At 71.4% G+C, this 112855-nt stretch carries 108 protein-coding genes, 2 tRNA genes, 2 pseudogenes and 1 riboswitch (2 of these 113 running past the window's edge); of the genes and pseudogenes, 43 read left to right on the top strand and 69 right to left on the bottom strand.

Features of this window, described 5'->3' with window-relative positions:
- Positions 1–1650 carry the 5' portion of an ABC transporter permease gene (locus tag EUA06_RS01110; protein ID WP_129473164.1) on the bottom strand. Its footprint begins 1131 nt before the window's first position, so the window shows 1650 of its 2781 coding nt (coding positions 1–1650); it begins with the start codon at positions 1648–1650; its stop codon lies beyond the left edge, outside the window.
- 79 nt (positions 1651–1729) lie between these two features.
- Between EUA06_RS01110 and EUA06_RS01105 the strand changes: the two genes are divergently transcribed.
- The 4 genes and pseudogenes from EUA06_RS01105 to EUA06_RS23325 all read left to right on the top strand — a co-directional run.
- Positions 1730–2437: an ABC transporter ATP-binding protein gene (locus tag EUA06_RS01105; RefSeq protein ID WP_129473163.1), complete on the top strand. Its 708-nt coding sequence runs from the start codon at positions 1730–1732 to the stop codon at positions 2435–2437.
- A 549-nt stretch (positions 2438–2986) separates the two neighbouring features.
- A complete protein-coding gene (mobF, locus tag EUA06_RS01100; protein WP_242497898.1) occupies positions 2987–5590 on the top strand; it encodes a MobF family relaxase in 2604 nt (867 codons plus the stop codon).
- 375 nt (positions 5591–5965) lie between these two features.
- A complete protein-coding gene (locus EUA06_RS01095) occupies positions 5966–6196 on the top strand; it encodes a helix-turn-helix domain-containing protein (RefSeq protein WP_129473161.1) in 231 nt (76 codons plus the stop codon).
- Between the two features lie 30 nt (positions 6197–6226).
- Positions 6227–7258 (top strand): annotated as a pseudogene (locus EUA06_RS23325) (tyrosine-type recombinase/integrase); the annotation flags it as partial.
- Here EUA06_RS23325 and EUA06_RS01085 read toward each other — a convergent pair.
- The 7 genes from EUA06_RS01085 to EUA06_RS01055 all read right to left on the bottom strand — a co-directional run bounded on the left by EUA06_RS01085 (position 7223) and on the right by EUA06_RS01055 (position 12501).
- Complete coding sequence (locus EUA06_RS01085) at positions 7223–7456, bottom strand: hypothetical protein (protein WP_129473160.1); 234 nt, start codon at positions 7454–7456, stop codon at positions 7223–7225. The pseudogene EUA06_RS23325 and the gene EUA06_RS01085 overlap by 36 nt on opposite strands.
- A gap of 57 nt (positions 7457–7513) precedes the next feature.
- A tRNA-Glu gene (locus tag EUA06_RS01080) sits at positions 7514–7586 on the bottom strand.
- Between the two features lie 102 nt (positions 7587–7688).
- Positions 7689–7760 (bottom strand) — tRNA-Gln (locus EUA06_RS01075).
- 73 nt (positions 7761–7833) lie between these two features.
- Complete coding sequence (locus tag EUA06_RS01070) at positions 7834–8835, bottom strand: CPBP family intramembrane glutamic endopeptidase (protein WP_129473159.1); 1002 nt, start codon at positions 8833–8835, stop codon at positions 7834–7836.
- A gap of 4 nt (positions 8836–8839) precedes the next feature.
- The gene (gene gltX, locus EUA06_RS01065) at positions 8840–10291 is read right to left on the bottom strand and encodes a glutamate--tRNA ligase (RefSeq protein WP_129473158.1); all 1452 of its coding nucleotides are present in this window, start codon (positions 10289–10291) and stop codon (positions 8840–8842) included.
- Positions 10292–10299: 8 nt separating this feature from the next.
- Positions 10300–11127 (bottom strand): fumarylacetoacetate hydrolase family protein, encoded by an 828-nt coding sequence (locus tag EUA06_RS01060; protein ID WP_129473157.1) that lies wholly within the window; start codon positions 11125–11127, stop codon positions 10300–10302.
- A 9-nt stretch (positions 11128–11136) separates the two neighbouring features.
- Positions 11137–12501, bottom strand: a complete 1365-nt coding sequence (locus EUA06_RS01055) for a pyridoxal phosphate-dependent decarboxylase family protein (protein WP_129473156.1) — start codon at positions 12499–12501, stop codon at positions 11137–11139.
- Between the two features lie 46 nt (positions 12502–12547).
- On the opposite strand from EUA06_RS01055, the gene EUA06_RS01050 reads away from it, so the two are divergent.
- Positions 12548–13399 carry a 3-methyladenine DNA glycosylase gene (locus EUA06_RS01050; protein ID WP_129473155.1) on the top strand — a complete coding sequence of 284 codons (852 nt, stop codon included), beginning with the start codon at positions 12548–12550 and terminating at the stop codon, positions 13397–13399.
- Here the strand turns inward: EUA06_RS01050 and EUA06_RS01045 are convergent.
- Positions 13387–14028, bottom strand: coding sequence for a sulfotransferase family protein (locus EUA06_RS01045; protein WP_129473154.1), 642 nt, complete (start codon positions 14026–14028; stop codon positions 13387–13389). The two genes, EUA06_RS01050 and EUA06_RS01045, sit on opposite strands and share 13 nt — an antisense overlap.
- A 42-nt stretch (positions 14029–14070) precedes the next feature.
- Between EUA06_RS01045 and EUA06_RS01040 the strand changes: the two genes are divergently transcribed.
- On the top strand, positions 14071–14694 hold the full coding sequence (locus EUA06_RS01040; protein ID WP_129473153.1) for a pentapeptide repeat-containing protein: 624 nt from the start codon (positions 14071–14073) through the stop codon (positions 14692–14694).
- Here the strand turns inward: EUA06_RS01040 and EUA06_RS01035 are convergent.
- Positions 14691–15242 (bottom strand): TetR family transcriptional regulator, encoded by a 552-nt coding sequence (locus EUA06_RS01035; RefSeq protein ID WP_129473152.1) that lies wholly within the window; start codon positions 15240–15242, stop codon positions 14691–14693. The genes EUA06_RS01040 and EUA06_RS01035 overlap by 4 nt on opposite strands.
- A gap of 105 nt (positions 15243–15347) precedes the next feature.
- Between EUA06_RS01035 and EUA06_RS01030 the strand changes: the two genes are divergently transcribed.
- The 3 genes from EUA06_RS01030 to EUA06_RS01020 are packed head-to-tail and all read left to right on the top strand — an operon-like array spanning position 15348 to position 17247.
- Positions 15348–15956 (top strand): biotin transporter BioY, encoded by a 609-nt coding sequence (locus EUA06_RS01030; RefSeq protein ID WP_129473151.1) that lies wholly within the window; start codon positions 15348–15350, stop codon positions 15954–15956.
- Complete coding sequence (locus tag EUA06_RS01025) at positions 15953–16642, top strand: energy-coupling factor ABC transporter ATP-binding protein (protein WP_129473150.1); 690 nt, start codon at positions 15953–15955, stop codon at positions 16640–16642. The genes EUA06_RS01030 and EUA06_RS01025 overlap by 4 nt, the downstream gene beginning before the upstream one ends.
- Complete coding sequence (locus tag EUA06_RS01020; protein WP_129473149.1) at positions 16639–17247, top strand: energy-coupling factor transporter transmembrane component T family protein; 609 nt, start codon at positions 16639–16641, stop codon at positions 17245–17247. The genes EUA06_RS01025 and EUA06_RS01020 overlap by 4 nt, the downstream gene beginning before the upstream one ends.
- 6 nt (positions 17248–17253) lie before the next feature.
- Here the strand turns inward: EUA06_RS01020 and EUA06_RS01015 are convergent, their stop codons facing one another.
- The 3 genes from EUA06_RS01015 to EUA06_RS01005 all read right to left on the bottom strand — a co-directional run bounded on the left by EUA06_RS01015 (position 17254) and on the right by EUA06_RS01005 (position 19696).
- A complete protein-coding gene (locus tag EUA06_RS01015; protein WP_129473148.1) occupies positions 17254–17637 on the bottom strand; it encodes a VOC family protein in 384 nt (127 codons plus the stop codon).
- A gap of 10 nt (positions 17638–17647) precedes the next feature.
- On the bottom strand, positions 17648–19045 hold the full coding sequence (locus EUA06_RS01010) for an amidase (RefSeq protein ID WP_129473147.1): 1398 nt from the start codon (positions 19043–19045) through the stop codon (positions 17648–17650).
- A gap of 96 nt (positions 19046–19141) precedes the next feature.
- On the bottom strand, positions 19142–19696 hold the full coding sequence (locus EUA06_RS01005; protein WP_129473146.1) for an NAD(P)H-dependent oxidoreductase: 555 nt from the start codon (positions 19694–19696) through the stop codon (positions 19142–19144).
- Between the two features lie 73 nt (positions 19697–19769).
- Between EUA06_RS01005 and EUA06_RS01000 the strand changes: the two genes are divergently transcribed.
- Positions 19770–20360, top strand: a complete 591-nt coding sequence (locus EUA06_RS01000) for a TetR/AcrR family transcriptional regulator (protein ID WP_242497896.1) — start codon at positions 19770–19772, stop codon at positions 20358–20360.
- A gap of 1 nt (position 20361) precedes the next feature.
- Here the strand turns inward: EUA06_RS01000 and EUA06_RS00995 are convergent, their stop codons facing one another.
- From EUA06_RS00995 to EUA06_RS00980, 4 genes are all read right to left on the bottom strand, one after another.
- Positions 20362–20718 (bottom strand): hypothetical protein, encoded by a 357-nt coding sequence (locus tag EUA06_RS00995; RefSeq protein ID WP_129473145.1) that lies wholly within the window; start codon positions 20716–20718, stop codon positions 20362–20364.
- Positions 20715–21455: a class I SAM-dependent methyltransferase gene (locus EUA06_RS00990; RefSeq protein ID WP_165354210.1), complete on the bottom strand. Its 741-nt coding sequence runs from the start codon at positions 21453–21455 to the stop codon at positions 20715–20717. Before EUA06_RS00990 ends, EUA06_RS00995 begins: the two co-directional genes overlap by 4 nt.
- Before the next feature lie 20 nt (positions 21456–21475).
- Positions 21476–23056 carry a citramalate synthase gene (gene cimA, locus EUA06_RS00985; RefSeq protein ID WP_129473143.1) on the bottom strand — a complete coding sequence of 527 codons (1581 nt, stop codon included), beginning with the start codon at positions 23054–23056 and terminating at the stop codon, positions 21476–21478.
- Positions 23057–23318: 262 nt separating this feature from the next.
- Positions 23319–23735 (bottom strand): hypothetical protein, encoded by a 417-nt coding sequence (locus EUA06_RS00980; RefSeq protein WP_129473142.1) that lies wholly within the window; start codon positions 23733–23735, stop codon positions 23319–23321.
- 171 nt (positions 23736–23906) lie between these two features.
- Between EUA06_RS00980 and EUA06_RS00975 the strand changes: the two genes are divergently transcribed.
- Both EUA06_RS00975 and EUA06_RS00970 read left to right on the top strand, forming a co-directional pair.
- Positions 23907–24833: an ABC transporter ATP-binding protein gene (locus tag EUA06_RS00975; protein WP_129473141.1), complete on the top strand. Its 927-nt coding sequence runs from the start codon at positions 23907–23909 to the stop codon at positions 24831–24833.
- Positions 24830–25612, top strand: a complete 783-nt coding sequence (locus EUA06_RS00970; protein WP_129473140.1) for an ABC transporter permease — start codon at positions 24830–24832, stop codon at positions 25610–25612. Before EUA06_RS00975 ends, EUA06_RS00970 begins: the two co-directional genes overlap by 4 nt.
- A 67-nt stretch (positions 25613–25679) precedes the next feature.
- Here the strand turns inward: EUA06_RS00970 and EUA06_RS00965 are convergent, their stop codons facing one another.
- A complete protein-coding gene (locus EUA06_RS00965) occupies positions 25680–26789 on the bottom strand; it encodes a neutral zinc metallopeptidase (RefSeq protein WP_129473139.1) in 1110 nt (369 codons plus the stop codon).
- 162 nt (positions 26790–26951) lie between these two features.
- The gene (locus EUA06_RS00960; RefSeq protein ID WP_207208154.1) at positions 26952–27563 is read right to left on the bottom strand and encodes a DUF5709 domain-containing protein; all 612 of its coding nucleotides are present in this window, start codon (positions 27561–27563) and stop codon (positions 26952–26954) included.
- 176 nt (positions 27564–27739) lie between these two features.
- Between EUA06_RS00960 and EUA06_RS00955 the strand changes: the two genes are divergently transcribed.
- A complete protein-coding gene (locus EUA06_RS00955; RefSeq protein WP_129473138.1) occupies positions 27740–27979 on the top strand; it encodes a hypothetical protein in 240 nt (79 codons plus the stop codon).
- A 17-nt stretch (positions 27980–27996) separates the two neighbouring features.
- On the opposite strand, the gene EUA06_RS00950 is transcribed toward EUA06_RS00955, so the two are convergent.
- The gene (locus EUA06_RS00950; protein WP_165354209.1) at positions 27997–29679 is read right to left on the bottom strand and encodes a serine/threonine protein kinase; all 1683 of its coding nucleotides are present in this window, start codon (positions 29677–29679) and stop codon (positions 27997–27999) included.
- Between the two features lie 90 nt (positions 29680–29769).
- Here EUA06_RS00950 and EUA06_RS00945 point away from each other — a divergent pair, with 90 nt between their 5' ends.
- Together EUA06_RS00945 and EUA06_RS00940 are read left to right on the top strand one after the other, a co-directional pair.
- A complete protein-coding gene (locus EUA06_RS00945; RefSeq protein ID WP_129473136.1) occupies positions 29770–30261 on the top strand; it encodes a GyrI-like domain-containing protein in 492 nt (163 codons plus the stop codon).
- Positions 30262–30603: a TraR/DksA family transcriptional regulator gene (locus EUA06_RS00940; protein WP_129473135.1), complete on the top strand. Its 342-nt coding sequence runs from the start codon at positions 30262–30264 to the stop codon at positions 30601–30603. It begins immediately after the preceding gene.
- Here the strand turns inward: EUA06_RS00940 and EUA06_RS00935 are convergent.
- A complete protein-coding gene (locus EUA06_RS00935) occupies positions 30600–30902 on the bottom strand; it encodes a hypothetical protein (RefSeq protein ID WP_129473134.1) in 303 nt (100 codons plus the stop codon). The two genes, EUA06_RS00940 and EUA06_RS00935, sit on opposite strands and share 4 nt — an antisense overlap.
- A 288-nt stretch (positions 30903–31190) precedes the next feature.
- Between EUA06_RS00935 and EUA06_RS00930 the strand changes: the two genes are divergently transcribed.
- The gene (locus tag EUA06_RS00930; protein WP_165354208.1) at positions 31191–32465 is read left to right on the top strand and encodes an HNH endonuclease signature motif containing protein; all 1275 of its coding nucleotides are present in this window, start codon (positions 31191–31193) and stop codon (positions 32463–32465) included.
- Positions 32466–32542: 77 nt separating this feature from the next.
- Positions 32543–33310 (top strand): nuclease-related domain-containing protein, encoded by a 768-nt coding sequence (locus EUA06_RS00925; RefSeq protein ID WP_129473132.1) that lies wholly within the window; start codon positions 32543–32545, stop codon positions 33308–33310.
- Here EUA06_RS00925 and EUA06_RS00920 read toward each other — a convergent pair.
- From EUA06_RS00920 to EUA06_RS22260, 4 genes are all read right to left on the bottom strand, one after another.
- Positions 33239–33949: a DUF2306 domain-containing protein gene (locus EUA06_RS00920; RefSeq protein ID WP_129473131.1), complete on the bottom strand. Its 711-nt coding sequence runs from the start codon at positions 33947–33949 to the stop codon at positions 33239–33241. The two genes, EUA06_RS00925 and EUA06_RS00920, sit on opposite strands and share 72 nt — an antisense overlap.
- 75 nt (positions 33950–34024) lie before the next feature.
- Positions 34025–35107 (bottom strand): branched-chain amino acid aminotransferase, encoded by a 1083-nt coding sequence (locus EUA06_RS00915; protein ID WP_129473130.1) that lies wholly within the window; start codon positions 35105–35107, stop codon positions 34025–34027.
- A gap of 164 nt (positions 35108–35271) precedes the next feature.
- Entirely contained in the window at positions 35272–36354 is a 1083-nt protein-coding gene (locus EUA06_RS00910; protein WP_129473129.1) for a 3-isopropylmalate dehydrogenase, read from the bottom strand.
- Positions 36355–36364: 10 nt separating this feature from the next.
- The gene (locus tag EUA06_RS22260) at positions 36365–36505 is read right to left on the bottom strand and encodes a hypothetical protein (protein WP_165354207.1); all 141 of its coding nucleotides are present in this window, start codon (positions 36503–36505) and stop codon (positions 36365–36367) included.
- Positions 36506–36925: 420 nt separating this feature from the next.
- Between EUA06_RS22260 and EUA06_RS00905 the strand changes: the two genes are divergently transcribed.
- The 4 genes from EUA06_RS00905 to EUA06_RS00890 are packed head-to-tail and all read left to right on the top strand — an operon-like array spanning position 36926 to position 41140.
- Positions 36926–37492: an O-methyltransferase gene (locus EUA06_RS00905; RefSeq protein WP_129473128.1), complete on the top strand. Its 567-nt coding sequence runs from the start codon at positions 36926–36928 to the stop codon at positions 37490–37492.
- A 14-nt stretch (positions 37493–37506) separates the two neighbouring features.
- Positions 37507–38979, top strand: coding sequence for a gamma-glutamyltransferase (locus tag EUA06_RS00900; protein WP_129473127.1), 1473 nt, complete (start codon positions 37507–37509; stop codon positions 38977–38979).
- A gap of 24 nt (positions 38980–39003) precedes the next feature.
- Positions 39004–39657 (top strand): ABC transporter ATP-binding protein, encoded by a 654-nt coding sequence (locus EUA06_RS00895; protein ID WP_422879740.1) that lies wholly within the window; start codon positions 39004–39006, stop codon positions 39655–39657.
- On the top strand, positions 39650–41140 hold the full coding sequence (locus EUA06_RS00890; protein WP_129473125.1) for a DUF6297 family protein: 1491 nt from the start codon (positions 39650–39652) through the stop codon (positions 41138–41140). The genes EUA06_RS00895 and EUA06_RS00890 overlap by 8 nt, the downstream gene beginning before the upstream one ends.
- Here the strand turns inward: EUA06_RS00890 and yczE are convergent.
- The gene (yczE, locus tag EUA06_RS00885; protein WP_129473124.1) at positions 41113–41811 is read right to left on the bottom strand and encodes a membrane protein YczE; all 699 of its coding nucleotides are present in this window, start codon (positions 41809–41811) and stop codon (positions 41113–41115) included. The two genes, EUA06_RS00890 and yczE, sit on opposite strands and share 28 nt — an antisense overlap.
- Before the next feature lie 61 nt (positions 41812–41872).
- Here yczE and yczR point away from each other — a divergent pair, with 61 nt between their 5' ends.
- The gene (yczR, locus tag EUA06_RS00880; protein ID WP_129473123.1) at positions 41873–43345 is read left to right on the top strand and encodes a MocR-like transcription factor YczR; all 1473 of its coding nucleotides are present in this window, start codon (positions 41873–41875) and stop codon (positions 43343–43345) included.
- Between the two features lie 28 nt (positions 43346–43373).
- Here yczR and EUA06_RS00875 read toward each other — a convergent pair whose 3' ends face one another.
- Positions 43374–45911: an immune inhibitor A domain-containing protein gene (locus EUA06_RS00875; RefSeq protein ID WP_129473122.1), complete on the bottom strand. Its 2538-nt coding sequence runs from the start codon at positions 45909–45911 to the stop codon at positions 43374–43376.
- Positions 45912–46092: 181 nt separating this feature from the next.
- Entirely contained in the window at positions 46093–47700 is a 1608-nt protein-coding gene (gene serA, locus EUA06_RS00870; RefSeq protein WP_129473121.1) for a phosphoglycerate dehydrogenase, read from the bottom strand.
- Between the two features lie 143 nt (positions 47701–47843).
- Here serA and EUA06_RS00865 point away from each other — a divergent pair, with 143 nt between their 5' ends.
- Positions 47844–48419 carry a YdeI/OmpD-associated family protein gene (locus EUA06_RS00865; protein ID WP_129473120.1) on the top strand — a complete coding sequence of 192 codons (576 nt, stop codon included), beginning with the start codon at positions 47844–47846 and terminating at the stop codon, positions 48417–48419.
- Between the two features lie 10 nt (positions 48420–48429).
- Here EUA06_RS00865 and EUA06_RS00860 read toward each other — a convergent pair whose 3' ends face one another.
- From EUA06_RS00860 to EUA06_RS00820, 9 genes are all read right to left on the bottom strand, one after another.
- A complete protein-coding gene (locus tag EUA06_RS00860) occupies positions 48430–49137 on the bottom strand; it encodes a DsbA family oxidoreductase (protein WP_129473119.1) in 708 nt (235 codons plus the stop codon).
- A gap of 23 nt (positions 49138–49160) precedes the next feature.
- Positions 49161–50639, bottom strand: coding sequence for a purine-cytosine permease family protein (locus EUA06_RS00855; protein ID WP_129473118.1), 1479 nt, complete (start codon positions 50637–50639; stop codon positions 49161–49163).
- 72 nt (positions 50640–50711) lie between these two features.
- Positions 50712–51887, bottom strand: coding sequence for a hypothetical protein (locus tag EUA06_RS00850; protein WP_129473117.1), 1176 nt, complete (start codon positions 51885–51887; stop codon positions 50712–50714).
- A gap of 84 nt (positions 51888–51971) precedes the next feature.
- Positions 51972–52763 carry a methyltransferase domain-containing protein gene (locus EUA06_RS00845; RefSeq protein ID WP_129473116.1) on the bottom strand — a complete coding sequence of 264 codons (792 nt, stop codon included), beginning with the start codon at positions 52761–52763 and terminating at the stop codon, positions 51972–51974.
- A gap of 37 nt (positions 52764–52800) precedes the next feature.
- Positions 52801–53829, bottom strand: coding sequence for a ketol-acid reductoisomerase (ilvC, locus tag EUA06_RS00840; RefSeq protein WP_277985646.1), 1029 nt, complete (start codon positions 53827–53829; stop codon positions 52801–52803).
- 31 nt (positions 53830–53860) lie between these two features.
- Positions 53861–54406 carry an acetolactate synthase small subunit gene (gene ilvN / locus EUA06_RS00835; protein ID WP_129473115.1) on the bottom strand — a complete coding sequence of 182 codons (546 nt, stop codon included), beginning with the start codon at positions 54404–54406 and terminating at the stop codon, positions 53861–53863.
- Positions 54406–56142 carry an acetolactate synthase large subunit gene (locus EUA06_RS00830; protein WP_129473114.1) on the bottom strand — a complete coding sequence of 579 codons (1737 nt, stop codon included), beginning with the start codon at positions 56140–56142 and terminating at the stop codon, positions 54406–54408. The genes ilvN and EUA06_RS00830 overlap by 1 nt, the downstream gene beginning before the upstream one ends.
- A gap of 236 nt (positions 56143–56378) precedes the next feature.
- Positions 56379–57056 carry a VOC family protein gene (locus tag EUA06_RS00825; protein ID WP_207208153.1) on the bottom strand — a complete coding sequence of 226 codons (678 nt, stop codon included), beginning with the start codon at positions 57054–57056 and terminating at the stop codon, positions 56379–56381.
- 4 nt (positions 57057–57060) lie between these two features.
- Positions 57061–57756: a 4a-hydroxytetrahydrobiopterin dehydratase gene (locus EUA06_RS00820; RefSeq protein WP_129473113.1), complete on the bottom strand. Its 696-nt coding sequence runs from the start codon at positions 57754–57756 to the stop codon at positions 57061–57063.
- An 84-nt stretch (positions 57757–57840) separates the two neighbouring features.
- On the opposite strand from EUA06_RS00820, the gene EUA06_RS00815 reads away from it, so the two are divergent.
- Positions 57841–58293: a DUF6973 domain-containing protein gene (locus tag EUA06_RS00815; protein ID WP_129473112.1), complete on the top strand. Its 453-nt coding sequence runs from the start codon at positions 57841–57843 to the stop codon at positions 58291–58293.
- Here EUA06_RS00815 and EUA06_RS00810 read toward each other — a convergent pair whose 3' ends face one another.
- The 9 genes from EUA06_RS00810 to EUA06_RS00770 all read right to left on the bottom strand — a co-directional run bounded on the left by EUA06_RS00810 (position 58294) and on the right by EUA06_RS00770 (position 66864).
- Complete coding sequence (locus EUA06_RS00810; RefSeq protein WP_129473111.1) at positions 58294–58746, bottom strand: deoxycytidylate deaminase; 453 nt, start codon at positions 58744–58746, stop codon at positions 58294–58296. It lies immediately after the preceding gene.
- Entirely contained in the window at positions 58743–59159 is a 417-nt protein-coding gene (locus EUA06_RS00805; RefSeq protein WP_129473110.1) for a VOC family protein, read from the bottom strand. Before EUA06_RS00805 ends, EUA06_RS00810 begins: the two co-directional genes overlap by 4 nt.
- Positions 59160–59161: 2 nt before the next feature.
- On the bottom strand, positions 59162–59911 hold the full coding sequence (locus tag EUA06_RS00800) for a GNAT family N-acetyltransferase (RefSeq protein ID WP_129473109.1): 750 nt from the start codon (positions 59909–59911) through the stop codon (positions 59162–59164).
- Positions 59908–61128, bottom strand: coding sequence for a kynureninase (gene kynU / locus EUA06_RS00795; RefSeq protein ID WP_129473108.1), 1221 nt, complete (start codon positions 61126–61128; stop codon positions 59908–59910). Before kynU ends, EUA06_RS00800 begins: the two co-directional genes overlap by 4 nt.
- Before the next feature lie 31 nt (positions 61129–61159).
- Entirely contained in the window at positions 61160–62851 is a 1692-nt protein-coding gene (gene ilvD / locus EUA06_RS00790) for a dihydroxy-acid dehydratase (protein ID WP_129473107.1), read from the bottom strand.
- A gap of 43 nt (positions 62852–62894) precedes the next feature.
- Complete coding sequence (locus EUA06_RS00785; RefSeq protein WP_129473106.1) at positions 62895–63533, bottom strand: helix-turn-helix domain-containing protein; 639 nt, start codon at positions 63531–63533, stop codon at positions 62895–62897.
- Positions 63534–63868: 335 nt separating this feature from the next.
- A complete protein-coding gene (locus EUA06_RS00780) occupies positions 63869–64972 on the bottom strand; it encodes a WD40/YVTN/BNR-like repeat-containing protein (RefSeq protein WP_129473105.1) in 1104 nt (367 codons plus the stop codon).
- Between the two features lie 45 nt (positions 64973–65017).
- On the bottom strand, positions 65018–65890 hold the full coding sequence (locus tag EUA06_RS00775; protein ID WP_129473104.1) for an ABC transporter permease: 873 nt from the start codon (positions 65888–65890) through the stop codon (positions 65018–65020).
- Positions 65887–66864 (bottom strand): ATP-binding cassette domain-containing protein, encoded by a 978-nt coding sequence (locus EUA06_RS00770; RefSeq protein ID WP_129473103.1) that lies wholly within the window; start codon positions 66862–66864, stop codon positions 65887–65889. Before EUA06_RS00770 ends, EUA06_RS00775 begins: the two co-directional genes overlap by 4 nt.
- Before the next feature lie 57 nt (positions 66865–66921).
- On the opposite strand from EUA06_RS00770, the gene EUA06_RS00765 reads away from it, so the two are divergent.
- The 3 genes from EUA06_RS00765 to EUA06_RS00755 are packed head-to-tail and all read left to right on the top strand — an operon-like array spanning position 66922 to position 69570.
- Positions 66922–67494 (top strand): PadR family transcriptional regulator, encoded by a 573-nt coding sequence (locus tag EUA06_RS00765; RefSeq protein ID WP_129473102.1) that lies wholly within the window; start codon positions 66922–66924, stop codon positions 67492–67494.
- A gap of 19 nt (positions 67495–67513) precedes the next feature.
- Positions 67514–68413: an EamA family transporter gene (locus tag EUA06_RS00760; protein ID WP_242497895.1), complete on the top strand. Its 900-nt coding sequence runs from the start codon at positions 67514–67516 to the stop codon at positions 68411–68413.
- A complete protein-coding gene (locus EUA06_RS00755) occupies positions 68410–69570 on the top strand; it encodes a PQQ-dependent sugar dehydrogenase (RefSeq protein ID WP_129473101.1) in 1161 nt (386 codons plus the stop codon). Before EUA06_RS00760 ends, EUA06_RS00755 begins: the two co-directional genes overlap by 4 nt.
- On the opposite strand, the gene EUA06_RS00750 is transcribed toward EUA06_RS00755, so the two are convergent.
- The 12 genes from EUA06_RS00750 to ligA all read right to left on the bottom strand — a co-directional run bounded on the left by EUA06_RS00750 (position 69557) and on the right by ligA (position 85464).
- A complete protein-coding gene (locus EUA06_RS00750) occupies positions 69557–70414 on the bottom strand; it encodes an ECF transporter S component (protein ID WP_129473100.1) in 858 nt (285 codons plus the stop codon). The genes EUA06_RS00755 and EUA06_RS00750 overlap by 14 nt on opposite strands.
- Positions 70411–72009 carry an ABC transporter ATP-binding protein gene (locus EUA06_RS00745; protein WP_129473099.1) on the bottom strand — a complete coding sequence of 533 codons (1599 nt, stop codon included), beginning with the start codon at positions 72007–72009 and terminating at the stop codon, positions 70411–70413. The genes EUA06_RS00750 and EUA06_RS00745 overlap by 4 nt, the downstream gene beginning before the upstream one ends.
- Positions 72006–73118 carry an energy-coupling factor transporter transmembrane component T gene (locus EUA06_RS00740; protein ID WP_242497894.1) on the bottom strand — a complete coding sequence of 371 codons (1113 nt, stop codon included), beginning with the start codon at positions 73116–73118 and terminating at the stop codon, positions 72006–72008. Before EUA06_RS00740 ends, EUA06_RS00745 begins: the two co-directional genes overlap by 4 nt.
- A 6-nt stretch (positions 73119–73124) precedes the next feature.
- A complete protein-coding gene (locus tag EUA06_RS00735) occupies positions 73125–74192 on the bottom strand; it encodes a hypothetical protein (RefSeq protein ID WP_129473098.1) in 1068 nt (355 codons plus the stop codon).
- Positions 74193–74197: 5 nt separating this feature from the next.
- Positions 74198–75901 carry a prenyltransferase/squalene oxidase repeat-containing protein gene (locus EUA06_RS00730; protein ID WP_129473097.1) on the bottom strand — a complete coding sequence of 568 codons (1704 nt, stop codon included), beginning with the start codon at positions 75899–75901 and terminating at the stop codon, positions 74198–74200.
- A 78-nt stretch (positions 75902–75979) separates the two neighbouring features.
- A riboswitch (cobalamin riboswitch) is annotated at positions 75980–76118 on the bottom strand.
- A 95-nt stretch (positions 76119–76213) separates the two neighbouring features.
- The gene (locus EUA06_RS00725; protein ID WP_129473096.1) at positions 76214–77623 is read right to left on the bottom strand and encodes a prenyltransferase/squalene oxidase repeat-containing protein; all 1410 of its coding nucleotides are present in this window, start codon (positions 77621–77623) and stop codon (positions 76214–76216) included.
- A 138-nt stretch (positions 77624–77761) separates the two neighbouring features.
- Entirely contained in the window at positions 77762–79270 is a 1509-nt protein-coding gene (gene gatB, locus EUA06_RS00720) for an Asp-tRNA(Asn)/Glu-tRNA(Gln) amidotransferase subunit GatB (protein WP_129473095.1), read from the bottom strand.
- Complete coding sequence (gatA, locus tag EUA06_RS00715; RefSeq protein WP_129473094.1) at positions 79267–80793, bottom strand: Asp-tRNA(Asn)/Glu-tRNA(Gln) amidotransferase subunit GatA; 1527 nt, start codon at positions 80791–80793, stop codon at positions 79267–79269. Before gatA ends, gatB begins: the two co-directional genes overlap by 4 nt.
- Positions 80790–81089 carry an Asp-tRNA(Asn)/Glu-tRNA(Gln) amidotransferase subunit GatC gene (gene gatC / locus EUA06_RS00710; RefSeq protein ID WP_129473093.1) on the bottom strand — a complete coding sequence of 100 codons (300 nt, stop codon included), beginning with the start codon at positions 81087–81089 and terminating at the stop codon, positions 80790–80792. Before gatC ends, gatA begins: the two co-directional genes overlap by 4 nt.
- A 10-nt stretch (positions 81090–81099) precedes the next feature.
- Positions 81100–81975 carry a DMT family transporter gene (locus EUA06_RS00705; RefSeq protein WP_129473092.1) on the bottom strand — a complete coding sequence of 292 codons (876 nt, stop codon included), beginning with the start codon at positions 81973–81975 and terminating at the stop codon, positions 81100–81102.
- A 33-nt stretch (positions 81976–82008) separates the two neighbouring features.
- The gene (locus tag EUA06_RS00700; protein ID WP_129473091.1) at positions 82009–83259 is read right to left on the bottom strand and encodes a calcium-binding protein; all 1251 of its coding nucleotides are present in this window, start codon (positions 83257–83259) and stop codon (positions 82009–82011) included.
- Positions 83260–83328: 69 nt separating this feature from the next.
- Positions 83329–85464 carry an NAD-dependent DNA ligase LigA gene (gene ligA, locus EUA06_RS00695; protein WP_129473090.1) on the bottom strand — a complete coding sequence of 712 codons (2136 nt, stop codon included), beginning with the start codon at positions 85462–85464 and terminating at the stop codon, positions 83329–83331.
- 168 nt (positions 85465–85632) lie between these two features.
- Here ligA and EUA06_RS00690 point away from each other — a divergent pair, with 168 nt between their 5' ends.
- The 4 genes from EUA06_RS00690 to EUA06_RS00675 all read left to right on the top strand — a co-directional run bounded on the left by EUA06_RS00690 (position 85633) and on the right by EUA06_RS00675 (position 89729).
- Positions 85633–86238, top strand: a complete 606-nt coding sequence (locus tag EUA06_RS00690) for a TetR/AcrR family transcriptional regulator (RefSeq protein WP_129473089.1) — start codon at positions 85633–85635, stop codon at positions 86236–86238.
- Between the two features lie 82 nt (positions 86239–86320).
- Complete coding sequence (locus tag EUA06_RS00685; RefSeq protein ID WP_129473088.1) at positions 86321–87904, top strand: MFS transporter; 1584 nt, start codon at positions 86321–86323, stop codon at positions 87902–87904.
- An 89-nt stretch (positions 87905–87993) separates the two neighbouring features.
- Complete coding sequence (locus tag EUA06_RS00680; protein ID WP_242497893.1) at positions 87994–88650, top strand: alpha/beta hydrolase; 657 nt, start codon at positions 87994–87996, stop codon at positions 88648–88650.
- 41 nt (positions 88651–88691) lie between these two features.
- Positions 88692–89729, top strand: a complete 1038-nt coding sequence (locus EUA06_RS00675) for a M57 family metalloprotease (RefSeq protein ID WP_129473087.1) — start codon at positions 88692–88694, stop codon at positions 89727–89729.
- A gap of 32 nt (positions 89730–89761) precedes the next feature.
- Here EUA06_RS00675 and EUA06_RS00670 read toward each other — a convergent pair whose 3' ends face one another.
- The 3 genes from EUA06_RS00670 to EUA06_RS00660 form a co-directional block, all read right to left on the bottom strand.
- Positions 89762–90751 carry a uroporphyrinogen decarboxylase/cobalamine-independent methonine synthase family protein gene (locus tag EUA06_RS00670; RefSeq protein WP_129473086.1) on the bottom strand — a complete coding sequence of 330 codons (990 nt, stop codon included), beginning with the start codon at positions 90749–90751 and terminating at the stop codon, positions 89762–89764.
- 61 nt (positions 90752–90812) lie between these two features.
- The gene (gene mnmA, locus EUA06_RS00665) at positions 90813–91913 is read right to left on the bottom strand and encodes a tRNA 2-thiouridine(34) synthase MnmA (protein ID WP_207208152.1); all 1101 of its coding nucleotides are present in this window, start codon (positions 91911–91913) and stop codon (positions 90813–90815) included.
- A 10-nt stretch (positions 91914–91923) separates the two neighbouring features.
- The gene (locus EUA06_RS00660) at positions 91924–93105 is read right to left on the bottom strand and encodes a cysteine desulfurase family protein (protein WP_129473085.1); all 1182 of its coding nucleotides are present in this window, start codon (positions 93103–93105) and stop codon (positions 91924–91926) included.
- A 71-nt stretch (positions 93106–93176) separates the two neighbouring features.
- Here EUA06_RS00660 and EUA06_RS00655 point away from each other — a divergent pair, with 71 nt between their 5' ends.
- A complete protein-coding gene (locus tag EUA06_RS00655) occupies positions 93177–94436 on the top strand; it encodes a hypothetical protein (RefSeq protein ID WP_129473084.1) in 1260 nt (419 codons plus the stop codon).
- 1 nt (position 94437) lies between these two features.
- On the opposite strand, the gene EUA06_RS00650 is transcribed toward EUA06_RS00655, so the two are convergent.
- Entirely contained in the window at positions 94438–95094 is a 657-nt protein-coding gene (locus EUA06_RS00650; protein WP_129473083.1) for a nucleotidyltransferase domain-containing protein, read from the bottom strand.
- A 38-nt stretch (positions 95095–95132) separates the two neighbouring features.
- On the opposite strand from EUA06_RS00650, the gene EUA06_RS00645 reads away from it, so the two are divergent.
- From EUA06_RS00645 to EUA06_RS00635, 3 genes are read left to right on the top strand one after another with little or no spacing between them, the layout of a single operon-like run.
- Positions 95133–95603: an HIT family protein gene (locus EUA06_RS00645; RefSeq protein ID WP_129473082.1), complete on the top strand. Its 471-nt coding sequence runs from the start codon at positions 95133–95135 to the stop codon at positions 95601–95603.
- Positions 95604–95627: 24 nt separating this feature from the next.
- Complete coding sequence (locus EUA06_RS00640) at positions 95628–95948, top strand: MazG nucleotide pyrophosphohydrolase domain-containing protein (RefSeq protein ID WP_207208151.1); 321 nt, start codon at positions 95628–95630, stop codon at positions 95946–95948.
- Positions 95949–95984: 36 nt separating this feature from the next.
- The gene (locus EUA06_RS00635; protein WP_129473081.1) at positions 95985–96581 is read left to right on the top strand and encodes a hypothetical protein; all 597 of its coding nucleotides are present in this window, start codon (positions 95985–95987) and stop codon (positions 96579–96581) included.
- Here EUA06_RS00635 and proB read toward each other — a convergent pair.
- The 6 genes and pseudogenes from proB to EUA06_RS00605 form a co-directional block, all read right to left on the bottom strand.
- Positions 96578–97696, bottom strand: a complete 1119-nt coding sequence (proB, locus tag EUA06_RS00630; protein ID WP_242497892.1) for a glutamate 5-kinase — start codon at positions 97694–97696, stop codon at positions 96578–96580. The genes EUA06_RS00635 and proB overlap by 4 nt on opposite strands.
- On the bottom strand, positions 97693–99255 hold the full coding sequence (gene obgE, locus EUA06_RS00625; protein ID WP_129473079.1) for a GTPase ObgE: 1563 nt from the start codon (positions 99253–99255) through the stop codon (positions 97693–97695). Before obgE ends, proB begins: the two co-directional genes overlap by 4 nt.
- 87 nt (positions 99256–99342) lie before the next feature.
- Positions 99343–99597: a 50S ribosomal protein L27 gene (rpmA, locus tag EUA06_RS00620; RefSeq protein WP_090967377.1), complete on the bottom strand. Its 255-nt coding sequence runs from the start codon at positions 99595–99597 to the stop codon at positions 99343–99345.
- A gap of 41 nt (positions 99598–99638) precedes the next feature.
- Positions 99639–99938, bottom strand: coding sequence for a 50S ribosomal protein L21 (gene rplU / locus EUA06_RS00615; RefSeq protein ID WP_129473078.1), 300 nt, complete (start codon positions 99936–99938; stop codon positions 99639–99641).
- A gap of 829 nt (positions 99939–100767) precedes the next feature.
- Positions 100768–103383 (bottom strand): annotated as a pseudogene (locus tag EUA06_RS00610) (Rne/Rng family ribonuclease); the annotation flags it as partial.
- A 339-nt stretch (positions 103384–103722) separates the two neighbouring features.
- Positions 103723–104454 carry a TIGR03936 family radical SAM-associated protein gene (locus tag EUA06_RS00605; RefSeq protein ID WP_207208150.1) on the bottom strand — a complete coding sequence of 244 codons (732 nt, stop codon included), beginning with the start codon at positions 104452–104454 and terminating at the stop codon, positions 103723–103725.
- A 61-nt stretch (positions 104455–104515) separates the two neighbouring features.
- Here EUA06_RS00605 and EUA06_RS00600 point away from each other — a divergent pair, with 61 nt between their 5' ends.
- From EUA06_RS00600 to EUA06_RS00585, 4 genes are all read left to right on the top strand, one after another.
- Positions 104516–105871 carry a hypothetical protein gene (locus EUA06_RS00600; RefSeq protein WP_129473076.1) on the top strand — a complete coding sequence of 452 codons (1356 nt, stop codon included), beginning with the start codon at positions 104516–104518 and terminating at the stop codon, positions 105869–105871.
- A 61-nt stretch (positions 105872–105932) separates the two neighbouring features.
- The gene (locus EUA06_RS00595) at positions 105933–106610 is read left to right on the top strand and encodes a glycosyltransferase family 2 protein (protein ID WP_207208149.1); all 678 of its coding nucleotides are present in this window, start codon (positions 105933–105935) and stop codon (positions 106608–106610) included.
- Positions 106607–107035 (top strand): DUF2304 domain-containing protein, encoded by a 429-nt coding sequence (locus EUA06_RS00590; RefSeq protein WP_129473074.1) that lies wholly within the window; start codon positions 106607–106609, stop codon positions 107033–107035. Before EUA06_RS00595 ends, EUA06_RS00590 begins: the two co-directional genes overlap by 4 nt.
- Complete coding sequence (locus EUA06_RS00585) at positions 107028–107915, top strand: glycosyltransferase family 2 protein (protein WP_129473073.1); 888 nt, start codon at positions 107028–107030, stop codon at positions 107913–107915. The genes EUA06_RS00590 and EUA06_RS00585 overlap by 8 nt, the downstream gene beginning before the upstream one ends.
- 15 nt (positions 107916–107930) lie before the next feature.
- Here the strand turns inward: EUA06_RS00585 and EUA06_RS00580 are convergent, their stop codons facing one another.
- On the bottom strand, positions 107931–109025 hold the full coding sequence (locus EUA06_RS00580; protein WP_129473072.1) for a glycosyltransferase family 4 protein: 1095 nt from the start codon (positions 109023–109025) through the stop codon (positions 107931–107933).
- A 157-nt stretch (positions 109026–109182) separates the two neighbouring features.
- Between EUA06_RS00580 and EUA06_RS00575 the strand changes: the two genes are divergently transcribed.
- The 4 genes in view from EUA06_RS00575 to EUA06_RS00560 are tightly spaced (at most 36 nt apart) and all read left to right on the top strand, a layout consistent with a single transcriptional unit that may run on beyond the window.
- Positions 109183–110529, top strand: a complete 1347-nt coding sequence (locus EUA06_RS00575; RefSeq protein ID WP_165354206.1) for a glycosyltransferase family 39 protein — start codon at positions 109183–109185, stop codon at positions 110527–110529.
- A 36-nt stretch (positions 110530–110565) separates the two neighbouring features.
- Positions 110566–111507, top strand: a complete 942-nt coding sequence (locus tag EUA06_RS00570) for a glycosyltransferase family 2 protein (RefSeq protein WP_129473070.1) — start codon at positions 110566–110568, stop codon at positions 111505–111507.
- A complete protein-coding gene (gene rfbF, locus EUA06_RS00565; protein WP_129473069.1) occupies positions 111504–112265 on the top strand; it encodes a glucose-1-phosphate cytidylyltransferase in 762 nt (253 codons plus the stop codon). The genes EUA06_RS00570 and rfbF overlap by 4 nt, the downstream gene beginning before the upstream one ends.
- Positions 112262–112855, top strand: the 5' end (the start) of a protein-coding gene (locus EUA06_RS00560) for a class I SAM-dependent methyltransferase (RefSeq protein WP_129473068.1). Its footprint extends 651 nt past the window's final position; the window shows 594 of its 1245 coding nt (coding positions 1–594); the start codon lies at positions 112262–112264; its stop codon lies beyond the right edge, outside the window. Before rfbF ends, EUA06_RS00560 begins: the two co-directional genes overlap by 4 nt.

Genomic DNA, 112855 nt, shown 5'->3' with positions numbered 1-112855 from the left:
ACTCTCATCGTCGGCACCGGTGACTCCGGCCACGCGGATCCGGATCACGCTCACCGGTGCCTCGGTGTCCTCGGGTTTGACGAAGGGGTAGTAGGTGGGGTCCTTGAACGTTTCCAGGGACTTGATCGTGGTCAAGATCATCGGCGGCTGTTGCAGGTAGCCGCCCAGGTTCGCGTTCGGCAGCAACGACCGCCCCTTCAGCAACTCCCTGGACCGGGCATCCGCGGGCGCCGTGTCGGGCGGGTAGTAGGTCGTCAACGGCACCTCGGACAGCTCACTGAATCCTTCGATCAGGTCCGGGTCGAACACTCCCACCTGCTTTAGGTAGGGGGACCCCAGCACGCCGTTCACGATCTGGCTGCTCGTCTGCAACGGCTTCGCCAGGCGCCGGAAGTTGACATCACCTGATGGTGCAGGGGCCCGGTAGCCACCTTGATAGAAGTTCCGGAAGACGGCCCGGCGAGAGGGCGGCTGTTCGACAACCCGCAGCGCCCCCGAGCCCGCGCGCTCGTATGCAGCTGAACCGAGCGTCCAGTAGTCCGGCGAGTACTGCGCGGCGCCCGCGGCGTACTCGCGAAGCAACCGGTCGTAGGCCTGCCGAGCGTTGACGCGCACCGTCTTGACCGGCTGACTTGGAAGCCGAGCGGCCCAGTCGGCCGGGCTCGGTCCACTCAACCTGTCCACAAGTTCCGCGGCTGGTGGAACATCCAGCCGCTCCACCCGCAACTCGACCCGGTCATCGGTCAAGGGCCTGTTCACCATCAGGATCGGCACCTCGGACTTGGTGAACCTTTTACCTATCAGCTCCGGGGTAACGGTTTGGTCCCGTGCGGTGAGGTACCGACCGGACACGACTGCGTCGTCCAACCCAACCAGCCTGGCCTCTTGCACCGGATCGATAGCGGCCATCAGCATCGGAAACTGGTAGGGGAAGTTGAACCCGATCTGCCCCAACTCCAACTGGTCGGCGCCTCTGCCGGGTCGGGGTGGGTTGGATCCGTCGCACCCGAGCTGGGACATCCGGGAGTAGTCGAAGGCGTTGCGCTGAGGCAGCCGTTCGTCCTGCTGTCTCCACTCCTCGCACACCTGCACGCGCCCACCCGTACTTGGCCTGCGCAGCTGCGGAGGGACCGTGTCGTTCGGCGTGTCCCAGTTCAGCGGGCGGCGGGTGAAGTACTCGTACGAAGTCTGGTCCGGCAACTGGCTCAGCCCGCGGTCAGTCGTCCAGATGGGGGTGAACCGGTACAACTGATCCAGGTCGTCGGTCAGCACCTCGTTGATCCCCACTGGCACGTCCACCGTGGCGAAGATGTAGCCGATCATCGCGACCGGCGCCGCCACCTCGACCTCTGGCAACGCCCGGATCTGCCGCAGCTGGTCCATCGTGATCCCGCCATAGATCCCCGACAGATAGTTCTGCTGCACCAGACCCTCGGACTTCTCCAGGTCCGAGGCCGTGCCGGCCGGGCGCACCAGGATGTCGTACGCCGTGCGGTAGTTCTCCTCCACCGTGCCCTGGACGTCCAGTCGTGAAGTCGCCACCGCAGAGGTCAACAACGCGAACGACACGGACGCCATCACGATCGCCAACACCACCGCCAGCCCGCGCGCACGCCGCCGCATCGCCTGTGCCAGTGCAACCCGGAACATGAGACCCCTTTGGCGACCGCTGCTGCATCGCCGCGATCTGCTCGCCTCAGCGTGCTGCAGTTCGAGGGTAACCTGAACTATGACCTCAGCGACGGCATTGCCCGAGCCGATCACGACCGGTTACCAGATCGACGCCACCGGGCTGGAGAAGTCCTACATCACCCCCGGCGGAGTCACCGTCCGCGCACTTGACGGGGTCGATCTCCATATCGACGCCGCCGAGGTGATCGCTCTGGTCGGCCCCTCTGGTTCGGGCAAGTCGACGCTGCTGCACCTGCTCGGCGGCATGGACGAACCCGATGCCGGCTCGATCGTCTGCGACGGGCGCGACGTCACCGCCCTGCCCCGAGCAGAGCTGGTCGCGTTCCGCCGCACCGTCGGGTTCGTCTTCCAGCACTTCGCCCTGCTTCCCGCACTGACCGCCCGCGACAACGTGATGCTCCCCGTGCTGCCCTACAAGACGACGTACGACGCCAAGGACCGCGCCCGCTCCTTGCTCGACGACGTCGGGCTCGCAGGCCGCGAGGACGCGCTGCCGTCCCAGATCTCCGGCGGGCAGCGCCAACGCGTCGCCATCGCCCGCGCCCTGATGAACGACCCTCGCCTGCTGGTGGCTGACGAGCCCACCGGCAACCTCGACTCCACCACGGGCGCCGAGATCCTCGACCTGCTGTTCGGAATCCGCGAGACCCGCGGCGTCACCGTCGTGCTCGCCACTCACGACGAGACCGTCGCGGCCCGCTGCGACCGAATCGTCCCCATCGCCGACGGCCGTCTGGTGAGGTGAGTCTTTTCGACGCCACTCGATCGGGCTGATTGCGGCAACTGATCGAACGCATCCTCAACTCGGCAGATCCGGTAAACAAATGGTGGCCGGCTCGCCGTGGCTCGACTCGGCTGCGAGGCAGTTGCCACTAGCCAGTCGAGGTCGGGATCAGCGCCCGTCCCGCAAGCCGAACCACTTCTGGAACTACGAGACCGGCGACGGTGTGTGACAACACGCTCGTCCCTTATGGTCCGCCCGGTCTCCCACCCAGGACGGGCGCGCCCTCTACGGAACCTCAGGTTCGCGGACACCTACTGATGCCACCGTTCGCCGACGTCGCCGCCCGCCCGTTCCCTCGAATGATTGACGCTCGTTGACCATCGACGGTCCCCAAGATCGCCTCCAGATGTCTGGCGTCCTACTCGTCCAACCCCTCCTTTTCGAGCGGCACACATGCTACGAATGTTCGTAGATGGGTCGCCCGTGGTCGGGCGGCCCACGCGGCATTTCTAGGGGTCCGTTGGTTGTCGACGGACGCCGTGGAGGCGGGTGGTGCGGGTGCATGGCGGCGTGAAGTTCTACCGCGGCGCAGCGAACGCGGCGCGTGCCTACGTCGAGCGCGATCGATCCCGTGCGGATGACTACTACCTCGATGAGGGCACCGGTGTCGCCGTCCGACTGGCCGCGACCCCGGACGGCGTCGAGCACGCCGGTGAGATGACCGGCGATGCGTATGAGGAGTGGGTGGCCGGGATCGACATCGAATCGAGGACACCGAAGGGCCGACTCCGCAAGGACCCGAACGCGCTGCGGTTCGTGGAGGTCACCGTGAACGGACCCAAGACCTGGTCGCTGGCCGCGGCTCTGCACCCTGAGGTCTCCGCGGCACTGGATGCCGCGCAGGACAGAGCCGCCGCCGAGATCGTCGGCTGGATCGCACAGCACGCGACCACCCGGGTCGGGCCCCGCGACCGCCAGGTCCAGGTGCCGGTCGAGCGGATCGAGGCCGCAGTGATCCGGCACTACACCTCGCGGGCGGGTGACCCGCATCGTCACCTTCACTTGCAGATCAATGCCCGCGTCTGGGCAGCCGGGACGTGGCGGGGTCTGCACTCGGTCGGGATCAGGGACAGCATCAAGGCGATCAATGGCATCGGGCACGCAGCGGTCGCGACGGACCCGCAGTTCCGGACGGCCCTCGCCGCGTACGGCTTATCGCTTGACCCGGAGTCCGGGGAGATCCAGCAGCTGGCGCCGTACGCGGGCGCCTTCAGTGCCCGGACCGCGCAGATCCGTCGCAATGTCGACCGGTACGAGGCCGAATGGCGGTCCGAGCATCCGGGCGAGGAACCGGGGTTGCGGCTGCGGGAGGCGTGGGATCGGCGGGCGTGGGCTCAAGCGCGTCCCGACAAGGTCGTACCCACGAACGGGCGCGACCTCGTGGAGCGCTGGAACGCCGAGCTGCGTGACCTCGGCTACCGAGACCCCACCGGCCCGTTGCGGCTGCCCGGCACGCGGCCGGGGTGGATCGACCGGGACACCGCGGCCGAGCTGGTCGTCTCCATCCTCGGCGGCAAGCGGTCTGCGTGGAACACGGCCGACATTCGCGGGAGGACCGAGGTCCTCCTCGCGCAAACCGGCCTGCTCGCCGGCACGGCTGCGCGGGTCGAGCTCGCCGAAGACATCACCGCTCGGGCGGCAGCAAGGTGCGTCGGGCTGCTGTCGCGACCCGATGTGCCCGAGCACGTCCGGTCGCTGTCCTCGCCGCAGGTTCTGGACGTTGAAGCCGACCTCATCGCGCGGTTCGCCACCCGGGCCGCGCGGCCGGCCCGACGGGCCCACATGGGCGGGCGGGCACTGGTCAGGATCGACGCCACCCAAGCAGCGGTGGTGGGCGCCCTGGCCGGCGACGGCCAGCTGGTGGTGGTCGAAGGCGCTGCGGGTGCCGGAAAGACCACCGCGCTGCGGACCACCCAACAGATGCTCACCCTCCAAGGGCACCGGCTGGTCGTAGTCACGCCGACGTTGAAGGCCGCGGAGGTTGCCACTACAGAGACGGGCGCCGACGGGCACTCTGCGGCTTGGCTCATCCGACAGCACGGCTGGTGCTGGGATGTCGACGGGCACTGGACCCGTGAACCACACCCCGCCCCCGCCGAGGCCGCACGGCTGCAGGTCGGTGACCTGCTGCTGGTCGATGAGGCCGGGATGCTCGACCAGGACACCGCCAGGGCGCTGTTCACGATCGCGGACGAGACCGGTGCCCGCATCGCGCTCGTCGGGGACCGCCACCAACTCCCCGCCGTTGGCCGGGGCGGCGTGCTCGATCACGCACTCGCGTGGGCGCACCCGAGTGCCGTCGTGACATTGGAGAAGGTGCACCGGTTCACCGACCCCGACTACGCCGCGCTCAGTCTCCGGATGCGCACCGGTGACGATCCGGGCGCGCTGTTCGACGCCCTACAGCGACGAGGTCAGATCGTGATCCACCCCAGCGACGTCGAAGGTACCTTCGCTCTCGCCGACGCCGGAGCCATCGGCGAGCTCGTCGTGGCCGACACCCGGGAGCAGGTGGCCGATCTCAACGCCGCTATCCGCGACCGGCGACCGGGCCTCGATCGCACCGAGGGCCGGTTCCTCTCGACCAGCGCTGGGGAGACGATCGGGGTTGGGGACCGGGTCGCGACCCGCCGCAACAACCACGCTCTGCAGGTCGCGAACCGACAGAGCTGGACCGTGGCCGTTGTCGGTGACGACGGCAGCCTCGTCCTTCATGGCCGTGGTCGTGATCGAGAGATCCCGGCCGAGTACGCGGCACGGTTCGTCGAGCTCGCCTACGCCACCACCGTGCATGGCGCGCAGGGCGACACCGTTGACCGCGCCCACGTCTTGATCGGTGAACACACCGGTGCCGCAGCGGCGTACGTGGCCATGACTCGAGGGCGTCACAGCAACACCTCCCACCTCGTCGCGGAGTCCCTCGACGATGCCCGCCGGCAGTGGATCGAGGTGTTCGGCCGGGACCGTGCCGACCTCGGACCAGCGCACGCGCGCCGGGCCGTCGTCGACGCCATCGACCGCTACGGCGCGGCCGCCCGATCGCGTCCAGCGCCACGACTCCCAGCCCCGCAGTACCGGCCGCCCAGCTCACAACCCTCGGGAATCGGCTTCTGACAAGCCGGTCCAGCCAACGAGTGGGGGAACCTGTTGACCTGCGCAAACGCCGTCCCGGGGAGGTTCCCACCTCAGGTTCCCCCCTGATTCCGGCGTACCTGAGAGCCGATGCTGTTAAACGCATACGGGTCGTTCACGACGACACCCAGCGAGGAGCATGCGAATGAATTCTTGAAACTCTCGGACGGGCGGCGCCTGAACTGCGAAGACGCCGCCAGACAGGGACGCCCGTCCCGGGGACGGGCGGGCCAGGCCGGGCGTGAATTGGTGCCCCCGGCGCTCACCGTGGGAACTGACACGTACCCATCGATCGCAGACAACCACCCACCACGACCGGCATCGAACGTCGTCGGAACCATCCACGAGGAGGACCCCATGTCCGCACAACCCAACGTCCCAGGCCCCCGCCAGAACTCCCGCGACGACCTGCTCACCCTCCAGGAAGCCTGCCGCTTCCTCCGCGTCCCCGAAGGCACCCTGCGCTACTGGCGCCACCTCGGCTGCGGACCCCGGTCCTTCAAGGTCGGCCGCCACGTCCGCTACTGGAGAGCCGACCTGGTCCTCTGGCTCACCGAACAGACCAACCGTCCACAGGACCGCCGATGAGACGAGCCACTGTCACATCCCCGAGCGACGATGAAGCCCGGAGGAAGGAGCACCACCATGGCTAGCATCGAGAAACGCATGCGCAGCGGACAAACGTCGTGGCGCGCGCACTATCGGACCCCGGCGGGCGCCCAGCGCAACAGGACCTTCGCGCGCAAGGTCGACGCCGAGCGATTTCTCGCCAGTATCGAGAACGCGAAGGTCACCGGCACCTATGTCGACCCGGCGCTCGCGAAGGTGACCGTCGGAGAGTGGGCGGAACTCTGGCTGGAGGGGCAAGCACACCTCAAGCCGACCACGCGGTCGCGATACGCGGGCATCCTGCGCACGCACGTCCACCCGAGGTGGGACCGCGTCAGGCTCGCGAACGTCTCACACGGCGACGTACAGGCGTGGGTCAGCGAACTCGCGCTGCATCGCTCCCCCGCCACCGTCCAGAAGATCCACCGCGTGCTCAGCCTCATCCTCGACATGGCCGTCAAGGACGCCCGGTTGGCGCGCAACGTCGCTGGTGGCGTGAACCTGCCGCGCGTGCGCAAGCCCGAGCACCGCTACCTGACACATGAGCAGGTCGAAGACCTCGCAACTGCGGCCGGCTACCCCCATGATCCGAGCAAGCACAGCAGCCTCGACACTCGAGCGAACGAGACTTACCGGCTTGTCGTGCTGTTCCTGGGCTACACCGGCGTCCGTTTCGGCGAGATGGCCGCGCTGCGGGTCAGCAGGCTCGACCTTCGCCGCAACCGCGCCATCATCGCCGAGTCGGTGACGCCCGTTCAGGGGCTGGGGCTTGTCTGGGGCACTCCCAAGACCCATCAGCGACGCGAGGTCCCGATCCCCCAGTTCCTCGCCAGCGATCTCGGGCGCCACATCGAGGGCAAGCAGCTGGACGACCTGGTGTTCGCTGGCATCCGCAACGGTCAGCCGTTGCGGGTGGGCACCTTTCACACCGCATTCAGTACAGCGGCCCGAGCCATCGGCGTGCCCGACCTCCACCCGCACGAGCTCAGGCACACGGCCGCGAGCCTAGCCATCGCCAGCGGTGCCGACGTCAAGGTCGTGCAGCAGATGCTGGGACACGGCTCGGCGTCGATGACCCTCGACACCTACGGTCACCTCTTCGAGGACCGGTTCGACGAGGTCGGCGATGCGCTGGGCCGGGCCCGCGACGCAGCGCGCGAGCGTCGTACCCGGCTTCATATCGTTGACCAGGCCGATCCTGCTGTTGCCCCAGTGTTGCCCCAGCCCGATGTGGGTCAAAATGCCGAAGGGGCCCTGTCCAGCGTTTCCGCTGGTCAGGACCCCAATTCGGTGCCGTACCCCCGACCGGATTTGAACCGGCGTTACCGCCGTGAGAGGGCGACGTCCTAGGCCGCTAGACGACGGGGGCTTGCATGTCGTGCTCATGATGCTGACTGCTCGGAAGCAGCGGGCGAAACTCTATCCAAGGATGGAGATCCGCACCAAATCCTGTCCCGGGGGACCGGATTCGCTGGGGTACTAGGACTCGAACCTAGAACAACTGGACCAGAACCAGCCGTGTTGCCAATTACACCATACCCCATGGGGGTATCAGTCCGACGGCGTTGCAATCGTCCTGACCACCACATGATTCCTCGCGGAACCGATCCCGAACGTTACACGCGCGGAGGTGGGGCAGCCAAAATGGGGTCCGACGGAGGCGCCGCGGTCACCCCGACCGGCGGCCCCACGTTGACCAGGCCCATCCTGCCGGCGACCCAGCTGGCCAACACGAGGAAGACCAGCGACTGGGTCAGCGTGGACAGGATCGTCCACCAGCTGCTCTCACCGGAGGCGTTCAGCGCCGTCGTCATGTCACCGAACGCCAGCGCCAGGCCGAAGGCGAAGAAGTTGTTGAGCACGTGCATCGCGATGGCCGCCTCCAGGCCCCCGGTGCGGATCACGAGGATGCCGGCGACGACACCGAAGGCGAAGCGGTCGAAGAAGACTGGAAGGTCCTGCGACAAGCCGTGGAAGGACGCGAAGACGAGAGCCGGCCCCAGCACGGCGAGGGCCTGCGAGCCACGGCGCGCCCACACCAGCGCGCCGAAGGCCTGCGCCAGGTAGCCGCGGAAGACGTACTCCTCCGCCGCCGCCTGGAGCGGAGTGAGGAGCAGGATCACGAGCACGAAGTCGCGCGTCCGCGCGGTGAACTCGTTGAGCCCTCCGGTCGGGGCCTCTCCGGGTGCCAGGGGAAGCAGGAGACCGACGGCGAGGGAGGCGAGGAGCGCCAGGACCGCGACCGGGACGCAGAGCAGGAGGTAGCGCCACCGCAGCCGAGGAGCCACGGAGGAGATCCAGCGGGGCTTGAGCCGGTGCAGCACCCATGCGACAGCGAAGGTGGACGGGATGGCCGAGGCCAGCACGATGTTGAGCACCGCGAGCCCAGCCGGGGTGACCTCTGCGGTGACGTCGAGCACTGCCGACGCCTCACTCGTGGACCGCCCGCTGGCCACCAGCACCACCAGGGCCACCACTCCGACCAACGCCGGCACGATCGCGAACACCAGGACCAGGAGCAGTACGGCGCCGACCAACGAGCGCCACACTCCGGGCCGTCCGACGCGGTGCAACTGGTGGTACTGCGGCCGGAAGTCCGGCGTCAGCTGAGCTGGCATCGCGTCAGCCCAACGCCGACCGGAGCCGCGCGATCGACCGGTCCCGGCCCAGCAGCTCCATCGACTCGAAGAGCGGCGGGCTCACCTTCTTGCCGCTCACCGCGATCCGGACCGGGGCGAAGGCGAGGCGCGGCTTGAGGCCGAGCTCGTCGATGAGCTTGCCCCGCAGCGCCTCGTCGATGGCCGCGGTGCTCCAGGTGTCGAGCCCGACGACGGCGTCGTGGGCCGCCTTCACGACGCCCTTGGCCGTGTCGTCGAGCTCGTCGGTGCGCACAAAGTCGGCCTCGTCGACGAAGAGGAAGTCGAGCATCGGCGCGGCCTCGGTGAGCTTGTTGATCCGCTCGGCCACGAGCGGCATCGCCAGCTCGAGCAGCTGCGCGTCGGCATCCGACACGGGGTCGGAGACCACGCCCGCCTCCTTGAGGAACGGCAGCGCACGGTGGGTGATGTCCTCCACCGAGAGCAGCCGCATCTGCGAGGCGTTGATCGCCTCGGCCTTCTTGAGGTCGAAGCGCGCCGGGTTGGGGTTGACGTCCTGGATGTCGAACGCCTCGAGCATCTCCTGCATCGAGAAGATGTCGCGGTCGGCAGCGATCGCCCAGCCGAGCAGCGCGAGGTAGTTGAGCAGGCCCTCGGGCAGGAAGCCCTGCTCGCGGTAGGCCAACGCGTGTGCCTCGGGGTCGCGCTTGGAGAGCTTCTTGTTGCCCTGGCCCATCACGTAGGGCAGGTGCCCGTAGATCGGCACCTCCCGGGCGATGCCGAGGGCGACGAGTGCCTCGAACAGTGCGAGCTGGCGCGGGGTGCTGGAGAGCAGGTCCTCGCCCCGCAGGACGTGGGTGATCCCCATCAGCGCGTCGTCGACCGGGTTGACCAGCGTGTAGAGCGGGTCGCCGTTGGCGCGCGACAGCGCGAAGTCGGGGACGTTCTCGGTCTCGAACGTGATGTCTCCGCGGACCGCGTCGTTCCAGGTGATCGAGCCGTCGGGCATCCGGAACCGCACGATCGGCGAGCGGCCGTCGGCCTCGAAGGCGGCGCGCTGCTCGTCGGACAGCTCGCGGCAGAAGCCGTCGTACCCCTGCATCTTGGAGCCGGACGCCTGCCGCCGGGCGGTGACCTCGTCGTTGGTGCAGAAGCAGTCGTAGGAGTAGGACGAGTCGCGCAGCCGGGCGAGGACGTCGCGGTAGATGTCGCCGCGCTCGCTCTGCTTGTAGGGGCCGTGCGGGCCGCCGACCTCGATGCCCTCGTCCCAGTCGAGGCCGAGCCAGCGCCAGAGGTCGACGATGGCGTCGTAGGACTCCTGGGTGCTGCGCTCGCGGTCGGTGTCCTCCATCCGGAAGACGATCTGGCCGCCGTGGTGGCGTGCGAAGGCCCAGTTGAAGAGGGCGGTGCGGACCAGGCCGACGTGCGGCGAGCCGGTGGGCGAGGGGCAGAAACGGACGCGGACGGGCGACGACATGGCGGTGCTCAGCTTCCGGGGTTCGGGGAACGGAGGGCGACGGGGTTGGTCAGGGCGCCGATGCCGGCGATCGAGATCTCGACCTCGTCGCCGACCTGCATGGGGCCGACACCCTCCGGGGTGCCGGTGAGGATGAGGTCGCCGGGGAGCAGCGTCATCACCGAGGACACGTGCGCGACGAGGGTCGGCACATCGAAGATCATGTCGGCGGTCGAGCCGTCCTGGACGAGGTCGCCGTTGAGGTAGGTCTGCACCTGGCGGCCCTCGTTGAAGGCGTGCGGGTCGAGGTCGGTCTCGATCCACGGCCCGACCGGGCAGAACGAGTCGAAGCCCTTCGCGCGGGTGAACTGCACGTCGGAGCGCTGGAGGTCGCGCGCGGTCACGTCGTTGGCGATCGTGTAGCCGAAGATGACGTCGGTGGCCTGCTCGACCGGGACGTCGCGGCAGATGCGGCCGATGACGACGGCGAGCTCTCCCTCGTAGTGCAGGTTGCTCGTCTGCGGCGGGTAGAAGATCGGGTCGCCCGGACCGACGACGGTCGTGTTGGGCTTGAGGAACATCAGCGGCTCGTCGGGCACGTCGTTGCCCATCTCGGCGGCGTGCGCGGCGTAGTTGCGGCCGATTCCGACCACCTTGCTGCGCGGGATCACCGGCGCGAGGAGTCGTAGGTCGCTGAGCTTGTGCTCCTCGTCGATGAGCTTGATGCCGACGTAGAGCGGGTCGCCGGCGAGGGGAACGACGACCGAGTCCTCGGCGGGCTGGCCGAACTCGTCGACCTCCCCGGTGACGACGCCGAAGCGCGGCTCCTCGCCCGTGCTGAACCTGCAGATGCGCATGCACCGACCCTATCGAGGGGCCGCACGCCCCAGCGCATCGAGAGCGGCCTCGACGTCAGCGGTGGTCGTCGACCAGTTGCTCACGCTGACGCGCAGCACCGCGCGGCCGCGCCACCGCGAGCCGGTGGTCCAGGCGGTGCCGTCGGCGAGCATCGCCTCGACGACGGCACGGGTGGCGTCGTCGTCGCCGAAGGCCGCGCACACCTGGGTGAACTCCACGTCGTTGAGCACCTCGGCCCCCTCGATGGCCGCGATCCCGTCGGCGAAGGCGCGCGCATGCGTGCAGTAGCCGTCGACCAGCGCGGCCACGCCGTCACGCCCCAGCGACCGCAGCACCGCCCAGACCGGGAACGCCCGCCCGCGCCGGCTGATCTCCGGGACCTTGTCCATCGGCTCGCCCGCGACGTCGAAGATCAGGTAGTCGCCGTGCATGCCCATCGCCGCCCGCAGCGCCGCCCGGTCGCGGACGATCGCGAGCCCGCAGTCGTAGGGCACGTTGAGCGTCTTGTGGGCGTCCGTCGCCCACGAGTCGGCGGCCTCGAAGCCCGCGGTGAGGTGGCGGCGGGCGGCCGAGGCTGCGGCGAAGAGCCCGAAGGCACCGTCCACGTGCACCCAGGCTCCCGCGTCGTGGGCCGCAGCGATCGTCTCCACGAACGGGTCGAAGGCACCGGAGTGCACGTTGCCGGCCTGGAGGCACACGATCGTCGGCCGTCCGTCGCCTGCCTCGAGGGCAGCCGTCAGCGCGGCGGCCTCGATCCGACCCTGGTCGTCGGCCGCCACCGCCTCGGGCGCCCCGAGCCCGAGGTAGCGCAGCGCGAGGTCGATGGTGTCGTGCCGCTCGGCGCCGACGAGGACGCGTACGCCGGGCGAGCCGAGCAGGCCGTCCGCCGCGACGTCCCAGCCCGCGCGGCGCAGCACCTCGTCGCGGGCGGCGGCGAGGCAGGTGAAGTTCGCCATCGTGCCGCCGGTGACGAAGCCGACCGCGCTCTCGTCCGGGAGCCCCAGCAGGTCGAGCAGCCACGACTCGGCGACCTCCTCGATCGCCGAGTGGGCGGGCGTGAGCATGCGCAGGCCGGTGTTCTGGTCCCAGGCGCTGACCAGCCAGTCGACGGCGAGGGCGGCGGGATGGGTGCCGCCGATGACGAAGCCGAAGAACCGACCGCCCGGCATCGCGGTCAGGCCGGGGTCGCAGGCGGCCGCGAGCTCGTCGACGACGGCTGCCGGGTCGGTCGGGCCGTCCGGCAGCACCCGCTCGAGGCGCTCCACCATCTCCTCGCTGGTCAGTCGCGGCGGCACCGGACGGTCGGCGAGCGAGTCGAGCCACTCGAGGGTGAGGGCGTGGGCGCGGTCGAGGCCGGCGCTGCGGTCGATCATCTCGTCAGTGTCCGCCCCGGTCCGCCCACGCACTAGCCTCATTCCAGTGAAGGTTCTGGTGGCGGCCGAGTGGCGTGCGCGGGCCGACGCCCACGCGGCACGGGTCGACACGTTCGTCGAGCCGCACCTCGCCCGCCGGGCCGAGAAGGTCAACCACCCGGTCCACGACTTCCTCTTCACCTACTACTCCCACCGCCCTGCCCAGCTGCGGCGGTGGCACCCGGGGTTCGGGGTCGCGCTGGAGGAGGCCGGGGAGTACGCCTCGCTGAAGGGCTACGGCGGCGACCCGGTCGCGGTCACGACGGCGTACGTCGAGTCGCAGCGTCCGCTGCTCACCCAGCTCCGCACGCTTCTCAGCGCCACCGCCGGGCGCGCCCCGCAGTTCGGCTGCTTCGGCCTGCACGAGTGGGCGATGGTGCACCGCACGGACGACGTACGCCACGACTGGCCGCTGCGGCTGGGTGCGGCGGGCACCGACGCGGTGGTCGAGTCGCACCGGATCGGCTGCTCCCACTTCGACGCGTTCCGCTTCTTCACCCCGTCCGCGCGCCCGCTCAACACCCTCCAGCCCGGCCGCGACGACCGGCCCGCCTTCGAGCAGCCGGGCTGTCTCCACGCCGGGATGGACCTCTACAAGCACGCCTTCCGGCTGTCGCCGATGATCCCGAGCGACCTGGTCGCCGACTGCTTCGAGCTGGCCCGCGACATCCGGGTGCTCGACATGCGCGCAGCGCCGTACGACCTCGCGGACCTCGGCTTCGAGCCGGTCAGGATCGAGACGGCGGAGGGCAAGGCGGAGTACGTCGAGGCACAGCGCGGGTTCGCCGAGAGCGGTGCACCGCTGCGGGCGCAGATGATCGCGGAGTGCGAGCGGCTGCTGGCCGGTCAGAACTCGTAGCCGAAGGCCTCGATCGTGTCGGCGAAGACGTCGGCCACGCGCTGCTTCGACGTCGGCGTGTAGAGCTCGCGGTAGTGGCCGGCCGGTCGTGCGTTGCCCTTGGCGCGCGGCAGGTCGGGTGCGCCGGGCAGGCCGAGCTGGTCCCACACCTCGCCGAGCTCTGCGTCGAGCGACTCGTAGCGCAGGACCCGGTCGAGCACCATCTGGCCGCGGATCCGGTAGAGCCGGCGGTTGTTGGCGAGCTGCTCGATCCAGATCTCCTGGACGTAGGCCTCGAAGTCGGGCAGCTCGTCGCGGTCCTTGTACTTCCAGAAGTAGAGCGAGACGACCGCGTCCCACGGGTTCCGCTCGATCGCGAAGGTGAAGTAGTCGGCGAAGGTCTGCTCGCCGACCAGGTCGCGCACGGCCTTGGCGCCCATGTGGTTGTACGCCTTGCGCTCCAGCGGTGGCGACTCGAAGTTCTGCGGCGGACGGCCGCCGGCGGCCTGGCGGAGCTTCTCGTCCTCGGGGCTGATCTCGGTGATGATGTCGTCCGGTCCGCACGCCTTCGACAGCGCGATCTCGACGCTCGTGCCCGCGGTCTTGCGGGTCTTGAGGAAGATGAAGCGGTGCTGGTGGGACGCGATCACGGGCATGACCCTATCCGTCGCGCCACGGATACGGTGGCACGCGTGACCGACCCCCAGACAGCCGACGGACACCACCATCTCGACCAGCACTTCCGGGGCGACGACTGGTACGGCGACGACCTCGGCGCGGCCCGCTTCACCGACTGCACCTTCACCGACGTCGACCTCAGCGAGGTGTCCACCTCGGGAGCGATCTTCGAGCGGTGCACGTTCCACGGCGGGCGGTTCAACGCGTCGGTGCACCGGGCGACGGCGTTCGTGGCGTGCGACTTCCGGCGCACGTCGTTCTTCGACGCGACGCTCGACGGCTGCAAGCTGGTCGGCACCGTCTTCAGCGAGTGCACGATGCGGCCGCTCACGGTGACGGGTGGATCCTGGCTCGGCGTGACGATCCGCGGGGCCAACCTCTCGCGGCTCGACCTCACCGGCGTCGACCTGCGCGAGGCGGACCTCTCCATGTCGGACCTGACCCTCGCCGTGCTCGCCGGCGCGCGCCTGGACCGGGCCGTGCTGCGCGACACCGTGCTCGACCGGGCCGACCTGCGCGGGGCGAGCCTCGACGGGGTGGACCTGTCTGCGGCCACGCTGAGGAGGACGAAGCTCGATCTCGCCGGTGCCGTCCTGCTCGCGGAGCTCCACGGCGCGGACGTCGACACGGCCAGCTAGCCGACGCGCGCCCGCAGGCCGTCGATCACCAGATCGAGCCCGAGGTCGAAGTCGGGCAGCGACTCCAGCGACCGCTCGACGGCGCCGAGCCTGACGGCCTGACGTGCGGTCTGCTCCTCGAAGGCGTGGCCGAAGACGTAGTGCACGAGTGCCCGCGAGGCGACCGGCACGAGCTCGGCGGGGACCTCGGCGTCGGCGAGGACCTTCTCCAGCTCCGCCACCGGTGCGGCCGCGCCGAGCCCGAAGGCCCAGACCGTCGCCACGACGTCGGCACCGTCGGTCACGGCGAGCATCGCGAGCCGCAGCTCGGAGCAGACCTCGCGCAGCCGATCGGGCCACTCATCCGCCTCGCGCGGTCGCGCGCCGCGAGCGAGGATCTCGTCGGCGACGGCCGCGAGCAGCGCCTGCTTGCTGGCGAAGTGGTGGTAGATCGCACTCGGCTGCACGTCGAGCTCCGCCCCGAGCCGGCGCATCGTCAGGGCCGCCAGGCCATGGGTGTCGAGGAGGGCGACCGCGTGCGCGAGCACGTCGCTGCGGTGATGTGGCACGCCTCACCCCCTGGTCACTGGTCCTCGGCCGTTGACGTGCCGGTCGGCCGTCCCTAACCTGAACACCGTTCAACTGATCACCGTTCAGGTAGAGGACACCACCCCATGAGCACCCGTCGCAACCCCGGCACCGACATCGCCCTCATCGCGGCCTTCGCGGCCCTGATCGCCGTCTGCGCGCTGCTGCCCGCGATCAAGGTCGCCGGCCCGGTGCCGATCACCCTGCAGACCTTCGCCGTGCTGCTCTCGGGCGCGGTGCTCGGGATGCGACGCGGCTTCCTCGCGGTCCTGCTCTACGTCGTCGCGGGCGCCGCCGGGCTCCCGATCTTCTCGGGCGGCGCCGCGGGCCTCGCGGTCCTCACCGGTCCCACGGCGGGCTACCTCATCGGCTTCCCTCTCGCCGCCGGGCTCTGTGGTGCGATCGTCGAGCGCCTCCCCCGCCGCTCGCTGGTCAGCGCAGTCGCGATCTTCGGCGCCGGCCTGGTCAGCTCGGCCCTCTTCATCCACACGTGCGGGATGGCGGGGCTCGTCCTCCGCGCCGACCTGACCTGGGCCCAGGCCTGGGACATCGACAAGATCTTCTGGTTCGGCGACGCCCTCAAGAACGTCGCCATGGCGCTGGTCGCCACCGCCGTCCATCGGGCGTTCCCCGACATGCTGGGCCGCGCGGTCGTCCCCGCCGACGTGCAGCGTGAGGGCACGCCCGCCGCGTGAGCCGGATCCTCCTCGAGCAGGTCACCGTCTCGGTCCCGACCCACGACGGCACCCGGCAGATCCTCGGGGAGACCACGCTCGACCTGAGCGAGCACCGGATCGCCCTCATCGGGCCCAACGGATCGGGCAAGTCCACCCTTGCCCGGCTGCTCAACGGGCTGGTGACGGCCACGACCGGCCGCGTGCTCGTCGACGGCCTCGACGTCGCGCGCGAGGGTCGGGACGTACGCCGTCGGGTCGGCTTCATGTTCACCGACCCCGCCGCACAGCTGGTGATGCCGACGGCCCGCGAGGACGTGGCCCTCTCGCTCCGGCGGACGCACCCGGACAAGGCCGCCCGCCTGGTCGCCGCAGACCGGGTGCTCGCGGACTTCGGGCTCGAGGGCTTCGGCGACCGCAGCGTGCACGGGTTGTCCGGCGGCGAGGGCCAGCTGCTCGCCCTGGCGGGGGTGCTGGCGACCGATCCGGCCGTCCTCGTCGCGGACGAGCCGACCACGCTGCTCGACCTGGGCAACAGCCGACGGATCGGTGACCTCCTGCTGGGCCTGCCGCAACAGCTGGTGCTGGTGACGCACGACCTGGACCTCGCCGCACGCTGCGATCGCGCACTCCTGGTGCGGTCCGGTCGCATCGAGCGGGACGGCGATCCCGCCGAGGTCGTCGAGCACTACCGGGCCGCCCCGTGAGCGCCCAACTCCTCGGACTGCACCAGCCGGGGACGACCTGGCTGCACCGACTGCCGGCCGGCGCCAAGCTGGTCGGCCTCATGCTGGCCAGCATCGTCGTGGTCGGCGTACGAGGTCCGGCGTCGGCGCTCGTCTTCGTCGTGGTCGCCGGCCTGCTGCTGGTCCGGTCGGGTGCGCGGCTGGGCCTCACCCTGCGTTCGATGCGGTGGCTGCTGCTCAGTGCGGCGATCCTCGGCACCTGGACGGTGTGGCAGAACGGCTGGCCGCGCGCGGTCGAGGTCGTCGGCGACCTGCTCGCCCTGATCCTGCTCGCGACGACGCTGACGGTCACGACGCCCGTCGACGAGGTGATGGATGCCGTGGCCCGGGGGCTCCGCCCGCTGCGCAGGGTCGGCGTGGATCCTGACGCCGTGGCGCTGGCGTTCTCCCTGATGCTCCGGGCGATACCGTCCACGATCCTGCTCGCCGAGGAGTCCCGCGACGCGGCGCTCGCGCGTGGCCTCGAGCGGTCCCCACGGGCGCGGCTGATCCCCTTCGTGATCCGCGTCGTGGCGCGTGCCCGCGACACCGGCGACGCGCTCCACGCGCGCGGGGTCGGCGACTGAGCGGCGTCAGAGGGGCTGGTTGAGGAACCAGCGATGCCCGAACGGGTCGCGGAAGACCGCCACCCGGCCGACGGGCGGGTTGTCCTCGGGACCGCGGTCGAGGGTCGTGCCGTCGGCCGTCACGCGATCGCAGACGGCATCGACGTCGTCGACCTCGAGGTGCAAGGAGACGGCGGCGCCGCGGGAGGGGTCCGGAGCGTCGATGCCAACCCCCTCGAACACGTCCGACATCATCCAGCGCCCACCACCGACCGCGAGCTCGACGTGGCCGACGGCCCCGTCGTCCATCACGATCGGCTCGACGACGACCTCGGCGCCGAGGACGTCGACGTACCACTCGATGGCGGCGCGGGCGTCCGCCACGCAGATGTACGGCGTCAGCTCACCCATGCCCGCCACTTCACCAGTCCGGCGGACGCCTGTCCATCCAAGGCGCAGCGCTCTCCACCTGGGCGGCGACCGAGACGAGCAGCTCCTCCTCGGCGGGGCGCGCAGCCAGCATCACGCCGACGGGGAGGCCGTCGTCGGTCCAGTGCAGGGGCAAGGAGATCGCCGGCATGCCGGTGACGTTCCAGGCGCTGGTCCATGGCGTGAAGGCCTTCTGGTTCGCGAAGTCGCGGGCCGGGTCGGCGTCGTCGCGGAGCTCGCCGACCAGCGCCGGCGGCCGGGCGAGGGTCGGCGTGAGGACGATGTCGTACGCAGCCAGCGCGGCGAGCGCCGCTGCCGCGTGCTGGCGCAGCCGGCCGATGGCGAGGCCGAACTCCGGTCCGCTGACGGCGTGGCCGCGCTCGCTGAGCCAGCGGGTCAGCGGCCGCAACCGGTCCTCGCGACCGGGCGGCGCCGGGGACAGCGCGGTGAGCACGGCCCAGCAGGTCTCGAAGTCGGCGACGGCGTCGGACGGGATCGGCACCGGGACGTCCTCGACGTCGTGGCCGAGGGACTCGAGGAGGTGTGACGCGTCCTCCCACGCCATCACGCTGGACGGGTCGACGTCGACCTCCGCGATCACCGGCGCGATGAAGCGGGCGACGCGGAGCCGGCCGGGGTCGCGGTCGCAGGCGTCGAGGAACGACGAGGTCGGCGGCGGAGCCCAGAAGGGATCGCCGACCCGGCGACCCTCCAGCACGTCGAGGAGGGCGGCGGCGTCGCGGACCGTGCGGGCGAGGGTGCCGGGCGTCGCCAACCCGACCGGGTCGCCGTAGCGCGGAGCCCCGCTGACCCGGCCGCGCGACGGCTTGAGCCCGACCAGGCCGCAGCAGGAGGCGGGGATCCGGATCGACCCGCCGCCGTCGGAGCCGGGCGCCACCGGGAGCAGGCCGGCCGCGACCGCCGCGGCCGCTCCGCCCGACGAGCCGCCCGCGCTCCGGGCGGTGTCCCACGGCGTCACGGAGGGCGGCGCGACGTCGGGCTCGGTGTAGCAGGGCGACCCGAACTCGGGCGTGCTGGTCTTGCCCAGGCTCGGCATCCCGGCGGCCTCGACGGTGAGGACGAGGTCGTCGGACTCGTCGGGGACGAAGTCGTCGTAGGCCGCGGAGCCGAAGGTGGTGCGCACCCCGGCCGTCGGGTGCAGGTCCTTGATGCCGGTCGGGACGCCCCAGAGCGGACCTGCGTCCGCGGGGCGTCCCGCCTCGGTCAGTCTCTGCGCGTGCTCGCGCGCGAGCTCGTGCGTGGTGGTGACGAACGCGCCGACATCGTCGGCACGCCCGGCGTAGTGCTCGACCAGCTCGAGCGGCGACACCTCGCCGCGGCGTACGGCGTCGCACTGCTCGAGCGCGGTCAGGTCGTGCAGCTGGGCCATGTTCGCGAACCTACCTGCCTCTGGAGTCACCGGATGTCCGGTGACTCCCACGCTTGTCAGCCCAGATCTCGGCCGACAAGCGTGGGACTCGGGTGCTCAGGCGGCGACGACGGCCTCGTGCGCGACGAGGGCGTCGAGCGCACCGAGGAGGCGCTGGACGGCGGCCTCGTTGGCCAGCGGGTCACCCTCGACCGCGGACTCGTCGACGACGATCCCCTCGACCACGAGGGCGCCGGCGATGGTGGCGGAGTGGCGGGCGTGCTCGTGCGACCACTTCCCGCCGTACGGCGTCGGGGTGGCGCCGATGGCCGCGAAGGGCTTGCCCACGATGGCGCCCTGGCCGTAGGGGCGAGAGAGCCAGTCGATGGCGTTGTTGAGCACGGCGGGCATGGTGCCGTTGTACTCGGGCGTGACGGCGAGGACACGGTCGGCGGCGGCGACGGACGCGCGCAGCGCGGTGGCGGAGGCCGGGGCGGTGTCGCCGTCGATCTCCTCGTTGTAGAAGGGCACGGTGTCGAGGCCCTCGACCACGTCGACGGTCACTCCGGCGGGCGCGTGCTCGCGGAGATGCTCGGCGATGCGGCGGTTGAGGCTCCCGGTGCGGGTGGAGCCGAGGAGGACTGCGACGCGGGTCTGCTTGTCTGTGGTCATGACAGGCGAAACGGACCGCGGTCCGTTTTCATTCCCGGATGCCCGTTCTTTTCCTGCGCCCTAACCTGAGCGCGTGACGAACCTGCTGCCGATGGCGGACGAGCCCGCCCCGGAGCGGGCGGATGCCGCGCGCAACCGGCAGGCGATCCTCGTCGCGGCACTGGAGCTCATCCGGACCCGAGGCGTCGACTGCGTGACGATGGAGACGGTCGCGTCGGCCGCCGGCGTCGGCAAGGGGACGCTGTTCCGGCGGTTCGGCAGCCGCGAGGGCCTGATGGCCGCGGTGCTCAACGAGTCCGAGGCGGCCTGGCAGGCCAGCGTGATCTCCGGTCCCCCGCCGCTGGGGCCCGGTGCGCCGCCGATGGAGCGGCTGCTCGCCTTCGGCCACTCGCGGATGCGCACCAACGTCACGTCCGGCGCGCTCATCAAGGCCGCCACCGGCGACAGCTCCGCGCGCTCGCGGGCAGCCGCGTCGTTCGCCGTCATGCACGTGCGCCACCTGCTGCACGAGCTCCGCGTCTCGGGCGACCTCGTCCTGCTGTCGATCGCGATCCTGGCGCCGCTCGACATCATGGTCATCGAGCAGCAGCAGCGCGACCACATCTCCCTCGACCGGATCGAGGCGGGCTGGGACGACCTGGTGCGCCGGGTGGTCGGCGGCTGATTCAGCCGACGCCCGACACGGCGACGAAGCCGCCGAGCGCCCAGAGCACGGCACCCACCACGAGTGCGGCGACCGGCACCCACCACGTGCGTCGACGGCGTACCCACCGCACGATGACCACCGCCAGCGCCACGAGGTAGACGATCCACGGCGATCCGGACGAGATGACGATCCCGGCGGAGATCTGCCCGCTGCTGCAGCGCGTGTCGCCGACGCACCCGTCGGAGGCCATGCCGAAGAAGAGGCCGAAGAACGAGGCGAGCGGCACCAGCACGGCCAGCCCGACCATCAGCAGTACGGTGACGACGCGCTCGACGGTCGAGGTCTGGCGCGGCAGGTCGTCGTAGGAGGTGGTCACGCCGCTCCACCGTCTGGTGACCAGCGGATGCAGACCGCGTCGTGGTCGAGGGGTACGCCGCTCGCGCCGGCGGCCTCGCACGCCTCGGTCACCAGCCGCTCGGTCTCGTCGAGCGCAGCCTCACGCTCGGCCTCGGGGAGCAGCGCGACGTGGGAGACCGTGGAGACGAAGCCGCGCCACTGCGCGGGCGTGAGGGTCCAGGTCCAGCGGAACGACCGCTGCTCCGCCGATCCGGAGGCCAGGTCGAGGCGCTCCATCGGGTCGGTGTCCTCGGGGTGCGCGAGCGCCGGGTCGAGGCGCATCGCCCGCCACTGCCAGTCGTGCTCGAGCACCGGCACGTTCCAGACGCACCCGAGCCAGCCGCCCGGGCGGAGGACGCGCGCCACCTCCGCCGACGCCTCGGCCTTGGGGAACCAGTGCCAGGCATCGGCCACGAGCACGGCGTCGACCGATCCGTCGTCCAGCGGGAGCGCGTCGGCGCCCGCCTCGTGGACCCGCAGCCCCGGGTGCCGGTCGGCGACGAGCGCGAGCATCCGGCCGTCGGGCTCGACGACGTCGAGGTCGAGGCCGCGCCCGACCAGCCGGTCGGTGAGCTTCCCGGTGCCGGCTCCGACCTCCGCGACCCGCACCGCGTGCGGCGGGAGCAGCCAGCCGACGGCGTCGTCGGGATAGGTCGGGCGGTGGTCGTCGTACTGCTCCGCCCAGGCACCGAAGCTGGTCGCGCGCGTCGAGGTCACCGGCAGCAACCTAGACGAACCTACCGGTGCTGGCGCCGCAGGCCGAAGGTGAGCCCGTCGACGAGGGCGCCCCAGGATGCCTCGATGACGTTGGCGCCGACGCCGACGGTGACCCACGACGACTCGCCGTCGCTGGTCTCGATGAGCACGCGGGTGATCGCGTCGGTGCCGTGGCCCTGGTCGAGGATGCGCACCTTGTAGTCGATCAGCTCGAACTTCGCGACCTCCGGGAACGCCTGCCCGATCGCCTCGCGCAGGGCGGCGTCGAGGGCGTTGACCGGCCCGTTGCCCTCGCCCGTGACGACGTACCGCACGCCCGCAGCCGTCAGCTTCACCGTCGCCTCGGAGACGGCCTCGCCGTCGGTGCGGGTCTCGGTGATGACACGCCACGACTCGACGTCGAAGTACGACGGCCGGGCACCCTCGACCTCCTCGGCGAGCAGCAGCTCGAAGGAGGCGTCGGCGGCCTCGAAGGTGTAGCCACCCTGCTCCATCTGCTTGACCCGGTCGGTGACGCGCGTGACCAGCTCGCGGTCCTCCGACAGGTCGTAGCCGAGCTCCTTGCCCTTGAGCTCGATCGACGCGCGGCCGGCCATGTCGGAGACGAGCAGGCGCATGTCGTTGCCGACGACGAGCGGGTCGAGGTGCTGGTAGAGGTCGGGGTCGACCTTGATCGCGCTGGCGTGCAGCCCGGCCTTGTGCGCGAACGCCGACGTGCCGACGTAGGGCTGGCGCGAGGCCGGCGGAACGTTGGTGACCTCGGCGACGGCGTGGGCGATGCGGGTCGCCTCCTTGAGCAGGCCCTGGGGCAGGACGCTGCGGTCCAGCTTGAGCTCGAGGTTGGCGACGACGGTGACGAGGTCGGCGTTGCCGGTGCGCTCGCCGTAGCCGTTGATGCAGCCCTGCACGTGGCTGGCGCCGGCGGCGACCGCGGCGAGCGAGTTGGCGACGGCGCACCCGCTGTCGTTGTGGGCGTGGATCCCGACCCGCGCGCCGGTCGACTCGATCACGTCGAGGACGACGTCGGAGACCCAGTCGGGCAGCATGCCGCCGTTCGTGTCGCAGAGCGCGACGACCTCCGCGCCGGCCTCGGCAGCCGTGCGCAGCACCTCCAGCGCGTACGCGCGGTTGGCGCGGTAGCCGTCGAAGAAGTGCTCGGCGTCGAGGAACACCGTCTGCCCCTCCTCGCGCAGGTGGGTGACGGTGTCGCGCACCATCGCGAGGTTCTCCTCGAGGGTGGTGCGCAGCGCGAGCTCGACGTGGCGGTCGTGCGACTTGGCGACCAGGGTGACCACGCCCGCCCCGGAGTCGCGGAGGGCGGCGACGAGTGGGTCGTCAGCAGCTCGTACGCCGGCCCGGCGGGTGGCGCCGAACGCCGCGAGCTTCGCGTGGGTGAGCTCGAGCTCCTGGCTCGCGCGGCGGAAGAACTCGGTGTCCTTGGGGTTCGAGCCCGGCCAACCGCCCTCGATGTAGCCGACCCCGAGCCCGTCGAGCTGGCGGGCGATGCTCAGCTTGTCGGCGACCGACAGGTTGAGCCCCTCCTGCTGGGCGCCGTCGCGCAGGGTGGTGTCGTAGACGTGGAACGAGCCGTGCAGGTCCATCGCAGTTCCCTCGGAGTGGTGACATGAAAAAACCTCCTGGGGTGCAGGAGGTCGGCGCGGCGGGGAGTCCCGTCGCGCTAGGCAATGATGATCGTGCTGGTGGTCACGAGCTCATGGTGCCACCGAACCTCCGATCGTGAGACGGGTGTCTCGCGATCTGGTTGCGCCGAACGGGTCGTCGACCGGGCCGCCACGTCGTGCCCTGACGCGAGGCGGCCCCGGGTTCCGCTCCCCACTGCGGCACCCGGGGCGCTTCACGCGGTCAGCAGTCGTGGGCGCTCGCCCCGGCGACGTACGTCTCGACCATCTGGCCCGGCAGCGGCGAGAACGCCTCGAAGTACTCCAGGCCCACGCCGTTGGCGCCGTTGGGGTTCATCCGGCCCGTGTGCTTCGGGTCGCCGATCGTCATCTTCTCGAAGATCTTGAGGCCGACCGGCAGGCCGGCGGCACGGAGCGCGGCGTAGCCCGCCTCGTTCGCCCCGGCGCACTCCGCCGTGTAGCCCTCGAAGCCTGCCCCGTCCGCGGCCGTCAGGACGAACCAGTTCGACGAAGCAGGTCCGCCGAGCGAGTACATCGGCACGAAGCAGTGGTGGGCGCTCGCGCTCGTCGCGGTGACGGCGATCGCGGCAGCCGCTGCGGCGGTCACGACGCCGAGGCGTCGCAGGGTGGTGGTGCTCATGTCAGTTCCCTCCTGGTGGGACCCCCGTCGGGTCCTTCCGCAGCAGTCCACCGCGATCGGTCGCGTGCGACCACGGTCAGTGACCCGCACAGTTCTCGTACAGTTCCCGCTCTGCGGCGCGCCCGGTCGACCACCCCCGGCTGGAGCTGTCGTCCATGGAAGGGTGGACCCATGATCACGGTCGATCACCTCACCAAGACCTACGGCGGGTTCACCGCCGTCGACGACGTCAGCTTCACCGCGCAGCGCGGCCGCGTCACCGGCTTCCTCGGCCCCAACGGAGCAGGGAAGACGACGACCATGCGGATCATGGTCGGGCTGACCCCTGCCAGCTCGGGCAGCGTCAGCATCGGCGGCCGGGCCTACCGCGACATCCCGAACCCCGGCCTGCACGTCGGTGTCCTGCTGGACGCCTCCGCCCAGCACGCGGGCCGCACCGGGCGGGAGGTCCTCATGATCGGCGCGAAGACGATGGGGCTGCCGGACTCACGCGTCGACAAGATGCTGGAGCTGGTGTCGCTGACCCCGAGCGAGTCCAAGCGTCGGGTGCGCAACTACTCGCTCGGCATGCGCCAGCGCCTCGGCATCGCCCACGCGCTCCTCGGCGATCCGTCGGTGCTGATCCTGGACGAGCCGGCCAACGGGCTCGACCCGGCCGGCATCCGCTGGATGCGGCGCCTGCTCAAGTCGTACGCCGACCAGGGCGGGACCGTGCTGCTGTCCAGCCACCTTCTCAACGAGGTCGAGCTCATCGCCGACGAGATGATCCTCATCGGCGGGGGCAAGATCGTCGCCTCGGGCACCAAGGAGTCCCTCCTGTCCGGTGAGGCGACCAGCACGCTGGTCCACTCGGAGGACAACGACGCACTCGGCCGCCAGCTGACGGCCGCAGGACACACGGTCACCGTCGAGGCCGGCGGGCTCCGGGTCGACTGCGACTCCCCCACGGTCGGACGTGCGGCGCTGGAGGCTCAGGTCGTGCTCACCGAGCTCCGGTCCGGGGCAACCGGCCTGGAGGACCTCTTCCTCTCCCTCACCGAGGACACCCAGCGCGAGGGACATCCCGCCGCCGCGACCGCCCAGGGAGGCACCGCATGACCGCCACCTCGTCCGAGACGCTCGACGTGTCCGGCACGCCCGCCGTACCGTTCACCCGCCTGGTCAGCGTCGAGGTCCGCAAGGCCCTCGACACCCGCGCCGGGCGCTGGTTCTCCGGCTCCATCGTGCTCCTGAGCCTGGCCGTCGTCGTGATCTACGCCTTCGCGGCGCCCGAGGACAGCCGTGACTTCGGCGATGTCATCGCAGTCGCCGGTGGCGTGCTGGGCTACTTCCTGCCCATCCTCCTGATCCTCATGGTCACCAGCGAGTGGAGCCAGCGCACCGGCCTGACGACCTTCACCCTCGAGCCCCACCGCGGCCGGGTGGTGGGCGCGAAGCTCTGTGGTGGCCTGCTCCTGGGCGCCGGGCTGATCGTCATCGCCATGGCGGTCGCCGCGATCGGCACCGTCATCGGCGGCGGGGACTGGTCGATCACCGCGGACGTGCTCGTCAAGGGCTTCCTGGTGGCCAACCTGATCGGGATCCTGACCGGCTTCGCCATCGGCATGCTGCTGATGAACAGCCCGGCAGCGATCGTCGCCTACTTCATCTACTCCCTGGTGCTGCCGATCGCGGTCGGCATCCTGGGGTCCTTCCAGGAGTGGTTCGCCGACCTCGCACCGTGGATCGAGTTCAACACCGCCCAGGGGCTGATGTTCCAGGACGAGGGCGCACCCAGCGGCGAGCTCCTGGCCCAGCTGCTCGTCTCCGGCACCATCTGGCTCGTGGTCCCGTTCCTCCTCGGCCTGCTGCGCCTGCTGCGCGCCGAGCCCAAGTAGCAGCAGACCGGCTGACGAGACACGACAGGCCCCGCCACCCGTCGGGTGGCGGGGCCTGTCGGCTCGATCAGCTGCCCGAGATGATGCCCGGGAGGGCGTCCTCGAAGAGGGCGATCACGTCAGCGGCCGGGAGCACCATGCTCCGCGGGCGCGCGGCAGCGGCGAGGTCGGCACCCCAGTCAGCAGCGCGCTGGCGCTGCACCGGCGTCCCGTGGTGGCCGGGGCTGTCGAACACGCAGTCGCCGACCGTGTAGAAGCTGAGCAGGGCGTCCGTCACGCGCTTCGCGTTGAGGGCGAGCCCCTTCTTGTGCGTGGCGTAGTAGGTCGCCATCGCGTCGGCCATCAGCTCCGTGCGACGCGTGGCCGCGGCGGGGTCCGTCGGGCCGTCGTCGAAGGCGCCCAGCTCGAACTGCACGTGGTGGGCGAACTCGTGCGCCATGATGGCGCGCGGGCCGACGTCGCCGAGCCCGAAGGCGTCGTACGCCTCGATGATGCCCTTGCCCATGATCAGCTTGTCGGGCAGGTCCTTGATCAGCGGGTCGGTCTCGCCCTCGGCGGTGAAGGCGAAGGCGTTGAGCGTCCACAGCGGGTTGTCGTAGAGGTCGCCGTGGCTCTGCATGTAGGTGGCGACGGTCGTCGCCTCCGTCTGGATCTGCTCCGGGGTCAGCGGGGCGATCTCGCCCAGCTCGACCATCAGGGTCAGCGTCCTCGCGATGCGGTCGGCGTCGAGCAGCGACTCGCCGTTCATCTCCATCAGCTGGATGTCGCCGGACTCGATGTCCCAGAACCGGCGGAGGTCGCGGAAGGTGTTGGTGATCTGCGCGGCGTGGGTGTCGAGGGCGTAGTCGGGGTCACCGGCCGTGCCGAAGAAGAGCGCGTCGTAGGTGGGCACCGAGAACAACGCGTCCTGGTGCGCGGCCACGAACGCCAGGTCGCCCGACTCGGCCAGGGCCTGGACCTGCTGGTCGAAGTAGCCGTCGAGCAGCGTGGGACCACCGCACTCGCTCGGGTCGACGGCCTGCTCGAACGCCTCGGCCGCGGGCACCTCGACGAGGCGGTCGGCAGTGCGGGCGGACGTGGTGGCGACAGCCGGCGCAGCGGACGCGACCGAGGCGGGGCCGAGCGGGAGGAGGACCGCGGCACCGAAGGCCGCCGTCCACCGGATGAGTCTGTTCACGAGAACCTCCGAGAGTGATGACTCGGAAGACCGTCCGCTCCCGAGTGGAACCGTTCCAACCTCGGTCGGGATCCACGCCGGGAAAAGACCGAGCCGGGGACCCGGAGACCATCGGGGGCGGGACGGCCCGTCCCGGCCACGCGGCTGGGACGGGCCCGTCGGTCAGGAGGTGCCGTCGGGCTCCTCGTCGACGACCTCGCCGTCGAGCAGCAGGGGGTCGACGGTGTCCGGGTCGTCGACGAGGTGGACCGCGGCCTCCTCCGCACCGGCCGCGGCGCCGTCGATGCCGACGTCCTGCGCGACCAGGTCCTTCTCGGTGTCGGTGCGCGCCCCCTCGTCCTCGGCCACGAGACGGCCCGCGCGGCCACCCTCGGCGGCCTCGACGTCCGCCTGGACCGCCTCGCCGTCGGTGGAGTCCTCCGCGACGAGCGGCGCCAGGTCGCCGCGCTCCGCCTCCGCGTCCGCGACCTCGTAGGGGTCGGGCTCGGGCAGCTCCTGGTCGACGCGCTGGTCGAGCGACTCCCCCATGCTCTCCTCGAGCGGTGTGTTGCCGAAGCCCTGGCCGACCGACCACTTCTCCGGCGGCGAGTAGCCCTCGTCGAGCGGCTCGGGCAGGTCGCGGTCGTCCACCAGGCTGTCGCCCGTGCTCTGCGGCTGCGTCTCGTCGTCGACGCTGTAGCCGTGGTAGCTCTCGTTGTCGGTGCTGTCGCCGGTGATGTCGACGGCGGGGTCGGTGCCGATCTCGGTGTCGATGTCGGGCTGTTCGGTGGTCATTGCTCTCCTGCTCCCAGCCGGTACGGCTCGTCGTGCGGGCATGAGCACGGCACGTACCCCGATCTGCCGTGCGGAACACGCCTGCCGGTCGTCGGGAGCCACCACGCGCGCCCCAAATATTGAGCAGGTTCTCGTCGTCGTCCCCACCGGGGACTCGGATGGGGAAGCCTTTCGTCATGACGGCGGTGAGGGCGAGTGAGCACTGGGCGCTCAGCGAGCTCATGGCAGCGGCTGACGACTTCGCTGAGCGTGCGCGGGTCCAGGAAGCTCGCCGCGACCTGGCCCGACCGGGGACCGTGGTGTTCCACCAGTACGCGCACTCGGCCACGCTCTGGCGCGCTGCCGAGGACCGGTTGCGGGGGCAGTTCCGTGCGCTCGAGCTCGGCGCGGCCGGCATCGGGGACGACGGCCACTGACGGCGCGCCGGCGTCCGTCAGAGCCAGGCGGGCAGGCGCACGTCCGCGAAGGGCGCGTCGTCGTACGGCGCCCAGTTCGTGCCCGACGACGACGCGGCGGCACCGAGACCGGTGCCCAGCGCGGCGACAAGAAGCGTGACCAGCAGCCACGGCACGCCGCGCCGGGCGAGCGGGTCGACGGCACGATGGATCGGCGAGCGGACGCGCTCGGAGCCCGGTCCCCACCACGTGCCGATCGCGAAGGACGCTCCGATCACCCCGAGCGAGGTCAGCACCGAGAGCGACGCGGCGAAGCAGAGCAGGGCGACGGCGGAGGCGATGCCGACGCTCCAGAGGATCAGCAGCAGGGTGCCACCGAGCCCGGCCACGACGTGCCAGGGGGCGGCCAGCAGCAGCTGGATGCCGTCGTACCACTTGGCGCCGCGCCGGTCCCGCCTGCCGCCCGCCGACGAGGCGGCGAGCGAGCCGCTGCGCAGCAGCCAGACGGCGAGGAAGAGGACGGCGAGGGCGAGGTACGGCGCATAGGCGATGCCACCGGTCACCACGCCGCCGAGGGCGAGCAGCGAGAGTCCGCGACGCAGCCGCTCCCCCGCGGGGACGACCTCGCGGGCGGGCGGGCCGTAGGCGCCGACGTACTCCACCGACCCGTCGGGCAGCACGCGGGTCTGGCGGTGCGGCACCGTGCCGGCCTCTCCCCAGCCCTGCGTCCGGCCTCCGTCGTAGAGGTCGTCGTCCGGCGAGCGCCAGTCGTCCGACCAGTGCACCGGCTCGGAGAGCGCGGGCGGCACGACGCCAGTGGCGACCGCGGTCGGCGCCTCGCGGTCCTGGCGGACGGATGCGACGTAGGGCAGCGTCACGGGGTGCGACGCGGAGGGTTCGCGGGGCTCGCCGCCGGCGAGCTCCTCCAGCCAGTCACGCACCTCGTCGAGGGACGGGCGGTCCTCCGCGTCGGGCGCGAGCGCGTCCTCGACGAGCTCGAGGACCACCGGGTCGAGGCCGGACAGGTCGTGCTCGCCGCGACGGACGCGGTCCATGATCGCCACCGACGGCCCGCGGCCGAAGGGCGCGCGGCCGGTGCCGGCGTATGCCACCGTGGCGGCCCAGGCGTGCACGTCGGACGCGGCGGTCGCGTCGTCGCCGTAGAGGATCTCGGGTGCGAGGTAGCCCGGCGTGCCGAGGAGCCACCCGGTCATCGTGATCTGCGAGTCGTCGGCGACCCGGGCCAGGCCGAAGTCGATGAGGATCGGCGTACGGCCCTCCATGATCACGTTGGACGGCTTGATGTCGCGGTGCAGCACGCCGACGTCGTGGACGGCCTCGAGCGCCTCGGCGAGGCAGTCGGCGAACCACAGCAGGTCGTCGCCCTCCAGCGGGCCCTCCTCCTGCACGTGGTCGTGCAGTGAGAGGCCGGGGACGTAGCGCGTGGCGACGTAGGGGATCTCGCCCCACGGGTCGGCGTCGACGATCTCGGCGATCCGGCGGCTGCGCACCCGGCTCAGCGAGCTGACCTCGCGCGCCAGCCGGCGGCGCGCCTCGTCGTCCCCGACGACGTGCGGGCGCAGCACCTTGATCGCGACCGGGCGCTCCCCCGGCTTCTGACCGAGGTGGACGACGCCCATGCCGCCCTCGCCGAGGCGGGCGCGCAGCGAGTAGCCGCCGACGGTCAACCCGGGCGGCGGCGCCTGGGGGGACGTCGTCACGTCATGAGGATACGGCCGGTGGACGGTGTTGCCTGTCATCCGGCGCGCAGGGTCGGGCCGAGCGTCGGACGGCGGGGCTAGCGTGACCGCATGACCGACCTCGCACCCGCCCAGCCCTACGACCACGCCGCCCGCGTCGAGCTCGATTCCGTGCCGCTCGCCGTGATCCGGCACGCCGGCGTCACGCTCGGTGACATCCGCACCCTCTTCGACGACGGCTACGGCGCGATCGCCGCGCTCATCGGGACCGGAGCGATCACACCGACCGGGCCGGCGCTCGCGATCTACAAGGGTGACGTGGAGCAGGCCTTCGACCTCGAGCTCGGGTTCCCGGTGGCCAACGCCTTGTCCTCACCCCTCACTGCCGGTGAGCGTTCGGTCGTCCCGTCGACGCTGCCCTCCGGTCCCGCAGTCGCGGCGACCCACCTCGGCTCGTACGACGACCTCGGAGAGGCGTGGGGCCGGCTGGCCGACGCCGCAGGGGCACAGCCGACCGGGTCGTGGATCGAGGTCTACGTCAGCGACCCGAGCCAGGAGCCCGACCACCTGCGCACCGACCTGCTCATGCCCGTCACCGGCTGAATGGACGACCCGCGCCGGCGTTTGGAGCACGAGCGTGAGGTGACGCTGGGTCGGCTGGCGAGCCTCACCGGCGACCACGACGCCATCGTGGCCGCCTCGCTCGACACCAACGCCGACGACGAGCACGACCCCGAGGGCGCCACGATCGCCTTCGAGCGCTCGCAGATCGGCGCTCTCGTCCGTCAGGTGGCCGGCCACCTGGCCGAGGTGGACGCCGCGCTCGCTCGTGTGTCGGACGGGACGTACGGCGTGTGCGAGCGCTGCGGGTCCGCCACCGGCGAGGCGAGGCTGGAGGCGTTGCCCGCCGCGCGGCTTTGCATCACCTGCGCCGCTGCGGGCTAGCCGAGCAGAGTCTCCGTCGTAGACGGCTCCAAGCCGTAGTCGGCATAGACAGCAAAGCGCTCGTGCGGCTTCATCGCAAGCAGGGTCTGCTTCACCCGGTCGAAGGCCGAGTCGAAGCTCCCGTGCGCGACGGTGAACATGTTCTCCCATTCAGCCGGCGTCATCACGATCACCACCGTTCGGCATCCGCCACCGGCTTGCCGGACCGACACCCGAATGCGACCAGGCGCCACTTCTGCTGCCGATGACCACCCGTCGAGGTCACGGACGAGACGCCGGTAGTACTTCGCGAGGTCCACCTCACAAGGATGACCTCACAGCGGCAGATCCGAGATTGACCTCCTCAACTTTTCGCAGCACTTGATGCATTCTTGATCGAACACCTGTTTGTAAATTGCTGCTCGAGCGATACTCTCGCTTCACGTCAGAGAGCCTCCGGGCCACCAGTTCAGCTGGTGCGCCTTCCCGGTTGTGACAGGACGAGTTGCGAGGGTAGGTAATAGCCCGGGATCCGGGCCTCCAGGAGCGACGACCGTTCTTCAGCCATGCGTGCGTGTGCTGAAGCCGTCGTCGAGAGGAGGCCGCACGTGACGCACCCGATCCTGGTCGCGACCGACCTCATCGACGAGGCGCTCAAGACCGTCGCAGACACGAACCCAGCGTTCATGGCGACGGCCGACAAGGCCGCGGCGCTGCGTGAGCTGGCGACGCTCGAGTCCAGGCTGGCCGAGCTCCGGATGCGGATCCTCGCCGACGCCGACGACCTGGCTGCCGAGTCCGGTGCACGCGACGCCGCAGGCTGGCTTGCGGACTCCACCCGCACGCGCCTCGAGGACGCCCGCGCCGATCTGCGCCTCGCAGTCGCCCTCGACCGTCGGTGGCAGACGCTCGGTGCTGCGCTGCGCGAGGGCCGGGTGAACACCGCCCAGGCGTCGGTGATCGTCCATGCGCTCGACGAGCTACCCGACGAGGTCCCGACCGTGGTATTGGAGCGCGCCGAGGGGGTGCTGATTGAGCACGCAGGCCGCTTCGCCCCGAAGCAGCTCGCCCGCATCGGGCGACACATCCTCACCGTGATTGCTCCGGACCTCGTCGACGAGGCCGAGGGCCGGCGGCTCGCCGCCCTCGAGGCGGAGGGTCGTCGGCGGACACGGTTGACGCTGCGCCGTTTGGGAGACGGGACGACCCGCGTGTCCGGCCTCATCCCCGACGCCTCCGCCACGCGCCTGGCGACCTACCTCGAGGCGTACGCCAACCCGCGTCGCGACGTGGTCGACGCGGACCCGACGATCGATCCTGTCCCGTGCCTGCCCTACCCGCGTCACCTCGGCGACGCCTTCTGCCAGCTGATTGGGGCCCTCGACCCGAAGCGACTGCCAGTGCACGGCGGTGACGCCACGACCGTGGTGGTCACTATCCCCTTCGAGAAGCTCATGGCTGACCTCGGCGCGGGCGACCTGCTCGGATCAGGCACCGTCCCGAGCGACCCGCACACCGACGCGCGTGCCGGCGAGTCGATCACCGCGGCACAGGCCCGTCGGCTCGCGTGCAACGCGAACATCATCCCCGCCGTGCTCGGCGGAGACTCCGAGGTCCTCGACCTGGGCCGCGCCCGGCGCCTTTTCAGTGCTGCTCAGCGCCGAGCATTGCTGATCCGTGACCGCACCTGCCGGGCCGAGGGATGCGACATCCCCGGGACCTGGTCCGAAGCCCACCACTGGGTCACGTGGCAGTCCGGAGGCGACACCGGCCTCGACAACGGCGTGCTCCTCTGCTCGCACCATCACCACCGAGCGCACGACCCGACATACGAAGCGGAACGGATGGGCAACGGCGACGTGCGGTTCAACCGGCGGACGTAGGCCGACCCACACGTTTGGTTTCACTCACGCGCAGCTCTCGAGCGTGGTGGGATCGGAGCTCACCGATCGGGGGATCCATGAGCACCGTCAAGTCGTATCCGAGTCGCGAGCTGCGGCGCTTGCGCACTCGGTGGCTGATGCAGAACAAGAATGCGGTGTCTGTCGCGTGCGCGTTCTTCCTGGCGTCCGCTCTCATCGCGACCTGGCTCGGCGTCGCGTACTCCACACGAGCCACTTGGTACCTGGTTGGAGTCCTGCACGCCGGCCTCGTGGCCACGGTCCTTCACTTCCTCAACAGCGCAGTCCTCGCCCACGAGCCTCGAGCCGTCTTCCAGCTGCGCGGCGCCTGGGGCGAGGACAACACCCGCTCCGAGCTCCAGCGCGCGAAGAAACGCAAGCTCATCTGGGATTGGGTGGACAGCATCCCGTTGCAAGCCAGCGACCTTGACCATGTCGTCGTCACCCGGTCGGGTGGCGTCGTGGTGTTGGACTCCAAATTCCGGACGGACCTGACGAGCGCGGGCGTCGCCGAGATGACCGTTTCCGCTGCTCGTGCTCGTGTGCGCACGGAAGCCCTGGCCCGCACGGTGTTGCCTCGCGAACGGTCCGGTCGTCGCCGGGCCACGGGCACGTCCGTTGCGGTGACACCGTGCATCGTGCTGTGGGGACCTGCTCGCCGCGGGATGCCCGAGGAACACGTCGTGGACGGAGTCCACTTTGTCGACGGCAACAAGCTCGTCCAGTGGCTCGAGAAGCTCCCGACCTCGACAGTCTCACAGGAGGCGGGGAGCGACCTTCTCATCAGACTTCGCAAGTTTCGCGACCTGCAGTCCACGCGAAGCTGACCTTCGCACCAGCAACTCCGCGACGGCGAGGTTGAGGATCCAGGCGAAGCCCATCCCCGCCGCCTTCAGCGCACCGGACGGCTGCTCGCCAAGGAAGATCGCCACCGGGCCGAGGACGAGCGCCTGCGTTCCAGCGCCCTGGGCGACGGCGTACGCCCTCGCCATCCACCGCTGGTGGGTGCGGATGTCGCGGCGCAGGACCGCGAGCAGGCCGAGCACCAGACCGGCGACCATGATCGAGCCGAAGAGGAGCCGCAGCCACACCAGTGCGGCGTTGTCGTGGGCGGGGAGGTCGGAGAACACGGCCATCCACATGCCGCTCAACGCGGCGGCGAGGCCGGCCGGGACGAGGACCCGACCGCTCCACCGGTGCCAGGCGGGCCGGCGACGCCACAGCGACGGCTGGAGCTGGAAGGCACCGAGCACGCAGTAGGTCGTGGCGGCGATGATGTGCACGATGATCGGCACCGGCAGGTCGAAGAAGCGAGCGTTCTCCGCAGTGCGTCCGCCGGACAGGTCGACCAGCCGAGCCGCCCCGGCCAGGATCGGTACGGCGGTCAACGCGATGAGCGACGTGGGGATCCACCGGTCCCGGCGGGTGCGCGTCGACGCGGTCGGGCGCGGGGCGAGGGTCGTCATGCGACGAGCCTCGTCGTAGCGCCGGTCGCACGCATCGGCCCGCGGGCCGGACCGTGCTCAGCCGATCGGCCGACCTCAGCAGACCTGGTGCATCCAGCCGAAGGTGTCCTCGGAGCGACCGAACTGCATGCCGACCAGGGCGTCGCGGATCTGCATCGTCAGGTCGGTGCTCGCCGGGGCGGGGGTCACCGAGCCGGGTGAGCGCAGCTCACCGACCGGGGTGACGACGGCCGCGGTGCCGCACGCGAAGATCTCGGTGATCTCGCCCGAGGCGACGCCGTCGCGCCACTCGTCGATCGAGAACTTCCGCTCCTCGACCGCGTGTCCGAGCTTGCCGGCGAGCTCGATGATCGAGGCGCGGGTGATGCCCTCGAGGATCGTGCCGGTCTCCGGGGTCACGATGCTGCCGTCGCGGCGGACGAAGAAGAGGTTCATCCCACCGAGCTCCTCGATGTAGGTGAACTCCTGGTCGTCGAGGAACACGACCTGGTCGCAGCCCTGCTCGATGGCCTCGCGCTGGGCGGCGAGCGACGCGGCGTAGTTGCCGCCGGTCTTGGCGGCACCCATGCCGCCGCGGCCGGCGCGGGTGAAGGTCTCGGAGAGCCAGAGGTTGACCGGCTTGATGCCGCCCTTGAAGTACGCCCCGGCGGGCGAGGCGATGACCATGAAGGTGACGTGCTGGGCCGGGCGCACGCCGAGGAAGGTCTCCGAGGCGAACATGAAGGGCCGCAGGTAGAGCGACTTCTCCCCGCCGCCCGCCGAGTTGTCCGGCACCCACCGCTGGTCGGCGGTCACCAACGCGTCGACCGCTGCCACGAAGTCGTCGACGGGCAGCTCGGGGAAGGCGAGCCGCTGCGACGAGCGCACCATCCGCGCGGCGTTCTGCTCGGGTCGGAAGGTCCAGACCGAGCCGTCCTCGTGGCGGTAGGCCTTCATCCCCTCGAAGGTCTCCTGCGCGTAGTGCAGCACCGCGGTCGCGGGGTCGAGCGTCAGCGGGCCGTAGGGCTCGACGCGCGCGTCGTGCCACCCGTTGTCGGGCGTCCACTCGATCGTGACCATGTGGTCGGTGAAGTGCTGACCGAAGCCCGGGTTGGCGAGGATCTCGGCGAGCCGGGCGTCGTCGACGGGCGTGGGGTTCGAGGTGGTGCTGATCTGCATGGGGTCAACCTATTCCAAGGGTCTGGGTCTCGATACGGCCACCGCGGCCACAGGTGGTCGAGTGCCGAGCGAGGAACGAGCGAGGTGTATCGAGACCTGGATGGCCCGGGTCTCGATACGCCCGCTCGCTGGCGCTCGCGGGCTACTCGACCATCGGGAGCACCTCAGAGGCGGGCGGCGATCGCGTCCCCGACCTCGGACGTACGACGACTCGTGTCCGGCGCGCGCTCGGAGAGGTCCGCCAGGACGGCGGCCTCGATCGCGGCGGCCGCGTCGGCGTGGCCGAGGTGGTCGAGGAGGAGCGCTCCGGAGAGGATCGCGGCGGTCGGGTCGGCCTTCTGCTGGCCGGCGATGTCGGGGGCGGAGCCGTGGACGGGCTCGAACATGGAGGGCGCGGTCAGGTCCGGGTTCACGTTGCCGGAGGCGGCCAGCCCGATGCCGCCGGTGATGGCGGCGGCCAGGTCGGTGATGATGTCGCCGAAGAGGTTGTCGGTGACGATCACGTCGAAGCGGGCGGGGTCGGTCGCCATGAAGATCATGGCGGCGTCGACGTGGATGTAGTCGGTCGTGACGTCCGGGTGCTCGGCGCCGATCGACTGGAAGAGCCGCCACCAGAGCGCCCCCGCGTTGGTCAGCACGTTGGTCTTGTGGACCAGGGTCAGCTTCTTGCGGTCCCGCTTCGAAGCACGGGCATAGGCGTCGCGGATCACCCGCTCGACGCCGTAGGCCGTGTTGACCGAGACCTCGGTGGCGATCTCGGCCGGGGTGCCGACCCGGAGGGCACCGCCGTTGCCCGTGTAGGGGCCTTCGGTGCCCTCGCGGACCACCACGAAGTCGATGTCGCCGCGCTCCAGCACGTGCTCCGCCAGGGGTGAGACGGAGCCGGGGAACAGCCGCGAGGGACGCAGGTTGACGTAGTGGTCGAGCTCGAAGCGCAGCTTGAGGAGCAGGCCGCGCTCGAGGATGCCGGGAGGCAGGTTCGGGTCGTTGGGCTTGCCGCCCACCGCCCCCAGCAGGATCGCGTCGTGCCCGCGGATCTCCGCGAGCACCGAGTCGGGCAGCACCTCGCCGGTCGCGAGGTAGCGCTCGGCGCCGAGGTCGTAGCGCGTCGACTCGAACGTCACCGGCGAGGCGACCTCGAGGACCTTGAGGGCCTCGGCGGTCACCTCCGGACCGATGCCGTCGCCGGGGATGACGGCGAGGGCCTGGGTACCGGAAGCGGGCGGATTCTGCTGGGTGTCGGGCATGCGGAGGACGTTAGTTGTCGTCCGGCCGCAGGGCGCCGTTGTCTCGCAGGTCAAGCGCGGTCTGCAGCGCCGTCGCGGTGTTCTCCGCGCTGCGCGGGTTCTCCGGGTCGTGGGCCGAGGGGCCCCATGAGTCGGGGTAGAAGTCGTACATGGGATCTCACTCCTGGTGCTTGCTTCGATCGGTGGGTGAGAGCTCGAAGCTGCCGACACCGCGGCGGGTGACGGAGCGGGAGTGCGGGGATCGCCCGGGCCCGGCTGCCGGCCGGCGACTGGGCGGATCACGCTGCGATCGCGGACCCGCCGCAGAGGCGGCAGCTTCGAACTCGACTGGGAACCAGTCTGTTCAGAAGGCCGGGCGGCGGAACCTCGTCAACGCCGAACACCGCGACGAGGTGGCCTTCTTCAGGCCTCGCCGCGGCGAACGATAAGTACGAGCACGTTCCGCATGATGGATCAGACTGTACGACCGCCCAGCGGACATCCGCATCCGGTTTCCGAGAACGTGTCAGATCGTGAGATCGCAAGCCGCGACCTGGGACGGGCCGCGACAGGTGGCACACTCGGCGCTCTCATGTCTGCTCCCCCCGATCTTCCCGACGTCGTCCAGCGCGCCTTCGACGTGTGCCGCTCCGCCGGCTACGTGTCCTTCTGCCGCAACGAGACCGGCCGCCTGCTCGCGACCCTCGCCGCGACGCGGGGCGGGACGATGGCCGAGTTCGGCACCGGGTGCGGCGTGGGCACCGCGTGGCTGCGCAGCGGCGTACGCAACGGGGCGCGGATCCTGACCGCCGAGCTCGACGAGTCCCTGGCCGGCGCGGCCGCGAAGATCTTCGACGACGACGACAAGGTCGAGGTGCTGGCCGCCGACTGGAGCGTGCTGCACGACCGCGGCCCGTTCTCCCTGCTCTTCCTCGACTCCGGCACACCCTCGGAGGTCGGCGTCGACCAGGTCGTCGACCTCGTCGAGCCGGGCGGCATCGTCGTGCTCGACGACTTCGCCCCGTGCGAGTCGTGGCCGCCGATCACCTACGGCCGGGTCGACACGCTCCGCGAGCAGTGGCTGACCGACGAGCGCTTCACCGCGGTCGAGGTGATGGTGGCCGGCGACGCCTCCGCCGTCATCGCCACCCGGCGCTGAGCCCTCCGCGCCGCATGACCAGGCTCGCCGTCGCCGCGCCCAACCGGGCAGCCGCGGACGCCGCCGCAGAGGTCGCGCGCGCTGGCGGATCCGCGGTCGACGCGGCGATCGCGGCCGCCCTCGTGGCGATGGTCAACGAGGTCGGCCTGGTCTCCCTGAGCTCCGGCGGCTTCGTCGCCGTCCAGCCTGCGGAGGGGGCGGCGTACACCGTGGACGGCTGGATGGACCGGCCCGGCCTCGGACGTCGAGACGACGCCCCCGCGCCGAGCACGTGGGACGTCGACACAGAGTACGGCGGCGGCGTGACGATCACGATCGGCCCCGGCTCGGTCGCCACGCACGGCTCGCTCGCGGCCTTCGGCGAGGCGCACGCCCGCAACGGGAGGCTGCCGTGGCGCGAGCTGGTGACGCCCGCGGTCGACGTCGCCCGCGACGGGTTCGCGCTGGGCTCGGCCTCGCAGTACTACCTGCGCTACGTCCACGAGAGCGTCTTCGGCTGGGACGACGGGAGCCGCGCCGCGCTCCACGACGCGGCGGGCCGGCTGACCGAGGAGCGGGTGGTCGTGCCGGACCTGGCCGCCACCCTCGAGCACATCGCAGCCGTCGGCCCTCGCGCGCTCCACGAGGGCGACCTCGCGGAGGTGATCGCGCGGGACGTGCAGGCACGCGGTGGCCTGCTCGGTGCCGCCGACCTGGCGGCGTACGAGCCCGTCGTGCGTCCGCCGCTGACCACGCGGGTCGGCGCCTGGAGCCTGGGCACCACTCCCCCTCCGTCGGTCGGCGGCGTGGTCGTCGCCTCGATGCTGCGGCTGCTCGACGACCGCCCCCGCGGGTCGTGGACCCCGGACGACGTCGAGCACCTGGTGCGCGTGCAGCGCGCAGTGCTGGGCCACCGCCGCGACGTGCTGGAGGTGGCGGACGACCTCGACGCCTCGTCGCGCGCCTGGCTCGACCGCGTCGACGCGGACCACCGGGCGGTGCTCGAGTCGGGTTCGACGGCCCACGTCTCGGTCACCGACGCGGAGGGTGAGGCGTGCTCGATCACCGTGTCGTCGGGCTACGGCGCGGGCATGATCGCCGCCGGCACCGGCATCTGGCTCAACAACTGCCTCGGTGAGCAGGAGCTCAACCCGCCCGGTCGCCGGGTGCCGACCGGTGGCCGGCTGCTGTCCAACATGGCGCCGACGGTCGGTCGCCACGACGACGGCGCCACCCTGGCGATCGGCTCGCCCGGCGCCGACCGGATCACGACCGCGCTGGTCTGCACGCTGGCCGGCTTCGTGAGCGGCGGCCTCGGTCTCGCGGACGCCGTCGCCCAGCCCCGCGTGCACGTCCATCGCGCCGGCCTCGCGGACGAGGACGTCCGGGTGGAGCACGAGCCGTCGATGTACTTCGGTGGCGTCGGCGCCGCGCTCACCACGGCCGGCGGCGAGCTCGAGGCGGTCGCCGACCCGCGGCGCGACGGCGTCGCCAGCCTGGTGGACTGAGGTGGTGGGCGACCGCCTGCTTGACTGACCGCCATGGCCGACGTCCTGCTCACGGTCCGCGGGATCACCCGCCGCTTCGGCGACCGCACGATCCTGTCCGGGGTGGACCTCGACGTCGCCGCCGGCGAGGCCGTCGGCGTGGTCGGGCCCAATGGCAGCGGCAAGTCGACGCTGCTGCGGTGCATCGTCGGCACCGACGACGCCGACGACGGTGAGGCGATGCTCGCTGGAAGGGTGCTCGACGAGAGGCGACCCGAGATCCGGCGCGACCTCGCGATGGTGATGGACGACATCGACTTCTTCCCGGACCTCTCGGTGGTCGAGCACCTCGACCTGGTGGCACGCGCCCACGCGCAGCCCGACGCCGAGGAGGTCGTCAACGTCGTCCTCGACGAGGTCGGACTGATGGAGGTCTCCGGGCAGCTGCCCTCGACGCTCTCCTCCGGTCAACGGCGACGGCTGGCGCTGGCGAGCGCGTTCGTCCGGCCGCGGCGGCTGCTGGTGCTCGACGAACCAGAGGCCCGCCTCGACGTGGACGGCGTCGAGTGGCTCGGCAGGAAGCTGCTCGCCGAGAAGGCGGAGGGGTGCGCGGTGCTGCTGGTCAGCCACGACCCGGCCCTCGTGGAGCGGGTCTGCAACCGCGTCGTACGACTCGGCGCGGACGCCGGCGATGACTGACACCGCCCACCTCGAGCCAGGCCCGGAGGTCCCGACCGCCCGCGAGGTGCGCGCCGAGATCCGCGACTGGCGGCGCGGTCGCGCTGAGCTGAGGTGGGGCGAGGTGCTCTCCGACGGCTACATCGCGATCTTCTGCATCGTGATGATCGGCGCCATGGGCGGCAACGTCGTGCTCACGCTGCGCCGCCTCGCCGACGACACCTGCGCCGGCTCGTGCACCGAGGTCCGGTCAGCGATGCCGTGGCTGGTCGCGCTCGCCGTGGCCCTGCTGGCGCTCGGCCTGGCCCGACTGCTCGGCCCGGTCTTCAGCCCGCCCGCCGCCAACGCCTGGCTCCTCAGCACCCCCGTCGACCGGGGCGCGCTGCTGCGGCCCGGTTGGGGGCGTACGTCCGCGCTCGCCGTCGCTGTCGCCGCGCTGGCGCTGCTCGCCCCGGCCGTCCTCGGCGGCTTCTCGCTCGCCGAGGGTGCGGTGTTCCTGGTCGCCGGCGGTGCCACGGCACTCGCCTGTGTCGGCATCGCCGCACTCTCGCAGGTGCACGAGAACCGGGTGGCCCGCGTGCTCACCTGGGCGATCGCGGCGGGCCTCTGGGTGCTGCTGAGTCTCTCAGCGACTCACGGCGCAGGAGCCGTGCCGAGCGTGCCGCTCGGCGTCGGTCTCGCGGCCGCCGCGCTCCTCGTCGCGGTCGCGGCCGCACTGTTCTGGTGGACCCGCTCGGCGATGGCAGGCGTCTCGCGACGGGTCCTCGGCTACACCGCGCACCTGTCCCCCAGCCTCTCCGGAGCGCTCTCCTCGGTCGACCTCGGCCTGATGTACGACGTCCTGCTCGCCCGCCGCTGGGGACGCGGGGCGAGCGTCCGACCGCGCACCGGCGGACCGCTCGGCTGGCCTGCGCTGGTGCACCGCGACCTGATCCGGGCGGTGCGGTCGCCGCAGCCGTTCGTGTTGCTCGCCTCGCTCGTGCTCGTGCCCTACGCCGCTGCCGAGGCCGGCGCGGGCCGGGCGGTGGTCCTCGTCACGACGCTCCTCGGCCTGCTCGGCGGCCCTGCGATGTGCTCGGGACTGCGCGTCGTCGTACGCACCCAGAGCCTGGCGCGGATGCTGCCGCTGAAGCGGCAGACGCTGCTCCTCGCCCACCTGGCGGTGCCCGGCGTCGCGCTCCTGCTCTTCTCGCTGGCGACGATCCCGACGCTGCTGCCCACGCACCCCTCGACCGAGGCGGCCAACCTCGCCATCGCCTGCGCGCTCTCGTCCCTCGCCTCGACGACCCGGTGGGTCACGGGCAAGCCGCCGAACTACGCCGCGCCGATGGTCAGCACACCGGCCGGCGGGGTGCCGACCGGGGTCTTCGGCAGCCTCGCCCGGGGCTTCGACGTGTGGGCGTTCACCGCGCTGCCGATGATGTTCGGCACCGGCGGGATGATGCTGTCGAGCGTGATCAGCATCGGCGTGATCAGCTATCTGGTCTCGGACTCCGCTGCCTGATCAGGAACCGTCACGTCGACCGTGAGCCAGGGCAGCATCAGCTGCGTGAGCGGGCCGATCGCCAGCGCGTAGACCACGGTGCCCAGACCGAGCACGCCGCCGAGCAGCAGGCCGATGACGACGACGGCGACCTCGAGCCCGGTGCGCACCAGGCGCAGGGACAGGCCCGTGCGGCGGGAGAGCCCGGTCATCAGGCCGTCGCGCGGTCCACGACCGAGCTGGGCGCCGATGTAGAGCGCACTCGCGAGGCCGCACAGCGCCACGCCGCCGATCATCAGGGCGATGCGGGCGGCGATCGCGTCGGGCCGGTCGAGCACGGCGAGCGTGAGGTCGGCGGAGAAGCCGACGACGAGCGCGTTGCTGATCGTGCCGAGGCCGGGCATCTCCCGCAGCGGGATCCACAGCACGAGCACGACGAAGCTGAGGAGCACGACCGCCTGGCCGAGGGTCATCGGCACGTGGCGGATGAAGCCGGAGTGGAGCACGTCCCACGGCGCCAGGCCGAGGGCGCCGCGCACCATCATCGCGAGCGAGACGCCGTAGAGGAACAGCCCGACGTAGAGCTGCGGAAGGCGGCGGGCGAGCCGACCGGCGCGCAGTTGGGCGACCGGGCCGAGGTCGGTGAGGGCGGGGCGTGTGGCTGTGACGTCGCATGGAGTGGTGCTGGACATGGGTCCATCCTGCCCCTGATTGGCCTTGTCCGACATAGCCAATCGTGGAACAGTGGCCTGCATGAGTCGCCTTGTGAGCGCCCAGCGCGTAGCCACTCTGGTCGCCGACTTCCCCCGGTCCCCCGCCTACCTCGGCCTCGCCGACACCCTGCGGGTGCTCATCGGCGACGGCCGGATCGGGATCGGCGTACGACTGCCGAGCGAACGCGAGCTCACCTCCGCGCTCGACGTCTCCCGCACCACCGTGACCCGGGCCTACGAGGTGCTCCGCGAGTCGGGGTACGCCGAGGCGCGGCGCGGGTCGGGCACCTTCACCACCGTGCCCGGCGGGCAGCGTCGCGCCCACGACCGCGCGCTCATGCCGGGCACCGGCGGCGAGGACGTCATCGACCTCACCTGCGCCGCGCACTCCGCGCCGCCCGGCCTGGTCGAGGCCTACCAGCGCGCCACCGAGGAGCTCCCCGCCTACCTCAGCGGCCCCGGCTACTTCCCGCTCGGCGTGCCAGCGCTGCAGGCCCGGATCGCGGCGGCGTACGAAGCGCGGGGACTGCCGACCCTGCCCGAGCAGGTCATGGTCACCGCCGGCGCGCTGGCCGCGGCGTCGGTGGTCGCCCAGGCGTTCACCGCGCCGGGAGAACGAGTCGTGGTCGAGTCGCCGACCTACCCCAACGCCACCCAGGCCGTGCGCCACGCCGGCGCGCGCCTCGTCCCGGCAGCCGTCGACCCCGACGGCTGGGACCTCGACGCGCTGGCCGCGACCCTGCGCCAGACCTCGCCGCGGCTCGCCTACCTGATCCCCGACTTCCAGAACCCCACGGGGCACCTGATGTCCGACGAGCAGCGCGAGGAGCTCGCGGCGGCACTGGCCCGCACCCGCACGGTCGTCGTGGCCGACGAGGCGCACCAGGCGCTCGCCCTGCGGCCCGGCCTCGCCGACGCGATGCCTCGCCCGCTGGCGGCCCACGCCCGCGACGCGATCACGATCGGCAGCGCGAGCAAGTCCTACTGGGGCGGGCTGCGGCTGGGCTGGGTGCGCGCACCGCTCGAGCAGATGGACCGGCTGATCCACGCCCGCATCGGGCTCGACCTCGGAGCGCCGGTCTTCGAGCAGCTCGTGCTGGCCGACCTGATGGACCACGCCGACGAGGTGCTGCCGGTGCACCGCGAGCGGCTCGTCGCCGGACGCGACGCGCTCGTGGCCGCGGTCCGCGAGCACCTGCCGGAGTGGAGGTTCCGGGTGCCCGACGGCGGGCTGGCGCTGTGGTGCGAGCTGCCCGAGGCGCTCGGCACCGCGACGACCGCCGAGGCCGAGCGCCGCGGGGTCGTGGTCGCTCCGGGACCGGTGTTCGCCGTCGAGGGAGGGCTCGACCGTTTCGTCCGGATCCCGTGGACCGCGTCCACTGACGACCTCACCGAGGCCGTACGCCGCCTCGCCGGAGCGTGGGAGCACGTGTCGGGCCGATCCCCGGGAGACGGTCGGGACGCACCACGGCCGGCAACGCAGGGCGTTGCCGGCCGGGTGATGGTCGCCTAGCCGTTCACCGGGCGACCGGTCGTGCGTGCTACTTCTTCGGACCCACCTTGACGACCAGCGCGTCACCGGTATTGGCGGTCACCCGGAGCGTGGTGCCCGTCTTCGGCACGTCCACGCTGTACCAGCCGGGCTGGTAGCGACCCGGGTGCGAGCCCGTGGCGCCGTGCTCGTCCGAGTTGAACCAGTAGGTCCTGGTGTCGTCGAACAACGGGTTCGCCGGCTTGCTCGCGATGCTGGCGGACTCCAGCTCCGCGCCGGTGATCTTGCCGTCCTTGTTGATGTCCACCTCACGCTTCAGCGTGATCGCGTCAGTCCGCTCGAGCGAGAACGTCGAGTCGTAGGACAGGATCCGCGGACGCAGCAAGGTCTTGTCCGACCAGTGGCCGAACTGCGGGTTGGCGTCCACGGGGAGGATGAGGCCCTCGCCCGGGTGGTCACCCACGTTGTTGTCGGCCTGCGAGGAGTCCCAGTAGTTGATCAGCATGCCGTTCTGGTAGGGGTAGGTCTCCACCAGGTCCGGCTTGGTGACGGGGAACGAGAAGTTGTACGCCGACGCCAGCGAGGTGTCGTAGCCGTCGTACTGACGGTTCTCGGCGATGTAGGCGTTGAAGAACTCCTGGATCTCGGAGCCCGTCGTGGTGCGGAACCCGTCGAAGGTCCAGCCCTCGTTCTCGTTCTCCGCGGTGCCGATCACGGTGCCACCGACGTTGATGTTGTCGACCTGGAAGCCGCTCAGCACGAACGCCCCATCGGTCTGGTAGCGGAAACGGACCGCGTTGGTGCCCGCCGGGAGCGTCGCCGTGAGGCTGGACCACGTGGCCGTGGTCCCGGTGATGCCGGTAAGGCTCGTGTTGAAACCGCTCTGGTCACCGGAGGTGTCGGACAGGTTGGTGGTCACCGGCGTCCACGTCGTTCCGCCATCGGTGGAGGCCTCGAGGAACGCGTAGTCCCAGTCCTCCTCGATGTCGTACCTGACACTGGCCGTCAGGTCGGTGCCGGTGATGCCCGTCTTGGTCATCGTGTTGTTGAGGTTGTCACCCTGGTCCGACCAGAAGTACTTCGTCCCACCGTCCGGAGCCGGAGCGCCGAGCTCGAGCGGGACCTCCTTGTCGGGGAGCGTGGCGATGATCGCCTGCTTGGCCTTGTTGGTCGCGGGGACGTTCTTGCCGAGGCGGACCGTCGACTTCTCACCGGGTCGGACGACCTCGTAGAAGGGGCCCTGGTCGCCCTGGGCGTCGAGCCAGCCGAGCTGGAACAGCTCCCACGCACCCATGTCGGTCGGCGCGTCGCCGATGGTGTCGCCACCGTCGCCGATGTTGGAGCCGGACGACATCAGGGTCCAGAAGGCGGTGCTGTTCTCCGCGCCACCGGTGTTGCCGGAGGTGTCGTAGAGGTCGGGCAGGCCCAGGTCGTGGGCGTACTCGTGGGCGAAGACGCCGAGGCCGCCGTTCTCGGGCTGGATCGTGTAGTCACCGACCCAGATGCCGGTCGGGTTGTTGGGCACCGGGTTGGCCGCGGTCTCACCGAGGCCGTACGCGCCACCGTTGGAGCCGATGTTGACGCCCGTGAGGCCGCCGGGGCCGTCCTTCTGAAGGTTGGAGTACCAGCGGTGGCTCCAGATGGCGTCCGAGCCGTAGATCGGGTCGCCGGCCGCCTCGTCGCCGCCCGCGTGGACGATCTGGAAGTGGTCGATGAAGCCGTCGGGCTCGTTGTAGTTGCCGTTGCCGTTGCTGTCGTAGCGGTCCTGGACGTCGAACGTCTTGAGGTACTCCACGATCTCGGGCATCGTCTGGCCGGACTTGAGCTGGTTGTCCACCCAGACGGCCATCGCGTCACGGACGAGGGCCTTGGTCGACGCACAGGTGGTCACCGCGGCGCCGGGCGGGTTGCCGCAGAAGCCGCGACCGTAGAGCGCCTGGTTGTAGGGGACCTTCACCCACTCGGTGACGTCACCGTCGATGGAGTAGCGACCCGAGGACTGGGTCTCGTAGTACTCCTTCATCCGGTTGAAGTACATGTCCTCGTAGTGCGCCCGGTCGAAGTTCGGCTGCCAGATCGTCGAGTTGTCCGTCGCGCGGTCCGGCTTCGGGATCTCGTTGTGCAGGGGGCCGTCGAACGTCGTCGGCTTGGGGTTGGGGAGCGTGAACGGAGGCGTGTCCGTGAAGCAGCCGGGGCCGCACTCGTCGCTGCCGGCCCCTTCGTAGCGCGTGTCGCCGAACTCGGCGAGCACCACGAAGATCTTGTCGGTGCCCTCGAGCTCGAGGGGCACCTCCTGGTTCGCGCCCTTGGCCGAGGCCTTGAAGGGTGCCTTGCCCGCGGCGATGCGCTCGAGCGCGGCCGCCTTCTGGGCGTCGCGCTTCTCCTTGATCTTGAGCGGGTGCTTCGGCTCGTGGCCGCCTTGCGGGCGGTCGGCCGAGGGCGCGTCCTCGGGGGCGGTGACCCCGGGGTTGGCGCTGGTGGGCGAGCTCACGAGGAGCCCGGCGGCAACGAGGCCGGCGGACGCGACGATGGCGGCCGCCCGCCTGTTGTGGCGAGAGAGATTTCTCAACGGGGTGTGTCCCTCCATGCAGGCAGGGACAGCCTGGTCGAGATCGTCGCCCGGGACATCCCTGATCTGACGACCTCCGCCCGATGCGGAGATCCGACCCGTACCGTGCGTCGTGAACCGGGTCACAAGGAAGACCGACGCCGGGTTTTTGCCCGGTCGTTACCGAAACGTGATTCCTTTACCTCCGCCCGGGTGGAGGTCAGGACAGGTCGACCGCCCGCACCGACACGGCCGCCATGGCCGCCTCGATCTGTGCAAGCGTCTCGGCCGGGATCGCCGAGTCCACGCTCAGCGCGACCAGCGCTGCGCCGCCCATGTCCTGGCGCGAGACCTGCATGCCGGCGATGTTGACCGCGGCGTCGCCGAGGATCCCGCCGACCGTGCCGACCATGCCCGGCCGGTCCTCGTAGGTGATGAAGGCGAGGTGCGTCGTTGGCTCGATGTCGACGTCGAAGCCGTTGACCTCGACGAGCCGCTCCTTCTGCGCCAGGCCCACGAGGGTGCCGCTCACCGAGACCTGGGTGCCGTCGGCGAGCGTGCCGCGCAGGGTGATCAGGTTGCGGTGGTCAGGACTCTCGGCGTCGGTGACCAGGCGCACCTCGGTGCCGCGCTCGGCCGCGAGCAGCGGCGCGTTGACATAGGACACCTGCTCCTCCACGACGTCGGCGAAGACGCCCTTCAGCGCGGCCAGCTCGAGCACCTTGACGTCGTACTCCGTGATCTCGCCACGCACCTCGACGTCGAGCTGCTGGGCGACCTCGCCGGCGAGCGCGGTGAAGACGCGGCCGAGCTTCTCGGTGAGCGGGATGCCGGGACGTACGTCCTCCGCGATGACGCCGCCCTGCACGTTGACCGCGTCGGGCACGAGCTCGCCGCTGAGCGCGAGGCGCACCGAGCGCGCGACGGCGATGCCGGCCTTCTCCTGCGCCTCGTCGGTCGAGGCGCCGAGGTGGGGCGTGGCGACGACGTTGTCGAGCTCGAAGAGCGGGCTGTCGGTGCACGGCTCGCTGGCGAACACGTCGAGGCCGGCTGCGGCGATCTGCCCGGTCTTGAGCGCGTCGAAGAGGGCGGCCTCGTCGACGATGCCGCCGCGGGCGGCGTTGACGAGGACCAGGCTCTGCTTGGCGGCGGCGAGCTGGTCGGCGCCGATCAGGCCCACCGTCTCGGCGGTCTTGGGCAGGTGGACGCTCATGAAGTCGGACTCCTCGAGCAGCGTGTCGAGGTCGACGAGGCGCACGCCCATCTGCGCGGCGCGGCCGGCCTGGACGTAGGGGTCGTAGGCGATGACCTTCATGCCGAACGCGCTCAGCCGCTGGGCCACGAGGACGCCGATGCGGCCGAGGCCGACGATGCCGACGGTCTTCTCGTAGAGCTCGATGCCGGTGTACTTCGAGCGCTTCCACTCCCCGTTGCGCAGCGCCGCGTGGGCGGGGCTGATGTGGCGGGCGGCCGCGAGCATGAGCGCGACGGCGAGCTCGGCGGCGCTGACGATGTTGGAGGTCGGTGCGTTCACGACCATGACGCCGGCCTGGGTCGCGGCCTTGACGTCGACGTTGTCGAGGCCGACCCCGGCGCGGGCGACGACCTTGAGCCGCTGCGCGGCGGCGAGCGCCTCGGCGTCCACCTTGGTCGCGGAGCGGACCAGGATCGCGTCCACGTCGGCGATCGCCGGGAGCAGCGCGGCGCGGTCGGCGCCGTCGCAGTGGCGGATCTCGAAGTCGGGTCCGAGCGCCTCGATCGTGGCGGGGCTCAGCTCTTCGGCGATGAGTACGACTGGCCGTACGTGTGTGTCAAGCGGTGCGTTCACAGCGGGGTCCTCGCGAAAGCTCAAGGGTGGTCCGGGACTGCACGACGCTGTGCCCGACCCACCCTACCCGCGGGTCCGTACGGCTTCGAACCCGTCCCAGGTAGCGGGAGGCGGGTGTCGGGGGCGGGCCCTAGCCTGAGGCCATGGGCGCGATGGACGAGGCGGAGCGGCTCGAGCCGGGCACGATCGAGGGGTGGAGCGACTGGCTCCACGAGCACCACGAGCAGCCCACGGGCGTGTGGCTGGTCTCGCCGCGCAAGGCAGTTGAGCGACCCTTCTCCTACGAGGAGGCGGTGCTCGAGGCGCTGCGCTACGGCTGGGTCGACTCGACGGTGAAGCCCGTCGACGACCTCCGGTCGATGCAGTGGTTCGCGCCCCGACGCGCGGGCAGCATGTGGACCCGGATCAACAAGGGTCGCGTCGCCCGCCTCGAGGAGGCCGGCCTGATGGAGGTCGCCGGTGCCGCGGCGATCGCGCAGGCCAAGGAGACCGGCATGTGGACCCTGATGGACGACGTCGAGGACCTCGTCGTGCCTGACGACCTCGCCGCTGCGTTCGACCGCCATCCCGGGTCGCGCGCGCACTGGGAGTCGTGGTCGGCGTCGGCCCGGAAGCTGATCCTCACGTGGATCGTGCTGGCCAAGCGGCCCGAGACCCGGGCCGTACGTGTCGAGACGACCGCCGAGAAGGCCGCGACCGGCACGAAGTCGCAGCCCTAGGTCCGCTGCGTCAGATGGCGCAGCCGTCGGGGCCGCAGGCCTCGCCGTCGGCGTCGACCATCGCGAGTGCAGGGCGCGACTCCGACCAGGCCCGCTCCAGCACCTGGGTGAAGACCTCCGTGGGCTGCGCGCCGGAGACGCCGTACTTCTCGTCGATCACGAAGAAGGGGACGCCGGTGGCGCCGTAGGCCTGCGCCTGCTCGACGTCGGCACGCATCTCGGCCTCGAACTCGCGGGACGCGAGCACCTCGTCGACGCGTACGCCGTCGAGGCCGGCGTCGATCGCGACCTCGCGCAGCACGGCGTGGTCGGCGACGTTGCGGGCCCGGGTGAAGTACGCCTCGAGCAGCGCCTCCTTCACGCGGCCCTGGAGGTCGGTGCCGCCCTCGGCGTGGGCGAGGTGGATCAGCCGGTGCGCGTCGACGGTGTTGAGGTGGAGCGTCTCGGAGAGCCGGTAGACGAGGCCCTCCTCCGCGGCGACGGCCTCGACGCGATCCTGCATCTGCTTCGCGCCCTCGGGTGACTGGCCGTACTTCTTCGCCAGCATCACCGACGTGCTCTGCGTCGGCTCGGTGGGCGCTCCGGGGTCGAGCTCGTAGGAGCGCCAGTGCACCTCCACCTCGTCGGCGTGGCCGAACTCGGCCAGCGCGTCCTCGATGCGGCGCTTGCCGATGTAGCACCAGGGACAGACGACGTCGGACCAGATCTCGATCTTCACGACGGTCCCAACACCGCGAGGGGTCAGGCTGTTCCGGACTCCTGGCGCTGCACCGTGGAGCGCCGCAGGAGGTAGCCGCCGACGAGGCCGATGAGGAGGGCGAAGAGCACACCGAGGTTGGCGAACGCCCACGCCCCGTCGCGACCGCCGAGGCCGAGCGGGCCGAGGAGGTAGCCCTGCCAGTTGTTCCACGAGGCGTCGTCGGAGAAGGTGTTGATCACGAGTCCCCAGCCGACGAGCGAGGCGACCACCATGGTGCCGATGGCTGCCCAGTCGAAGGAGCCGTAGCGGCCCGCCGGGTCGAAGAGGGCCTCGTCGTCGTAGTCGCGCTTGCGCAGCGCCAGGTCGGCGATCATGACGCCGGCCCAAGCGGCGAGCGGGACGCCGAGCGTGATCAGGAAGCTCTGGAACGGTCCGGCGAAGTCCTGAGCCACGAACACGACGTAGAACGTGCCGAGCGTCAGGAGGACGCCGTCCACCGCGGCCGCCTGGGGGCGCTTCAGCTTGACCCCGAGCGAGAGCAGGGTGAGCCCCGAGGAGTAGATGCCGAGCACCGCGCCACTCACGAGCGAGAGGATCGCGGCCAGCAGGAACGGCACGAGGAACCAGGTCGGGAGCAGGGTGGCCAGCGTGCCGATCGGGTCGCCCGCCACCCCGTCGAGGATCTCCGTCGACGAGCCGGCGAGCGCGAGGCCGAAGAGCACGAGCACGACGGGGGCGAGCGCGCCGCCGAAGGTGTTCCAGGCGACGATCGACGGGCCGGACGCGGTGCGCTTCTGGTAGCGGGACCAGTCGGCGGCGATGTTGATCCAGCCGAGGCCGAACCCGGTCATCACCATCACGAGCGCGCCGATGACTGCCTGGGTCGAGCCGGCCGGGATGTCCTGCACTGCCGACCAGTTGATGTCGTCAATCGTGAGCGCCATGTAGAGCACCGTGACGATCCCGGTGATCCAGGTCAGCACGGACTGCATCCGCATGATGATGTGGTAGCCGGCCACGCTCGCGGAGACGATCAGCGCCGCGACGACGACCGCCGCGACCACCTTGGTGCCGTCGCCGCCACCCCACCCGAGACGCGTGAAGATCGTCGAGGTGGCGAGCACGGCGAGGATCGCGAGGAACGTCTCCCAGCCGATCGAGACCAGCCACGAGATCACGCCCGGCACCTTCTGGCCGTTCACCCCGAACGCCGCGCGGCTGAGGATCATCGTCGGCGCCGAGCCCCGCTTGCCGGCGATCGCGATGACGCCGCACAGCAGGAACGACACGACGATCCCAATGACGGAGACCAGCACGCCCTGCCAGAACGAGATGCCGAAGTAGAGGACGAACGAGGCATAGCTCAGTCCGAACACCGACACGTTGGCGGCGAACCACGGCCAGAACAGGTCCTGCGGCCGAGCGGTGCGCTCGGACTCCTCGATGATCTCGATGCCCGTGGTCTCGACTCCGAGGCGCCGGGTTCGTTCCAGCCCGAGGCCCGTGGTGGTGGTGCTCATGACTGAATGGTCGCGCACCGGCGGGCCGCGTGCCAGCACCGGTGGGGTGGTGGGCTCAACCGCGGCGCCGTGTCACCGGTCCAGCTCCGGGTGGGGTCCGAGTCCCGTACGACGTCGGGCGAGATCCACGACCGTGTCGGCGAGCTCCCGCGCGAGGGACTCGTGGTCACCCTCAACGAGCGAGTCGTCGGACACGTCGACGAAGATCCCGAGCCTCGACCCGGTGACGCGTCCGCGCACGCCCGTGCGTGCGGCCTGGTAGCCGACCTGCACGTCGAGCCGCTGCAGGCCGGAGCCGGCCCACCACGACTGCCCCGCGGGTGACTGGAGCAGGGCCATCTCCTCGCGGAACACGTCGTGGAACTGGCTGATGGCCGGGGTCTGGATCGGTCCGCCACCGACGAAGTCGATGCGGGGAGGGTCCTCGTCGGCCGTTGCGCCGCGGCCCACGACGGACACCTCCAGCGCGGGCAGGCCGGGGTCGCCGTCGGGCACGGGCCGGACGCTCAAGTGGTCGACCGCCGTGCCGCTCCACGCGTCACCGGGTCTGGTCAGCGTCAGCTCGCCGCCGCGGACGGCCGGCACGGCGTCGTACGGCACCAGCGAGACGTGGTCCTTGCCGTGCCACCTCAGCGACTTCGCAGCACGGACGAAACCTTCTCGCGTGCAGTAGGCGAGCGCCTCCCCGGTGGCGGCGACCTCGACACCGTCCTCGGTGCGCACGACGACGAGGCGCGCCCGTCCGTAGCCGTCGGACGTCAGCCGGAAATCCACCCGCGCCGCGTGACGACGGTCCGGTGAGCGCTTGGGCGGCGACGACCAGCGGTACTCGTAGGCACGGTCCACGACGTGCCGGCGGCAGCGCTCGAGGTGCGAGGCGTCCCACCCTCGGGCGAGTCCGAGCCTGCTGACGATTCCGTGCACCGCCGCGAGCAGGACCTCCGCGCGCGCTCGGGGCGTGTGGTCGACAAACGCCGTCGGGACCATGACGAAACCGGTCTCCCAGCCCTCCGAGAGCGGGTCGACGTTCGCGGCACCCTCGACGTCCTCGCGGTCGGGATGGTGGACCGTGAACAGCCGGAGCTCCTGGGTGCGGTGCGGGATCGCCACCTCGACGAGCGCCTCGCTGTAGAGCGCGGCCACCGAGCGGAGTGCACGGATCGCGACGTCGGCAACAGGATCGTCGTCAGTGGGCCGGTCGGCCCACATCACTGCCGGCCAGGGGTAGACGACTGACAGGACCGGCATGGGGCGCATCGTGCCACCCCGGCCGGACGCCGGTCAGGCGAACAGCGACTGGCCGACGTGCTCCCCCGGAGGGGCTCGAGACGATCAGGCCCGGACGAGCACCTCTCCGTGGAGCACGGAGAACCAGCCGTCCGGGTGCGCGGCCCAGCCGCGCCACGCAGCTGCGATGTCATGCAGTTCGTCGGGCGTCGCCCGGCCCTCGTCGACCAGCTGGCGCGCCAGCGCGGTCGAGGTGAGCCGGTCCGCCCACAGGCTCCCCCACCACGCGCGGTCCTCCGCGTCGGCGAAGCACCACGTCGAGGAGCCCGCCACGACGTCGGTGGCACCGGCGGCGTGCGCCCATGCGAGGAGCATCCGCCCGGCGTGCGGCTCGCCGCCGTTAGCGCGCGCTGCGGCGTCGTACAGCTCGAGCCAGCGGTCGAGGCCCGCCGGGGCGGGGTGCCACGAGAAGTGGCCGTAGTCGCTGTCGCGCGCGGCGACGAGGCCCCCGGGGCGCGTCACGCGCAGCATCTCGCGCAGCGCGCCGACCGGGTCGGCGACGTGCTGCAGCACCTGGTGCGCGTGGACGACGTCGAAGGAGTCGTCGGCGAGGTCGAGCGCGTGCACGTCGCCGACGACGACCGTCGCGTGGGTGATCCCCTGCCGCTCGAGCTCGGCGCGGGTCAGGTCGGCCGCCTCCTCCGTCACCTCGACGGCGACGACCTCCGCCACGCGTCGGGCCAGGTCCGCGGTGATCGTCCCGGGTCCGGACCCCACGTCGAGGAGGCGTTGCCCGTCCTGGAGGTGGGGCAGGAGGTACGCCGCCGAGTTCGCGGCCGTGCGCCAGCGGTGCGAACGCAGCACGGCCTCGGCGTGCCCGTGGGTGTAGGTGTTCACGGGTGCGCCGAGGCCGTCGGTGGCTGCTGCGTCCGCGTCAGCGGGCGGAGCTGCCCTCGGTGTAGTCGGAGTCGTGCGACTTCACCCAGGCCATCAGCTTGCGGAGCTCGCGGCCGGTCTGCTCGATCGGGTGGGACTCACCCTTCTTGCGGAACTCGGTGAACTCCGGGGAGCCGTTGTCCATGTCGGTGATGAAGCGCTCGGCGAACGCGCCGTTCTTGATGTCGGCGAGCACGTCCTCCATGTTCTTCTTCACGTCGGGCGTGATCACCCGCGGGCCGGAGACGTAGTCGCCGAACTCGGCGGTGTCGGAGACCGACCAGCGCTGCTTGGCGATGCCGCCCTCGTACATCAGGTCGACGATCAGCTTGAGCTCGTGGAGGCACTCGAAGTAGGCGACCTCGGGCTGGTAGCCGGCCTCGGTGAGGACCTCGAAGCCGTACTGCACGAGCTGCGACGCACCGCCGCAGAGCACGGCCTGCTCGCCGAACAGGTCGGTCTCGGTCTCCTCGGTGAACGTGGTCTTGATGCCGCCGGCGCGGAGACCGCCGATCGCCTTGGCGTAGGACAGCGCGAGGTCCCAGGTCGTGCCGGACTCGTCCTTCTCGACGGCCACGAGGACGGGCACGCCGCGCCCGTCGACGTACTCACGACGCACGAGGTGGCCGGGGCCCTTGGGCGCGACCATGAAGACGTCGACGCCCTCGGGCGGGGTGATGTAGCCGAAGCGGATGTTGAAGCCGTGGCCGAAGACGAGGGTGTCGCCGGGCGTGAGCGCGGGCTCGATCTCCTCGGCGTAGAGCTTCCGCTGGTGCTGGTCGGGGGCGAGGATCACGATCAGGTCCGACTCCTCCGCGGCCTCGCGGGGGGTGAGGACCTTGAGGCCCTCGGCCTCGGCCTTGTCGCGGCTCTTCGAGCCCGGCTGCAGGCCGATCCGGACGTCGACGCCGCTGTCGCGCAGGGACAGCGCGTGGGCGTGCCCCTGGCTGCCGTAGCCGATCACCGCGACGTTCTTGCCCTGGATCAGGCTCAGGTCGGCGTCGTCGTCGTAGAACATCTCAGCCACTGGGGGCTCTCCTTCGGTTGTTTCTCTGGGGTCAGTTGGCGATTGCTGAAAGGGGCGCTGGTACGGCGACGGGGCGCTGCGGGCGCTCGCTGATCGAGCGCGAGCCGCGACCGATCGCGACCATGCCCGACTGCACGAGCTCGCGGATGCCGAAGGGCTCGAGGACCTTGAGCAGGTCGGCGAGCTTGTCGGCGTTGCCGACGGCCTGGACTGTGACGGCCTCCGGCGAGACGTCGACGACCTTGGCGCGGAACAGCTGGACGGCGTCGAGCACGGCGCCTCGCGTGGAGGCGTCGGCGCGGACCTTGACGAGCAGGAGCTCGCGGTTGACCGAGCCCGATCCATCGAGCTCGACGATCTTGATGACCTCGACCAGCTTGTTGAGCTGCTTGGTCACCTGCTCGAGCGGCGACTCCTCGACGTTGACCACGATGGTCATCCGGGAGACCTCGGGGTGCTCGGTCGGGCCGACGGCGAGGCTGTCGATGTTGAAACCGCGACGGGAGAACAGGCCGGCGATCCGGGCGAGGACGCCGGGCTTGTTCTCGACGAGCACGGACAGGGTGTGCCTTGTCATCAGATGTCGTCCTCGTCGAACTGGGGCGCCAGGTCGCGCGCGTACTTGATCTCGTCGTTGCTGGTGCCGGCGGCCACCATCGGCCACACCATCGCGTCGCGGTGCACGCGGAAGTCCACCACCACCGGCTGGTCGTCGATCGCCATCGCCTTCTCGATCGTGGCGTCGACCTCGTCGGGCGACTCGCAGGCCAGGCCCACGCAGCCGTAGGCGTCGGCGAGCTTGACGAAGTCGGGGATCCGCTTGGAGTGCAGGTCGGTGTTGGAGTAGCGCTCGTTGTAGAAGAGCGTCTGCCACTGCCGGACCATGCCGAGCGACTCGTTGTTGATGATCGCGACCTTGATGGGGATGTCGTTGATCGCGCAGGTGGCGAGCTCCTGGTTGGTCATCTGGAAGCAGCCGTCGCCGTCGATCGCCCACACGGTGCTGTCGGGCATCCCGACCTTCGCGCCCATCGCGGCCGGCACGGCGTAGCCCATCGTGCCGAGGCCGCCGGAGTTGATCCACGTGTTGGGGTTCTCGTAGCCGACGTAGTGGGCCGCCCACATCTGGTGCTGGCCGACTCCGGAGGCGTAGATCGCCTCGGGACCGGCGATCGCGCCGAGCCGCTCGATGACGTACTGCGGGGCGAGCGAGCCGTCCGCAGGCGTGTCGTAGCCCAGCGGGTAGCTCTGCTTGAGCCCGGCGAGGAAGGCGACCCAGGCCTCGTAGTCACCGTCGGCGCCCTCGGCCTCCAGCAGCGCGACGAGCTGCGTGATGACCTCCTTGCAGTCCCCCACGATCGGCACGTCGGCGTGCCGGTTCTTGCCGATCTCGGCCGGGTCGATGTCGGCGTGGATGACCAGGGCGTTGGGGGCGAAGGAGTCGAGGTTGCCCGTGACGCGGTCGTCGAAGCGGGCGCCCAGGCTGATGATCAGGTCGCTCTTCTGCAGTCCGGCGACGGCGGCGACCGTGCCGTGCATCCCCGGCATCCCGAGGTGCTGCGGGTTGCTGTCGGGGAACGCGCCGCGGGCCATCAGCGTGGTGACGACCGGGATGCCGGTCAGCGCAGCGAGCCGGGCGAGCTCGCGGGACGCGCGGGCCCGGATGACCCCGCCGCCGACGTAGAGCACCGGGCGGCGGGCCTCCTTGATCAGCCGCACCGCCTCCTTGATCTGCTTCGCGTGCGGCGTGGTGACGGGACGGTAGCCGGGCAGGTGCAGCTCGCTCGGCCAGGCGAACGTCGTCATCGCCTGGAGCGCCGACTTGGCGACGTCGACCAGCACCGGGCCGGGCCGGCCGGTCGAGGCGATGTGGAAGGCCTCGGCGATCGTGTGCGGGATGTCGCGGGGGTCGGTGACGAGGAAGTTGTGCTTGGTGATCGGCATCGTGATGCCGCGGATGTCGGCCTCCTGGAAGGCGTCCGTCCCGATCATCGCCGCGCTGACCTGGCCGGTCACGGCCACCATCGGCACCGAGTCCATGTGGGCGTCGGCGAGCGGCGTGACGAGGTTGGTCGCGCCCGGGCCAGAGGTGGCCATGCAGACGCCGACCTTGCCGGTGGCGGCGGCGTACCCCTGGGCGGCGTGCCCGGCACCCTGCTCGTGGCGCACGAGGATGTGCCGGATCCGGGTGGAGTCCATGAGCGGGTCGTACGCCGGGAGGATGGCCCCGCCCGGGATGCCGAAGATGTCGGTGACGCCGGCCGCCTCGAGGGACGTCACGAGGCTCTGGGCTCCGGTGACCTGCTCGCTCATGGATCTTCTTCCTGGTTCGGTGTACGGCAACAAAAAACCCCTCGGCCCGGTGGGCGACGAGGGGTGACGCGTGTGCAGCGGGTCCGGGGACCTCAGCTCACGCGTCGCGTGCGTACAAGAATGTCGGTGCGCATGCGACAACCGTCGTCGCCGGGCCGGTCCGGCGTCAAGCCAGTGTGCCAGTCGTCCCACGATGTGGAACGCGAGTCTCGGAATGTGGCAGGTCAAGCGCAGCGTCAGTCCCGCCCGAGCCCGGTGGTGACGCACACCTTGTTGCCCTGCGGGTCTGCCAGCACCACGAACGTCGGGGCGCGCTCGTCGCTGACCAGCGTTCCACCGGCGGCGAGGGCGGCCCGGATCCGCGGCCCCGCCACCTCGGGCGGCACGCGGACATCGAGGTGGAAGCGCTGCCGTGGCTCCTCGTGGGGGTCGGTCTGCTGGAACCACAGCGCGGGGCCGATCCCCTCCAGGTCGCGCACCTCGCGGTCGTGGAGCGGATGGTCCTCGTAGCCCAGCACCGCGCGCCAGAACGGCTTGATCTCGGCGTGGTCGGGCGTGTCGAGGGCCAGCTCGACGATCTCGACGACGTCCGGGTCGGCGGTGACACCGAGATCGTCGGCGATCGTGCCGATCCGCCGGGCGAGGTCGAGGTCACGCCGCGTGACGCCGAAGACGTCCCTGCTGATCAGCCGCACGTGGAGCGTCGCGAACCGCAGGTCGAGCTCCGGGTGGTGGTCGAGCTCGGCGGCGACCCCGCCGATCCGGACCGCCAGCTCCAGCCCGGTCGCGAAGCTGCCGGTGGCGTACCTCGTCTCCAGGGTCTGGAACATCATCCGCCGGTCGGCGAGGCCCTCCCCGCGATCGATCTCGGCCTGGACCGCCGTGAAGGTGAGCGCTGCGGAGTCGTCGGTCACCGGCTCACCCGCGGTCGAGCGGGGTGCAGATGCACGACCGGTTGCCGTCGGCGTCGGCGACCACCCAGTAGGACGGGGCCTCGGCGTCGCTGACGAGCGTGCCGCCGGCGTCGAGAACCGCCTTCAGCCGACGCTCTCCCTCGTCGTGCGGCACCCAGACGTCGAAGTGCCAGCGCTGCTCGACGTCCTGCTCCGGCAGCTCCGCCCCCCGCTCGTCGTCGGGCCCCGGCGGCTCCTGGAACCACAGGCCGGGCACCTGCCCGCTGGGGTCGACGGGACCGCCGTCCTGCATCTCGGCGCCCAGCAGGGCGGAGTAGAACGGGCCGAGCCGGGTGCCGTCCGACGTGTCGACCGCCGGCTCGAGCTCGGTGAGCCCGGAGGTGTCCGCCGCGGCACCGAGCTCGGCAGCGAAGCCGCTGATCCGGCGCGCGAGGTCGATGTCGCGGCTGGTGATCCCGCCGACGTCGTGGCTGCTGAGGGTCACGACCACCTCGGGATAGGTCAGCGAGACGTCGGGGTGGTGATTCGCCTCGTCGGCGGCTGCACCGATCCTGTCGACCAGGGCGACGCCGGTGGCGAAGTCGCCCGTGCGGAAGCGGGCCCGGAGCCGGTTGAGGACCTTGCGCCAGTCGTCGATCCCGGCGTCGAGGATCTGGTCGTGGGTGAGACGTGCCTTCGGGTCGGAGGTCGCATCGCTCATCCTGCGACCCTGCCACGGGCCACCGACAGCGACCACCCCCTACGGATCGTCGAGACCATGGACCGAGTCTGACACCCTGTGTCCATGGGATTCCCCGGCACTTCTGTCGCGTCTGCGATCCACTCGGCGACCGTCGTCCCGCGCCTCTACGCGGCTGCGCTGAAGGCCGGCCTGGGGCCGTCGGGCGCCTTCGAGGTGCTGCAGGTCTCGCAGGCCGCGCTGCAGGCGGCCGCCGCGAACGGTCGCGGCGTGCCCGGTCGCAGCAACGCGATGCGCCACTTCATGTGGCAGGCCGTGCTGACTGCGCGGTTCGGCGCGGACGTCGCGCAGGCCATCGCCGCGGCCCAGGAGGCCGGGACGCCGAGCCACCGCGACTCGAGCGTCGACCAGCGCAACAACGCCGTCGGCCAGGCCTACGGTGCCGAGCACGTCGACGACCTGACCGCCGGATCGGCCTCGGCCGCGATGACTGTGCTGGTGCCGGTGGCGCTGGAGAAGTGGGAGTCCGACGAGCTGGTGTGGGTCAGGCCGCACTGACTACCAGGAAGTGAGGCCGACGCGGTCGTGCTCCCCGTCGGGCCAGACCGCGCGCACCACTCCGGCGGCGGCCAGCGCCTTGCGGCAGCCCGGGCAGGGCGGGTCGGTGATGTAGGCCGTCGCGCCCTTGGTGTCGCGCGTCGCGAAGAGCAGCGCGTTGACCTCAGCGTGGATGGCGATGCAGAACCCGGCCGTGCCCGGCCGGTCGTAGTCGCCGAGCCCGGGCACGTCGTCGTACGACAACCGACCGCGCGGGCAGGCCCCCATCAGGCAGTCGTCCTCGCCGGGCGCGGCGCCGTTGTAGCCGGTCGCGATGATCCGGTGGTCGATCGTCAGGACGGCACCGACGCGGCGGCGCGTGCACTTGGCGCGGGCGGCGACGGCGGTCGCGATGCCGAGGAAGTAGTCGTCCCAGCCGGGCACGGACCCCGCAACTGTGATGGTCTCGCTCACGGGAGCACAGACTGCCCGATCTCACCCGGGTTGTAGGCGACTTCCCAGCGGAAGCCGTCGGGGTCGGCGAAGTAACCGGTGTAGCCGCCCCACTCGCGCTCGACGGGCTCGCCGATCTCAGTGGCACCGGCGACGGCCGCCTGCTCGAGGACGGTGTCGACACCCCGCTTGGTGGAGAGGTTGTGGGCGAGGGTGATCGGGGGTACGCCGCCGCGCGCCGGCTGGTGGCCGACCTCCTCGACGAAGAACGACTCGGCCCAGAGGCTGAGCACGACCTTCTCGGCCACGCGGAACATGAGCACCTCCCCCGCCTCGTGGAGCTCGGGCTCCCACCCGAGGCCGTCGACATAGAACTTCCGGGAGACCTCGAGGTCGGTGACGACGAGGGTGATGAAGCTGACGCGCTGGTCCATGCTCAGTCCTTCTCGGGCGGTCGCGCGGCGAGGCGCACGCGCTGGCGGCCCATGTCGTCGAAGTTGTCGTCGTCGAGCCAGGCGTCGAGGGCCGCGCGGACGCGGGGCCACTCGAGGTCGGTGATCGAGAACCAGTCGGTGTCGCGGTTGCGGCCCTTGTAGACGAGCGCGTTGCGGAAGCGGCCCTCCCAGATGAAGCCGAGCCGGAGCGCGGCGCGGCGCGACGGGGCGTTGAGGCTGTCGCACTTCCACTCGTAGCGGCGGTAGCCCAGGTCGTCGAAGGCGTGACGCATCAGCAGCGCCATCGTCTCGGTGGCCGCGCGGCTGCGCTGGAGCTGGCGGCCGAAGGCGATCCCGCCAACCTCGATCGAGCCCATGGTGGGGTCGATCCGCATCAGCGAGCAGAAGCCGGCCGCGCGACCCGTCTCGACCGGGACGATCGCGAACGTCACCTGTGTGGGGTCGGCCATGCGGTCGGCGACGTGCTGCGCCATCGCCTCGCGGTCGCGCGGTCGCTCCCAGAACAGGTAGGTCCAGATCGGGTCGTCGTCCGTCCGGCACACCGCGCTGTACAGGTCGTCGACGTGCTGGGGCCCGATCGGCTCCAGGCGGACGCCGGCTCCCGCGATCACCACGTCCCGCGCGGGGGCGGTGGCCGGGGTCCAGTCGACGGGGCGGCCGAGAGGTTGGCCGTGGTCGTTGGTGGACCTGGTCCGCGTGGCCGACAGCTGCACGCCCACGGGCCGGCTCATCGCAGCGCCTCTGCGACGGCCGCGATGCCGCGCTCGACCTCGTCGAACGACGTGCTCAGCGGCGAGAGCCCGATCCGGAGGCCGCCCGGGTCGCGGTAGTCGGGGATCACGTCGCGCTGCCACAGCGCGGCGGTGACCTCGCGCATGCGGTCGTGGTGGAGCGTGATGTGGCCGCCGCGCTGCGCGGGGTCGCGCGGCGACGCGAGAGTGACCTCGGGCAGCGTCGCCTCGGCGAGCTCGACGGCGTATGACGTCAGCGCGACGGACTTCTCGCGGATCGCCTCGATGCCGGCCTCGTCGACGAGCTCGAGCATGCTCTGCATCGCGACCATGCCGAGGATCGGCGGGGTGCCGGAGATGAAGCGGCGGATGCCGGGGGCGGGCGTGTAGCCGGGGCCCATGAGGAACGGGTCGGCGTGGCCCATCCAGCCCTGGATCGGCTGGGTGAGCTCACCCTGCAGGCGGGCGTTGACGTAGCCGAAGGCGGGCGAGCCGGGGCCGCCGTTGAGGTATTTGTAGGTGCAGCCGACGGCGAGGTCGACGTCCCACGCGTCGAGGGCGGTCGGGACGACGCCGGCGGAGTGGCAGAGGTCCCAGAGCACCAGCGCCCCGGCCTCGTGGACGATCCGGGTGAGCTCGGGGGCGTCGGCGAGCCAGGCCGAGCGGTAGGCCACGTGGTTGACCACGACGAGCGCGGTGCGCTCGCTGACCGCCTCGCGGACCTGGTCGGCCGTGACGCCGGCGGAGGTGTCGACCTCGATCCAGCGCAGGGTCAACCCGCGCTCGGCGGCGATGCCCTCGGCGACGTAGCGGTCGGTGGGGAAGTTGTCGGTGTCGATGACGATCTCGGTGCGCGCGGGGTCCGTGCGTACGGCGTGGTCGACCGCGGCGCGCATCAGCTTGTAGAGCCAGACGGTGGTCGAGTCGCCGATCGCGGTCTGGCCGGCGGCGGCCCCGAGCGCGATCCGGCCGAGGTCGTCACCGAGGGTCGTGGGCAGGTCCATCCAGCGCTCGTCCCAGCCGCGGATGAGCCGGCCACCCCACTCCTCCTGGACGAATGTGGTGAGGCGGTCGGCGACGTCGGCGACCGGGCGGCCGAGCGAGTTGCCGTCGAAGTAGACGAGGTCGGACTCGGCTCCGACGAAGCGGTCGCGCAGCGGGGCGAGGGGGTCGGCGGCGTCGAGCTCGGCCGACGAGCGGGGGGATGCGGTGCTCACCCCAGCAACCTACCGAGCCTGCCTCGTGCCCTCAGTAGCAGACCGCTCCGTCGGCCGCCGAGTGGACGACCTTGCGGTACTTGCCGAGCACGCCGCGGGTGTACTTCGGCGGCAGCGGCTCCCATCCCTCGGCGCGCCTGGCGAGCTCGTCCTCCTCGACGTGGACGTCGAGGGTCATGTTCGCGACGTCGAGGGTGATCCGGTCACCGTCCTGCAGGAACGCGATGGGGCCGCCGTCGCTCGCCTCGGGGGCGATGTGCCCGACGCACAATCCGGTCGTCCCGCCGGAGAACCTCCCGTCGGTGATGAGCAGGACGTCCTTGCCGAGCCCGGCGCCCTTGATCGCCCCGGTGATGGCGAGCATCTCGCGCATGCCCGGGCCACCCTTGGGGCCCTCGTAGCGGATGACGACGACGTCGCCGGCCTTGATGGCACCCTCGGTCAGCGCGTCGAGCGCCTTGCGCTCGCCGTCGAAGACGCGGGCGGTGCCGGTGAAGGTCGAGTCGTCGAAGCCGGCGCTCTTCACCACGGCGCCGTCCGGGGCCAGCGAGCCCTTGAGGATCGTCAGGCCGCCGGTGGCATGGATCGGCCGGTCGAGCTGGCGCAGGATCTCGCCGTCGAGCGGCTTGGGGTCGAGCTCGGCGAGGTTCTCCGCCATCGTCTTGCCGGTGCAGGTGAGGACGTCACCGTGGAGGTGGCCGGCGTCGAGCAGCGCCCGCAGCAGGACCGGGATGCCACCGACGCGGTCGAAGTCCGTCCACACGAACCGGCCGAACGGCTTCATGTCCGCGAGGTGCGGCACGTTGCGTCCGATGCGGGTGAAGTCGTCGAGCGTCAGGTCGACCTCGGCCTCGCGGGCGATCGCGAGGAGGTGGAGGACGGCGTTCGTCGAGCCACCGAGCGCCATCGCCATGGTGATCGCGTTCTCGAAGGCGGGCTTGGTCATGATCTGGCGGGCGGTGATGCCCTCGCGCAGCATGTTGACGACGGCCTCGCCGGACTTGTGGGCGAACCCGTCGCGGCGGCGGTCCACGGCCGGCGGGGACGAGCTGCCCGGCAGCGACATCCCCAGCGCCTCGGCGACGCTGGCCATCGTGTTGGCGGTGTACGCCCCTCCGCACGCGCCCTCGCCCGGGCAGATCGCGCGCTCGATCTCGTCGACCTTCTCGCGCGTCATCTTGCCGGCGAGGCAGGCACCGACCGCTTCGAAGGCGTCGATGATCGTGACGTCCTTGCCGTCGACCTGGCCGGGCATGATCGTGCCGGCGTAGAGGAACACGCTCGCCAGGTCGAGGCGCGCGGCGGCCATCAGCATGCCGGGCAGGGACTTGTCGCAGCCGGCGAGCAGCACCGAGCCGTCGAGCCGCTCGGCCATCATCACGGTCTCCACGGAGTCAGCGATGACCTCACGGCTGACGAGGGAGAAGTGCATCCCCTCGTGGCCCATCGAGATCCCGTCGGAGACCGAGATCGTGCCGAACTCCAGTGGGTACCCACCCGCCGCGTGCACGCCGTTCTTCACGGCCTTCGCCAGCCGGTCGAGGCTCAGGTTGCAGGGCGTGATCTCGTTCCAGCTGGACGCGACGCCGATCTGCGGCTTCTCCCAGTCGTCGTCGCCCATGCCGACCGCCCGCAACATCCCCCGCGCGGCGGTCGCCTCGAGGCCGTCGGTGACGGCGCGGCTCCGGGGCTTGATGTCGGGTGCGTCAGCTGCGTGGCTCATGGCGTCAGGCTAGTCGGCACCCTCCCGCTCCCCCGGCCGCGTCTCAGGCGGCATGGCCGTACCTCTCCTGCTTCAGGTCCTCACGACGTTCGTCGAGGTATTGCACCTCCGCGACGAACTGGTGCACGGCCGGGTGGTCATCCGGCGTGCCGTGGACCATCCGCTGCATCCGCTTCCAGAACGGCGAGACGCGACACCTGATCGCCGGATCCCCGATCCGTCTCGAACGGTCGACCCACTCGTACGCCTCGATCGACGTCATCGACCGCAACCGCCGCGGCACCCACCACCCCGTAACCGTGAGGTCCGTGTGCGCGGGGTACCGGCTCCCGCCATGGGTGCGCGCCCCGTCCGCACGCATCGGACCCACCTCCTGACCGGTGTCCTCGTCGTGGAAGTCCATCCGCAGCCCAGCCATCCGCAACAACCGCTCCACCACACTCATCCGCGGACTCGTGCGCCCGGTCTCCCACCGCGCGACCACCGACTGCGAGACCCCGAGCAGCGCAGCCAACCCGCGCTGCGACACGTCCAGGATCCGCCTGATCCGCCGCACCATCCCCGGGATCCCGCCACGGAACGGCCCCATCAGCCAGACCTCGCGCTCCGCCTGCGTCCACCTCGCCATGCAGTCCCACGGCGGCAACCCGCCCACCTGCTCCGCCTGGTCGCCTGCCTCCATGTGCCCCGCCACCCCTGCCCGTTCGCCTGCGCACCCACCGTCAGGCGCGTCGTACAGCCAGCACAGACTCCGGCACCGACAGCTCGGACAGCTCGTCCACAACCTGCTGGGTAGGACCCCGAACCACGCGCCTGTGGACGGTTGATGGCCCACGGTCACCGCTGACCACCCCTCCAAGCGGCCCCCCACTCCCGGACCACTTGCCTCCGAGTCCCTCAGAGACTCACGGGCACGTTGAGGCTGGAAGGAAGGCTCCTGCACAGGCGATCGCCTGGTCGAAGAACAGCTTGCCCATCAGGCCCATGACCGCGCTGCGCGTGCCAGCGGCCCAGTCGTCAGGCGAGCTGCGCGGCGCGCACCACGAGGACGTCGGGGAGGTCCTTGTGGATCTCCGACCACGTGCCGCCCTCGTCGGCCGAGGCCCACACGCCGCCGTTGCGTCCGCCGAAGTAGAGGCCGACCTGCTCGTGGTCGTCGGCGCACATCGCATCGCGCATCACCGCGGTGAAGTAGCCGTCCGGCAGGGCGCCGTCGCCCAGCGGCTCCCACGACGCGCCTGCGTCCGTGGTGCGGTAGACGCGGGCCTTGCCGTCGACCGGCCACCGGGCCTCGGCGCCGGTGATCGGGAAGTTGTACGCCGTGTCGGCCCGGCGGGGGTGGGCGACCATCGCGAAGCCGAACTCGGTCGGCAGTCCGGGCGCGATGTCGGTCCAGGACGAGCCGCCGTCGTCGGAGCGGTAGACGCCGCCGTGGTTCTGCAGGTAGAGCCGCTCGTGGTCGACCGCGTCGCGCGCCACCTTGTGCACGCACTGGCCGAACTCGGGGTAGTTGCGCTCGCCGGGGAAGAACTCGGCCTTGACGCCGGTGTTGGAGGGCGCCCAGGTCGAGCCGCCGTCGGAGGTGGCGTACACCCCGCCGGTCGAGAGCGCGACGAGCACGCGCGACGGGTCGTCCGGGTGGGGCAGGATCGTGTGGAAGGCCTGACCGCCGAAGCCCTCGTTCCACTCGTCACGGTGCGGGTGGTCCCACAGCCCGCGCACCAGCGAGAAGGACTCGCCGCGGTCGTCGGAGCGGAAGACGGCGCCCGGCTCGGTGCCCGCCCACACCACGCCGTCGCCACCGTCGGCCGAGAGGCCGGGCTGCAGCTGCCAGACCCGCGCGAGCGTCGCTCCGGTGTCCTCCGGGAAGCGCGCCGCGCCGTTGGGCGTCTCGTCCCACGACGCTCCCAGGTCGTCGGAGCGCCACACCTGCGGCCCGAGCCAGCTCGACGAGGCGCCGGCCAGCAACCGCGGCGCGGAGCCGCGGGTGTCGATCATGACGGAGTAGACCTCCTCCATCGGGAAGTGCGGCCCCGTCCACTCCCACGACGTACGCGCCTCGTCCGAGGTGCCGAGCCACAGGCCCTTGCGGGTGCCGACCATCAACAACGTGCGGGTCATGTCATCCTCCTCCAGAGTCGCAGGGCTCAACCAGAGCCCCACAGGTCAGTCCGCGGTCCTCCTGGCGAAGGCTCGCAGGGCCAGGGGAGCCGTCACCGCGGTGATGAGGGCGACCCAGATCAGGGTGCTCAGCACGGGGTGCTGGAGCGGGAGCGCCGCGTCGGGACCGACGGGTACGTCGTTGCCCCAGAGCTCGCGCACGGCCTGGACGAGCGACGACAGCGGGTTCCACTCCGCGACCGTGCGCAGCACGCCCGGCATTGCCTCGGTCGGCGCGAACGTGTCGGCGAGGAAGGTGATCGGGAACATGGTCGCGAACATCAGGCCGTTGACCGCCTCGACGGACCGCATGGCCGAGCCGACCAGGATCCCCACCCAGATCATCGCGAAGCCCCAGGAGAGCAGCAGCGCGTAGGCGAGCATCGCGTCGAGGACGCCCTCGCGGATGCGCCACCCCACGGCAAGACCGGTCAGCGACATGATCACGACGCCGATGCTCGAGTGGAGCAGGCTGGAGATGCTGCGTCCCACCAGCACGGCGGCCGGGTTGATCGGCAGGGAGCGCAACCGGTCGACGATGCCCTTGTCGATGTCGGCGGTGAGCCCGACGGCGACGATGAACGACGCGAACGCGATGGTCTGGCCCATGATCCCGGCCATCAGCCACTCGCGGTAGCCGGCCGGCGACCCGCCGACCGCGATCGAGCCGCCGAAGACGAACGCGAAGAGGAGCACGAACATCACCGGCTGGATGGTGACGTCGAGCAGCATCTCGGGCATCCGCCGGATGTGGATCAGGTTGCGGCGGGTGATGACGAGCGACTGGCGCAACAGCGACGTCCGACGGATCTCGGGCCGCTCGATGTGGGCGTCGCGGCGGCCCGTGCCCTGCTGCGCGCTCGTGGTGGGGGTGCTCATGCCACGTCCTCGTCGTCTCGGGGGGTGCTCGGATCCTCGGCGCGGTGTCCGGTGAGGTGGAGGAACACGTCGTCGAGGCTGGGGCGCTGGAGGCCGAGGTCGTCGAGGTCGATGCCGCTGTCCTCGAACGCCGCAGCCAGGCGGGTGACGTCGGCGAGCCCCTCGCCCTGGGCGGTGATCCGCCGGGCGGACTCGTCGATGTGGTGGTCCGGCACGATCGACACCATCAGGTCGGCGGCCCGCTGCAGGTCCTCCGACCGCGACACCGTCACCACGAGGGCGGCGCGACCCGAGGCGTCCTTGAGCTCGATCGGCGTCCCCTCGGCGATCACCCGCCCGTGGTCGATGACGACGATGTTGTCGGCGAGGTGGTCGGCCTCCTCGAGGTACTGCGTGGTGAGGAGGAGGGTGGTGCCCTCCCTCACGAGCTCGCGGAGCACGTCCCACAGCTCGAGGCGGCTGCGCGGGTCGAGACCGGTGGTCGGCTCGTCGAGGAACAGCACCGGCGGCGTGGCGACGAGGCTGACCGCGAGGTCGAGCCGCCGGCGCATGCCGCCCGAGTACGTCTTGACGATGCGGTCACCGGCGTCGGCGAGCGAGAACCGCTCCAGGAGGTCGTCGGCGATGCGGCCCACGGCGCGGGCGTCGATGCCGTAGAGGCTGCCGATCAGCCAGATGTTCTCGCGGCCCGTCAGCAGCTCGTCGACCGTCGCCGACTGGCCGGTGAGCCCCATCGAACGACGTACGGCGGCCGGGTCGGCGAGCACGTCGTGCCCCGCGACCCGGGCGGTCCCGCGCGTCGGCTTCGTGAGCGTCGTCATCATCCGCACGGTGGTCGTCTTCCCGGCGCCGTTGGGCCCGAGCAGCCCGAGGACCGTCCCCCGCGGGACCGCGAAGCTGACGTCGTCGACCGCCAGCGTCTCCCCGAACTCCTTGACCAGTCCTTCTGCCTCGATCGCGTGATCGTGTGCCACCCCGATGACCGTCCCCTCCGTGACTATTCCGATTAGGAACACTACTCTGCTGGGGAGATGAGTCAAGACCTTCCGGTGACGGCGTACGCGATCCTCGGCCTCCTCACGTTCGGCGACGAGCTGACGGGGTACGAGATCAAGCAGCGCGCCGACATGACGCTCCGCTTCTACTGGGTCTCCCCCGCGACCAGCCAGATCTACACCGAGCTGCGCCGCCTCGCCGACCACGGCCTGGTCCGCGCCGACGCCCACGCCGACGGCGGGCGCGAGGTGACGTCGTACGCCATCACGGACGCGGGGCAGGAAGCACTGCGCACCTGGATGGCGGAGACCCCGGCCGGCTTCCCGGTCCTCAAGCACCCGGTGCTGCTGCGCCTCCTGGTCGGCCACGCGAGCGAGCCGGCGCGGACCCGGCAGATGCTCCACGACTACCTCGTCGAGCTCGACCAGGCCCTCGCCGACCTCGGCGGCGTACGCGAGTCGCTGCGCGGCGCGGACAGCGAGGGCGAGCCGTTCCGGTTCCCGGCCCTGGTAGCCGACTGGGGGCTGGACTACTTCGCGGCGGAAGCGGTGCACACCCAGCGGGCGCTGGCGAGCCTGGGCGATCCCGGTCCGTCGGCGACTGCCTAGGGCTCATACCCTTGGCCGCGTGACAACGCGACCGAGCCGTTCCCTGCTCGGTCCGGTGGGACTGGTCCTGATCGGCATCCTGTCCGTGCAGATCGGCGCCGCGATCGCGAAGGGCCTCTTCGGCGAGATCTCACCGACCGCGATGGTCTGGCTGCGCCTCATGACGAGCGCGCTCGTCCTCGCCGCCGTGGCGCGACCCAGGTTCACCGGTCGGAGCCGCCGCGACTGGTTCGTCGTGCTCGGCTTCGGGGCGAGCCTGGCCACGATGAATTGGGGGATCTACCAGTCGTTCTCGCGCCTCCCGCTCGGCATCGCGGTGACGATCGAGTTCATCGGTCCGCTCACCCTGGCCGTCCTCGGCTCGCGGCACGCCCGCGACCTCGTCTGGGTCCTGCTGGCGGGTGTGGGCGTGGCCCTGCTCGGCTTTCAACCGGCCGACCTCGACCTGCTCGGCGTGCTGTACGCCCTGCTCGCCGGCGCCGCGTGGGCGGCGTACATCCTGCTCAGCGCGAGCACCGGGCGCCGGTGGGCCGGCTTCGACGGCCTGGCCGTGGCGAGCATCGTCGCTGCCCTCGGCATGACGGTGCCGGCCTTGCTGAGCGCCGGCTCGGACCTGTGGGACGGCCGGATCCTGCTGATCGGCGCGCTCGTCGGGCTGCTCAGCTCGGTGATCCCCTACAGCTGCGAGCTCGTCGCGCTGCGCAGCCTGCGGCCTGCGGTCTTCGGGATCCTGATGAGCCTCGAGCCCGCTGCGGCCGCCCTGGCCGCGATCGTCGTCCTGAGCGAGCACCTGTCGGTGCTGCAGTGGCTGGCGATCGCCTGCGTGGTGGCGGCCTCGATCGGCGCGACCCGGTCGGGCGCGACACCCGGGGAGAAGCCCGGTGAGCACGAACACCGACCCGGCACACTGGCCCCATGACGCGCTCGGGGCTCACCTCACTCGTCCCTTCGCTCGTCCTCGTCCTGGGCGTCACCACGGCCTGCTCCGACCCCGCCCCGGCTCCCATTCCGAGCACGACGCAGCCGACGGACCCGACCAGCCAGCCCACGCCCAGTGAATCCCCCAGTGAGTCCCCCAGCGACTCAGGGGCGAACGGCGACGACGCGAAGGGCCCCGAGGCGGTCGGCACGCTCGTCGACCGCCTCGAGGTCCCGTGGGGCGTGGACTTCCTCCCGGACGGTGCCGCGGTGGTGACCGAGCGGATGACCGGGCGCGTCCTCCGGGTCGAGCCCGGCGGCACCCTGAGCCGGCTCGGCGCGATCACGACCTCCGTACCGCAGGGCGAGGCCGGGCTCCTCGGCGTCGCGGTGTCGCCGGACTTCGACACCGACCGCACCCTGTTCCTCTACCTGACGACCAGCTCGGACAACCGCGTCGTCAGGGCCGAGCTCGACGGCGACCGGCTGGGCGAGCCGACCGTGGTGCTCGACGGCATCCCGGCGGGCTTCATCCACGACGGCGGCCGGATCGCGTTCGGCCCCGACGGCCACCTCTACGTCACCACCGGCGAGACCGGCGACCCCGAGCTCGCCCAGGACCCCGACAGCCTCGCCGGCAAGATCCTGCGGATCACCGTCGATGGCGATCCCGCGCCGGGCAACCCCGACCCCGGGTCCCCCGTCTGGTCGCTCGGCCACCGCAACGTCCAGGGCCTCGCCTGGGACGACGAGGGCCGGCTCTGGGCCTCGGAGTTCGGCGACTCCACCTGGGACGAGCTCAACCTCGTCGAGAAGGGCGGCAACTACGGCTGGCCCGAGGTCGAGGGCACCGGCGGCGGGTCGGACTTCATCGATCCCCAGCTGGTCTGGCCGGTCGAGGACGCCTCGCCGAGCGGCCTGGCCTACGCCGACGGGCACCTCTGGATGGCCGGGCTCCGCGGGCAGCGGCTCTGGCGGATCAGGGTGTCGGCGAAGGGCAGGGCCACCCGGCCGACGGCCTTCTTCACCGAGGACTACGGCCGACTGCGGACCGTCGTGACGACGCCCGACGACCAGCTGTGGCTGACGACGTCGAACCAGGACGGCCGGGGCGAGCCGGCCCAGGGCGACGACCGGATCGTGGTCATCCAGCCCTGACGGGCTCCCCCGCTGTGACGACGGCGCGGCGCGCCGCCCGGCGCAGGGTGGTGAGGATCGCCGGCCCGAGCACGACGATGGCGACCGCGGTCGTGATCGCCCGGCCGGTGTCCCAGCCACCGGTTGAGGTCAGCAGCGTGTAGACCAGGAAGCGGTGGGCGTTATCGAGGACCGGTGCGCCGGCGACGTACGCCAGCGAGCCCTCGTGCTCCGGCACGACGATGCCGAGGGTGAAGGGCCAGAAGCTGAGGTTCATCAGCATGCCGTAGAGGTAGGCCGCGACGACGGCGTAGACGACCAGCATCGCGACCTCCGCGCGACCGGTGACGCGACGTGGGAGCAGGCCGGCGAACATCCCCACCCAGGCCGCGCAGATCATCTGGAACGGCAGCCACGGCCCGACCCCCGCGGTGAGCAGGGCGGAGGCGAACATCGACGTACATCCGAGGGCGAACCCGAAGCCCGCTCCGAAGACCCGTCCGCCGAGCACGAGCAGGAAGAACACCATCTCGATCCCGGCGGTGCCCGCGCCGAAGCCGCGGAGCACGGCGTTGATCGCCGACAGCACGCCGAGCACGGCGAGCACGCGCGCGTCCATGCCGCCCTCCCCCATCTCGGCGAGAACGACCACGATCACCAGCGTCAGCAGTGCCAGGAAGACGAAGGGCGGCTCGACCCGTTGGCCCGGCTCGGCGTCGAGCAGCAGCGGCCAGCACAGCATCATCAGGCCGGCGAGGGACGCCAGCGCGAGCACGCCCGCGGTGCGGGGGCCGATCGGCATCGCCACGGTCTTCAGCGGGCTCTTCGTCCCAGGCTTCGTCCCAAGCTTCGTCGGGGTGCTCATCGGCGGAGCTCCTCGAGCGCGGCGGCGACTTCCTCGACGACGAGCCACGGCGGGCCGAGCACCTTGGTGACCTGCGGGGCGAAGGACGGCGACTCGGCGAGCACCCGGCGGGGCGGACCGCTCGAGACGACCTCGCCCTCGGCGAGCACGACGACCTCGTCGGCCACGTGCGCGGCGAACTCGACGTCGTGCGTCGCGAGCAGGACGGCCCGTCCCTCGGCGGCGAGGTCGGCGACGATGCGGGCGAGCTCGGCCTTGCCTGCGTAGTCGAGGCCGCGGGTGGGCTCGTCGAGCAGCAGCACCGGCGGTCGCGCGGTCAGCACGATCGAGAGCGCGAGCGCGAGCCGTTGGCCCTCGGACAGGTCACGCGGGTGGAGGTCCTCGTCGATGCCGGGGGCGAGCCGGTCGAGCAGCCCGCGACAGGTGCCGGGACCGGCCTCGGCGCCGACGTCGGCGGCAGCGCACTCGTCGGCGACCGACTCGAGGTAGAGCAGGTCGGCGGCAGTCTGCGGCACGAGCCCGACGTGCGTACGCCGCTGGGCGGGCGCGAGCGACGCCGGGTCGTCGCCGTCGACGTCGACGGTGCCCGAGTGCCGCTTGCCCGACCCCTGGAGCGCCCAGATCAGGCTCGACTTGCCCGAGCCGTTGCGGCCCATCAGCACGGTGACGCGGCCCTCCGACAGCGTCAGGTCGACCTCGCGGACGGCGACGTGGGTCCCGTGGACGACGGTGACGCCGCGCGCAGCAAGCACCGCCCTCGTCGCGGGTGCGGGGACCGGCTCGGGTGGCGTGAGGGCGGGCAGCGACCGCGCCTGACGTCGCGCGTCGCGGACGGTGAGCGGCAGCGGGTCCCACTGCGCGAGGCGGCCGAGGTCGACCAGCGGTGGCGCCACGGGCGAGTCGGCGAGGACCGCGCGGGGCTCGTCCACGCGTACGGTCCCGTCGCCCGCGACCAGCGCGATCCGGTCGGCGAACGGCACGACGCGCTCGAGCCGGTGCTCGGCGAGCAGCACGGTGAGGCCGAGGTCGTGGACCAGGCGGGTGATCGTCGCCAGGACGTCCTCGGCCGCGGTCGGGTCGAGGGCGGAGGTCGGCTCGTCGAGGACGAGCACGCGCGGGTGGGTGGTCAGCACCGAGCCGATGGCGACGCGCTGCTGCTGGCCGCCGGAGAGCGTGCGCAGGTCACGGGCGCGCAGGTCGGCGATGCCGAGTAGGTCGAGCGTCTCCTCAACCCGGCGCCGCATCGTCTCCGGTGCCGTGCCGATCTGCTCCATGCCGTAGGCGAGCTCCTCCTCGACCGTGTCCGCAACGAACCCGGCCAACGGGTCCTGGCCGACGTAGCCGACGAGGTGCGCCCGCTCGCGCGGCGGCTGCTCGACGATGCTCGCGCCGTCGAGCAGCACGTCGCCGCTGAGGACGCCGCCGGTGAAGCGCGGCACCAGGCCGGTGATGACGCCGAGCAGGGTCGACTTGCCGACGCCGGTGCGCCCCGACACGAGGACCAGCTCGCCCTCGTCGAGGGTGAGGTCGACGTGGCGGAGCACCTCGTGCTCGTCGTAGCGGAACCCGATGCCGCGCAGCTCGATGACGCTCATGCCGTCACCTCCCGTCCGGCGAGGGCGGTCGCGGGCACCGGCGTCGCGACCGCGGGAGCAGTGCCGAGCACGCCGACGACCAGGGCCAGGGGCGAGAGGTAGGGCATCGCGTCGACGCCCGGGTAGGCGACGACGACCTGCGTGTGGCCGACGTACCAGCCGAGCACCGCGACCACGAGGCCGGTGCCGACGGTGACGAGCTCGGGCGTGCGCCACGGGTCGGGGCGGTAGCGGGTGCGCTGCACGCGGCGGCCAGCACTGACGAGGCCGAGCACGGCGACGACCGCGCCGACGCCGAGCATCGGCAGCGCGAGGACGCGCGGGGCGGTGGGGTCGAGCCAGGCGTACGTCCCCACGCAGATGCCGGTGAGCGCGAGGAGCAGCAACGCGCCGGTCAGCCGCCGTTCGCCGGGGGACGCACCGCCGGAGCGGCCGTAGCCACGGGTGTCCATCCCGGCGGCCAGGGCCAGGGAGCGCTCGAGCGCGTCCTCGAGGACGGGGACGAGGAAGCGGCGGAGCCGGCCGACGCCCTTCGTGGCGCCGCCGCGGAGGGCCTGGGCTGCGCGGACGCGCCGGGCGCTGTCGGCGAGCTGCGGGAAGATCGTCACGGCGACGACGAGGGCGGTGCCGATCTCGTAGAGCGCCGGCGGCACGGAGGCAAGCAGTCGCTTGGGGTTGGCGAGCGAGTTCGCGGCGCCGACACACAGGATGATCGCGCCGAGCCGCAGACCGTCGTACAGCCCCGCGAGCAGCGCCTCGCTCGTGACCGGGCCGAGCAGGCGGACGCCGGCGGCCCAGCTCGGCAGCGGGATCTCGGGCAGGTCGAGGAGCACGTGCCCGATCTCCTGGCCGCCGAAGACGAGCCGGAAGACGACGCGCATCACGACCGTGATGAGCGCGAGCAGGACGTAGAGCCGGAACGACCGGCCGTAGGGGTGACCGGACCGACGCGCCATCACCACCACCGTCGCCGAGCCCATGATGAGCAGCAGCAGCAGCGGGTTGGTGGTGAGGGACGCCGCCGTGGCCAGCCCGATCGCCCAGGTCCACCAGGCGATCGGGTGCAGGTCACGCGGCAGTCCCCACACGGGCGCGGCCGGTCCGGTCACTGCGCGTCAGACCCCCCGTCTACGACGCGCCACGACGGCGCTGCCAGCGATCGCGATCGCTAGCAGGCCGACGATGCTCCAGGTGACCGCTGCGGGGATGCGGGCCGGCTGGTCGGTCAGCTCCCCCGCCGGTGCGGCCGCACTGGCCGTTGAGTCTCCAGGAGACTCACCGCCCGACTCGGTGGCCTCGGCGTCGTCGCTGGCCGGTGAGTCTCCGGGAGACTCATCGTCCGAGGCGCCGTCGCCGGCCTTCTTGCCGGAGTCCTTGTCCGACCCCTTCCTCGACCCGTTCGTCGACCCTGAGTCTCCAGGAGACTCAGAGGCCAGCGGGGACTCGGACGGGGTCGCCGGCGTGCCCGACGGACTCGCCGAGGGAGAGGAGCCCGAGCCACCGGCCGAGCCGGAGCCGCCGCCCGACCCACCACCCGAGCCCGGGGAGGGACTGGAGGACGGGCTGGACGACTGCGACCCACCCCCGGCCGTCGGCGTCGCGCTCGGCGACGACGACGCTGACGGGGAGGAGGTCGGCGACGAGCTCGGGGAGGACGTCGGCGTGGGCGTCGCGGTCGGGGTGCTCGACTGCACGGGCGGGGCCACGCCGGGCGGGGCCGCTCCGCTCGAGGCACGGTCCTGCTGCCACGACCAGCCCACCGACCCGCCGGCGGGGACGGTGAGCGAGCCCGAGGCGTAGGACGAGTAGGTCCACGACGCCTTCGCGCCGTCCGCCCACCACAGGCCCCAGTAGGCGTCCGCCGGCGAGGCGTTGACGCACGGGTCGGCGGCCGGCTGACCGTTGACCCGGCAGACGAAGCCGGGCTGCCGGCTCGCGTAGGTCAGCGTGACTCCGACGGAGGCGACGATCGCCGTGGCGCTCTTGCCTCCGCCGTCGGGGGCGCACGCGGTGAGGATGCTTCCTCCCAGCTCGCGGTAGTCCACGACGACGCTCACTCCGCCGCTCGAGGTGCACGTGGCAGCCTCGGCAGCAGGAGCCAGGCCGACCACGGCTCCCCCGCCCACCAGGCCGGCGGCCAGGAGGGTGAGGGAGGCGATGACCCGCCGAGATCGGGCATTCATCGAGATCACTTCCGGCGCAACCAGAACTTCGTGCTGACCGCGTCGGCGCCGTCAGCGGTCTGGACGGCCACGACGCGGGTGCGCGTGGTGCCGACCGCGGCCCGGGCCGGCTTCGTCAGGCGCAGGACGACCTTCGCGGTCTCCCCCGCCTCGACGTCGTACGCCGACTTCGCGACGACCAGCACCTTCTTCGCGCCGTTGGGCCGCACGACCTTGCCGACGGTGCGGACCTTCAGCTTGCCGGTGCAGTCCACAGTGGAGTCGCAGGCGACCTCGACCTTGAAGATGCCCTTGCGGCCCACCTTCACGACCTTGGCGACGTCCAGGTCACCCACCGTCGGCTCTCCCGGGACAGGGGTGGGCGTCGGCGTGGCCGGGGTCGCCGTGGCCGCCGTGGTGGCGGTGGACGACCCGGTCAGCGTGGCGACGCGGAACGTGCGCGTGGCCGCTCCGGCCGGCAGCGTGAAGGTGACCGGGACGGTGGACCCCGTGCCGGTCACCGACTTGGCCTCCGAACCGAGGCTCACGCAGGCGGGCTCACCAGCACCGAGGCCGGCAACGGTGACCGTGACGGTGCTCTTCTCGACCGCGCTGGCGGGGGCAGAGACAGTGACGTCCGCGCCGGCGGGGAGGTTCGCCAGGGCCGGCAGCGCCTGGGCGCTCGCCCGGCGGGTGAGCTCCCGCTGCGGGACCGAGAACGAACCGGCTCCGCGGACCGTTGCCAGGTCGGCGGGTGCGTAGGCGATGGCGCCGTTGTCGGCGGACAGCGTCGTCGCGCACGGGGCAATGTCAGCGACCTGGACGCCACGCAACCACGAGGCAGCCTTGGTCGCGGCCGCGTCCTGGCCGGCCTCGGCGAGCGCCCAGCCCGCAAGGCCAGTGGTGTTGGAGTTGACGCCGAGCGCACCCGCGCTGAACGAGCCGTCGGCAGCCTGCTGCGTCTTCAGCCAGCTCGCGGCGAGGAGGGCGGCGCCCTTCGCGGTGACCGAGGCGTCGGGCGTGGCGAGGATGTTGAGCACGGTGAGCGCGGTCGTGTCGACCTCACCCGCCGTTCCCGCTGCGCAGCCCTGCTGGTTCTCGGGCGCGGCCTTGTCCTTGGTGAGCGCGGAGCGGAACGAGCCGTCGTCGCACTGCTGCTTCAGCAGGAAGGCCATCACCTCGTCGGCGAGGTCGGAGTCCTGTCCGCCGAGCGCGCGGGCGGCCCAGGACTGGCTGATCACGTTCAGCGTGTCGGTCGGCTCACCCGAGGGATAGACGGTCTCACCTGCGTTCTGCACACGGCCGACGATCGGACTGGTCGTGGCGACGTTGTCCTCGACGACATCCTGGAGGTCGACGCCGCCGACATTCGTGGCGTCCAGGCCGCCGACCTGCATCAGTGCGATGGCCTTGGCAGCCGAGCCGGTGTAGATCGTCCCGTAGTCGTACCAGGACGTGACGTCGTCGCCGACGGCGGCCGCGATCTGATCGACGGTGGCGTCCTGGCCACCGACGGCGTCGAGCGCGAACGCGATGTCAGCCGAGAGCCCGAGGTCGTCGTAGTCGTACTCGTCGTTGTGGAGGATCCCGGCGGTGAGCTGTCCCTTGAGCCAGGTGGAGCCGGCGGAGACGGCCCGGTCAGCCGGGGTCTCGGCAGCCTGCGCGGGGGCGGCGACGACGAGGGTGGTGGCGGCGAGCGCGACGGCTGCCAGCCCGGAGATGAGCTTCATGGTTCCTTCCTCGCTGCGACAGCGAGGCAAGGTCGGCAGTACGCCGGTCAGCCCCGCTGCATTCCTCGACAGCGATGGTGTTCAAGACGCATCGAGGCAGGTGTTCCGGCTCGCACGGGATCGCTCCCGTGCCCACGGTTGCGGGTCAGCGTCGGTTTCAGACCGACTTTCCCCACCTCGGGCGTGTGTGTTGCCGACCCGGACGGGTGCGGCGAGCGCAGCCTAACCCTCGCCCGGCTCCGGACGCACCTCGGCCCGGCGTCGCGAGACGCCGGGCCGAGGCGGTGTGGTCGATCAGGTGGTGCTGGTGGGTCAGTTGCGAACCCGCAGCGACGTACGAGCCTCGTCGTCCGAGGTCTTCACGAGCGCGACGCGACGCTGGTTGCCCGCGGGCAGGGTCAGCTTGCGCACGATCTTGTCGCCGGACTTCTTGCCCTTGACGCGGACGAAGTCGCCCTTGACCTGCAGGCAGGCGCTCTCGCTCGGCGCGAGGCCGAAGACGCGGAACTGCACACGCTCACCCGCGCGTGCCTCCTTGCGCACCGAGACGATCTGGAGCCGGTCCTTGCTCGCCGGGGCGAACTGGAGGCCGAGGATCGCCTGGGCGGTCGAGCGGCGCCACTCGTCGCGCGCACTGGCCGGGATGCCGGTCGTCGAGGACGCCTTGATCCGGTCCTTGCGGAACGCGACGGCGCCGGTGTCCTTGGTCAGCGCCGTGCGGCACTTGTACTTGTCGACCGGCTGGTTCTTGCGCACCCACAGCGCGGCCTTGAGGGCAGCGTCACGGTTGCGCATCAGGCCGAGCGCGTAGCCGCTGACGGCCGTGGTGTTGGAGTTGATCGAGGCACCGTCACCGGAGCTGCGGAACGCCCCGCTGTTGCGCTGCTTGCTCGCGAGCCACGCGCTGGCCTTGTCGAGGGCCGCGGTGACGGTCGGGGTGCGGTCGCCGGACTCGATCAGGTTGATCACCGCGAGAGCGGTCGCGTCGGCGTCGGCCTCGCTGCCGGCGACACCCTCGGTGCACGACTGGCTGGGCACGTTGGCCTTGTCGAAGTTCAGCCGGAAGTAGCCCGAGGCGCACTGCTGCTTGAGCAGGAAGTCACGAGCGGCACCCGCCTCGGCGGACCGGGCCAGCGTCAGGGCGCGCACCGCGTAGGACTGGCCCACGACGTTGGCGAAGTTGCCCGACTCCGACTTGTCGAAGATCCGGCCGGCGAACGCGGCGGCCTGCGGCTCCTTGGTCGGGTCGGCCGGGACGTCGGCGGTGCGCTCCTCGAGGCGAGCGATGAGGTTGATCCCGCCGTAGCTGATCGGGTTCTTCTTGGCGGTGCGGGCGAAGGTCGCGGCCTTCGCGAGCGGGCCGGCGTAGGACTCCTTGGTCCCGTCGCCGACGTACTCGGCGATGCGCGGCTCGAGCGCGTTGTTGATGGCGGTGACGGTCGCGCCCTGGCTGGTGACCGTCGCGAGCGCCATGCCGGTGTCGATGGTGAGACCGAAGTCGGGCCCGAAGTCCCCGACGACGAGGCCGTTGGTGAGCTCGCCGGCCATCCACTCGGCGGCGATGGTCGAGGGCGTGCTGTCGGTGTTGACCGCAGCCTTGGCGCTGCGGAGGGCCGAGGTGCTGTCAGCCGTGGCCGGCGGAGCAGCGAGCACTCCGGCGCCCAGGGCGACGGTCGAGAGTGCGACCGCGGCTGTCCGGATGGGTCGAAGGCGATGGTGCATGACTTCCTTCCCGCTCGCGCGGGGACCCCACGACGGCAGTGCCGTCAGCCCCCTTCGATGCACGAGCGTTTCGTTGGTGATGTGACCAATGTGACGCGCGACCACCGTAGCAAGTTGTCTAGACCGCGAGAAAACTTGTCACCCGAGCTTCTCCAGGATCAGCTCGCGCACCCGGGCGGCGTCGGCCTGTCCGCGCATCTCCTTCATCACCGCGCCGATGAGCGCCCCGGCGGCGGCGTGCTTGCCGTCGCGGATCTTGTCGGCCACGTCGGGGTTCTCGGCGATCGCCTTGTCGACGGCGGCCCCCAGGGCACCGTCGTCCGAGACGACGGCCAGGCCGCGGCTCGCGACGACCTCGTCCGGGGTGCCCTCCCCTGCCAGCACTCCTTCGATGACCTGGCGGGCCAGCTTGTCGTTGACGGTCTTCTCGTCGACCAGCGCCTGGATCCGCGCCACGTCGGCGGGGGTGATGGGCAGGTCGACCAGGTCGACGCCGTCCTCGTTGCTGCGCCGGGCGAGCTCGCCGAGCCACCACTTGCGGGCGGCCTGCGGTGTCGCGCCCGCGGCGATCGTCTCCTCGACGAGGCCGAGCGCGCCGGCACCGATGGTGTCGCGCATGTCGAGGTCGCTGAAGCCCCACTCCCCCTGCAGCCGGGCGCGACGCACGGTCGGGTTCTCCGGCAGCGTGCCGCGGAGCTCCTCGACCCACTCGCGGCTCGGCGCGACCGGCACCAGGTCCGGCTCGGGGAAGTAGCGGTAGTCCTCCGCGTCGGACTTCTCGCGACCGCTCGTGGTGATCCCGGTGTCCTCGTGCCAGTGGCGGGTCTCCTGCAGGATCGAGCCGCCGTCGCGCAGGATCACCGCGTGCCGCTGCATCTCGTAGCGCACGGCCCGCTCGACCGAGCGGAACGAGTTGACGTTCTTGGTCTCGGTGCGGGTGCCGAGGACGCCGCTGTCCTTCGGGGCCAGCGACAGGTTCACGTCGGCGCGCAGGTTGCCCTGGTCCATCCGCGCCTCGGAGACACCGAGCGCGACGATGAGCTCGCGGAGCTGGGTGACGTACGCCTTGGCGACCTCGGGGGCCTTCGCCCCGGCACCCATGATCGGGCGGGTGACGATCTCGATGAGCGGGATCCCGGCGCGGTTGTAGTCCACGAGCGAGTGGTCGGCGCCGTGGATGCGGCCGGTGGCGCCGCCGACGTGCAGCGACTTCCCGGTGTCCTCCTCCATGTGCGCGCGCTCGATCTCGACGCGGTAGGTCTCACCGTCCACGTCGACGTCCATGTAGCCGTCGAAGGCGATCGGCTCGTCGTACTGCGACGTCTGGAAGTTCTTCGGCATGTCCGGGTAGAAGTAGTTCTTCCGCGCGAAGCGGCACCACTCGGCGATGTCGCAGTTGAGCGCGAGGCCGATCCGGATCGCGGACTCGACGGCCTTGCCGTTGACGACGGGCATCGCGCCGGGGAGGCCGAGGCACGTCGGGCACGTGCCGGCGTTGGGCTCGCCGCCGAACGTGGCCGGGCAGCCGCAGAACATCTTCGAGTTCGTGTTCAGCTCGACGTGGACCTCGAGGCCGAGGGCCGGGTCGAAGGCGGCCAGCACGTCGTCGTACGGCATCAGGGCCGCGTCGGTCTTGGCGGAAGTCATCGGTTCGTCTCCAGTCCGGTCGCGCGGTCGAGCAGCGGCCCGCCCCATTCCTGCACGTGCAGCGCCTCCAGCGCGGCGCCCACCCGGTAGACCCGGTCGTCGGCCAGCGCAGGTGCGAGGACCTGGAAGCCGGAGGGCAGCGAGTCCTCGTCGGCCAGGCCGTTGGGCACCGAGATGCCGGGCACGCCGGCGAGGTTCGCCGGGATGGTGGCGAGGTCGTTCAGGTACATCGCCATCGGGTCGTCGAGCTTCTCACCCAGCTTGAACGCCGTCGTCGGCGCCGTCGGCGAGACGAGCACGTCGACCTTCTGGAAGGCCGCGTCGAAGTCGCGGCTGATCAGCGTGCGGATCTTCTGCGCCTGGCCGTAGTAGGCGTCGTAGTAGCCGCTCGACAGGGCGTAGGTGCCGAGGATGATCCGGCGCTTCACCTCGTCGCCGAACCCGGCGTCGCGGGTGGCGCGCATGACGTCCTCGGCGCTCGGCTGTGTTCCATTCTTGGCGTCGGGGGTGACCCGGAGGCCGTAGCGCATCGCGTCGAACTTCGCGAGGTTGCTCGAGGCCTCGGCCGGGAGGATCAGGTAGTAGGCCGCGAGCGCGTGCACGAAGGACGGGCAGGACACCTCGACGACCTCGGCCCCGGCCTTCACCATGAGCTCGACGGACTCGTTGAAGCGGTTCATCACACCGGCTTGCCAGCCGTCGCCGGACATCTCGGTGACGACGCCGACCTTCACCCCGGTGAGGTCGCCGGACGCGCCCTGCTTCGCCGCCTCGGTGAAGGACGGCCAGTCGGTCTTGATCGAGGTCGAGTCACGCAGGTCGTGGCCGCCGATGACGTCGTGGAGCATCGCGGCGTCGAGGACGTTGCGGGTGACCGGACCGGCCTGGTCGAGGCTGTTGGCCAGCGCGACGAGGCCGTAGCGCGACACCCCGCCGTAGGTCGGCTTCACGCCCACCGTGCCGGTGACGGCACCGGGCTGGCGGATGGAGCCACCGGTGTCGGTGCCGATGGCGAGCGGCGCCTCGTACGACGCGACGGCTGCGGCCGAGCCGCCGCCGGAGCCGCCGGGGATCCGGTCGAGGTCCCACGGATTGCGGGTCGGGCCGTAGGCCGAGTGCTCCGTGGAGGAGCCCATGGCGAACTCGTCCATGTTGGTCTTGCCGAGGATCGGCAGGCCGGCCACGCGCAGGCGCTCGACGACCGTCGCGTCGTAGGGCGGCACCCAGCCCTCGAGGATCTTCGAGCCGCACGTCGTGGGCAGCCCGCGGGTCGCCATCACGTCCTTGACCGCGATCGGTACGCCGTCCAGCGGGCCGCGTGCCTCGCCGCGGGCCCGGCGGGCGTCGGACTCGGCGGCCTGGATGAGCGCGCCCTCGGGGTCGACGTGGAGGAAGGCGTGCACCCGGTCGTCGACCTCGGCGATGCGGTCGAGGTGGCGCTGGGTGACCTCGACCGAGGTGACCGAGCCGTCGGCCAGCTGCTCGGCGAGGCGGGAGGCCGTGGTCTCCGACGGGCCGCTCATGCCTCCTCCTCCAGGATCCGCGGGACGGAGAAGCGGTTGTCCTCCACGGCCGGGGCGCCCGACAGGGCCTCCTCGGCGCTGAGGCCGGGGACGACGACGTCCTCGCGGAAGACGTTGGTCAGCGGGATCGCGTGCGAGGTGGGCGGCACGTCGTCGCCGGCGACCCCGGTGATCGAGGCGACCGACTCGAGGATCACGCTCAGCTGCGGGGCGAGGTGGTCGAGCTCGTCGTCGGACAGGTCGATGCGGGCGAGGGTGGCCAGGTGGGCCACCTCCTCGCGGGAGATCTCGGGCATGCGGTCAATCCTAGGAGAGCGGCTCGGTCGCGCCGCGGCCCGGCCAGCGGTTGACCGCGTAGACGCCGGCGCACACCAGCAGGGTGCCCGCCGCCAGCGGCCAGCCCAGCTGCTCGTCCAGCAGCGCCCAGCCGAGCAGGACGGCCACGACCGGCACGAGGAAGATGCTCACCGCGACCCGGCCCACCTCGCCGGTGGTGACGAGGTGCATCCAGAGCAGCCACGCGAGCGCGGTGCCGACGAGCGTCGTCCAGACGATGCCGACGCCCACCCTCGGCGTGAGGTCGAGCCCGTCCGTCCCGGTGAGCGCGGCCGCAACGGCGAGCAGGACTCCGCCCGCCACGAGCGGCAGCGCCACCGCCCACAGCGGCTCGACCCGCGGTGCGGTCCGCTTGACCGTTATCGTCCCGAGCGACCAGCACACCGCGGTCGCCACGCCCAGCGCGACGCCGTACGACGACACCTCACCCTCGTGGCGCAGCGAGACCACCGCGACGCCGGTGAAAGCGGTGAGTGCGCCCAGCACGCGGGCCGGGCCGAGCGGGTCGCCGAGGAACGGTCGCGCGAGGAGGACCGTCACGACCGGCTGGAGGTAGAGCAGGAGCGAGGCGTAGCCCGAGTCGAGGTGGTCGATCGCGAGCACCTGGAGGCCGAAGAACCCGACGACGTTGAGCAGCGTGAGGGCGGCGTACGGGCCGAGGCTGCCCCGCAGCCGGAGCGGGCGGCGCGCCGCCGCGGCGACCAGCGCGAGCAGCGCGCCGCCGACGAGACAGCGGGTCGCCGCCAGAACCATCGGCGGGCATCCCTCGAGCGCGACCTTGATCGAGGTGAAGGTCGACCCCCACGCGACGATCAGCAATGCCGTCACCAGGAGCCGCGTCCGCATCCGCACAGGATGTCAGGCGCGGCTCCCGGTCGATCAGCAGCTCGAGCGCTTCTCCGCTGCCTTGCAGGTGTCGTTGCCGCCGCGACCGCGGGCGATGTCGAAGCCCTTGCCTCCGTCGAGGCGGTCGGGCTCGTCGGAACCGGTCATCACGTCGGCGCCACCGCGGCCGTAGATCTGAACCCGGTAGTCCGGGTTGGCGGTGATGATCTCCGAGTCGTTGCTTCCCTTGAAGATCGACGACGCGCGGGCCGGCAGGATCACGTCGCTGAAGCCGGTGATCTTGCCCTCCAGCGTGAAGGGCTGGAGGTCGCGGATCGTCGACTTCTTCAGCTGGTCGATGCGCAGCGTGGGCTTCAGGGCCGGGTTGGAGCTGGGGAGGATCCGCAGCTTGTCCTGACCGCCGTAGCCCTTGGCGACGAAGCCCGACTCGGCCGGGATCGGGAAGGTCATCGTGTCGCTGCCGCTCCCACCCCGCCAGACCTGGTGGCTCTCGGAGGTCGTCCGCAGGTCGTCGCTGCCGCTCCCACCCACGAAGGTGTCGATGCCGACGATGCCCACGAGGCTGTCGTCACCCGCGTCGCCGTAGAGCCGGTCGTTGCCGACGGTGCCCGGCGCGTCGGCGCTGAGGACGTCGTCGCCGCCGCGGCCGAAGATGGTGTCGTCGCCCCCGCGGGCGGCGATCACGTCGCGGGAGTTGGTGCCCTTGATGGTGTCGTTGAGAGGGCTGCCGATGACGCGGATGCCGCCGTCGTACCCCGTCACCGTGTCGCTGCCCTCGGCCGCGATCGGGACGGTGCGGCTCGAGCGGAAGTCCACGACGACGGGCGCGGTCGCGTTGAAGTAGGACACCCCGTCGAGCTCCGTCACGGTGCCGTCCGAGCCCGGGCGCGGGTCGTAGCCGAGGTCGATGAGGTCGTTGCCGAGGCCACCGGAGATCGTGTCGCCCCGCTTGACGACCCGGCCGAACTGGTCGATGCGCAGCAGGTCGCTCTCGCCGTAGAGCTTGTCGTCGCCCTCACCGCCGACGATCGTGTCCGCGCCCTCGCCGCCACAGATCACGTCGTTGCCGGCCAGACCGCGGATGGTGTCGTTGCCGCCGCGGGCCGCGATGACGTCACGCTTCGGCGTGCCGGTGATCGTGTTGCCCTTGTCGTTGCCGACGATGGTGGCCTTCAGACCGGCGCACGTGACGGCGGCGGCCTGCGCGGTCGGTGCGATCGCGAGCGGCGCGGCCAGGGCGGCTGCGCCGAGGAGGGCCGGGACGAGTGAACGGGTGAGACGCATGCTGACTCCCAAGGAATTAGTCGTTCAGGTGCTTGTGACCGCATCTCGAAGGTCCCAAACCTGCGCCGGTCAGTCCAGCCCCGCAGGCCCCTTCTCCAGGAGGGTCGTGAACGCGGCCTCGTCGAGCACCGGCACCCCGAGCTGCTCGGCCTTGTCTGCCTTGGACCCGGCGTTCTCGCCGACCACCACGTAGTCGGTCTTCTTCGACACCGACCCCGACGCCTTGCCACCGCGGCTGATGATCGCCTCCTTGACCGAGTCGCGGGTGTAGGCCTGGAGGCCGCCCGTCACGACGACCGTGAGCCCCTCGAGGGTGCGCTCGATCGACTCGTCGCGCTCGTCGGCCATGGTCACGCCGGCCGCGGCCCACGCGTCGACGATGGCGTTGTGCCACCCGGACTCGGGTCCGTCGAACCACTCGCGCACCGATGCGGCGATGGTCGGGCCCACTCCCTCGGTGGCCGCCAGGGCCTCCTCGGTCGCCTCGCGCACGGCCGTCATGGATGAGAGCTCCGTCGCGAGAGCGCGCGCCGCGGTCGGGCCGACGTGACGGATCGACAGCGCGACGAGCACCCGCCACAGCGGCACGGCGGTCTTGCGCTCGTGGAGGTTGGCCAGAAGGCGTACGCCGTTGGCGCTGAGCTGTGCCCCGTCCTCGCCCTTCTTGGGGGCGCGGGTGAAGAGGGGGGCGGAGAGCAGCCCGGCCTCGTCGAGGTCGAAGAGGTCGCCCTCGTTCTTGATGGCACCGGCGTCGAGGAGCGCGACCGCCGCTTCATAACCCAGCCCCTCGATGTCGAAGGCGCCGCGACCGGCGACGTGGAAGACCCGCTCGCGCACCTGGGCCGGGCACCGCTCGTGGTTGGGGCACCGGAGGTCCTTGTCGCCCTCCTTCTGCTGGGCCAGCGCGGTCCGGCAGGCGGGGCACTTCGTCGGCATCCTCCACGGCTTCAGACCCTTCGGCCGCAGGGCGAGCACCGGCCCGAGGATCTCCGGGATCACGTCGCCGGCCTTGCGCAGGATCACCGTGTCGCCTGGACGGACGTCCTTGCGCTTGACCTCGTGGGCGTTGTGGAGGGTCGCGTTCTCGACGGTCGAGCCCGCGACCTTGGTCGGCTCCATCACGCCGTAGGGCGTCACCCGGCCGGTGCGGCCGACGTTCACCTCGATCGACCTCAGCAGGGTGTTGACCTCCTCGGGCGGGTACTTGAACGCGATCGCCCAGCGGGGTGCCCGGCTCGTCGACCCGAGGCGGCGCTGCAGCGAGACGTCGTCGACCTTGACCACGAGTCCGTCGATCTCGTAGCCGACGATCGTGTGGCGGTGCTCGCCGACGTGGGCGATGCGCTCCTCGACGGCCTCGAGCGTGGGCACCACCCGCACCTGCTCGGAGATCGGCAGTCCCCACGCCTGGAGGGCGTCGTACGCCGCGCTCTGGGCCGCGGGCTCGAAGCCCTTGCGGGCGCCGATCCCGTGGCACACCATCCCGAGGTCGCGGGTCGCGGTGACCTTGGGGTCCTTCTGGCGCAGCGACCCGGCAGCGGCGTTGCGCGGGTTGGCGAACATCGGCTTGCCCGCGTCGACCATCGAGGCGTTGAGCCGCTCGAACGCCTCCGCCGGCAGGAACACCTCGCCGCGCACCTCGACCAGCGCGGGCACGGGGTGCTCGTCGGTGCCGGTGAGCCGGTGGGGCACCGAGGCGATCGTCTTGACGTTGGGGGTGACGTCCTCGCCGGTGCGGCCGTCGCCGCGGGTGAGCGCGCGGACCAGGCGGCCCTCCTCGTAGAGCAGGTTGATCGCGAGGCCGTCCACCTTGAGCTCGCAGAGCAGGGCGGGCGACTCGATGCCCTCGCGCAGGATGCGGGAGTACCAGCTCGCGAGCTCCTCGGAGGTGAAGGCGTTGTCGAGCGACTCCATCCGCTGGAGGTGGTCGACGGCGGTGAACTCCGTGGAGACGGCGCCGCCGACCTTCTGCGTCGGGGAGTCCGGGGTGCGGAGCTCGGGGTAGGAGTCCTCGAGCGCCTCGAGCTCACGCAGCCGCACGTCGAAGTCGGAGTCGGAGAGAGTCGGGTCGTCGAGCACGTAGTAGCGCCAGCGGGCGTCGTCGACCTGCTCGCTGAGCTCCCGGTGGCGCTCGCGCGCCTCGGGTGGAGCGGTGGCGACGGTCGCGGTCTGTGCGGGGTCGGGACCGGCATCGGACGTGCTCATGGGCACAGTCTGCCGGTCGCCACCGACACCCCGCGACCGACGTACGACGGCTTGGTCTGGACCGGATGAAACTGATTTGTTCCATCGGAATAGATCTGCCTAGGCTTCGGTTGATCGAAACGAAACCGTTCCGTTTCATCATGACGAGCGTCACACAGGAAGGCCACCGTGACACCGACCGAGACCGGCACCCGCCCCCGCGTGGAGGGCGAGCGCGAGCTGGAGATCCTCGAGGCGACCCTGGAGGTGCTCGACGAGGTCGGCTACGACCTGCTCACCATGGACGCCGTCGCCACCCGGGCGAAGGCGTCGAAGGCGACGCTCTACCGCCGCTGGAACGGCAAGCCCGAGCTCGTCGTGGCCGCGATCATGGCCCACAAGGGCGTGCCGGTGGTTCCGGACACGGGCACCCTGCGCGGTGACCTGCTCGAGGCCTACTGCGGCGGTCCGGGCGGGCTCAACGACCCGCTGGCGCAGTCAGTGCTCTCGGCCGTCGTCACTGCGATGGGCCGGGACCCGGAGTTCGCCGAGGTCTACCGGCGCGACTTCATCGGCCCGAAGGTCGAGTCCTCGCGCGCCATCTACGAGCGGGCCCGCGCGCGCGGCGAGGTGCACCCCGACGTCGACCTCTCGGTCCTCGCGCCGGCCCTCGCGGGGATCGTCCTGCACCGCGTCTTCCTGCTGGGCGACACCGTCACCCCCGAGCTCATCGGCCAGGTGCTCGACGAGGTCATCCTCCCGGCGGCGCTCCACGGCCCCTGCTCCCGCTCCTGACACCTCACAGCCATGGTCCGACCCACTGTCGGACCCCTCTGATCCACTCGAACCCGACCCGCACCTTCGAAGGACTTCTTCCATGACCGACACCGCCAGCACCACGCCGCCCTCCGGGGCGAGCGCCCCGCCCCAGCGCGAGCTCAACCTGACCTGGGCCCTGGTCCTGATCTCCATCGCGCAGCTGATGGTCGTGCTCGACGCGACCATCGCCAACATCGCGCTCCCCTACATCCAGATCGACCTGGACATCAGCAACGCCAACCTGTCGTGGATCGTCACCGGCTACGCGCTCGCCTTCGGCAGCCTGCTGCTGCTCGGTGGTCGCCTCGGCGACCTCTACGGCCGCCGCAAGGTCTTCATGGTCGGCCTCGCCATCTTCGCCGTCGCCTCGCTCCTGGGCGGCCTCGCGACCAACGAGCCCCTGCTGCTGGCCGCCCGTGGCCTGCAGGGCCTCGGCGCCGCACTCGCCTCTCCCGCCGCGCTCGCGCTCATCACCACGACCTTCCCGGCCGGACCGGCCCGCAACCGCGCGTTCGCCGTCTACGCCGCCATGTCCGGCGCCGGTGCGGCCGTCGGCCTGATCCTGGGTGGCTGGCTCACCGGTCTCGACCAGCCGCTCGGCATCGACGGCTGGCGCCTCACCTTCCTGATCAACGTCCCGATCGGCATCATCGCGGCACTGCTCGCACCGCGCTTCCTCAACGAGTCCGAGTCGCACCCCGGTGAGCTCGACCTGCCCGGTGCCGTCACCGGCACCCTGGGCCTGCTCGGCGTCGTCTACGGCCTGACCCGGGCCGGCTCCGAGGGCTGGGGTGACACCGTCACCGTCGCCAGCCTGGTCGCCGGCGTCGTGCTCCTGGTCGTCTTCGGCCTGATCGAGAGCCGGGTCGAGCACCCGCTCCTGCCGTTCCGGATCTTCACCAACCGCACCCGGGCGTCGAGCTTCGTGGCGATGTTCCTCGCCCCGGCCGCGATGTTCGCGATGTTCTACTTCCTCAGCCAGTACATCCAGAACGTCATGGGCTACAGCCCGCTCAAGGCCGGCGTCGCGTTCCTCCCGTTCACCGTCGGCATCGTCGTCGGTGCCGGGCTGGCGTCCAACCTGGTGAACCGGATCGACCCGCGCTACATCTCCGGTGTGGGCACCCTGATCGCGGCCGGCGCGCTGTTCGGGTTCTCCCGGCTGCCCTGCGACACGTCGTTCCCCCCGAGCGACGTCACTGGCAGCTACCTCACGGGCATCATGCCGTTCATCATCATGATGGCCTTCGGCATGGGCCTGACGTTCGTCCCGGTCACGCTGACGGCCGTCCACCACCTGCGCTCCGAGGAGTCCGGGATCGGTTCGGGCGTGCTCAACACCGCACAGCAGGTCGGTGGCGCGCTCGGCCTCGCCGTGCTGGCGACGGTCGCGACGCAGACCTTCACCGACCGCGGCAAGGAGTTCGCCGAGGCCGCGGCCGGCCTGCCCCAGCCCACGCCGGAGCAGGCGAAGGCCTTCGCCGAGATCGCGCAGCAGCAGATCTTCACGGAGGGCTCGACCAATGCCTTCCTGGTCGGCTCGATCCTCATGCTCGCCGCCTCGGTGGTGATCTGGATCTTCCTCGACGTCAAGCACGAGGAGCTCGCGACCGACGGCCCGGAGGGCGTCGTCGCCCACTGATCCACGCCACACCCAGCGAGGGAGGGTCTCCGGAGACGGAGGTCCTCCCTCGTCCCATCCGATCACCCACCCAGCGCCGAAGGAGACGCGTGAGCGATCCACACCTGACGACGTACGACGCACCCGGACGGCCCCGGGCGATGGTGCTGGCCCTGCACGGCGGCAAGCCGCGCTCGCACCAGTCGGTCGACGGTCGCAGCGCGTCCTGGCGACGCGCCGCCTGGCTCACCCGCGAGATCGCGCAGCCGGCCCACGACGAGGGCGTCGGGATCTGGCTCGTGCGCTACCGGCGACGGGGCTGGAACGGCGGCACCGACGCGGTGGCCGACGCCCGCTGGGCTCTCGACCGGCTGCGCGCCGTCCACGGCGAGGTCCCGGTCGTCCTGCTCGGGCACTCGATGGGGGCGCGCGTCGCCGTCCACGCCGCGGACGACCCGTCGGTGGTGGGCGTCGTCGGTCTGGCGCCCTGGTGGTCGGCCGACGACCCGGTGCACACCCTCGCCGGTCGCACGCTGAGGGCGGCCCACGGTCGCCGGGACCGGATCACCTCGTTCCGCGAGACCGCTCGCTACGTCGAGCGTGCGCGTCGGGTGGCCGACAGCGCCGAGCTCGAGGACATGGGAGCACTCGGCCACTACATGCTCACCGGCTCACGTCGCTGGCACGACGTGGCACTCCGCTCGGTCCTCGAGGTCGTCGACACCCACGTCCCCTCCCCCCGATCGGCACCTTCCACGGAGCGCTGATCCGGCCTAGGCTCCCCCGCAGTCGCACCCACGGGGGTCCCATGTCACGCGTCCGAGCCATCCTTGCCCTGCTCACCGCGCTCGTCCTGACGGTCGGCCTCGCCTCGAGCGCCGACGCCGCGCCGCGCAAGTGGCCGAAGGGCCGCATCACCTACGTCGACAAGTCCCTCGACCCGGACGCGGTGAAGGCGGCCGTCCGGGCGTGGAACACCAGCGGACTGAACGTGAAGTTCGTCAAGGTGTCCAGCACCCGCAAGGCCCGGCTGGTCATCAAGAACACCAAGCGCGTGCCGGCCGGCTGCGGCACCGGCTACGGGACGCTCGGCTATCCCGGCCCCGGCCGCAAGGCGACCGTGAGCATCCTGCACGGCAGCGACGCCGACGGGCAGAAGTGCGCCTGGCCCGGGCAGACCCTGGTGGTCGCCCACGAGCTCGGCCACGTCCTGGGGCTCGAGCACAACTCGTCCGGCTGCTCGCTGATGAACACCTCGCACACCAACGGCGTCGCCCCGAGCCTCTGCGTCGGCGACGACATCGACGAGGTCAAGCCGGGTCGCTGGCGCTGTCGCCTCATCGAGAAGGTCGACCTCAAGCGGGCCAAGCGGATCTACGGCGGCAAGCCGCGCCTCGCCGAGACCGAGTGGTGCGACGCGATCGACCGGATCCCGGCGACCGGCGCCGTCACCCCGACCCAGGTGGGCGGCGGTTTCACTGTCACGGTCACCCGGGCGCCCGAGCCGGCGGTCCCGGCCTGGCTCGGCACCTGGGCCTACGGCGAGCCGGGCTTCGAGGTCCACGCGACGCCCGCGGCCTGCACGGCCGTGCCCGGCGACGACACCACCCAGGTCGGTCTCGGCCTGTGGGGCGCGACCCCGGTGGGCGGCGCGGCGGACGAGTACCTCCAGCCCCTTCCCGCCGGGCCGGTGTGCCTGTCCGTCTGGCAGTTCGACCAGGGCTACAACTTCGCGCTGGCCCCGACGACGGTGCTGGTCACCGGCCCCGGGGCCCGCACCTCGGCGCGTACGACGGACCTGCCGCCGCGCGCGGCGTCCCCGGTCGCGGTGACCAGGTTCGACTGACCAGGTCCGACAGACCAGGTCCGCCAGACGGGTCAGAGGTTGCGTGCGACCGTCGCCGAGAGGCGTACGGCCAGTGCGGCCCATGCTGGCGTGGCTCCGGCCAGCCCGCACGTCGGGGTGACCACGAGGTGCTCCCCCGAAGTCTGCGGGTCGAGCCCCAGCATGTCGAGCCAGCGCTGCACGCGCTCGGTGAGCCGGGCGTCCGACGGAGCGGCGGCGAGGTCGGTCGACGGCACGATGCCGAGCGCGGCCGTGCGGCCCGAGTCGAGCGCCTCGGCGAAGGTGTCGAGGTCCGCCGGACCGAGCATGTCGAGGTCGGCCGACAGGCCGCTGGCCCCGGTGCCGGCGACCAGCGACCACGGCGTCTGCGGAGCGCACGAGTGCACCCACGCCTCGGCCCCGGCGGCGGTCACGGCCTCGACGACCCACTCGAGGTGTTCCGACAGCTCGGGCGGGTCGACGCGACGGTGGCGGCCGAAGCCGCTGGCGGTGGGCACCTGCGCGTTCGCCACGGCGGCGAGGGCGGGTTCGTCGACCTGCACGATCCAGCGGTCCACGCCGACGATGCGCCGTCGCAGGTCGGCGAGGTGGACCGCGACGCCCTCGGCCAGCGCCTGCGCGAGGTCGCGGCGGGCGCCGTGGTCACTGAGCACCTTGTCGCCGCGCGGCTTCTCGACCGTCGCGGCGAGCGTCCACGGCCCGGCGACCTGGGTCTTGAAGGTCCCCTCGTAGCCCTGCGCCAGCTCCTCGACCGCGTCGAGGTCCTGGGCGAGCAGCGACCGCGCCCGGCGGTGGTCGACGCCGCTGGCGTCGGTCAGCCGCCATCCCGCGGGCTGCAGGTCGGCGGCGAGGCCGTCGGTGATCGCCAGCGCGCGACCGGTCATCCCCGCGGTGACGCCACGCCCCGGCAGCTCGGGGACGTGCGGCAGGTCGGGCAGTCCGTCCAGCACGAGGCGTACGGCCTCGGCGTAGCCCGCGGCGGTGGTGCCCGGCAGGGAGCCGACACCGGTCGCGGTCGTCACGCGGGGTCCCCGCGGCGTTGTTCGGGGGAGCGAAGCGGAGGAGAAGAACGTCGTGGGGTGCTCATGCTGGGACGACCGCGCGCGTGGACTCGATGGTCGCGGACCCGACGACCCGCGTGCCGTCGTAGATGACGGCGGCCTGGCCGGGCGCGATGCCCTCGGCCGGGTCGAGCAGGTCGATGGTGACGCGGTCGCCGTCGACGACGACCGCGGCGCGGTGCTCGGCTCCGTGGGCGCGCAGCTGCACGGTGCCGTCGACCCGCTCCGGGACGGTGCCGCACCAGCGCGGCCTGATGCCGTCGATGTGGTCGACCGCGAGCCGGTCGCGCGGCCCGACCGTGACGGTGCCGCTGACCGGCTCGATGTCGAGCACGAAGCGCGGCTTGCCGTCGGGGGCAGGAGTGCCGAGCCGCAGCCCGCGCCGCTGGCCGATGGTGAAGCCGTAGGTGCCGGTGTGGCTCCCCACCGTCTCCCCCGTCTCGGCGTCGACGATGTCGCCGCCGTGGTTGGGAGCGCGGTCGCCGAGCTTCTCGCGGAGCCAGCCGGCGTTGTCACCGTCGGCGACGAAGCAGATGTCGTGGGAGTCGGGCTTGTCGGCCACCAGCAGGCCCCGCGCCTCGGCCTCGCGGCGCACCGACGGCTTGTCGGTGTCGCCGAGCGGGAACAGCGAGTGGCGCAGCTGGGACTGGTCGAGCACCCCGAGGACGTAGGACTGGTCCTTGCCGTGGTCCTCGGCGCGGTGCATCTCGACCAGCCCGTCGGCACCCGGGCGCAGCTGGGCGTAGTGCCCGGTCGCGACCGCGTCGAAGCCGAGCGCGAGCGCCCGGTCGAGAACGGCGGCGAACTTGATCTTCTCGTTGCAGCGCAGGCACGGGTTGGGCGTGCGCCCCGCGGCGTACTCGTCCATGAAGTCCTCGACCACGTCCTCGTGGAAGCGGTCGGACAGGTCCCAGACGTAGAACGGGATGCCGATCACGTCGGCGGCACGACGCGCGTCGTTGCTGTCCTCGATGGTGCAGCAGCCCCGCGCTCCCGAGCGGTACGACGCCGGGTTGCGGCTGAGCGCGAGGTGGACGCCCGTCACCTCGTGCCCGGCCTCGACGGCGCGGGCCGCGGCGACGGCGGAGTCCACCCCGCCGGACATCGCGGCGACGACCTTCACGACTCCACCCTCAGCGCGCCCGGGCGGATCGCGCCCGCTCGACCACGGGGCCGATCGCCGCGACGAGGGCGTCGATGTCGGCCGGGGTGGTGGTGTGGCCGAGCGAGAACCGGAGCGAGTGGCGCGCCTGGGCGTCGTCGCAGCCCATGGCGAGCAGGACGTGGGAGGGCTGCGGCACGCCGGCTGAGCACGCCGAGCCGGTGGAGCACTCGATGCCGCGGGCGTCGAGGAGCATCAGCAGGGAGTCGCCCTCGCAGCCGGGGAACCCGAGGTGGGCGTTGCCGGGCAGCCGGCCCGGGCCGGCCGGGGCGCCGTGCAGGTGCGCGTCGGGGACGACCTCGACGACCCGGCGGACCAGGTCGTCGCGCAGCTCGGCGATCCGCACCGCGTGCTCGTGCTGCGCCTTCACGGTCGCCTCGACGGCCGCTGCGAGGCCGGCGATCGCCGGCACGTCGAGGGTGCCGCTGCGGATGTCGCGCTCCTGGCCGCCACCGTGCACGAGCGCGCTCACCGGCAGGTCACGGCGGACGACCAGCGCGCCCACGCCGTAGGGGCCGCCGACCTTGTGGCCGGTGAAGGTCAGCGCGTCCACGCCCGAGTCGGCGAAGTCGACCGGCACCTGCCCGAGTGCCTGCACGGCGTCGGTGTGCACGGGGATCCGGTGCTCGCGGGCGAGGGCGACGACCTCGTCGAGGGGCTGCAGCGAGCCCACTTCGTTGTTGGCCCACATCACCGACACGAGGCCCACCGAGGCCGGGCCGCGGGCGATCGACTCCCGCAGCGCCTCGATGTCCAGGACTCCCTGGGACGACACCGGCAGCAGCTCCACGTCGGCGTGGTCGTAGGTCCGGAGCCAGTGGAGCGGGTCGAGCACCGCGTGGTGCTCGATCGCGGTCGACAGGATGCGCGTGCGTCGCCGGTCCTCGTCGCGGCGGGCCCAGAAGATGCCCTTGACCGCGAGGTTGTCGGACTCGGTGCCCCCGGAGGTGAAGACGACGTCGCCCGGACGCGCGCCGATGGCGCCGGCGATGGTCTCCCGGGACTCCTCGACCACCCGGCGGGCGCCGCGGCCGGAGGCATGGAGCGAGCTGGCGTTGCCGACCCCGGCCAGCTGCCGGGTCATCGCCTCGACGGCGACCGGCAGCATCGGCGTGGTCGCGGCGTGGTCGAGGTAGACGAGCGGCTGGGTCATGACCTGCCAAGCGTACGGGGCACCCCTACGAGGTGTTCCCGCAGTCCGTGCCAGCACCTAGGCTCCGCGGCATGCGCACGTCCCGGGGGTTGGTCGCGTCCGTGCTCGTCCTGTTGCTCCTGCTCCCCCTCGCCGGGTGCCAGGGCGACGCGGACACCGACGAGGAGTCCTCCTCGCCGTCGACCAGCGAGCCGCCGGCCGGCATGGACGAGTCGCTGCGCGACGCCGCCCTCGAGCTGGTGGCCGCGCGCGAGCAGGCGCTCCAGGACGGCGACAAGGAGGCCTTCCTCGCGACCGTCGACCCCGACGCGAAGGACTTCGCGACGACCCAGGAGCGCTGGTGGGACAACGTCGCCCGGCTTCCGGCCACCGACTTCGCCCTCGAGCTCGGCGACGAGGGCGTGATGACCAGGGTCGCGGGCGACGGAGACCTCCAGCTGCCGGTGGACTTCACGATGCGACTGGAGGGGTACGACACGCGTCCCGTCACCCAGCCGCTCATCTACACCTTCGTGGGCGACGAGGACGAGGTCCACCTCGCCAGCGACCGCAACATCCAGAGCGACGCGCTGACCGGCTGGTTGCCCGCGCCGTGGGACGTCACCGCGATCAGCGTCGAGGAGTCCGACGGTGTCCTCGGCGTGTTCGACGACGAGACCGAGGACGACGCTGCGGAGGTGATGGCCGACATCGTCGAGGCACGCGACGCGATCGAGCCGTTGGTCCCCGAGTGGACGCAGAAGGTCGTGACCTACGACATCAGCGACCTCGGCGCGATGGACCGGATGAGCCGTATGGAGGTCGAGGACACCGCCGGCGTGGCCTTTCCGGTGCTGTCTCGTCCCGACGGGCGCAAGGTCGCGGCCTACCGCTTCTCGGTCAACCCGGCGCACACGGGATCCGAGCTCGAGCGCGACATCCTCTTCCGCCACGAGCTCGTCCACGTCGCTCTCTCCGACCGCGACGACTCGAGCCCGACGTGGCTCGTGGAGGGCGCCGCGGAGTACGTCGCCCGCGCGGTGGAGTTCTCCGAGACCGCGCGGCGGGCGATCTCGGCCACCAACCTGGAGGGGCGCGATCCCGCGGAGCTCGCCCGGACGACCGACCACTTCTACACGCGCAACCCGCGTGACAACTACGAGATGGCCGCCCTGGCGTGCGACTACCTCTCCGCCACCCGCGGGCAGGACGAGCTGTGGCGGCTCATGCGCATGCTCCGCGGCGACACGAGCCTGGTGAACACGGCCGTCACCGCGTCGCTCGAGACCGAGCTCGGCACGTCGACACGAGAGCTCTTCGCCGAGGCCCTGGCGTGGGCCCGCGCGACCTGAGTCAGTCCATTCGCCCCAGCCAGGCGTGGTCCGGGTAGAGCCGCGCCACCGACTCCCGCAGCCAGTCGCGCGCGACCTCGTCCAGCAGCGGCCAGGTGACGGCCAGGTCGCGGTCGTCCTTCGGCCGGTGCAGCACCGCCTTGTAGAGCAGGGTGATCTCGGGCCGGAGGTAGCGGATGCCGTCCGCGGCCATCCAGGTCACCTCGTCGAGCGGCGCGACATGGTCGGGGTCGCGCTTGCTGGTCCAGAGCCCGTCGCGGTCCGGCGTGATCGGCAGGTCGATGATCCACGGCTCGGCAGCGCTCCTGCGGACCCAGACCTGGCTGCTGGTGTCGAGCACCTCGGGGAAGCGGTCGTTGAACGGCCGCAGGGTGCCGCCGTGGTTGCTCCAGAGGTTCCACCCGTCGCCGACGTGGGCGCGGAAGGCCGGCAGGTCGCACGCGAGCAGCGTCAGGTCGACGTCCTCGTGCTCGCGGGGCAGGCCGGTGAAGGCCTCGATCGACCAGCCGCCGACGATCCACCACGGCCGCTCGAAGCCGGCCATGAAGTCGGCCAGGCCCGCGGGGTCGAGCGGCTCCCACGGGCCGTACCACCGGAAGAACTCCTCGTCCTCCGCGATCTCCTCGGCCGTGCGGTGCAGCGCCTCCCGTGCGTCCATGCGCCGACGCTAGCGGCTCGCGTGGGAGGCTCGGTCGCGTGCACGAGCCCGACGACTACGACTGCCCGTTCTGCCGGATCCAGGCGGGCGTGCACAACGAGCACAACCAGCCGGGGGACGTCGTCGCCATCACCGACCTCGCCTACGCACGCATCTCACCGAAGTGGTGGCCGGGCAACCCCGGCGCTGCGCTGGTGATCCCCCGCGGTCATCACGAGAACCTCTACGACATCCCTGCCGAGGCCGGCCACGCCGTCTGGGACCTCACCCAGCAGGTCGCCGTCGCGATGCGCCAGACCTACGACTGCGCGGGCATCTCGACGCGCCAGCACAACGAGCCGGCGGGCAACCAGGACGTGTGGCACCTCCACGTCCACGTCTTCCCGCGCCACGACGACGACCGGCTCTACCAGCGCCATCACGAGGCCTGGTGGGCGACACCCGGGGAGCGAGAGCCGTACGCCGAGCAGCTCGCGGCGGCGCTCGACCTGCCCCGCACCTTCGACTGAGCCGGTCTGGGGCAGGATCCACCCATGGACTTCCAGCAGATGCAGGAGCGGGCGAGGGCGATCCGCGCGCAGTACGCCGAGGTCGAGGCCTCGACCTACGGACGGTCGTGGACGACCGAGGAGATCATGCTCGGCTTCCTCGGTGACGTCGGCGACCTCGCCAAGCTGGTGCAGGGCAAGGCCGGCGTACGACCCCGCGAGGACCTCGACGAGGCACTCGCCCACGAGCTCGCCGACTGCCTCTGGAGCGTGCTCACGCTCGCCGACTCCTACGACGTCGACCTGCAGGGTGCCTTCACCTCGACCATGGACGAGCTCGAGGGGATCCTCTCCGAGGACGCCTGACGGCAACTTCCGGCCCGGAGACGGCGTCACAGCAGCATGCTGCTGCTCTTCCGGTTGCTGGTGGCGGCGGTGCTCGCACTGCCGGCGTCGGGGCCGCCGACGACGATCCCGCCGGAAGTCACGCTCCCCCACGAGGGCGACTGGCGACCGCTGGGCTGGCCGGGGCGCACCCCGCTGCAGGACGTGTGCATCGACCCAGGCCAGGGCGGCCTCCACCTGCCGGAGACCGAGGACCACCGCGCGGTCGGCTCGGGCCCCCGCCTCGAGGCGCTCGGTCTGTACCGCGGCCCGGGACGGGCCGACATGGCCGTCGACGCGTGGCGCGAGCAGGCCCGCCGCTGCGGCGGCCCCGGCCGCGTGGACCACGTCGGTCAGCCGATGCAGTGGGTCGTGCGCCGGATCGAGGTCGACGGGGCCGACGAGGCGTGGCAGGCGCACCTGCTGATGACGGTCGAAGGTCCGGACCTCGGCGTCCTGACGTCGTTCCTCACGATCGTCCGGGTGGGGCCGGCCGTCTACGTCGAGGACGACAGGGAGCACTCCGCGCCGTCCACCGTCGGCGAGAAGAGCGCCGCCGGCCTCGCGTCCGCGGCGTCGTACGTCCCGACCCTGGACGTCTTCAGCTCTGGCTAGAGCAGGACGAGGTCGTCGCGGTGGATGACCTCGCGCTCGTAGCCCGCCCCGAGCGCGGCCTTGAGGTCGCCGGTCGAGCGCCCGAGCAGGGCCGGGAGCTCGTCGGCGTCGAAGTTGACCAGCCCGCGGGCCACCACGGCGCCAGACGGATCCAGCACGTCGACGGCGTCGCCGGCCACGAAGCTGCCCCCGACCCCGGTGATCCCGGCTGCCAGGAGCGACGCGCGCCGCTCCACCACGGCGCGTACGGCACCCGCGTCCAGGGTCAGGGTGCCCTGCCCGGACGTCGCGTGGGCCAGCCAGAGCAGTCGCGTGGGACGGCGCTTGCCGGTCGCCTCGAAGAGCGTGCCCACCTCGGAGCCGGCCAGCGCGGCCGCCGCCTGGTCGGCCGAGGTCAGCACGACGTCGATGCCCGCACCAGTGGCGATCCGCGCGGCGTCGACCTTGGTCGTCATCCCGCCGGTGCCGACTCCCGAGGCACCGGTCGTCCCGGTCGTGACGCCGGCGAGGTCGGCCTCCGAGCGCACCAGCGGGACCAGCGTCGAGCCGTCCCGACCGGGCGGGCCGTCGTAGAGGCCGTCGACGTCGGAGAGCAGCACGAGCAGGTCGGCGTGGACGAGGTGGGCCACCAGCGCGGCCAGCCGGTCGTTGTCACCGAAGCGGATCTCCGAGGTGGCGACGGTGTCGTTCTCGTTGACGATCGGGACGACGCCGAGCTCGATCAGCTTGGCGAAGGTCTGGTGCGCATTGCGGTAGTGCGCGCGCCGGGTCACGTCGTCGACGGTGAGGAGCACCTGCCCCGTGACGATCCCGTGCCGGGCGAACTCCTCCTGGTAGCGGTGCGCCAGCAGGCCTTGCCCCACCGAGGCGGCGGCCTGCTGGGCGGCGAGCCCGCGCGGCCGCTTCGTCAGCCCGAGCGGCGCGAGCCCGGCGGCGATCGCTCCGGACGAGACGAGAACGACCTCTGCACCCGCACCCTTGGCGGCGGCGAGGACCTCGACGAGGCGGCGTACGCGCGCGGGGTCGATCCCGCCTGCGGCGGTGGTCAGCGACGACGAGCCGACCTTGACGACGATGCGTCGGGCGGCCCTGATGAGCCCCGCGCGGTCGCTCACTCCTCGCCGTCCCAGTCGGGGTCGTCCTTCGTGCCGATCTCGTAGGCCATCGGCCCGACGCCCGAGCTGCCCGAGCTCTTGTCCGGGCCCTTCTTGGGTCGCGCCTGGTCGAGGCGGCGGGCCACGTCGGCGCGCGCCTCCTCCTCGGCCTTGGTCTCCATCCCCTCGGCGATGTCGCGGCGGCGGTCGCGCGCCGGACGCGCCTCGCGGAGCCGCTCGTCCTCACCACGCCGACCGAGCATCTCGGCGCCCGCCTCGATGCTGGGCTTGAAGTCGAAGACGACCGAGTTGGTGTCGGACCCGATGAGGACGGTGTCGCCCTCCTGGGCGCCCATCTGCGCGAGCTTGACCTCGACGCCCATCCGGTTCAGGCGGTCGGCGAGGAAGCCCACCGCCTCCTCGTTGCTGAAGTCGGTCTGGCGCACCCAGCGCTCGGGCTTCACGCCGCGCACCCGCCAGCCGTCGTCGGTGGCGACGACCTCGAAGTCGGAGCTGTCGTCGACCGCCTTGGGCCGCAGCACGATCCGCTGCGGCTCGGCCTCGGGTGCGTCCTCGCGGGACGCGACCACGATCTCGGCCATCGCGAACGTCAGCTCGCGCAGGCCCGCGCCTGAGGCGGCACTGACCTCGAAGACCCGGAGCCCGCGGCCGCGGAGCTCCTCGACGACCATGTCGGCGATGTCCTGCCCGTCAGGTACGTCGACCTTGTTGAGGGCGATCAGCCGGGGCCGGTCCTCGAGTCCGCCGTAGCGGGCGAGCTCGCCCTCGATGATCTCGAGGTCGTCGAGCGGGTTGCGGCCGGGCTCGATGGAGGCCGTGTCGACGACGTGCACCAGCGCGGAGCAGCGCTCGATGTGGCGCAGGAAGTCGTGCCCGAGACCGCGTCCCTCGGCCGCACCCTCGATCAGGCCGGGCACGTCGGCGACCACGAAGGTGGTCTCGCCGGCGGTGACGACGCCGAGGTTGGGGATCAGGGTGGTGAACGGGTAGTCGGCGATCTTGGGCCGGGCCCGCGACATCGCAGCGATCAGGGAGGACTTGCCGGCGCTCGGGAAGCCGACCAGGCCGATGTCGGCGACGACCTTCAGCTCGAGGCGTACGACGAGCTCGTCGCCGGGCTCACCCAGCAGCGCGAAGCCGGGCGCCTTGCGCTTCGACGAGGCGAGGGCGGCGTTGCCGAGGCCACCGCGCCCGCCGGCGGCGACGACCAGGGTCGTGCCCTGGCCGATGAGGTCCGCCAGCACGTTGCCGTCGGCGTCCTTGACGAGCGTCCCGTCGGGGACCACCAGGGTCAGGTCCTTGCCGTTGCCGCCGTTCTTGTGGTCGCCGGCGCCCTGGCCACCGTTCTCGGCCTTGCGCGAGGGGCTGTGGTGGTAGTCGACAAGGGTCGTCACGCTCGTGTCGACCTCGAGGATGATCGACCCGCCCTGGCCGCCGTTGCCACCGTCGGGACCGCCGAGCGGCTTGAACTTCTCGCGCTTGACCGAGGCCACGCCGTTGCCGCCGCGGCCGGCCGCGAGGTGCAGCGTGACCTGATCGACGAAGCTGGGGATGGCCATGGGATTCCTTGCTGTGGTGGTGAATGCGCGAAGGGCGCCCCCTAGACAGGGACGCCCTTCACAGAAGTGCTCAGTGTCGCGGTGAGGTCACTCGCCGGGGACGATGTTGATCACGCGACGACCGCGGCGGGTGCCGAACTCGACGGCGCCGGCCTGCAGGGCGAAGAGGGTGTCGTCGCCGCCACGGCCCACGCCGGTGCCCGGGTGGAAGTGCGTGCCGCGCTGGCGGACGATGATCTCGCCTGCGCCGACGACCTGGCCGCCGAACCGCTTCACGCCGAGGCGCTGGGAGTTCGAGTCACGGCCGTTCTTGGTGCTCGCAGCACCCTTCTTGTGAGCCATTGTTCAGTCCTTTGAGAAACGAGTCGACCTCGAGCGAGCGCTCAGAGGGAGATGTCGGTGACCTTGACCTGGGTGTACTTCTGGCGGTGACCCTGGCGCTTCTTGTAGCCGGTCTTGTTCTTGTACTTCTGGATGATGATCTTCGGGCCCTTGGTGCGGCCGGTGACCTCGACGGTCACGCTGGCCTTGTCGAGGCCGGTCGCGGTGACCTTCTCGCCGTCGACGACCATCACCACGGGAAGGGTGAGGGTGTCACCGGCGGCGGCCATCGCGTCGATCTCGATGACGTCGCCGACGGCAACCTTCTGCTGCTTGCTGCCACTGCGCACGATCGCGTACACGGCGAGTCACTCTCCTCGATACGAACTACAGGTAAAAGAACTTTCGGGACTGCGCACGACACCGCCTGGTCTTCGGGCGAGTACGCCGCGTGGCGGGCGCGCAGAATCGGTGTGTCGAACACCGAGGGTCAAGACTACGGGATCGAGTGGCGACCGGGCAAAACGACGTCCGGTCATCCCTCTCCCCCGCGGGTCAGCGCTTGCGCGAGCCCTTCTTCTTGACCGGCACGTGCTCCACCGCGGGCGCCTCCGACGCCGGCTCGGTGTCCGCCTCGCCCGACTCCACACCCACCGTGCCCGGCTCGACCGCGCCCGACTCCGGCAGGGTTCCGGCTCCGCCGCTGGTCGACGTCGTGGGCAGTGCGGGCGGACCCGCGGGGCGGCTGGCGGAGCGTCGACGCGTACGCGTCACGACCCGCGGCTTGTCGTCCTCGGCGGGTGCCTCGGGAGCTGCCGGCTCGGCGGAGGGCGCTACAACGGCCTCCGGAGCAGCCTCGGTCTCCTCAGCGGCCGCCGTCTCCCCCGGAGCCTCTACCGGGATCTCCACCGGAGTCTCCGCAGGAGCCTCGTCCGTAGCGTCGATCCCTTTGCGGGCCTCTGCCACGTCCTCTGCCACGTCCTCTGCCACGTCCGCCGACTCGTCCTCTGCGCGGCTCTGCGCCTGATCGACCGGCTGGTCATCCCGCTGGTCGTCCGACCGGTCATCCGCCTCGTCCGCGGCCTCAGCCTCGGCGTGCTTCTCGTGGCGCGCCATCGCAGCGACGTCCTTGGGCGACGGCGCGTGGCCGTTCCCGTTGCCGTTCCCGTTGCCGGTCCCGTTGCCGTTGCTGTTCGAACCGGTGTCGTCGCCGCTGCGGCGACCGCGGCGACGGGCGCCGCGACGACCCTCACCCTCGGCGGCCGGGGCGTCGGGGTCGACGGGCTGGTCCTTGATGACCACGCCACGACCCTGGCAGTGCTCGCAGTTCTCGCTGAACGACTCGAGCAGGCCCGTGCCGATGCGCTTGCGCGTCATCTGCACCAGGCCGAGCGAGGTGACCTCGGCGACCTGGTGGCGGGTGCGGTCGCGGCCCAGGCACTCGACCAGGCGGCGCACGACGAGGTCGCGGTTGGACTCCAGCACCATGTCGATGAAGTCGACGACGATGATGCCGCCGATGTCGCGCAGCCGGAGCTGGCGCACGATCTCCTCGGCGGCCTCGAGGTTGTTCTTGGTGACGGTCTCCTCGAGGTTGCCACCGGAGCCGGTGAACTTGCCGGTGTTGACGTCGACGACGGTCATCGCCTCGGTGCGGTCGATGACCAGCGAGCCACCCGAGGGCAGCCACACCTTGCGGTCGAGGCCCTTGTGGATCTGCTCGTCGATCCGGTAAGTCGAGAACACGTCCCCGGCGCCGTTGCGCTGGTACTTCTCGACGCGCTCCGACAGGTCGGGTGCCATCGACTCGACGTACGCCGAGACGGTCTCCCAGGCGTCGTCGCCCTCGATCACGAGCTTCACGAAGTCCTCGGTGAAGAGGTCGCGGACCACCTTGAGGGTCAGGTCGGGCTCGCCGTAGAGCAGCTGCGGGCCGGAGCCCTTGTTGCCCGACTTCTTCTCGATGTCCTCCCAGCGCGTCTTGAGCCGCTCGACGTCGCGGGTCAGCTCCTCCTCGCTGGCGCCCTCGGCCGCGGTGCGGACGATGACGCCGGCGGTGTCGGGGACGATCTCCTTCAGGAGCGTCTTGAGGCGGTTGCGCTCGGTGTCGGGCAGCTTGCGCGAGATGCCGGACGTCGTGCCGTCCGGGACGTAGACGAGGAAGCGGCCGGCGAGGCTGACCTGGGTCGTCAGGCGCGCACCCTTGTGACCGATCGGGTCCTTGGTGACCTGGACGAGGATCATCTGGCCGCTCGAGAGCACCGACTCGATCTTGCGGGGCGCGCCCTCCTTGTGGCCCAGCGCCTGCCAGTTCACCTCGCCGGCGTAGAGCACCGCGTTGCGGCCCTTGCCGATGTCGATGAAGGCGGCCTCCATCGAGGGCAGGACGTTCTGCACGCGACCGAGGTAGACGTTGCCGATGAGCGAGGTCTGGGACTCGCGCGCGACGTAGTGCTCGACGAGCACCTTGTCCTCGAGCACGGCGATCTGGGTGAGGTCCTTGCGCTGGCGGATCACCATGACCCGCTCGACCGCCTCGCGGCGGGCGAGGAACTCGGCCTCGCTCACGATCGGCGCGCGGCGGCGACCGGCCTCGCGGCCCTCGCGGCGGCGCTGCTTCTTGGCCTCGAGCCGGGTCGAGCCCTGGACCGAGGTGATCTGGTCCTCGGCGGACCGGGTCTTGCGGACGCGGGTGACGGTGTTGGGCGCGTCGTCGCCGCCCTCGTCGCCGGAGCGGCGACGGCGCCGGCGACGGCGCGAGGAACCCTCGCCGTTGCCCTCCCCCGCGTCACCCGCGGAGTCGTCGTCGGCCTTGTCGTCGGTCCTGCCGGAGGCCCGGTCACCGGACGTGTCGGTGGTCGCGTCGTCGGTGGACTCGTCGGAGGACGAGTCGTCGGTGCCCTCGGCGGAGTCGCCGCCGTCCCCACCCTTGCGCCGACGGCGGCCGCCGCGGCGGCGGCGCCGGCGGGCGCCTCCGGCCTCGTCGTCACTGGACTCGTCGTCACCGGACTGGTCGCCGGCCTGGTCGTCCTGCGTGTCGGCGGCCTCGGCAGCGTCGTCGGTGGACGTGTCCGCCTCCGGCTCAGGAGCCTGGGCGGCCTTCTTGGCGCGGGACTTGCGCGCGGGCTTCTTCGCGGGAGCGGCCTGCTCGACCGGCGCAGCGGTGCCGGCCTCGTCCTCGGCGTCCTCGTCCTCGGTGGCCTCGGGGTCGAGATCGACGGGCTCGACCGGCTCCGGGACGGCCCTCTTGCGCGTACGTCGGGTGGTGGTCGCCACGGGGGCCTGGAACAGCACGGCGTGGCCACCGGCCTCAGCGGGTGCGGCCTCGTCGGCGGACTCGGCGTCCTCGGGCGTCGCGTCGGACTCGACGGCTGCGACCTTCTTGGCGGTGCGCTTGGCGGTCGACTTCTTCGCGGGGGCCTTGGCGGCGGCGCCCTTGCGTGCGCCGGCCTTCTTCGCGGGGACGGCATCGTCCTCGGCGGGTGCCTCCGCAGCGGTGTCGGTCGCGGCGTCCGGCGCGGCCTCGATCGCGGCCTCGGCCACCTTGCGGGTCGACGTGCGCTTCGCGGCGGCCTTCTTGGCTGGCGCCTTGCGGGCGGCGGCCTTCTTGGCGGGTGCCTCGGCGGCGGGACCAACGGGATCAGCCGGATCGGCGGCAGGCGCGTCGCTCGGGGCCTGGGCCGCAGTCGCCTTCTTGGCGGGTGCCTTGCGCGTCCGTCGGGTCACGACGGGGGCTGCTGGGGCGGAGGAGGGAGTCTCCGCGGTGCCGGCTTCCGTGCGGTCGTTCTGGTCGTCCTGGTCGAGCATGGGTGCTCCTCGGGCACCGAGACGGTGCCGGTACGGCGCCCGCCGATCTCGAGTGACGATCCCGGGGACGCAAAGCTTCAGTGGCGGCGACACCCTCCGCGTGTGTGCGTCTCCGGCGGCTGCTCGTCACCTGCCGCGGTCGCCGGGCCACCGTGGGAGTCGCTCTCACCGACTCCTGTGGCCGCGTCGCGGTCCGGTGACGTCCACCCGCTCGGGGTGCCGACCCGCACCCCAACGAGCAGGGTGTGACCGGCGAGAACGTCGTCGGCCCGACAGGTCCCGACGTGTGTGCCGGGGTGCCGAACGCTGCGAGTATCGCACACCGGCCCGCGTCGGCGGCTATGCGTGAGGCACCAGCGGGTCGCCGACCTCGCCGTCGGCGAGCAGCGGTCCTTGCGAGAGCCGGGTCATCAGGGGTGCCTCTCCCGTGTCGGTCCCGGCCACGGCGGTCAGGCCCCGCAGCACGTCGTCCGGGCGGACGGCCGGCGTGCCGTGGCGCAGCACCACGTCGAGCGTCGTACGTCCCTCCACGGCTGAGGACGCGTCGTCGACGACCTCGAGCAGGACGACGGCGGCCCGCGCGTCGAACTGGCGCATGCCCTTCTTGGTCATCCGCTCCACCAGGGCCTCGTCGGCAGCCAGGAAGCGGGCGACCGCGTCGGTCGCCTCGGCCCGCGGGAGTGCCAGCTCGATCCGCCACCGGCTGCCCTCGAGCAGGTCCGACAGCGAGCCGCCCGGCGACTCGACCACCTCGAGCACGTCCAGCCCCGGAGGGAGCGCCTCGTCGAGCATCGCGTGGACGTCGGCCGGGACGACCACCTCGGCCAGGGCGAGCTCGAGGTACTCCGCCTCGCTCGCCGAGCCGGTCGGGGCCGCACCGGCGTACGAGATGCGCGGGTGCGGGTTGAAGCCCGAGGAGTACGCCATCGGCACCCGGGCGCGGAACACCGCGCGCTCGAACGCACGGCTGAAGTCACGGTGGCTGGTGAAGCGCAACCGGCCGCGCTTGGCGTAGCGGACACGCAGTCGCTGCACGGGTGGGGCCTGCTGCTCGGGTTGTTCCTTGGGCACGGCGTCAGGCTAGACCCGCTGGATTCTGAGGTGGCCCCCCGCTTGGTTAGGGTCCGGTCCCATGGACGAAGCAGCGAACAGGACGACGCGCACCTCGTGGGTGCGGCAGCGGGGCGACCTGCTGGCCGTGCTGGCGCTGATCATCGCGTCCTTCGTCTTCGTCGCCGACCAGGTCGCCGAGCACGAGATGCTGTCGCCGATCGACGAGTACCAGTACATCGGATACTACGCCGACGTGGCCGACAAGGGGGTCGTCCGCCAGGGCTCGCAGATGCCCTACTACGCGCGGAAGTACATGGTCTGCCACGGCGTCCGCGCGGTCGCTGGCATGGAGAAGAACCCGGCCGCCTGCAAGAAGCCCAACAGCATCGACTACGTGATTGCCGGTGGCACGACCGCCGACCTCTACGCGCCGTTCTACTTCATCACCACCCGGGTGATGGCGCAGCCGTTCATCTGGGCGGGCGTCGACTTCGTCGACGCCGGACGCATGGCCGGCGGGTTCTGGCTCAGCCTGGGAGCCGTGTTCCTCTTCCTTACGCTGCGCCGCGCACGCGTTCCCGTCACGGTCGCCCTGGGGCTCGGCCTCGTGCTGGTGGGGTCGCTCCCGGCCTACTGGGGCACGACCTACATCTCCACGGACGCGACGGCGCTCGCCTCGGGATCGGTGGCCGCGTGGCTCACGCTGCGCGCCCTCGACGGCAAGCGCTGGACCCTGCTGATCCTGCCCGTGGTCGCCACGTTCGCCACCCTGTGCAAGCTCCAGAACCTGATCGCTTTCGGCGCGGCCGCCCTCGTCCTGCTGGTCGCGGCCGCCATTGGCGCTACCAAGGAGCACCGGGGATTCGGAGCGCGGGCCAAGGCGTTCCTCCTCGACCGCCGCACCCTCTCCGCCGTGGCCGTCGTCGGCGCATCCGTGCTGGCCCAGGGGGGCTGGCTGGCGATCCGGTCCGCCCTCGCGGTGGGACCGTCGCCCGCGCTCGGCGTGCCGGTGCCGCTGGTGTTCGAGAACCTGGTCGTCGAGACCGGCAACTTCTTCCCGGCCATCGCCCAGGGCGCGATGGTCACGTGGGCGACGGGGGCCGAGAGCCTGCCCGTCTACCTGGTCGGCACCACGCTCGCGATCGGCGGCGCCGCCGGGCTCGCCATGTCCAAGGGCGTCACCGCCCAGCACCGGGTGATCGGCTTCAGCACCGTCCTCGTCACCGTCCTCGCGGCTCCCGCGCTCGCCATCGCCCTCGGCGCCGTGTCGGGCCTCTACACCCCGTTCCCGAGCCGCTACGGCAACTCGATGTTCCCGTGGGCGCTCATCTGCGCCGGCCTGCTGATGGACACCGAGCGGCGCTGGGCGCGCTACCTCGTGCTGGCCCTCGGCGCGGCCACGTGGGCGCTCTCGCTCATGCTGGGCGAGGCGTGAGGGCGGCGGGCACGGCTCGCCGGGATAGGTCCCGCAGCGCGCAGACGGTATATTTCCGCAGGTGAGAGACGTCGCCTTCGTTGTGCCTGTCTACAACGAGGCTGAGGTCATCGGCTCGGTGATCAGGGGTGTGCTCGAGACCTGCCCCCACGTCGTCTGCGTCAACGACGGAAGCTCCGACGACTCCGCCGACCGGATCCTCGAGGCCGGCGGCTACCTCGTGAACCACCCGATCAACATGGGTCAGGGTGCCGCCCTGCAGACGGGCATCGAGTTCGCCCGGCTGTTGCCGGGAGTCACCCGCTTCGTCACGTTCGACGCCGACGGCCAGCACCGCGTCGAGGACGCCGTACGCATGCTCCGCGTCCTCGACTCCACCGACGTCGACATCGTGCTCGGCTCGCGCTTCCTCGGCGAGGCGATCGGGGCCAGCCGGGCCAAGCGGATGCTGCTCAAGGCCGCGGTCCGCTTCAGCAACCTGACGTCGGGGATCCGCCTGACCGACGCCCACAACGGGCTGCGGGTCTTCAACCGCCACGTCGCCGACACCCTCCGGATCACCGCGCCGGACATGACCCACGCGAGCGAAATCATCGAGCTCATCGCCCACAACAAGTACCGGTTCGTCGAGGTCGCCGTGACCATCGACTACTCCGACTACTCCGTCGCCAAGGGCCAGCCCGCGGTCAACGCCGTCAACATCGCCGTCGACACGCTCCTGAGGAAGGTCAGCCGATGATCCTCATCCAGGTCATCCTCATCCTCGCCTTCGCCGCGATCTTCCTGGTCGCGCTGCGCAGCCGCAGTGCCCACAGCGTCAACGCGTGGAAGAAGATCGCGTTCGCCGTGCTCATGGTCGTCCTGGTGATCGCGGTCCTGGCGCCCTCGATGGTGGGTGTCGTCGCCCAGGCGATCGGCGTCGGCCGCGGCACCGACCTCGTCCTCTACCTGGTCTCGGTGACGTTCGCCTTCTACGTCGTCAACCAGTACCTCCACGCCCAGGAGGCGCGCAACCAGCTGCACCAGCTGGCCCGTCGCATCGCGATCATCGAGGCGCAGGAGCGCTACGGCATGGAGCGCCTGACCGTCCTCGCCTCGACGCGGACCACCCCGGCGCCGGGGACCACCGCGGAGCAGCCGGAGACCCTCCCGCCGCATGCCTGAGATCTTCATCCCCTTCTGGGGCGAGCCGTCGCTCCTGTTCGAGGCGGTCGAGAGCGTGCGCGCCCAGACCGACCCCGACTGGCGCCTGACCGTCGTCGACGACTGCTATCCCGACGACGGGGTGGCGGCGTGGTTCGACGCACTGGACGACGATCGCGTCACCTACCTCCGCAACGAGACCAACCTCGGGATCACCGACAACTACCGGCGGTGCCTCGAGCTCGCGACCGGCGAGTGGCTGGTGTTCCTCGGCTGCGACGACCTGCTGCGACCGGCGTACGTCGCGACCGTCCGCGCCGCGATCGCCTCCGCCCCGGCCGGTGTCGACATCGTGCAGCCGGGCGTCGAGGTGGTCGACGAGACCTCGACCGTCGTCGACCCCCTGGTCGACCGGGTCAAGCGCCGCCTCTTCGCGCCCCGCCTCGACGGCCCGCGCGTGCTGGGCGGTGAGGAGCTCGCCGTGTCGCTGCTGCACGGCAACTGGACCTACTGGCCCTCGCTGGCGTTCCGCACCGAGGCGGTGCGCCGCCACGACTTCCTCGACGGCCTGCCGCTCGTGCAGGACCTCGCCCTCATGGTCGACATGGCGCTGGGCGGCTCGCGGATGCTGGTTCTGCCCGACGTCGTCTTCGCCTACCGCCGCCACTCGGCGAGCGCGTCGTCGGCGACCGTCGACGACGGCGGCCGCTTCCTGGGCGAGCGCACCTACTTCGAGATCGCCGCGGAGCGGTGCGCGGCCCACGGCTGGTCCCGTGCCGCTCGCGCCGCTCGCCTGCATGCCGCGTCCCGGCTGTACGCCGCCAGCCGGTTGCCGCAGGCCGTCACCGGCCGGGCGTGGGGCGCGGTCCGCACCCTGGGCCGGCACGCCTTCGGGCGCTGATCCGAGCAGCCTCGCTCAGCGCACGACCCGGTCGAAGACGGCCAGCGTCTCCTCGGCGACCCGTCGCCAGCTGAACTTCGCCGCCTGCGCCACGCCCTCGCGCGCGAGGCGCTCGGCGACCTCGGGCTGGGTGGCGAGGGTGGTCATCGCCGCAGCGATCGAGGCGTCGTCGTGCGGGTCGAACCACATCGCCGCGTCCCCGCCGACCTCGCGCAGCACCGGCAGGTCGGAGGCCAGGACCGGCAGGCCCATCGACATCGCCTCGAGCACCGGCAGGCCGAAGCCCTCGGCGAGCGTCGGGTACGCCATCGCCCGCGCCCGGCGGCGCAGGTCGTGCAGCTCGTCGCTGTCGATCCAGCCCTTGAGCTCGACCCAGTCCCCCATGCCCGTGCGTCGTACGACGTCGGCCACGGGGTCCTCGCCGGGACCGGCTCCGGTGATCACGAGCCGCGGCCGGACGGACTCCTCGACGAGCGCGAGGGCGCGCACCAGCGCGTCCCAGTTCTTGTAGGGACGCCGCTGACCGCTGGCGAGGACGAGGTTCTCCCCGATCCCGTCGCGACCGACGTCCGACGACCCGTGCGCTGCCAGCGGCACCATGTGGAGCCGGTCGACGGGGAAGCGGAGGTACTTGTGGATCTCCTCGGCCGAGACCGCGCTGTCGGTGATGATCCGCTCGGCGTTGGCCGCGGCGCGTTGCTCCATCCACATCACGGGCCGCGTGTAGAGCGGCGTGACCATGAACTCGGGGTGGCTCCAGTAGAGCATGTCGTGGACCGTCAGCACCGTCGGCATCGAGGTCCACATCGGGCCCAGGGTCGCCGGGCAGTGGACGAGGTCCGCGCGTCGGCGGCGGGCGTGGAAGCTCGACGCGACGAGCTCGCCGGCGGCCCAGACGAAGCGGTTCTCGCCACTGATCCGCGACCGGATGACCTCGCCCGGGAACCACGACAGGTCCAGCCGACCGCCCTCCTTGCTGGCCAGCGCGACGAAGTCGAAGCCCGGGTCCATCGTGCCGATCTCGCGGTAGAGCTCACGGGTGTAGGTCTCCATCCCGCCCTTGGTGCCCGTGTAGCTCAACATGTCGACCAGCACGAGGGGACGGGACACGGGCTTCCTTCACACGACGAGCGACGGGACGGTCGCCGATGCTACCGAGCGGCGCGTGGCGCCACCCCCATGCCCTCGGTCGTGCCCTCGTATAGTGCTCCTCGCTCTGCGCACCAGGCCGGAGTGGGAGCGCCGGGGTGCGAGCGAGGGGCCGAACATGCGGGGTCGACCACGCGGGGGGCCGGCTGCGGCACTCCCCCGGCTGCTCGCCGTGGCCATCGCCGCGCTCGGATTCGTGTTCGTCGCGCTGCAGGTGAACACGTACACCCTGCTGAGCCCGATCGACGAGCTCCAGCACATCGACTATCTCTACCGTGCCCCGGGGTCGCCCGCTCCCGCCGACCGCATCGGGCAGGAGGCGCTGCACCAGCAGGACTGCCGCGGCATCGACGCCCCGGGCTTCGGGCCGCCGCTGTGCCGACCGCTCAGCACCGACCTGGACCCCCTGAGCTACCAGGAGAAGGGCTACAACACGGCCGCCGCCAACACCCCGGTCTACTACACCGCCACACGCGGGGTCGCCGAGGCGATCAAGGCGCTCACCCCCGCGGACGACCTGGTGACGGCGGGGCGCCTCACGGGTGGGCTGTGGTTCGCGCTCGGACTGGCACTGACCTTCCTCACCGGCCGCCGACGCGGCGTGCCGGCGGCGCCCATGGCGGCCGTGACCCTCCTCCTGGCGTCGACACCGGCGCTGATCTTCCCGAGCGCGACCATCACCCCCGACGCCTCCGGGCTGGTGGCCGGGGCCGCACTCGTCCTGGCCATGACCTGGTGGGAGGAGCGCCCCAGCACCGTCCGGGCACTCCTGCTCGTCGTCGTCGGGATCGTCGTGGCCTTCGCGAAGATGACGAACCTGGTGGTCGTGGCGGCAGTGGTGCTCTACCTGCTCCTCCGCCCCACCGGCGACGACGAGCGGGACGACGAGCCGGGCCACCCGAGCCTGCGGGCGCGGTGGACGACGGCCGTCACGGTGGGCCTCGCGTCCGTCGTCGCTGCCGGCGCCTGGCTGGCCTACGTGGGGACGCGTCCCCAGATCCCCGCGGCCGACCTGCCCGACATGGCCTCGAAGTACCAGCTGACCTACTTCCCGTGGACCGGGCTGGTCGAGAGCTCCCTCTCCCTCCTGCAGCCGCTCAGCTCGTCGTGGGCCGTGGTGGGATCCGTGCCCTTCCTCAACTTCGCGACAGCCGTCGTGGCGATGGTCCTGCTGGCGGGGACACTGGCGGCAGCACTCTTCACCGGCGCCCCTCCCCTCGAGGTCGCCCTGGCGCGCAGCGTCGTGGCCGCCGCGGTCGTGGGAGCGCTGCTCCTCGTGACAGCGGGCTACCTCTTCTCGAGCACGTACTTCCCGATCCCCGTGCGCTACGGCATCGCCCTGGTCGCACCCATGGCGATCGTGACCGCGTCCATGATCCGCTCGCGGTCGAGCGTGGTCCTCGTGGGCAGCGCCGCCCTGCTGGCCCTGGCCGCGACCGCGTTCCGGCTGGGCACGCTCGCCTGATCCCGGGACCGGGACGGCTCCACCTATGCTCCTCCGGTGACGACCACAGGGGACCAGGACGCGGGGGTGAGCGTCTCCGTGGCGATCCCCGTCTACAACGGGGAGCACTACGTCGGCGAGGCCATCGCGTCCGTGCAGGGACAGACGCGCACGCCCGACGAGTGCCTCGTGCTCGACAACTGCTCGACCGATCGCACGGTCGAGATCGCCACGGCCGCCCTCGGCCCGGCCGCGGTGCGCACCAGCGAGGTCAACCTCGGGGCGGTCGCCAACTTCAACCGCGCCGTCGACGAGGCCACCGGCACGTGGTTCGCCTGGCTCGGTGCGGACGACCGCCTCGCCCCGCGCTTCGTCGAGCGGTGCCTCGAGGCCGTACGCGCCGTGCCCGACGCCGTCGCGTGCCTCCCCGCGATCCAGTTCATCGACCCCGACGGCGAGCTCCTCGGCGTCCAGCGCGACCCCGACCTCGCCTCGGCCGACGCGCGGACGCGGCTGCGCTCGTTCCTCAACCGGCCCCGGTGGACCGAGGTCTACTGCCTCTACCGCCGCGACGTCCTGCTCGCGTCGCCCGGCTTCCAGCCCGAGTACGGCGCCGACGTGCTGCTCACCTGGTGGTTCCTGCTGCGCTCGCCCCTCGTCGTGCTCGACGAGCCGCTCGTCGAGTACCGCACGTACCCGGTCAAGACCGCAGACGCCACGGCGGAGTCGCTCAACCCGACGGCCACGAGGCGTCGCTGGCTGATGACTCACCTGTGGCTCAGCCTGTGGCGCCAGGCAGCGACAGACGGCGTCGACCGGCGGGTGACCCGGACAGCACGTCGCGAGCTGGTCCGCTGCCTGTGGCACCGCCAGTGGCTCAAGCACATCGCGTGGGACTTCTACCTCGTTGCGGGGGACCACGTCCGGATGCCGCGCAGACGCTTGGCTAAGGTGCGGCGAAGCCCAGAAAGCCGCGACGAGGGGAAGAGCACGACGTGAAGACGGTGATCCTGGCCGGAGGCCGTGGAACCCGACTGGCCGAGGAGACGCATGCCGTCCCCAAGCCGATGGTCCGGATCGGCGAGCGCCCCATCCTGTGGCACATCATGCAGCACTACGCGGCGTACGGGTACGCCGACTTCGTGGTCGCGCTGGGCTACAAGGGCTTCGTCATCAAGGAGTACTTCGCCAACCAGCTGATGCACTCCTGCGACATGTCGGTGGACCTGTCGACGGGCTCGGTGGAGTACCTGTCCCGCATGAAGGTGGACTGGAAGGTCACCCTCATCGACACGGGTGCGGACTCCATGACCGGTGGCCGGATCAAGCGCCTGTCGCACATCCTCGACGAGCGGTTCCTGCTGACCTACGGCGACGGCCTCTCCGACGTACCCATCGACAAGGTCGTCGCCCACCACGAGTCGGTCGGCGCGCTGGCGACCGTGACGGCGGTGCACCCGCCGCCGCGCTTCGGCTCCCTCGGCCTGGCCGACGGCCTCGTGGAGGACTTCCGCGAGAAGCCGCGCGACTCCCACGACTGGATCAACGGCGGCTACTTCGTCGTCGAGCCGGAGGTCCTCGACCTGATCGAGGGCGACGCGATGCCCTTCGAGCAGGCGCCGCTGACCGAGCTCGCGGCCCAGGGCCGCCTCGGGGCCTACCAGCACGACGGCTTCTGGATGCCGATGGACACCATCCGCGAGCGCGACGAGCTCAACAAGATCTGGGAGTCAGGACAGGCACCGTGGGTGAGATGACCGACGAGCTGACCCCGCGCGGGGTCCACACCTGCCGCGGCTGCGGCGCCGACGGCCTCGTGTCGGTCCTCGACCTCGGCCGGCAGCCGCTGTCGAACGAGATGGCGCTCACGACCGACGAGCCGAGCCCCACGTTCCCCCTCCACCTGCGGGTCTGCCCGACCTGCGGCCTGGGCCAGATCGGCGAGTACGTCCTTCCCGACCGGATCTTCGGCGCCGAGTACCCCTATCTCTCGTCGGTCAGCACGTCGTGGCTGGCGCACGCCGGTGAGTACACCCGCCACATGACCGAGGAGCTCGGCCTCGCCGAGGGCGACCTGGTCATGGAGGTGGCGAGCAACGACGGCTACCTGCTGACCCAGATGCGCGACAGCGGCATGCGGGTCGTGGGCATCGAGCCCGCGGGCATGGTGGCGGAGATCGCCCGCTCGCGCGGTGTCGAGACGGTCAACGAGTTCTTCGGGCTCGCGGTCGCCGAGCAGGTCGCGCAGACCTACGGACGACCGCGCCTGATCGCGGCCAACAACGTGATGGCGCACGTGCCCGACCTGCAGGACTTCCTGGCCGGGATGAGCCACCTGTGCGACGAC

It is taken from the genome of Nocardioides glacieisoli, from assembly GCF_004137245.1.
Classification (GTDB): Bacteria; Actinomycetota; Actinomycetes; order Propionibacteriales; family Nocardioidaceae; genus Nocardioides; species Nocardioides glacieisoli.
Note: the sequence above shows the minus strand (reverse complement) of the source record. Positions and strands in the feature narration are given on the sequence as shown.

Bases quoted from the DNA above. Each gene is read 5' to 3' on its own strand.
- cimA (WP_129473143.1), bottom strand. From the start codon at position 23,056: ATGGACCTGCACGGCTCGTTCCACGTCTACGACACCACCCTGCGCGAC.
- ilvD (WP_129473107.1), bottom strand. From the start codon at position 62,851: ATGAGCCACGCAGCTGACGCACCCGACATCAAGCCCCGGAGCCGCGCC.
- EUA06_RS00855 (WP_129473118.1), bottom strand. From the start codon at position 50,639: ATGAGCACCACCACCACGGGCCTCGGGCTGGAACGAACCCGGCGCCTC.
- EUA06_RS00850 (WP_129473117.1), bottom strand. From the start codon at position 51,887: ATGCCGGTCCTGTCAGTCGTCTACCCCTGGCCGGCAGTGATGTGGGCC.
- obgE (WP_129473079.1), bottom strand. From the start codon at position 99,255: ATGGCCATCCCCAGCTTCGTCGATCAGGTCACGCTGCACCTCGCGGCC.
- EUA06_RS00765 (WP_129473102.1), top strand. From the start codon at position 66,922: ATGAGTCAAGACCTTCCGGTGACGGCGTACGCGATCCTCGGCCTCCTC.
- gatA (WP_129473094.1), bottom strand. From the start codon at position 80,793: ATGAGCGGCCCGTCGGAGACCACGGCCTCCCGCCTCGCCGAGCAGCTG.
- EUA06_RS01015 (WP_129473148.1), bottom strand. From the start codon at position 17,637: ATGGGTGAGCTGACGCCGTACATCTGCGTGGCGGACGCCCGCGCCGCC.
- EUA06_RS00775 (WP_129473104.1), bottom strand. From the start codon at position 65,890: ATGAGCACCCCCACCACGAGCGCGCAGCAGGGCACGGGCCGCCGCGAC.
- EUA06_RS01095 (WP_129473161.1), top strand. From the start codon at position 5,966: ATGTCCGCACAACCCAACGTCCCAGGCCCCCGCCAGAACTCCCGCGAC.
- ilvN (WP_129473115.1), bottom strand. From the start codon at position 54,406: ATGACAAGGCACACCCTGTCCGTGCTCGTCGAGAACAAGCCCGGCGTC.
- EUA06_RS00920 (WP_129473131.1), bottom strand. From the start codon at position 33,949: ATGACGACCCTCGCCCCGCGCCCGACCGCGTCGACGCGCACCCGCCGG.
- EUA06_RS00875 (WP_129473122.1), bottom strand. From the start codon at position 45,911: ATGGAGGGACACACCCCGTTGAGAAATCTCTCTCGCCACAACAGGCGG.
- EUA06_RS00780 (WP_129473105.1), bottom strand. From the start codon at position 64,972: ATGACCCGCACGTTGTTGATGGTCGGCACCCGCAAGGGCCTGTGGCTC.
- EUA06_RS00980 (WP_129473142.1), bottom strand. From the start codon at position 23,735: ATGAGCACCACCACCCTGCGACGCCTCGGCGTCGTGACCGCCGCAGCG.
- ligA (WP_129473090.1), bottom strand. From the start codon at position 85,464: ATGAGCACGTCCGATGCCGGTCCCGACCCCGCACAGACCGCGACCGTC.
- EUA06_RS00685 (WP_129473088.1), top strand. From the start codon at position 86,321: ATGACCGACACCGCCAGCACCACGCCGCCCTCCGGGGCGAGCGCCCCG.
- EUA06_RS00915 (WP_129473130.1), bottom strand. From the start codon at position 35,107: ATGCAGATCAGCACCACCTCGAACCCCACGCCCGTCGACGACGCCCGG.
- rpmA (WP_090967377.1), bottom strand. From the start codon at position 99,597: ATGGCTCACAAGAAGGGTGCTGCGAGCACCAAGAACGGCCGTGACTCG.
- EUA06_RS00655 (WP_129473084.1), top strand. From the start codon at position 93,177: ATGCGCACGTCCCGGGGGTTGGTCGCGTCCGTGCTCGTCCTGTTGCTC.
- EUA06_RS00755 (WP_129473101.1), top strand. From the start codon at position 68,410: ATGACGCGCTCGGGGCTCACCTCACTCGTCCCTTCGCTCGTCCTCGTC.
- EUA06_RS01055 (WP_129473156.1), bottom strand. From the start codon at position 12,501: ATGATCGACCGCAGCGCCGGCCTCGACCGCGCCCACGCCCTCACCCTC.
- EUA06_RS00945 (WP_129473136.1), top strand. From the start codon at position 29,770: ATGACCGACCTCGCACCCGCCCAGCCCTACGACCACGCCGCCCGCGTC.
- EUA06_RS01105 (WP_129473163.1), top strand. From the start codon at position 1,730: ATGACCTCAGCGACGGCATTGCCCGAGCCGATCACGACCGGTTACCAG.
- EUA06_RS00660 (WP_129473085.1), bottom strand. From the start codon at position 93,105: ATGACCCAGCCGCTCGTCTACCTCGACCACGCCGCGACCACGCCGATG.
- EUA06_RS00590 (WP_129473074.1), top strand. From the start codon at position 106,607: ATGATCCTCATCCAGGTCATCCTCATCCTCGCCTTCGCCGCGATCTTC.
- EUA06_RS00575 (WP_165354206.1), top strand. From the start codon at position 109,183: ATGCGGGGTCGACCACGCGGGGGGCCGGCTGCGGCACTCCCCCGGCTG.
- EUA06_RS00865 (WP_129473120.1), top strand. From the start codon at position 47,844: ATGGGCGCGATGGACGAGGCGGAGCGGCTCGAGCCGGGCACGATCGAG.
- EUA06_RS00745 (WP_129473099.1), bottom strand. From the start codon at position 72,009: ATGAGCGTCATCGAGCTGCGCGGCATCGGGTTCCGCTACGACGAGCAC.
- gatC (WP_129473093.1), bottom strand. From the start codon at position 81,089: ATGCCCGAGATCTCCCGCGAGGAGGTGGCCCACCTGGCCACCCTCGCC.
- EUA06_RS00955 (WP_129473138.1), top strand. From the start codon at position 27,740: ATGACGGCGGTGAGGGCGAGTGAGCACTGGGCGCTCAGCGAGCTCATG.
- EUA06_RS00890 (WP_129473125.1), top strand. From the start codon at position 39,650: ATGACTGACACCGCCCACCTCGAGCCAGGCCCGGAGGTCCCGACCGCC.
- EUA06_RS00820 (WP_129473113.1), bottom strand. From the start codon at position 57,756: ATGAGCGATGCGACCTCCGACCCGAAGGCACGTCTCACCCACGACCAG.
- EUA06_RS00785 (WP_129473106.1), bottom strand. From the start codon at position 63,533: ATGGAGGCAGGCGACCAGGCGGAGCAGGTGGGCGGGTTGCCGCCGTGG.
- EUA06_RS00600 (WP_129473076.1), top strand. From the start codon at position 104,516: ATGGACGAAGCAGCGAACAGGACGACGCGCACCTCGTGGGTGCGGCAG.
- gatB (WP_129473095.1), bottom strand. From the start codon at position 79,270: ATGACTTCCGCCAAGACCGACGCGGCCCTGATGCCGTACGACGACGTG.
- EUA06_RS00940 (WP_129473135.1), top strand. From the start codon at position 30,262: ATGGACGACCCGCGCCGGCGTTTGGAGCACGAGCGTGAGGTGACGCTG.
- EUA06_RS01060 (WP_129473157.1), bottom strand. From the start codon at position 11,127: ATGCGCATCTGCAGGTTCAGCACGGGCGAGGAGCCGCGCTTCGGCGTC.
- yczE (WP_129473124.1), bottom strand. From the start codon at position 41,811: ATGTCCAGCACCACTCCATGCGACGTCACAGCCACACGCCCCGCCCTC.
- EUA06_RS00650 (WP_129473083.1), bottom strand. From the start codon at position 95,094: ATGGACGCACGGGAGGCGCTGCACCGCACGGCCGAGGAGATCGCGGAG.
- yczR (WP_129473123.1), top strand. From the start codon at position 41,873: ATGAGTCGCCTTGTGAGCGCCCAGCGCGTAGCCACTCTGGTCGCCGAC.
- EUA06_RS00735 (WP_129473098.1), bottom strand. From the start codon at position 74,192: ATGAATGCCCGATCTCGGCGGGTCATCGCCTCCCTCACCCTCCTGGCC.
- EUA06_RS00750 (WP_129473100.1), bottom strand. From the start codon at position 70,414: ATGAGCACCCCGACGAAGCTTGGGACGAAGCCTGGGACGAAGAGCCCG.
- EUA06_RS00705 (WP_129473092.1), bottom strand. From the start codon at position 81,975: ATGCGGACGCGGCTCCTGGTGACGGCATTGCTGATCGTCGCGTGGGGG.
- EUA06_RS00805 (WP_129473110.1), bottom strand. From the start codon at position 59,159: ATGGACCAGCGCGTCAGCTTCATCACCCTCGTCGTCACCGACCTCGAG.
- EUA06_RS00900 (WP_129473127.1), top strand. From the start codon at position 37,507: ATGACCAGGCTCGCCGTCGCCGCGCCCAACCGGGCAGCCGCGGACGCC.
- gltX (WP_129473158.1), bottom strand. From the start codon at position 10,291: ATGTCGTCGCCCGTCCGCGTCCGTTTCTGCCCCTCGCCCACCGGCTCG.
- EUA06_RS00800 (WP_129473109.1), bottom strand. From the start codon at position 59,911: ATGAGCCGGCCCGTGGGCGTGCAGCTGTCGGCCACGCGGACCAGGTCC.
- EUA06_RS00585 (WP_129473073.1), top strand. From the start codon at position 107,028: ATGCCTGAGATCTTCATCCCCTTCTGGGGCGAGCCGTCGCTCCTGTTC.
- EUA06_RS00970 (WP_129473140.1), top strand. From the start codon at position 24,830: ATGACCGCCACCTCGTCCGAGACGCTCGACGTGTCCGGCACGCCCGCC.
- EUA06_RS00925 (WP_129473132.1), top strand. From the start codon at position 32,543: ATGAGCACCGTCAAGTCGTATCCGAGTCGCGAGCTGCGGCGCTTGCGC.
- EUA06_RS01030 (WP_129473151.1), top strand. From the start codon at position 15,348: ATGAGCACCCGTCGCAACCCCGGCACCGACATCGCCCTCATCGCGGCC.
- EUA06_RS00905 (WP_129473128.1), top strand. From the start codon at position 36,926: ATGTCTGCTCCCCCCGATCTTCCCGACGTCGTCCAGCGCGCCTTCGAC.
- EUA06_RS00910 (WP_129473129.1), bottom strand. From the start codon at position 36,354: ATGCCCGACACCCAGCAGAATCCGCCCGCTTCCGGTACCCAGGCCCTC.
- EUA06_RS00675 (WP_129473087.1), top strand. From the start codon at position 88,692: ATGTCACGCGTCCGAGCCATCCTTGCCCTGCTCACCGCGCTCGTCCTG.
- EUA06_RS22260 (WP_165354207.1), bottom strand. From the start codon at position 36,505: ATGTACGACTTCTACCCCGACTCATGGGGCCCCTCGGCCCACGACCCG.
- EUA06_RS00635 (WP_129473081.1), top strand. From the start codon at position 95,985: ATGCTGCTGCTCTTCCGGTTGCTGGTGGCGGCGGTGCTCGCACTGCCG.
- EUA06_RS00730 (WP_129473097.1), bottom strand. From the start codon at position 75,901: ATGAAGCTCATCTCCGGGCTGGCAGCCGTCGCGCTCGCCGCCACCACC.
- EUA06_RS01005 (WP_129473146.1), bottom strand. From the start codon at position 19,696: ATGACCACAGACAAGCAGACCCGCGTCGCAGTCCTCCTCGGCTCCACC.
- EUA06_RS00975 (WP_129473141.1), top strand. From the start codon at position 23,907: ATGATCACGGTCGATCACCTCACCAAGACCTACGGCGGGTTCACCGCC.
- EUA06_RS00640 (WP_207208151.1), top strand. From the start codon at position 95,628: ATGGACTTCCAGCAGATGCAGGAGCGGGCGAGGGCGATCCGCGCGCAG.
- EUA06_RS00815 (WP_129473112.1), top strand. From the start codon at position 57,841: ATGGGATTCCCCGGCACTTCTGTCGCGTCTGCGATCCACTCGGCGACC.
- EUA06_RS01070 (WP_129473159.1), bottom strand. From the start codon at position 8,835: ATGCCAGCTCAGCTGACGCCGGACTTCCGGCCGCAGTACCACCAGTTG.
- EUA06_RS00725 (WP_129473096.1), bottom strand. From the start codon at position 77,623: ATGCACCATCGCCTTCGACCCATCCGGACAGCCGCGGTCGCACTCTCG.
- EUA06_RS01010 (WP_129473147.1), bottom strand. From the start codon at position 19,045: ATGGCCCAGCTGCACGACCTGACCGCGCTCGAGCAGTGCGACGCCGTA.
- EUA06_RS00830 (WP_129473114.1), bottom strand. From the start codon at position 56,142: ATGAGCGAGCAGGTCACCGGAGCCCAGAGCCTCGTGACGTCCCTCGAG.
- EUA06_RS00960 (WP_207208154.1), bottom strand. From the start codon at position 27,563: ATGACCACCGAACAGCCCGACATCGACACCGAGATCGGCACCGACCCC.
- EUA06_RS00700 (WP_129473091.1), bottom strand. From the start codon at position 83,259: ATGCGTCTCACCCGTTCACTCGTCCCGGCCCTCCTCGGCGCAGCCGCC.